This is a genomic window from Chitinophaga ginsengisegetis (genome assembly GCF_900168065.1).
Lineage (GTDB): Bacteria > Bacteroidota > Bacteroidia > Chitinophagales > Chitinophagaceae > Chitinophaga > Chitinophaga ginsengisegetis.
Genome location: NZ_FUZZ01000005.1, coordinates 229,028 through 344,370 on the forward strand (window position 1 = coordinate 229,028; position 115,343 = coordinate 344,370).

93 protein-coding genes and 1 tRNA gene (2 of these 94 running past the window's edge) are annotated in these 115,343 nt (G+C 47.9%); 56 read left to right on the forward strand and 38 right to left on the reverse strand.

All coding sequences use genetic code 11. The annotated features are described in order from the left end of the window. From B5Z18_RS27125 to B5Z18_RS27140, 4 genes are all read left to right on the forward strand, one after another. Nucleotides 1-127 carry the final stretch of a tagaturonate reductase gene (locus B5Z18_RS27125; RefSeq protein ID WP_079472695.1) on the forward strand. The gene continues 1,337 nt to the left of window position 1, outside the view, so the window shows 127 of its 1,464 coding nt (coding positions 1,338-1,464); the start codon falls outside the window, past its left edge; its stop codon occupies nucleotides 125-127. Nucleotides 128-145: 18 nt separating this feature from the next. Then, entirely contained in the window at nucleotides 146-1,801 is a 1,656-nt protein-coding gene (locus tag B5Z18_RS27130; protein WP_079472696.1) for a UxaA family hydrolase, read from the forward strand. Nucleotides 1,802-1,819: 18 nt separating this feature from the next. Then, on the forward strand, nucleotides 1,820-3,223 hold the full coding sequence (gene uxaC / locus B5Z18_RS27135) for a glucuronate isomerase (protein WP_079472697.1): 1,404 nt from the start codon (nucleotides 1,820-1,822) through the stop codon (nucleotides 3,221-3,223). A 156-nt stretch (nucleotides 3,224-3,379) separates the two neighbouring features. Continuing rightward, complete coding sequence (locus B5Z18_RS27140) at nucleotides 3,380-3,907, forward strand: DinB family protein (RefSeq protein WP_079472698.1); 528 nt, start codon at nucleotides 3,380-3,382, stop codon at nucleotides 3,905-3,907. Here B5Z18_RS27140 and B5Z18_RS27145 read toward each other — a convergent pair. Continuing rightward, entirely contained in the window at nucleotides 3,902-4,876 is a 975-nt protein-coding gene (locus tag B5Z18_RS27145; protein ID WP_079472699.1) for a GlxA family transcriptional regulator, read from the reverse strand. The two genes, B5Z18_RS27140 and B5Z18_RS27145, sit on opposite strands and share 6 nt — an antisense overlap. Nucleotides 4,877-5,019: 143 nt before the next feature. On the opposite strand from B5Z18_RS27145, the gene B5Z18_RS27150 reads away from it, so the two are divergent. The 5 genes from B5Z18_RS27150 to B5Z18_RS27170 all read left to right on the forward strand — a co-directional run bounded on the left by B5Z18_RS27150 (nucleotide 5,020) and on the right by B5Z18_RS27170 (nucleotide 8,461). After that, nucleotides 5,020-5,508, forward strand: a complete 489-nt coding sequence (locus B5Z18_RS27150; RefSeq protein WP_079472700.1) for a DinB family protein — start codon at nucleotides 5,020-5,022, stop codon at nucleotides 5,506-5,508. 14 nt (nucleotides 5,509-5,522) lie between these two features. Next, on the forward strand, nucleotides 5,523-5,735 hold the full coding sequence (locus B5Z18_RS27155) for a hypothetical protein (RefSeq protein ID WP_079472701.1): 213 nt from the start codon (nucleotides 5,523-5,525) through the stop codon (nucleotides 5,733-5,735). 105 nt (nucleotides 5,736-5,840) lie between these two features. Beyond that, a complete protein-coding gene (locus tag B5Z18_RS27160) occupies nucleotides 5,841-6,311 on the forward strand; it encodes a RidA family protein (RefSeq protein WP_079472702.1) in 471 nt (156 codons plus the stop codon). Between the two features lie 46 nt (nucleotides 6,312-6,357). Next, on the forward strand, nucleotides 6,358-7,431 hold the full coding sequence (locus tag B5Z18_RS27165; protein WP_079472703.1) for a dipeptidase: 1,074 nt from the start codon (nucleotides 6,358-6,360) through the stop codon (nucleotides 7,429-7,431). A gap of 46 nt (nucleotides 7,432-7,477) precedes the next feature. Continuing rightward, nucleotides 7,478-8,461, forward strand: a complete 984-nt coding sequence (locus tag B5Z18_RS27170; RefSeq protein WP_079472704.1) for an ABC transporter ATP-binding protein — start codon at nucleotides 7,478-7,480, stop codon at nucleotides 8,459-8,461. Here the strand turns inward: B5Z18_RS27170 and B5Z18_RS27175 are convergent. After that, nucleotides 8,458-8,865, reverse strand: coding sequence for a YrdB family protein (locus tag B5Z18_RS27175; RefSeq protein ID WP_079472705.1), 408 nt, complete (start codon nucleotides 8,863-8,865; stop codon nucleotides 8,458-8,460). The two genes, B5Z18_RS27170 and B5Z18_RS27175, sit on opposite strands and share 4 nt — an antisense overlap. Before the next feature lie 66 nt (nucleotides 8,866-8,931). Here B5Z18_RS27175 and B5Z18_RS27180 point away from each other — a divergent pair, with 66 nt between their 5' ends. The 8 genes from B5Z18_RS27180 to B5Z18_RS27215 all read left to right on the forward strand — a co-directional run bounded on the left by B5Z18_RS27180 (nucleotide 8,932) and on the right by B5Z18_RS27215 (nucleotide 19,769). Continuing rightward, the gene (locus B5Z18_RS27180) at nucleotides 8,932-9,600 is read left to right on the forward strand and encodes a GDSL-type esterase/lipase family protein (RefSeq protein ID WP_079472706.1); all 669 of its coding nucleotides are present in this window, start codon (nucleotides 8,932-8,934) and stop codon (nucleotides 9,598-9,600) included. Nucleotides 9,601-9,668: 68 nt separating this feature from the next. After that, nucleotides 9,669-10,127, forward strand: a complete 459-nt coding sequence (locus B5Z18_RS27185) for a NanQ anomerase/TabA/YiaL family protein (RefSeq protein WP_079472707.1) — start codon at nucleotides 9,669-9,671, stop codon at nucleotides 10,125-10,127. Nucleotides 10,128-10,223: 96 nt separating this feature from the next. Beyond that, on the forward strand, nucleotides 10,224-10,853 hold the full coding sequence (locus tag B5Z18_RS27190) for an RNA polymerase sigma factor (protein ID WP_079472708.1): 630 nt from the start codon (nucleotides 10,224-10,226) through the stop codon (nucleotides 10,851-10,853). A gap of 93 nt (nucleotides 10,854-10,946) precedes the next feature. Next, a complete protein-coding gene (locus B5Z18_RS27195) occupies nucleotides 10,947-12,146 on the forward strand; it encodes a FecR family protein (protein ID WP_079472709.1) in 1,200 nt (399 codons plus the stop codon). Nucleotides 12,147-12,373: 227 nt separating this feature from the next. Next, nucleotides 12,374-15,628, forward strand: coding sequence for a TonB-dependent receptor (locus B5Z18_RS27200; protein WP_159454447.1), 3,255 nt, complete (start codon nucleotides 12,374-12,376; stop codon nucleotides 15,626-15,628). Nucleotides 15,629-15,648: 20 nt separating this feature from the next. Next, nucleotides 15,649-17,289: a RagB/SusD family nutrient uptake outer membrane protein gene (locus B5Z18_RS27205; RefSeq protein WP_079472711.1), complete on the forward strand. Its 1,641-nt coding sequence runs from the start codon at nucleotides 15,649-15,651 to the stop codon at nucleotides 17,287-17,289. Nucleotides 17,290-17,504: 215 nt separating this feature from the next. After that, nucleotides 17,505-18,617, forward strand: a complete 1,113-nt coding sequence (locus B5Z18_RS27210; RefSeq protein ID WP_079472712.1) for an aryl-sulfate sulfotransferase — start codon at nucleotides 17,505-17,507, stop codon at nucleotides 18,615-18,617. 66 nt (nucleotides 18,618-18,683) lie between these two features. Further along, complete coding sequence (locus tag B5Z18_RS27215; RefSeq protein ID WP_079472713.1) at nucleotides 18,684-19,769, forward strand: Gfo/Idh/MocA family protein; 1,086 nt, start codon at nucleotides 18,684-18,686, stop codon at nucleotides 19,767-19,769. Between the two features lie 87 nt (nucleotides 19,770-19,856). Here B5Z18_RS27215 and B5Z18_RS27220 read toward each other — a convergent pair whose 3' ends face one another. From B5Z18_RS27220 to B5Z18_RS27235, 4 genes are all read right to left on the reverse strand, one after another. Further along, entirely contained in the window at nucleotides 19,857-21,170 is a 1,314-nt protein-coding gene (locus B5Z18_RS27220; RefSeq protein ID WP_159454448.1) for a TolC family protein, read from the reverse strand. 20 nt (nucleotides 21,171-21,190) lie between these two features. Beyond that, nucleotides 21,191-22,768, reverse strand: a complete 1,578-nt coding sequence (locus B5Z18_RS27225; protein ID WP_079472715.1) for a DHA2 family efflux MFS transporter permease subunit — start codon at nucleotides 22,766-22,768, stop codon at nucleotides 21,191-21,193. A gap of 1 nt (nucleotide 22,769) precedes the next feature. Next, nucleotides 22,770-23,834: an HlyD family secretion protein gene (locus B5Z18_RS27230; protein ID WP_079472716.1), complete on the reverse strand. Its 1,065-nt coding sequence runs from the start codon at nucleotides 23,832-23,834 to the stop codon at nucleotides 22,770-22,772. Between the two features lie 257 nt (nucleotides 23,835-24,091). After that, nucleotides 24,092-24,697: a TetR/AcrR family transcriptional regulator gene (locus B5Z18_RS27235; protein ID WP_079472717.1), complete on the reverse strand. Its 606-nt coding sequence runs from the start codon at nucleotides 24,695-24,697 to the stop codon at nucleotides 24,092-24,094. A gap of 124 nt (nucleotides 24,698-24,821) precedes the next feature. On the opposite strand from B5Z18_RS27235, the gene B5Z18_RS27240 reads away from it, so the two are divergent. Together B5Z18_RS27240 and B5Z18_RS27245 are read left to right on the forward strand one after the other, a co-directional pair. Beyond that, nucleotides 24,822-25,631, forward strand: coding sequence for a hypothetical protein (locus B5Z18_RS27240; RefSeq protein ID WP_079472718.1), 810 nt, complete (start codon nucleotides 24,822-24,824; stop codon nucleotides 25,629-25,631). A 209-nt stretch (nucleotides 25,632-25,840) separates the two neighbouring features. Beyond that, a complete protein-coding gene (locus B5Z18_RS27245) occupies nucleotides 25,841-26,326 on the forward strand; it encodes a hypothetical protein (protein WP_079472719.1) in 486 nt (161 codons plus the stop codon). On the opposite strand, the gene B5Z18_RS27250 is transcribed toward B5Z18_RS27245, so the two are convergent. Next, entirely contained in the window at nucleotides 26,294-26,704 is a 411-nt protein-coding gene (locus B5Z18_RS27250) for a helix-turn-helix domain-containing protein (protein WP_079472720.1), read from the reverse strand. The genes B5Z18_RS27245 and B5Z18_RS27250 overlap by 33 nt on opposite strands. 123 nt (nucleotides 26,705-26,827) lie before the next feature. On the opposite strand from B5Z18_RS27250, the gene B5Z18_RS27255 reads away from it, so the two are divergent. Next, complete coding sequence (locus B5Z18_RS27255) at nucleotides 26,828-27,694, forward strand: DUF4349 domain-containing protein (protein ID WP_079472721.1); 867 nt, start codon at nucleotides 26,828-26,830, stop codon at nucleotides 27,692-27,694. Here the strand turns inward: B5Z18_RS27255 and B5Z18_RS27260 are convergent. From B5Z18_RS27260 to B5Z18_RS27275, 4 genes are all read right to left on the reverse strand, one after another. Beyond that, nucleotides 27,691-28,380, reverse strand: coding sequence for an alpha/beta fold hydrolase (locus tag B5Z18_RS27260; protein ID WP_079473109.1), 690 nt, complete (start codon nucleotides 28,378-28,380; stop codon nucleotides 27,691-27,693). The two genes, B5Z18_RS27255 and B5Z18_RS27260, sit on opposite strands and share 4 nt — an antisense overlap. 61 nt (nucleotides 28,381-28,441) lie before the next feature. Then, complete coding sequence (locus B5Z18_RS27265; RefSeq protein ID WP_079472722.1) at nucleotides 28,442-29,050, reverse strand: Crp/Fnr family transcriptional regulator; 609 nt, start codon at nucleotides 29,048-29,050, stop codon at nucleotides 28,442-28,444. Between the two features lie 109 nt (nucleotides 29,051-29,159). Beyond that, nucleotides 29,160-29,621 carry a ferritin-like domain-containing protein gene (locus tag B5Z18_RS27270; protein WP_079472723.1) on the reverse strand — a complete coding sequence of 154 codons (462 nt, stop codon included), beginning with the start codon at nucleotides 29,619-29,621 and terminating at the stop codon, nucleotides 29,160-29,162. Between the two features lie 121 nt (nucleotides 29,622-29,742). Then, on the reverse strand, nucleotides 29,743-30,543 hold the full coding sequence (locus B5Z18_RS27275) for an MBL fold metallo-hydrolase (RefSeq protein ID WP_079472724.1): 801 nt from the start codon (nucleotides 30,541-30,543) through the stop codon (nucleotides 29,743-29,745). A gap of 129 nt (nucleotides 30,544-30,672) precedes the next feature. Between B5Z18_RS27275 and lgt the strand changes: the two genes are divergently transcribed. The 3 genes from lgt to B5Z18_RS27290 are packed head-to-tail and all read left to right on the forward strand — an operon-like array spanning nucleotide 30,673 to nucleotide 33,318. Next, a complete protein-coding gene (gene lgt, locus B5Z18_RS27280; RefSeq protein WP_079473110.1) occupies nucleotides 30,673-31,476 on the forward strand; it encodes a prolipoprotein diacylglyceryl transferase in 804 nt (267 codons plus the stop codon). Then, on the forward strand, nucleotides 31,469-32,410 hold the full coding sequence (locus B5Z18_RS27285) for a CobW family GTP-binding protein (protein ID WP_079472725.1): 942 nt from the start codon (nucleotides 31,469-31,471) through the stop codon (nucleotides 32,408-32,410). The genes lgt and B5Z18_RS27285 overlap by 8 nt, the downstream gene beginning before the upstream one ends. 47 nt (nucleotides 32,411-32,457) lie before the next feature. Further along, on the forward strand, nucleotides 32,458-33,318 hold the full coding sequence (locus tag B5Z18_RS27290) for a DUF4846 domain-containing protein (protein ID WP_079472726.1): 861 nt from the start codon (nucleotides 32,458-32,460) through the stop codon (nucleotides 33,316-33,318). Nucleotides 33,319-33,370: 52 nt separating this feature from the next. On the opposite strand, the gene B5Z18_RS27295 is transcribed toward B5Z18_RS27290, so the two are convergent. The 5 genes from B5Z18_RS27295 to B5Z18_RS27315 all read right to left on the reverse strand — a co-directional run bounded on the left by B5Z18_RS27295 (nucleotide 33,371) and on the right by B5Z18_RS27315 (nucleotide 41,591). After that, the gene (locus tag B5Z18_RS27295; RefSeq protein WP_079472727.1) at nucleotides 33,371-34,264 is read right to left on the reverse strand and encodes a metallophosphoesterase family protein; all 894 of its coding nucleotides are present in this window, start codon (nucleotides 34,262-34,264) and stop codon (nucleotides 33,371-33,373) included. Between the two features lie 7 nt (nucleotides 34,265-34,271). Then, on the reverse strand, nucleotides 34,272-36,068 hold the full coding sequence (locus tag B5Z18_RS27300) for a RagB/SusD family nutrient uptake outer membrane protein (RefSeq protein WP_079472728.1): 1,797 nt from the start codon (nucleotides 36,066-36,068) through the stop codon (nucleotides 34,272-34,274). Between the two features lie 24 nt (nucleotides 36,069-36,092). After that, nucleotides 36,093-39,563 (reverse strand): SusC/RagA family TonB-linked outer membrane protein, encoded by a 3,471-nt coding sequence (locus B5Z18_RS27305; protein WP_159454449.1) that lies wholly within the window; start codon nucleotides 39,561-39,563, stop codon nucleotides 36,093-36,095. A gap of 254 nt (nucleotides 39,564-39,817) precedes the next feature. Next, nucleotides 39,818-40,882, reverse strand: coding sequence for a FecR domain-containing protein (locus tag B5Z18_RS27310; RefSeq protein ID WP_079472729.1), 1,065 nt, complete (start codon nucleotides 40,880-40,882; stop codon nucleotides 39,818-39,820). Between the two features lie 115 nt (nucleotides 40,883-40,997). Further along, nucleotides 40,998-41,591, reverse strand: coding sequence for an RNA polymerase sigma-70 factor (locus B5Z18_RS27315; protein WP_159454450.1), 594 nt, complete (start codon nucleotides 41,589-41,591; stop codon nucleotides 40,998-41,000). 165 nt (nucleotides 41,592-41,756) lie between these two features. On the opposite strand from B5Z18_RS27315, the gene xseA reads away from it, so the two are divergent. Next, complete coding sequence (gene xseA, locus B5Z18_RS27320) at nucleotides 41,757-43,196, forward strand: exodeoxyribonuclease VII large subunit (protein ID WP_079472731.1); 1,440 nt, start codon at nucleotides 41,757-41,759, stop codon at nucleotides 43,194-43,196. Next, nucleotides 43,174-43,389 carry an exodeoxyribonuclease VII small subunit gene (gene xseB, locus B5Z18_RS27325; RefSeq protein WP_079472732.1) on the forward strand — a complete coding sequence of 72 codons (216 nt, stop codon included), beginning with the start codon at nucleotides 43,174-43,176 and terminating at the stop codon, nucleotides 43,387-43,389. Before xseA ends, xseB begins: the two co-directional genes overlap by 23 nt. A gap of 202 nt (nucleotides 43,390-43,591) precedes the next feature. On the opposite strand, the gene B5Z18_RS27330 is transcribed toward xseB, so the two are convergent. The 3 genes from B5Z18_RS27330 to B5Z18_RS32620 form a co-directional block, all read right to left on the reverse strand. Beyond that, a complete protein-coding gene (locus B5Z18_RS27330) occupies nucleotides 43,592-44,746 on the reverse strand; it encodes a BamA/TamA family outer membrane protein (RefSeq protein ID WP_079472733.1) in 1,155 nt (384 codons plus the stop codon). 134 nt (nucleotides 44,747-44,880) lie between these two features. Beyond that, nucleotides 44,881-47,109 carry a TerD family protein gene (locus B5Z18_RS27335; RefSeq protein ID WP_079472734.1) on the reverse strand — a complete coding sequence of 743 codons (2,229 nt, stop codon included), beginning with the start codon at nucleotides 47,107-47,109 and terminating at the stop codon, nucleotides 44,881-44,883. A gap of 79 nt (nucleotides 47,110-47,188) precedes the next feature. After that, a tRNA-OTHER gene (locus tag B5Z18_RS32620) sits at nucleotides 47,189-47,308 on the reverse strand. 243 nt (nucleotides 47,309-47,551) lie between these two features. Here B5Z18_RS32620 and B5Z18_RS27340 point away from each other — a divergent pair. After that, on the forward strand, nucleotides 47,552-48,562 hold the full coding sequence (locus tag B5Z18_RS27340) for a helix-turn-helix transcriptional regulator (RefSeq protein WP_079472735.1): 1,011 nt from the start codon (nucleotides 47,552-47,554) through the stop codon (nucleotides 48,560-48,562). Between the two features lie 22 nt (nucleotides 48,563-48,584). Here the strand turns inward: B5Z18_RS27340 and B5Z18_RS27345 are convergent, their stop codons facing one another. The 5 genes from B5Z18_RS27345 to B5Z18_RS27365 all read right to left on the reverse strand — a co-directional run bounded on the left by B5Z18_RS27345 (nucleotide 48,585) and on the right by B5Z18_RS27365 (nucleotide 56,151). Next, nucleotides 48,585-50,024: a c-type cytochrome domain-containing protein gene (locus tag B5Z18_RS27345; RefSeq protein ID WP_159454451.1), complete on the reverse strand. Its 1,440-nt coding sequence runs from the start codon at nucleotides 50,022-50,024 to the stop codon at nucleotides 48,585-48,587. After that, the gene (locus B5Z18_RS27350) at nucleotides 50,021-50,953 is read right to left on the reverse strand and encodes a sugar phosphate isomerase/epimerase family protein (RefSeq protein ID WP_079472737.1); all 933 of its coding nucleotides are present in this window, start codon (nucleotides 50,951-50,953) and stop codon (nucleotides 50,021-50,023) included. Before B5Z18_RS27350 ends, B5Z18_RS27345 begins: the two co-directional genes overlap by 4 nt. A 7-nt stretch (nucleotides 50,954-50,960) precedes the next feature. After that, entirely contained in the window at nucleotides 50,961-52,448 is a 1,488-nt protein-coding gene (locus B5Z18_RS27355) for a DUF1501 domain-containing protein (RefSeq protein ID WP_079472738.1), read from the reverse strand. A gap of 6 nt (nucleotides 52,449-52,454) precedes the next feature. Next, a complete protein-coding gene (locus B5Z18_RS27360; protein ID WP_079472739.1) occupies nucleotides 52,455-55,193 on the reverse strand; it encodes a DUF1553 domain-containing protein in 2,739 nt (912 codons plus the stop codon). Between the two features lie 76 nt (nucleotides 55,194-55,269). Beyond that, nucleotides 55,270-56,151, reverse strand: coding sequence for an AraC family transcriptional regulator (locus tag B5Z18_RS27365; protein WP_079472740.1), 882 nt, complete (start codon nucleotides 56,149-56,151; stop codon nucleotides 55,270-55,272). 161 nt (nucleotides 56,152-56,312) lie between these two features. Between B5Z18_RS27365 and B5Z18_RS27370 the strand changes: the two genes are divergently transcribed. Then, nucleotides 56,313-56,672 carry a hypothetical protein gene (locus B5Z18_RS27370; protein WP_143313721.1) on the forward strand — a complete coding sequence of 120 codons (360 nt, stop codon included), beginning with the start codon at nucleotides 56,313-56,315 and terminating at the stop codon, nucleotides 56,670-56,672. Between the two features lie 3 nt (nucleotides 56,673-56,675). Then, nucleotides 56,676-57,056, forward strand: coding sequence for a hypothetical protein (locus B5Z18_RS27375; RefSeq protein ID WP_079472742.1), 381 nt, complete (start codon nucleotides 56,676-56,678; stop codon nucleotides 57,054-57,056). 67 nt (nucleotides 57,057-57,123) lie between these two features. Here the strand turns inward: B5Z18_RS27375 and B5Z18_RS27380 are convergent, their stop codons facing one another. Beyond that, complete coding sequence (locus B5Z18_RS27380) at nucleotides 57,124-57,708, reverse strand: pentapeptide repeat-containing protein (protein WP_159454452.1); 585 nt, start codon at nucleotides 57,706-57,708, stop codon at nucleotides 57,124-57,126. A 124-nt stretch (nucleotides 57,709-57,832) separates the two neighbouring features. On the opposite strand from B5Z18_RS27380, the gene dinB reads away from it, so the two are divergent. After that, nucleotides 57,833-58,951: a DNA polymerase IV gene (dinB, locus tag B5Z18_RS27385; RefSeq protein WP_079472744.1), complete on the forward strand. Its 1,119-nt coding sequence runs from the start codon at nucleotides 57,833-57,835 to the stop codon at nucleotides 58,949-58,951. A gap of 195 nt (nucleotides 58,952-59,146) precedes the next feature. On the opposite strand, the gene B5Z18_RS32625 is transcribed toward dinB, so the two are convergent. The 5 genes from B5Z18_RS32625 to B5Z18_RS27410 all read right to left on the reverse strand — a co-directional run bounded on the left by B5Z18_RS32625 (nucleotide 59,147) and on the right by B5Z18_RS27410 (nucleotide 63,960). Further along, complete coding sequence (locus B5Z18_RS32625) at nucleotides 59,147-59,554, reverse strand: contact-dependent growth inhibition system immunity protein (protein ID WP_079472745.1); 408 nt, start codon at nucleotides 59,552-59,554, stop codon at nucleotides 59,147-59,149. Nucleotides 59,555-59,886: 332 nt separating this feature from the next. Next, nucleotides 59,887-60,198 (reverse strand): hypothetical protein, encoded by a 312-nt coding sequence (locus B5Z18_RS27395; RefSeq protein ID WP_079472746.1) that lies wholly within the window; start codon nucleotides 60,196-60,198, stop codon nucleotides 59,887-59,889. Between the two features lie 98 nt (nucleotides 60,199-60,296). Next, on the reverse strand, nucleotides 60,297-61,196 hold the full coding sequence (locus B5Z18_RS27400) for an NAD(P)/FAD-dependent oxidoreductase (RefSeq protein WP_143313722.1): 900 nt from the start codon (nucleotides 61,194-61,196) through the stop codon (nucleotides 60,297-60,299). A 72-nt stretch (nucleotides 61,197-61,268) separates the two neighbouring features. After that, nucleotides 61,269-62,105 (reverse strand): ankyrin repeat domain-containing protein, encoded by an 837-nt coding sequence (locus B5Z18_RS27405; protein ID WP_079472748.1) that lies wholly within the window; start codon nucleotides 62,103-62,105, stop codon nucleotides 61,269-61,271. A 94-nt stretch (nucleotides 62,106-62,199) separates the two neighbouring features. After that, a complete protein-coding gene (locus B5Z18_RS27410) occupies nucleotides 62,200-63,960 on the reverse strand; it encodes an ABC transporter ATP-binding protein (RefSeq protein ID WP_079473112.1) in 1,761 nt (586 codons plus the stop codon). 134 nt (nucleotides 63,961-64,094) lie between these two features. On the opposite strand from B5Z18_RS27410, the gene B5Z18_RS27415 reads away from it, so the two are divergent. The 9 genes from B5Z18_RS27415 (at nucleotide 64,095) to B5Z18_RS27455 (ending at nucleotide 76,762) form a co-directional block, all read left to right on the forward strand. Continuing rightward, entirely contained in the window at nucleotides 64,095-64,613 is a 519-nt protein-coding gene (locus B5Z18_RS27415) for a DUF4251 domain-containing protein (RefSeq protein ID WP_079473113.1), read from the forward strand. Nucleotides 64,614-64,731: 118 nt separating this feature from the next. Continuing rightward, a complete protein-coding gene (locus B5Z18_RS27420; RefSeq protein ID WP_079472749.1) occupies nucleotides 64,732-65,352 on the forward strand; it encodes an HAD family hydrolase in 621 nt (206 codons plus the stop codon). 433 nt (nucleotides 65,353-65,785) lie between these two features. Continuing rightward, nucleotides 65,786-67,645, forward strand: coding sequence for a 3-keto-alpha-glucoside-1,2-lyase-like domain-containing protein (locus B5Z18_RS27425; protein WP_079472750.1), 1,860 nt, complete (start codon nucleotides 65,786-65,788; stop codon nucleotides 67,643-67,645). A gap of 21 nt (nucleotides 67,646-67,666) precedes the next feature. Beyond that, nucleotides 67,667-69,610, forward strand: coding sequence for a hypothetical protein (locus B5Z18_RS27430; protein ID WP_079473114.1), 1,944 nt, complete (start codon nucleotides 67,667-67,669; stop codon nucleotides 69,608-69,610). Between the two features lie 214 nt (nucleotides 69,611-69,824). Continuing rightward, nucleotides 69,825-70,448, forward strand: a complete 624-nt coding sequence (locus B5Z18_RS27435; RefSeq protein ID WP_079472751.1) for an RNA polymerase sigma factor — start codon at nucleotides 69,825-69,827, stop codon at nucleotides 70,446-70,448. Between the two features lie 128 nt (nucleotides 70,449-70,576). Continuing rightward, nucleotides 70,577-71,575, forward strand: a complete 999-nt coding sequence (locus B5Z18_RS27440) for a FecR family protein (protein ID WP_079472752.1) — start codon at nucleotides 70,577-70,579, stop codon at nucleotides 71,573-71,575. A gap of 85 nt (nucleotides 71,576-71,660) precedes the next feature. After that, nucleotides 71,661-75,119: a TonB-dependent receptor gene (locus B5Z18_RS27445; RefSeq protein ID WP_200817375.1), complete on the forward strand. Its 3,459-nt coding sequence runs from the start codon at nucleotides 71,661-71,663 to the stop codon at nucleotides 75,117-75,119. A 32-nt stretch (nucleotides 75,120-75,151) separates the two neighbouring features. Beyond that, on the forward strand, nucleotides 75,152-75,946 hold the full coding sequence (locus B5Z18_RS27450; protein WP_079472753.1) for a hypothetical protein: 795 nt from the start codon (nucleotides 75,152-75,154) through the stop codon (nucleotides 75,944-75,946). A 15-nt stretch (nucleotides 75,947-75,961) separates the two neighbouring features. After that, entirely contained in the window at nucleotides 75,962-76,762 is an 801-nt protein-coding gene (locus B5Z18_RS27455; RefSeq protein ID WP_079472754.1) for a hypothetical protein, read from the forward strand. Nucleotides 76,763-77,097: 335 nt separating this feature from the next. Here the strand turns inward: B5Z18_RS27455 and B5Z18_RS27460 are convergent, their stop codons facing one another. Both B5Z18_RS27460 and B5Z18_RS27465 read right to left on the reverse strand, forming a co-directional pair. Further along, on the reverse strand, nucleotides 77,098-77,790 hold the full coding sequence (locus B5Z18_RS27460) for a response regulator transcription factor (RefSeq protein WP_079472755.1): 693 nt from the start codon (nucleotides 77,788-77,790) through the stop codon (nucleotides 77,098-77,100). A 4-nt stretch (nucleotides 77,791-77,794) separates the two neighbouring features. Next, complete coding sequence (locus B5Z18_RS27465; RefSeq protein ID WP_159454453.1) at nucleotides 77,795-79,225, reverse strand: sensor histidine kinase; 1,431 nt, start codon at nucleotides 79,223-79,225, stop codon at nucleotides 77,795-77,797. Between the two features lie 199 nt (nucleotides 79,226-79,424). Between B5Z18_RS27465 and B5Z18_RS27470 the strand changes: the two genes are divergently transcribed. Beyond that, the gene (locus tag B5Z18_RS27470) at nucleotides 79,425-80,342 is read left to right on the forward strand and encodes a hypothetical protein (RefSeq protein WP_079472757.1); all 918 of its coding nucleotides are present in this window, start codon (nucleotides 79,425-79,427) and stop codon (nucleotides 80,340-80,342) included. A 32-nt stretch (nucleotides 80,343-80,374) separates the two neighbouring features. On the opposite strand, the gene B5Z18_RS27475 is transcribed toward B5Z18_RS27470, so the two are convergent. Continuing rightward, complete coding sequence (locus B5Z18_RS27475; RefSeq protein ID WP_079472758.1) at nucleotides 80,375-80,842, reverse strand: hypothetical protein; 468 nt, start codon at nucleotides 80,840-80,842, stop codon at nucleotides 80,375-80,377. Nucleotides 80,843-81,116: 274 nt separating this feature from the next. Between B5Z18_RS27475 and B5Z18_RS32960 the strand changes: the two genes are divergently transcribed. The 5 genes from B5Z18_RS32960 to B5Z18_RS27500 all read left to right on the forward strand — a co-directional run bounded on the left by B5Z18_RS32960 (nucleotide 81,117) and on the right by B5Z18_RS27500 (nucleotide 86,720). Continuing rightward, on the forward strand, nucleotides 81,117-81,749 hold the full coding sequence (locus B5Z18_RS32960) for a TetR/AcrR family transcriptional regulator (RefSeq protein ID WP_079472759.1): 633 nt from the start codon (nucleotides 81,117-81,119) through the stop codon (nucleotides 81,747-81,749). Further along, nucleotides 81,739-83,100 carry a TolC family protein gene (locus B5Z18_RS27485; protein WP_079472760.1) on the forward strand — a complete coding sequence of 454 codons (1,362 nt, stop codon included), beginning with the start codon at nucleotides 81,739-81,741 and terminating at the stop codon, nucleotides 83,098-83,100. Before B5Z18_RS32960 ends, B5Z18_RS27485 begins: the two co-directional genes overlap by 11 nt. 70 nt (nucleotides 83,101-83,170) lie before the next feature. Then, nucleotides 83,171-84,259 carry an HlyD family secretion protein gene (locus tag B5Z18_RS27490; RefSeq protein WP_079472761.1) on the forward strand — a complete coding sequence of 363 codons (1,089 nt, stop codon included), beginning with the start codon at nucleotides 83,171-83,173 and terminating at the stop codon, nucleotides 84,257-84,259. Nucleotides 84,260-84,433: 174 nt separating this feature from the next. Next, nucleotides 84,434-86,011 (forward strand): DHA2 family efflux MFS transporter permease subunit, encoded by a 1,578-nt coding sequence (locus tag B5Z18_RS27495; RefSeq protein ID WP_079472762.1) that lies wholly within the window; start codon nucleotides 84,434-84,436, stop codon nucleotides 86,009-86,011. Nucleotides 86,012-86,147: 136 nt separating this feature from the next. Next, nucleotides 86,148-86,720 (forward strand): hypothetical protein, encoded by a 573-nt coding sequence (locus B5Z18_RS27500; RefSeq protein WP_079472763.1) that lies wholly within the window; start codon nucleotides 86,148-86,150, stop codon nucleotides 86,718-86,720. Nucleotides 86,721-86,726: 6 nt separating this feature from the next. On the opposite strand, the gene B5Z18_RS27505 is transcribed toward B5Z18_RS27500, so the two are convergent. Together B5Z18_RS27505 and B5Z18_RS27510 are read right to left on the reverse strand one after the other, a co-directional pair. Next, entirely contained in the window at nucleotides 86,727-87,188 is a 462-nt protein-coding gene (locus B5Z18_RS27505; RefSeq protein WP_079472764.1) for an Mpo1 family 2-hydroxy fatty acid dioxygenase, read from the reverse strand. A gap of 65 nt (nucleotides 87,189-87,253) precedes the next feature. Further along, nucleotides 87,254-93,022: an alpha-2-macroglobulin family protein gene (locus tag B5Z18_RS27510; protein ID WP_143313723.1), complete on the reverse strand. Its 5,769-nt coding sequence runs from the start codon at nucleotides 93,020-93,022 to the stop codon at nucleotides 87,254-87,256. 114 nt (nucleotides 93,023-93,136) lie between these two features. Here B5Z18_RS27510 and B5Z18_RS27515 point away from each other — a divergent pair, with 114 nt between their 5' ends. After that, complete coding sequence (locus tag B5Z18_RS27515; protein WP_200817376.1) at nucleotides 93,137-94,024, forward strand: NAD(P)-dependent oxidoreductase; 888 nt, start codon at nucleotides 93,137-93,139, stop codon at nucleotides 94,022-94,024. Here the strand turns inward: B5Z18_RS27515 and B5Z18_RS27520 are convergent. Further along, a complete protein-coding gene (locus B5Z18_RS27520) occupies nucleotides 94,021-94,425 on the reverse strand; it encodes a winged helix-turn-helix transcriptional regulator (RefSeq protein WP_079472767.1) in 405 nt (134 codons plus the stop codon). The two genes, B5Z18_RS27515 and B5Z18_RS27520, sit on opposite strands and share 4 nt — an antisense overlap. Nucleotides 94,426-94,599: 174 nt before the next feature. Further along, on the reverse strand, nucleotides 94,600-96,510 hold the full coding sequence (locus B5Z18_RS27525) for an SPFH domain-containing protein (RefSeq protein ID WP_079472768.1): 1,911 nt from the start codon (nucleotides 96,508-96,510) through the stop codon (nucleotides 94,600-94,602). A gap of 519 nt (nucleotides 96,511-97,029) precedes the next feature. Between B5Z18_RS27525 and B5Z18_RS27530 the strand changes: the two genes are divergently transcribed. The 7 genes from B5Z18_RS27530 (at nucleotide 97,030) to B5Z18_RS27560 (ending at nucleotide 109,748) form a co-directional block, all read left to right on the forward strand. Beyond that, nucleotides 97,030-97,908, forward strand: coding sequence for an ROK family protein (locus B5Z18_RS27530; RefSeq protein ID WP_079472769.1), 879 nt, complete (start codon nucleotides 97,030-97,032; stop codon nucleotides 97,906-97,908). Nucleotides 97,909-98,106: 198 nt separating this feature from the next. After that, the gene (locus tag B5Z18_RS27535; protein WP_079472770.1) at nucleotides 98,107-98,724 is read left to right on the forward strand and encodes an RNA polymerase sigma factor; all 618 of its coding nucleotides are present in this window, start codon (nucleotides 98,107-98,109) and stop codon (nucleotides 98,722-98,724) included. A gap of 71 nt (nucleotides 98,725-98,795) precedes the next feature. Further along, entirely contained in the window at nucleotides 98,796-99,917 is a 1,122-nt protein-coding gene (locus B5Z18_RS27540) for a FecR family protein (RefSeq protein ID WP_079472771.1), read from the forward strand. A 120-nt stretch (nucleotides 99,918-100,037) separates the two neighbouring features. Next, the gene (locus B5Z18_RS27545) at nucleotides 100,038-103,310 is read left to right on the forward strand and encodes a TonB-dependent receptor (protein WP_079472772.1); all 3,273 of its coding nucleotides are present in this window, start codon (nucleotides 100,038-100,040) and stop codon (nucleotides 103,308-103,310) included. Nucleotides 103,311-103,328: 18 nt separating this feature from the next. After that, entirely contained in the window at nucleotides 103,329-104,927 is a 1,599-nt protein-coding gene (locus B5Z18_RS27550) for a RagB/SusD family nutrient uptake outer membrane protein (protein WP_200817377.1), read from the forward strand. A 167-nt stretch (nucleotides 104,928-105,094) separates the two neighbouring features. Further along, entirely contained in the window at nucleotides 105,095-106,372 is a 1,278-nt protein-coding gene (locus tag B5Z18_RS27555) for a Gfo/Idh/MocA family oxidoreductase (RefSeq protein WP_079472773.1), read from the forward strand. Nucleotides 106,373-106,391: 19 nt separating this feature from the next. Then, nucleotides 106,392-109,748, forward strand: coding sequence for a DUF1080 domain-containing protein (locus B5Z18_RS27560; protein WP_079472774.1), 3,357 nt, complete (start codon nucleotides 106,392-106,394; stop codon nucleotides 109,746-109,748). A 51-nt stretch (nucleotides 109,749-109,799) separates the two neighbouring features. On the opposite strand, the gene B5Z18_RS27565 is transcribed toward B5Z18_RS27560, so the two are convergent. Continuing rightward, complete coding sequence (locus B5Z18_RS27565) at nucleotides 109,800-110,144, reverse strand: VOC family protein (RefSeq protein WP_079472775.1); 345 nt, start codon at nucleotides 110,142-110,144, stop codon at nucleotides 109,800-109,802. A 239-nt stretch (nucleotides 110,145-110,383) separates the two neighbouring features. Here B5Z18_RS27565 and B5Z18_RS27570 point away from each other — a divergent pair, with 239 nt between their 5' ends. The 4 genes from B5Z18_RS27570 to B5Z18_RS27585 form a co-directional block, all read left to right on the forward strand. Beyond that, on the forward strand, nucleotides 110,384-111,436 hold the full coding sequence (locus B5Z18_RS27570) for a hypothetical protein (RefSeq protein ID WP_079472776.1): 1,053 nt from the start codon (nucleotides 110,384-110,386) through the stop codon (nucleotides 111,434-111,436). 14 nt (nucleotides 111,437-111,450) lie between these two features. Continuing rightward, entirely contained in the window at nucleotides 111,451-112,872 is a 1,422-nt protein-coding gene (locus B5Z18_RS27575; RefSeq protein ID WP_079472777.1) for a hypothetical protein, read from the forward strand. A 28-nt stretch (nucleotides 112,873-112,900) separates the two neighbouring features. Further along, nucleotides 112,901-114,094, forward strand: a complete 1,194-nt coding sequence (locus B5Z18_RS27580) for a hypothetical protein (RefSeq protein ID WP_079472778.1) — start codon at nucleotides 112,901-112,903, stop codon at nucleotides 114,092-114,094. A gap of 88 nt (nucleotides 114,095-114,182) precedes the next feature. Further along, on the forward strand, nucleotides 114,183-115,343 hold the 5' portion of the coding sequence (locus tag B5Z18_RS27585; RefSeq protein ID WP_079472779.1) for a hypothetical protein. The gene runs 2,403 nt beyond the window's last position; 1,161 of the gene's 3,564 nt are visible here — the first part of the coding sequence; its start codon is at nucleotides 114,183-114,185; its stop codon lies beyond the right edge, outside the window.

Consider the following 115,343-nt stretch of genomic DNA (forward strand, 5'->3'; position numbering starts at 1 on the left):
ATGGGGATATAACCTGGCCACCATTCCTGGTTTCGCACAGCTGATTACCACGATGCTGAAAGCATTAATGGAACAGGGCGTAGCTGTTTATCTTGAAAAAATAGCAGCAGAAATAGCGGTATCGTAAAATTTTAAGGATAGATAAATGAAGCAGAAAGTATTAAAGGTGCATCCGCACGATAACGTGCTGGTAGCACTACAGGACCTGGAAAAGGAAGAAACGGTGGAGTATAACGGCACCGTATACACGATGCAGGAAAAGATTCCTGCCAAACACAAGTTTGCAGTGGCGCCTATGAAAGAAGGTGATGCCATTTACATGTATGGCGTACTGGTAGGGCGCGCACAGCGCACCATCAGCGCCGGCAGCAGGATTGCCGTGGAAAATGTACACCATGCTGCCAATGGCTATGAGCTGGCTGCACAAAGGAAAACCACCTGGCAGCCGCCGGATGTTTCCCGCTGGCAACAGCAAACTTTTATGGGGTACCACCGTGCCAATGGCAGCGTAGGTACTGCCAATTACTGGCTGGTGATTCCGTTGGTGTTTTGTGAAAACAGGAATGTGGAAGTGTTGAAAGAAGCACTGCTACCGGAACTGGGATATGCCCGTCCGGGTAAGTACGCCGCCTTTACGCGCTCGCTGGCAGCAAAGCAGCGGGCCGGCGTAGGTTCCCAGCAGATCCTCGAAACGGTGTATACTGAAGATACAGCGGGGGCACAAAACAGCCGCGTATTTGAAAACGTGGACGGCATTAAATTCCTCACACATGACGGCGGTTGCGGTGGTATCCGCCAGGATGCACAAACGCTGTGCGGCCTGCTGGCAGGATATATTACCCATGCTAACGTGGCCGGTGCCACGGTGCTGAGCCTGGGTTGCCAGAATGCGCAGATCAGTATGTTGCAGGATGAAATCAATAAACGCGACCCTGGTTTTTCAAAGCCGCTGTATATACTGGATCAGCAACAAACCGGCGCGGAGAGCCAGTTGATCACGGATGCGATCCGTCAAACTTTCGCAGGACTGATGATTGCCAACCAATGTACCCGCCAGCCTGCACCGTTGAGTAAATTATGCATTGGGCTGGAATGTGGCGGCTCGGATGGTTTCTCCGGCATCTCTGCCAATCCTGCTATCGGCTATACTTCCGATCTGCTGACGGCCCTGGGCGGCTCCGTTATCCTCGCTGAATTCCCTGAACTCTGCGGTGTTGAGCAGGAAATGAGTGACCGGTGCCGCAACGTGGACGACGCTACCCGGTTTATCCAGCTGATGCGTACCTATCAGCAGCGTGCGGAAGAAGCAGGCTCCGGATTTGATATGAATCCATCTCCTGGAAATATAAAAGACGGGCTGATCACCGATGCCATAAAATCGGCCGGGGCAGCCAAGAAGGGAGGCACCTCACCGGTAGCTGCTGTACTGGATTACCCCGAAATGGTGCGGCAGCCGGGGCTTAACCTGCTTTGCACACCAGGTAATGATGTGGAATCCACTACCGCAGAAGTAGGCAGTGGCGCCAACGTGGTGCTGTTTACCACCGGGCTGGGAACGCCTACCGGCAACCCTATTGCACCGGTCATCAAACTCTCCAGTAATACAAAGCTGTACCAGCGTATGCATGATATCATCGATATTAATACCGGTACTATTATAGACGGTGAAGAAACTATTGCTGAAGCAGGAGAACGTATACTCGACTACGTTATACAGGTGGCCAGCGGTGCTATCACCGCAAAATCTGTCCTCAACGGTCAGGATGATTTTATTCCCTGGAAAAGAGGAGTGTCATTGTAATACTTAAATACTTTACGGATGAGAAAAAAATTCATGGATGAAAATTTCCTCCTGAATAGTGATGCGGCAGAAAGGCTTTACCACGACTATGCAAAGGATATGCCTATCATCGATTATCATTGTCACCTGCCACCCGCGCAGATAGCCGCGGATACAAGGTTTGAGAATATCACACAGGCATGGCTATACGGAGATCATTATAAATGGCGCGCTATGCGCACCAATGGGGTACCGGAAAGTTACTGTACCGGTAATAATACAGATTGGGAGAAATTTGAAAAGTGGGCCGCTACCGTGCCGTATACACTGCGCAACCCTTTACACCACTGGACACACCTGGAACTGCAACGCTATTTCGGCATCAGCGATATACTGAACCCTGCGTCTGCAAAGCAAATCTATGACAGCTGTAACCAGCTGCTGCAAACACCGGAATACAGCGTGCAAAACCTGCTGCGCAGCAGGAACGTATCGATCATCTGTACTACCGATGATCCGGCTGATAACCTGCAATATCACCGGCAACTCAAACAGGATGGTTTTGAAATACCGGTAATACCTGCTTTCCGCCCCGATCAGGCCATGAATGTAGACGTACCGGAAGCATATAACCGGTACCTGGAAAAGCTGGAACAGGCGGCCAACTGCAGCATCAGCACCTATGATGATCTGCTGCAAACCCTGAAAAACAGGCATGATGTATTTGCGGCCCACGGGTGTAAAGTATCCGATCATGGTATTGAGGAAATATATGCAGATGATTTTCTGGAGAAAGATATCCGGCAGATCTTTTTAAAGATACGCGGTGGTCAGGTGCTTACCTATACCGAAAGCCGGCAGTTTAAATCGGCGCTGCTGCTGGAACTGGCGCTTATGGACTGGAAAGCAGGGTGGGTGCAGCAGTACCATCTTGGCGCGTTGCGGAATAATAATTCCCGCATGCTGCGACAGCTGGGACCGGATACCGGCTGGGATTCTATCGGTGATTTTTCCCAGGCCCGCGCGCTTGCTAAATTCCTCGATAAACTGGATAGCCAGGATAAACTGGCAAAAACAATCATCTATAACCTGAACCCCGCCGATAATGAACTCATGGCTACCATGACGGGCAACTTCAACGATGGTTCAGTAGCCGGTAAAGTACAGTTCGGCGCCGCCTGGTGGTTCCTGGATCAGAAAGACGGTATGACCCGGCAAATGAATGCACTCTCCAACATGGGGCTGATATCCCGGTTTGTGGGCATGCTCACGGATTCACGCAGCTTCCTTTCATATCCGCGCCATGAGTACTTCCGCCGTCTGCTCTGCGACCTCTTCGGTGAAGAGATAGAGCGTGGCGAAATTCCGGACGACATAGAGGCGGTGGGAAAAATGATACAGGATATTTGTTACGGTAACGCTAAATCATATTTTGGCTGGTGATGGTCCCAGGCTGTATTTTGGCCACAGAAAAAAGGCGATGTTTGCAAAAGAAATTACTTTTCTGAAGCAGCATCAACTTTTTTTTGAGGCTACTGACATAGGGTTGTCACAACCCCTTGTTTTCTTTGTATTGTAAAACAAAAAAATACAGACTTTATGGAAAACAACACCTTATCTGCCGCAACTACAACCACCGTTATCACTCCTGGTCAGTTACTGAAACACTGGCAGGGCCACCGTGCATTGACCCGCCGGATGATTGAAGCATTTCCGGAAGATCAGCTGTTCACCTTCAGCGTGGGCGGTATGCGACCATTTTCTACTTTGGTGATGGAATTCTGCGGAATGGCCTTCCCCTCCGTATATGGCGTTATCACCGACGAATGGCTGGGTATTGATGTATTGCTGAAAGATACCGGCGCGGTAGTAAAGCCTACCACCAAAGCGGAACTGTTGCAGCTCTGGGATGTGATTACAGAAAAGCTCAACGAATGGTGGCCTAAAATCCCCGTGGAAGCCTTTCAAAAGGAAATCACCGCCTTTGGACAGTATGAAGGCAAATCAGTTAGCATCCTGTTCTACATTTTCGACAATGAAATTCACCATCGCGGACAGGGGTATGTATATCTCCGCGCACTTGGTATAGAGCCTCCTGCCTTCTGGGACAGGGATCAGAATTTATGATCTGGCGGCATTAAACTTTTCCCGGTATTCAGAAGGGGTCATTCCCACCGTTTTGCGGAATACCTTTCTGAATGCTTTGGGATCGTTATAGCCGGAGTTGTAAATCACTTCCGCCATTTGCTGCCCGGTTTGTTCCAGTAGTTTTTTGGCCGCTTCAATCCGCGTGAATTGCAGGTATTCAATAGGGGTTACACCTGTTACCTGTTTAAATCTTCTCACAATATTTCTCCTGCTGGAAGGGATGTCCCTGATCATTTCCTCGATGGTGCCTACGTCCTGGTAGCTGGTTTCAATCCGCTGTTGGGCAGAGGCCACGAGGTCATCGTGATGATTGCGGGTAGGCTGGAATGTGCTGAAATAGGATTGTTTGTCACGGCCCATATCCACCGCAAAAATTTTAGCGGTCCTTATCGCTATTTCAATGCCGCAATGTACTTCCAGCAGATGAAGCAGCAGGTGGAAGGTAGAAGTGGCGCCACCACTCGTATAAATGCCGGAATCGTGGGTAACCGTTTTATCCGATAACAGGTTCACTGCCGGGAATGAGGAGGAAAATTCCTTGCAGGCATCTACATGGGTGGTGGCTATTTTACCATCCAGCAAACCGGAAGCGCCCAGTAAAAAAGCGCCGGTACAGAAGCTGGCGATTTCCGCACCGTTTTTATACTGCTGTTGCAGCCAGGGAAGATAAGCCCGGTTTTCTGCAATCGACTGGCGGATATCATCTGTAGTAAAAGAGGGTACCAGCACCAGGTTAAAAGTGCCCGCCGCATCTGTGTGTTGCGACGCATAATCCGGAAATGCTGCTGCCAGGTGTTCCGTTTCAGCAGTATGTACCAGTGTTATTTTGAAGGGTGTTGGCTGGCTGTTTTTATAGTAAATCTTATTGACGGTGTCCAGCACATCTGTTATGGCAGCCAGGCTTAAAAGCTTGTAGTGGCGTATAAGCAGGATCCCAATTTGTAGCATATGGCTTTCAGTTTTTAGTTGTCTACTCAAACATAACGAATTTGTCGCAAATACCCCCTAATATTGACTCTATCAGCATCCATCCGGACAGAAATTATGGGGTACCTTACCGTTAGTTTGAGAACCAAAAAAAATATTATTATATGGAAACTGTAAGCACACGGATGCAGGGCATCCTTCCACTGTTTGATCTTCACACCGGTTTTTTTCCAAAGGTACTGGATGGAATTACGGATGAAGACGCGCATAAAAGACTGGATACTCCTGCTAATCACGTTGCCTGGCTCGCCGGTAGCCTGGTACAGCAGCGGTTTGAGCTGGCCGGTTTGCTGAAAGTGGAGGCCACATCTTCAGCAAATGATCTTTTCAAAGATTTCCAGGGAATAAAAGACTCACAGCAGTATCCATCTCTCGAAATTTTTAAAAAAGACTGGGAGAAAATCTCCCCGTTGTTAAAAACAGCATTGGTAAATGTAACAGATGAACAACTGGATCATATACTGGAATTCCCCGGTATGAAAATGTCGCTCTGGGATTTGCTGACTTTTAATATTTACCGGGAGGCCAATTGTATCGGGCAAATTGCCTTGTGGAGGCGGCTGTTGAAATATGAGCCGATGAAATACATGTAATCAAAATTATTACAATGGTAGAAGTATTCATAACGAATGTAAAACGGGTAGCTGCCGCGAAAGAAATAGTAGCGCTGTTACTCCGTAATTTTCCGGATAGTAAAATCAATTTCGATCTTGAAGATTGTGATAAAGTATTAAGGGTAGAAGGAGAGAATTTTCATCCCGGGAAAATAATGATGCTGGTAAATGAAAATGGATTCCAGTGTCAGGTAATGGAAGATTAAGGAGCCGTCTGCAAAGACGGCTTTTTTGTAACCCCCGGTTAAGTATTCATCTCCCGGAAAAATAAAATTGCATAACTTAATCCCATTTTTGTTAAAACAACAACTATGGGAAACAATCATGCAGAAGAGAAATTAGCGGCCCTGGGACTGGAACTGCCACCGGCCCCGTCGCCATTGGGTGTTTACAAGCCATTCCTTATTGATGGCAAATACCTGTATCTCTCCGGTCATGGTCCTGTGCAGCATGATAAATCACTGATCATCGGACGGATAGGTGATGCACTGGATATGGAGCAGGGCAAACTGGCCGCAAGACAAGTAGGATTAACGATGCTATCCACCATTAAAACACATGTGGGCAGTTTGAATAAAGTAAAACGGGTGATCAAGGTGTTGGGGATGGTGAACTGTACATCCGACTTTGAACGGCATCCCTACATCATTAATGGCTGCAGTGAATTGTTTGCTGCCGTGTGGGGAGAAGAAAATGGCGTGGGAGTGAGGAGTGCCGTAGGTTTTGGATCTTTACCGGATAACATCCCCGTAGAGATAGAAGCTTTGTTTGAACTATACTAACTGATGAAGAACGGCATGGCCGGACGAATTAAATAAGAACAGAACTATGTTTATAATAGATGCACACCTGGATCTCAGCATGAACGCGCTGGAATGGAACAGGGACCTCCGGCAACCGGTAACCGCCATCCGTGCGAGAGAAGCCGGTATGAATGATAAACCCGACCGCGCCAAAGGCGTAGTGGCATTCCCTGAACTACGGAAAGGTAATATCGGGCTGGTAGTCGCCACCCTGATAGGTCGCTATGTAGCCCCCGATAACCCGTTGCCCGGCTGGCATTCACCGGAACAGGCATGGGCCCAGACCCAGGGACAACTGGCCTGGTACAAAGCGATGGAAGATGCCGGTGAAATGGTGATGATCAAAGACAAACAAAGCCTGGAACAACACCTGCAGCTGTGGAACGATGGTACTCCAAACGACAAAAAGCCTGTTGGCTACATCCTCAGCCTGGAAGGGGCCGACTCTATCGTGAATTTAAAATACCTCGAACGCGCCTACAATAAAGGATTGCGCGCTATAGGCCCCGCGCACTACGGCCCCGGGCGTTATGCCAACGGTACCGATGCCACCGGCCACCTCAATGAACAAGGCAAACAGCTGATCCGGGAAATGGAACAACTCAATATGATCCTCGACGCCACACATCTCTGCGATGATGCCTTCTGGGATGCCATGGACCTGTTTAACGGAGCCGTATGGGCCAGTCATAATAACTGCCGCGCCCTGGTGGACCATAACCGCCAGTTCAGCGACGATATGATCAAAACGCTCATCCAGAAAGGCGCCGTTATAGGTGGCGCCCTCGACGCCTGGATGATGGTGCCCGGCTGGGTTCGTGGAAAATCCACGCCCGAAAGCATGGGCTGTAACCTGGAAAAAATGATCGATCATATGGATCATATCTGCCAGATCGCCGGTAACTCGCTGCACGTGGGCATTGGCACCGATCTCGACGGAGCCTTTGGCAAAGAGCAATGCCCTTACGACCTGGAAACGATCGCCGACATGCAGCAACTGCCTGCCCTCCTTACTAAAAGAGGCTACAGCGCGGAAGATATCGATAATGTGATGCATGGCAACTGGCTGCGGTTCCTGCGGAACGCATGGCGCGATTAAAAGGCGCGCCTTCGCTTTAGTCCGCGATTTTTATTAATTTGCACGAATGAATTTTCTCGAAGTATCAAACATCAGCAAGGAACTGCACGGCGCGTATATTTTAAAGAATGTCAGCTTTACACAACAAGCATTTCAGAAAATAGTGATCGCAGGTGAAACCGGCTCAGGTAAAAGCACCCTGATGAAAATTGTTGGTGGCATGGCGCAGGCAGATGCCGGCACCGTGATGTTTGAAGGCAAACGTGTGAAGGGAGCGCTGGAAGTATTGATTCCAGGGCATCCTGGCACCGCCTACCTTTCCCAGCATTTTGAACTGAGAAATAATTACCGGGTAGAAGAAATTCTGTCCTATGCCAATAAGCTTACCGATGAAGAAGCGGCAGAGATCTACGATATCTGCCGCATTTCACATCTGCTCAAAAGAAAAACGGATCAGTTGTCGGGCGGTGAAAAGCAACGCATCGCTATGGCGAGACTCCTCATCTCTTCTCCCAGGTTGTTTTTGCTGGATGAGCCCTACTCCAACCTGGACATGATCCATAAAAGCATCCTGAAAAAAGTGATCAGTGATATGGGTGATAAGCTGGGTATCACCGTGATGCTGATTTCCCACGATCCGATGGATATCCTGCCCTGGGCAGATGAAATACTGGTGATGAAAGACGGGGAAATAGTACAGCAGGGATCTCCTCAACAGATCTATAATCAGCCGGTGAATGAATATGTAGCCGGGTTATTTGGAAAATACAATCTCCTCGCACCGGGAAGAGCCGCTGTACTGGAAGGATTGCCAGGCATTACGCTGAATGGAAAAAGTATCTTCATCCGCCCGGAAGATTTCAAAATTGTTCGTGCAAAAAAAGATGCCGTGTCCGGCAAGGTGCGTGATATCGCTTATTACGGCAGCTTCCTGGAAGCAGAAGTGGCGCTCGGAGGTGAAGTAGTCACTATCAAAACCACGGATACCAGTTTGAAAAAAGGCGCAACAGTGAATGTAAGCGTAGCGCCCGAAACCGTTTGGTATTTCTAAGGCTTTATTCCCATAATTTTCTTGCCCGAAAACCCGTTATAGGGCTTGTTTTTCAGCATCACCCAGGTTCTGTCCCAGGATACGGCATAATGTATCACTACCACCACGCCCAGCGCAATACTTTCACGCAGATACCCCATTGAGCGTAATGCCCACACGGCCAATCCAAACAGGAAAAGTTCCAGTAGCAGTCGCGCAACCCCGGGAATAGCTACCGGCGCAGCTTTGGGGTCGTTGGGAATGCGGAATACGCCCCACAGTACAGCAGCGGTGAGTGGAAAGGCCACCACCAGCACATACGACAGCCATCCATTACCCAGGTGCCAGCCCCAGTAACCCAATATCACCAGCATTAAAATTTCCAGCAGAAAACGAACGGTTAAGTTGACAGGATGGGTATTCATGTAATAGTTTGTTCTAAATTAAATATTTTTCGTTTATCTTAAAGCCTGCTGAAAAATTTGATAGTTATGAGAAGATATTTGTTCCTGGCAGGTTTTGTATTGCTCCACGTAACCGGATGCCTGTTTGCCCAACAATCGCCGCTGCGTTTTGCAAAGGATGTTAACACCATCAAAGAGTTTGATAAGATGTATGCACCTCCGGAGCATCCTATCCTGTTTGTGGGCAGCTCTTCCATCAGGAAATGGGACGACCTGGAACGGAACTTCAGCAGCTATGTGGTGCTGAACAGGGGAGTAGGCGGCGCTATTACTACCGATATCACCTATTTTGCCAACGATATTATCTTCCCCTATCACCCACGCCAGATAGTGATTTACGTAGGAGAGAATGATTTAGTGGAGGATAAATCTACCGCAGATACCCTGCTGCAAAGATTTAAAGCGCTGTACACCACCATAAGAAGTAAACTGCCGGAAGTACCGCTGGTTTATATATCTATGAAACCCAGTCCTTCCAGGGCGAAATTCTTTGAGAAAGCGAAGCAGTCGAATGCACTTATCAGGGACTATATCTCTAAAGAGAAAAATATAGTTTATGTAGATATCTTCCCGCTGATGCTTGACAAAACGGGTAAGTCGCGCGAAGAACTGTTTCTCGATGATATGCTGCATATGAATAAGAAGGGATATGCTATCTGGGAAAAAGCTATCCAGCCCCACCTGTTAAAGAAGTAAACAGGCCAAAGATCTGGTATATAGAAAAAAAAGTATCTTGCCGCCTTATTAATACCTTTTTACAAAACATGATACTGGATACACTGCAGAACGCCCATCTTTACTACCGCCTGGGAGTTAAATTTATCAAGGCTTTTGAGTACCTGGCACAAACAGACCTGGCCGGGCTGGAAAAAGGAAAGTACGAAATAGACGGAAGTAATATCTTCGCTATTGTCAATGAATATGATACCGTAGATACTTCCACTGAGCAGATGGAGGCGCATAAGAAGTACATCGATATCCAGTATATGGTGTCTGGTTCTGAATTGATAGGTCACGATTTCCTGCGGGAACAGGTGCCTTCCAAAGCATATGATGAAACAGCCGACTACCAGCTGTTTGCAGAACATCCGATGTTTTTCTCCCGGTTGGAAAAAGGCATGTTTGCCATTTTCTTCCCTACCGACCTGCACATGCCCAACATCAAGGTAAGCACGCCTATGCCGGTAAAAAAGGTAGTTATTAAAATAGCTGTAAACTTATAATATATTACTTCCCGCATTTACTGCCAACACCAGGGTAAATGCGGGAAGTTCGCATCTGCGACGCCGTTTCCACTTTTATGAATCAGCCAGTGAACAATGAACAGTGACCAAAGCTCATTCCCTGAACAATTTGCCGCGGGCGCACCGGCAGAAGAAGCTGCTGCAAATATCCTGCTGTGGAACCTTGTGCGCAACAACGGGCAGGAAGCGCTGGTAGAGCTGTATGAACAACTGTATTTCTATCTCGTAAACTACGGTATCCGCATCTGCGGAGATACAGAAATTACGAAAGATGCGATCAATGATATGTTCCTCGAAATATGGGACCAGCGCGGGAAACTACCCGCCGTAACCAATGTAAAGTCGTACCTTCTCACCTGGCTGCGACGCCGCATTTTTGCAGATATCCGGCAAACAAAAAAATCAAACGAAGCCGCAGGCGCCTGGTCAGATACTACGGCTCCGCACGAGCTTTCCTATGAAGAATGCATCGTTGCCGTTCAAACATCTGAAGAAATAAAACAAAAGATCAAAAGAGCAATGGCTACGCTCACACCCCGCCAGAAAGAACTTATTCAACTCCGCTATTTCGATGGCCTCAGCATGGAAGAAGTGAGCAAACGGGTGGGGATCACCACCAAAACCGCTTACAACACCCTCGGCAGTGCGCTGAAAAGCCTCTCTGCAGAGCTGCTGGTAGCACTGCTGCTCCGCGCTCTCAGCTGATTTCCTCCCGGGCAGAAAACTTTTTTAAAAATAGTGGACATTTTCTTGGGAATAATCCGTGTTTTCTTACACTAGCTATTACTAACAGTAACAATGGACCATCAATTTAACGTTGCAGATGACTTCCTGTTGGACGATTCTTTTCTTCGCTATTGCATCGGGATCAATGAAAACGATGTGCAGTACTGGGAAAAATGGATTGCCGAAAATCCGGACAAGCGCCCTGCGTTTGACCGGGCCCGCCGGATATTTGATATCGTAAACGGGCAACAGGGCCGGTTGGATGTGGAAGTGAACAGGTTCAGATCACTGTTGCAGGATCACATTGCACATAACCTCCCGGAAGAAAAAGTACGTTACTTCTCCCGCTGGCGCGCAGTTGCAGCCGCCGTATTATTGCTGGCAGCAGGTACTGCCGCCTGGTATTATTATGGCAACGGCAAATCCGGCCGGCCGCTTACCATCGCTCCCATAGCGCAACACGATGTACAGCCCGGTGCGCCCAAAGCCCGCCTGGTAATGGGCGATGGCACAGAAGTAATACTGGACTCCCTCAACGGCAACGGCCTGCAGGAAAAAGACGGTACCCGCATCGGCAAAGACAAAGGCAAACTGGTGTATGATGTAACCGCCACTTCGGGCAACCAGGTGACGTTCAATACCCTGGCAACTCCCCGCGGAGGAGAATACCAGCTTGTGCTGCCGGATGGTACCAAAGTATGGCTGAATGCCGCATCCTCCCTGCGTTTCCCCACCCGGTTTATGGGTAATAACAGAACAGTTTTTCTTACGGGAGAAGCCTATTTTGAAGTAGCGCAAAATGCCGCGCAACCTTTCCAGGTACAACTGAACAACGGACTTAAAGTAGCCGTATTGGGCACCACGTTTAATGTAATGGCCTACGACGATGAAAATACAGTGAACACCACCCTGGTATCGGGGAAGGTCAGCGTAGCACAGCCAAACGGCAACAGCGTAATCCTTGCACCGTCGCAACAGGCGGTGCTGGCGAAAAGCAGCCGGCAGATACTGGTTAGCGAAGCTGACATCGACAAAACAATTGCCTGGAAAATGGGCATGTTCGAATTTGATGACGATGATTTAGCCACCGTTATGAGACAGCTGGCACGCTGGTACGATGTGAATGTGAAATTTTCCGGACCGGTACCGGACAAGCATTATACCGGTTCTATACGCAAACAATCCACGTTATCCCAGGCGCTGCGTATTTTAAAAACAGCCGGGATACAATTTAATATTGAAGGAAAACAAATCATCGTTGAAGTAAAATAACAGCACCAATATAAGGATGTAACAACCAGGATCTTCGTGTAAACATGCTTCAGGCAAATAAAAACCGGGAACGCGGCAACGTCCCCGGTGAAAATTGTCTGGTGGGCATATACACGCTTATTTGACGTAAACAGCTTAACGCTCACCAAAAACTTAACAAATCTATGCTATTTAGACATGCTGGCAAACACCCCGGAACGCGGGTGTTCGCGCAAATGCTGAAAGTTATGAAACTAGCTGCTTTTTTGCTGCTGGTACTGGCTATGCAGGTAAGTGCTACCGGTTACTCGCAAAAACTAACCCTTAACATGCGTAATGTAACGCTGTCGAAGGTGTTCAAGGAAATCCGGAAACAAACCGGGTATACCTTCTTTTATAATACAGAAATGCTGGAGCAGACCGACAAGGTATCTGTAGCAGTGGTGCAGGCCGACCTGGAAGATGTATTGGGCAAGTGTTTGCTCAATAAAAAACTCAATTACAGTATCGTCGATAATACCATTATCCTTTCCGTAAAAGGAAAGGATCAAATGGAGGAAACTGCGCAACCCGTGGTGAATATTTCCGTGTTTGGTAAAATCACTGATGCAGTTACCGGCGAAGCCCTTACCGGCGCTTCGGTTAAACTGAAAGGCACAACCAAAGGTACCAGCTCGGATACCAAAGGTAACTACACCCTGCAACTGCCGGAAAATGGCGGCGTACTGGTAGTTACTTTCATCGGCTATGAACCGGTGGAAAGAACCGTATCACAGGCCGGCGCACTGGACATTGCCCTGAAACCCAAAGCTGTGCAAACAGAAGAACTGGTGGTAGTAGGTTATGGTACCCAGAAAAGAAAAGATGTTACAGGCGCAGTGTCTTCCGTAAGAGTAAGCAGCATCAGCGCCAACGTATCAAAAAATATCAGCTCGGCTATCCAGGGCCGCGTGCCCGGTGTTTCCGTGGAATCCTCCAGTGGCGCACCCGGAGCCGGTATGATCATCACCATCCGCGGTATGAGTACACTCGGTAACAATGCCCCCCTTTTTATTGTTGATGGCGTTTTTGTAAACAGCATCGACGGGGTGAGTCCCAATGATGTAGAGTCTATTGAAGTATTGAAAGATGCAGCTACCGCAAGTATCTACGGCTCCCGCGCAGCCAACGGCGTGGTCATCGTTACCACCAAAGGCGGCCGCAAAGAAACCACCCCAAAACTGGAAGTGGATACCTGGTTCGGCGTACAGTCGGTGCCAAAAAGAATGAGCTTACTCAGCGGCGAACAATGGACCAACCTTATGAGCGCTAACATGAGCGGCATCCCTAAATATGCAGGCGTTAACTCCGACTGGCAGGATGCAATTTTCAGACAGGCCACCTTAACCCGCACCAACGTTAACTTCAGCGGTGGTTCCCAGAACTTTACCTATAACTTATCCGGTGGCTACCTGAAAGAAAACGGTACCATCGTGAACACCAATTATTCCGCTGCCAACTTCAGGATCAAAACAGAATACAGCAAAGGCCGTTTGCGTGTAGGCGAAACCGTGATCATCAAAAGAGGTAACACCCGCAACAACCCCGGCGGTGGCGACGCAGTACACAGCATTGTAGGCAGCGCCCTCATGATGCCGGCTACCGTGCCTGTTTATGATCCAACACAAAATCTCGGTGGCTACGGCAGAAGACCCACATTCATGAAGAACCTGTCGAACCCCGTTGCCCGCCTGGAAAGCGTGGAGAACACCGCTAAAGATCTCTCCCTGCTGGCAAATGCTTTCGTGGAAGTAAAACTGATAGAAGGACTGAAATATAAATTCAATGTAGGCTTAACGGAAGGGCAGGGCAGCACCCGCGTTTATTCCGGTGCATTCGATGACGGCAACTCTGCCAACCCGCTGCCGGACCTGCAGCAAGGTACCACTACGAGCAATTCCTGGCTGGTGGAAAATACCCTGAACTACAACAAGAAGCTGGGTAAACATAACATCGACGGATTGATTGGTTATACCGCACAGAAAAACATGAGCACCGGTTTCAGCGCCTCCCGCGATGATTTGCCGATAGGTACCACCACACTGGGCGCCGGCCTCGCCACCTCCCAGAAGAATGATGGTTCCGCCAGCACCAGCAGCATCGTTTCCCGCTTTGCACGCATCATGTATTCCTATGACTTCAGGTACCTGTTCTCTGCATCGGTAAGAAGAGACGGTTCTTCCCGTTTTGCTACCGACTACCAGTACGGTTCTTTCCCGTCTTTTTCTGCGGGCTGGAATTTACATAATGAACATTTCTTCTCCGGTTTAACCAACGCCATAAATACCCTGAAACTGCGTGGCAGCTGGGGTGTACTGGGTAACCAGGAAATCGGTAACTATCTTACGCAAAACAGCATTACCAGCGGCTTAAACTATGTGCAGGGCGGTGTGTTATGGCCCGGCGCCACCGCCAGCGGTTATGCTTCTCCCATCGACCTGTCGTGGGAAGAAACCAAGATCACGAACTTCGGCGTGGATGCAGGTTTCCTTGATAACAAGTTGTTCTTCATCTTCGATGTATTTAATAAGAAAACAGATGGCGTATTGTTAAGTGTACCATTCCCGCTGTCGGTAGGTAAAACAGGATCGCCCACCCTCAACGCAGGTGTGATCGAAAACAAAGGCTACGAAGTATCGCTGGAGTACACGGATAAAAAAGGAGATCTCAATTATCGTCTCGGGTTCAATATAGCGCATACCTCCAATAAAATGACGGCCATCAATATCGGTTCGGGCCGGCAGGAATTTGGCGGCATCTCCCGCGCAAAAGTGGGTTACCCGATCGGTGCATTTTTCCTGATTGAAACCGCCGGCATCTTCAATTCCAAAGAAGAAGTGGCCGCGCATAATAAGAATGGCGTACCTATCCAGCCCAATGCACAACCCGGCGATATCCGCTACATGGACTTCAACAACGATGGCATCATCGATAACCAGGATGAACAGAACTTAGGCAGTCCTTTCCCGACCCTGAACATGGGATTGTCTGCCAACCTTTCCTGGAGAGGCTTTGATATGAGCCTGTTCCTCGAAGCTGTAACCGGTAATAAGATCTACAATGCCCGTAGAAAATGGATGGACAAAATGAATGAAGTCACCAATTTCTCTACAGATGTGCTGAACGCCTGGACGCCGGAAAATCATTCCAACTTCCCGCGCTTCACCTTATCTGATCCCAATAACAATAACCGCGATAACAGCGACAGATGGCTGGAAGACGGTTCCTACCTGCGTTTCAAACGACTGGAAATCGGATATAGCGTGCCTAAATCACTGATGACCAAATGGGGCATCGATAAAGTACGGGTATTTGCTTCCGGGGAAAACCTGTTCACCATCACAAAATACAAAGGCTACAACCCGGATATCGGTGGCGCTGCCCTGTCGAGAGGTATGGACAACTCATGGGATGTATACCCACTGTCACGTACCCTTTTGCTTGGCCTGAACCTCACCTTTTAATCGCTTAACCGCATTGCAACATGAAAAGATCATTTAAATATATAAGCGCACTCACACTGGTGCTGGCAACAGCAGCCGGTTGTAACGAAAGAGATTTTCTCAAACAAACCGATCCCAACAAAATTACCGATGCCACTTTCTGGAAAGATGAGTCGAGCGTGAGCCAGGCATTGGGCGCTACGTATAGTCCTTTACGTTCCTCGTTGTATGGCTACTGGGGCTCTTACCAGGGCATCCAGGATATCAACGCACTGGGCGACGATGTATTTACACTGCCCGGCGAAGAAGCCGGTACCTGGGGCGTTGCCACGTTTTCCAATGATGAAAACAACGGTGACCTCAGCAGCATCTTTGGCAGCACCTACCAGTGTATCCACCGCGCTAACCTGTTGCTGTCGAAGATCGGCAGTGTGAACATGGATGAGAGCAAGAAAACGCTTTACATTGCGGAAGCTAAATTCCTGCGCGGACTTTCTTACTATCTCCTTGCTTCCAACTGGGGCGCAGTACCGGTAAGAACCATGCCGCTGGAAACAACAGATGGTTATGCCACTCCCTGCAGCCCTAAAGAAGAAGTGTGGAAACAGGTGGTAAGTGATCTCACAGCAGCCAGTGCCGGCCTGCCAGTGAAACGCGATTCAAAGGAACAGGGCAGGGTGACCAGTGGCGCCGCCATCGCTTACCTGGGCAAAGCCTATATGTTCATGGAAGATTATGCGAAAGCAGAAGCTACCTTCGACCTGCTTTTTAAAAGTCCGTATGCGTATGACCTGGTAGATAATTATGAAGATAATTTTACCGACAAGAATGAATTCAACGTGGAATCTGTGTTCGAATGGACGTTTGCTCCGTTAGGTGATCAGTACGGCGCCTGGAATACAGAAACCCCTAATTCACCGATGTACAACTACCTGCCGCAATTTATCGGTCCCCCTGCAGGTGGTGGCTGGTTTAAGTATGTACCTTCCAATTACCTGGTGAATGAATTTGTAAAAGAAAAACGCCCCGCCGGTGCTGATACCAAATTCGATAAAAGAATGTACGCCTCCCTGATGTGGAAACGTTCTGTATTGGGCGAAACCGATACCACCTGGTACGATGGCAAAACGTTTGATCAGCTCTGGAATTCCGCCTTATCCAAAACGGTACGCCTGTATCCTGATGTAGCGCTGGATACTACTACCAATGGCCGCTTCCTGATAAAGAAAGGAACCAGCGCATGGCGTAATGTAGCCAATGCAGATAACTACTGGGGACCTACGCCATCTACCGCTAATTACCGCGTGATACGTTTTGCAGAAATATTGCTGCTGCGCGCGGAAGCCGCCGCTCAAAACAGCAACACCGGCAAAGCAATCGGCGACATCAACCGGGTAAGACACAGAGCAGGTTTGAAAGATAAAACCGCCGCGGAACTTCCGGGCAAAGATCAGCTCCTCGCAGAAATTGATCACCAGAAACTGCTGGAACTGTTCTTTGAACAAAACCGCGTATACGACCTGAGAAGATGGAATAAAAATGCAGCTACCTTGTCGGCCGCTTTAAAGACACGCCAGAAGCAGGGCGCCAACGTATTCCAGGCGAAGCACTACGTGTTCCCGATTCCGGCCGGTGAACTGAAATCCAATCCAAAGGCAACACAGAACGACCTCTGGAAATAACGCGGATTTTGTCTTTTTCAGGATTAAACTGATTATGCTGATTACACTGATTTTATTTTTTTACAGAGATACCTTACTATCCAATCAGGATAAACTTTCAGAAACACGAATATCATCTTTCAAAAAAGAACTAAAATCAGTGTAATCAGCATAATCAGTTTAATCCTGCGGAAAGACAAAGACCGAAGGTCTTCCCCTTCGCTAACCACATTAACATGAAGCCACTTTACTTCCTGCTTGTATTATATGCCTGCTTCACCGCCTGCCATCAGCCGGCACAGCCCCTGCCTTTCTGGGTACAGGATGCTTTTAACCTGGACAGTATGCCACAGGCCCAATTGCCGGCCCGCTTTAAAGAAGGATATGTGCTGCTCAGTCAGCGCGATGAACCGGGTGCCTTGTATTTACTGAACAGCCAGGGCAAAGTGGTGTGGTATCACCAGGTAAAGGGCACCGGTTTCAAAACGGCGCACTTCACGGAAAATAAAACGCTGCTGTGTATCCTGGGTAGTAAAGAATACGCTACCAGCTACGGCAACCAGGTGATGGAGTTGTCGATGACCGGTGATACGCTGCTGCACCTGCAAAAGGGACAGGCGGATTTTACCACCAATGTACACCATGAAGTATTGCTGGCGCCGGACAATCATATCGTGATGCTGGCCACTGTGGAGCGTACCTTCGACCTCACTGCTGCCGGCGGCACGGCGCACGATACTGTGAGAAGCGACGGCATCCTGGTGCTTGACCGCCAAGGTCATAAGGTATGGGAGTGGAGTGTGTTTGATGCGCTGGCCCCCATTACGGATAAAGAGATCCTGCATACCCGCATGGACTGGATGCACGCCAACAGCCTGAGCTACGATAAAGACGGCAATTATCTCATCTCCTTTTATAACAACGGCCAGATCTGGAAGCTGGACGCGCATACCGGTAAAGTGATCTGGAAGTTTGGAAAGAACGGCGATTTCCGCTTCCCCGATTCCGCTGCTTTCGACATGGGACACGCGGTACACATCAATGCAGAAAACGACCTCATGTTATTTGATAACGGTGTATCCCGCCAACAATCCCAAACGCTGGCCTTTCATCTGGATGAAGGAAACAGAACGGCTGCGGTAAGCATCCGTTCTCCTTTACCGGCCTATCTGTTCAACGACCGGATGGGCAGCGCCTACCTGGTAGATCATAACAGCATCCTGCAATGCAGCTCCAAACGGAATACGGTATTGCTCACCAACAGGCAGGGCCATCCGTTGTGGCGCCTCCGCTGTAGTTTCATTCCTTACCGGGCAGAGTTTATCCCAAAAGAAAAGTTGTCGTTATGAAAAAAGCGCTAAATACCACTCATCGATTTAGCTGTTAAAAGCAGAACATATTCCCTAGATTTAGGGATGCGTTCTGTTATTTTTACTTTCCTGCTGATGCATGTATTTAGTTGCATCATGGCCCAGCCACTGCGTGTAGCCGTTGCCGGTGTATCGCACGGACATGCGGCTTTTATTCTCGGTCGCCCAAACAAAGGGGACATTCAGATTGTTGGCATCTACGAGCCTGATACGGCAGTAGCTAAATTGAGGGCCAGGCAATATCATCTTCCTGAAAATATTTTTTATACCGATCTCGGTAAAATGCTGGATGCGGTGAAACCCACTGCAGTGTTGGCATTTGGCTCCATAAAAGCCCACCGGGCAGTAGTGGAGGCCGCCGCACCCCGGCATATTCATATCATGGTGGAAAAGCCGCTGGCTACTACGGTGACTGACGCTGTGTATATGGACTCGCTGGCCCGCCGGTACAAAGTACAGCTGCTCACCGATTATGAAACCAGCTGGTATCCTTCCGTAGCCAAAACATTCCAGCTGCTGGAAGACAGCAGCTACGCCGGGAAAGTGAGAAAGGTGACGGTGAATGATGGTCACCAGGGACCAAAAGAAATTGGCTGCGGCCCCGAATTCCTCAACTGGCTCACCGATCCGGTACTGAATGGTGGCGGCGCACTCATGGACTTTGGCTGCTACGGCGCCAATCTCATGACGCATCTCATGAAAAATCGTTTGCCCGTATCCGTTACCGCAGTGGCCCGTCACTTTAAACCGCAGGTATATCCCAAAGTGGAAGATGACGCCACTATCCTGGTGGATTATGGCGATACGCAATGCACCATCCAGGCTTCGTGGAACTGGAGCTTCAGCCGGAAAGACATGGAAGTGTATGGCGATAAAGGATATCTTATTGCCGCCGATAAAAATACCCTTATTCAGCGTAATAACGAACGTTCGCCGGCCATTACGCGCCGTATAACGGCAACGGATATACCGGTATATGAAGATCCGTTCAACTACCTGATCGACGTGCTGAGTGGTAAAGTAACCATGCCGGCAGACGGGTTGTACGCGCCGGCCAACAATGTAATAGTAGTGCGTATCCTGGCTGCTGCCCGCGAATCTGTCCGTACAGGCAAGGCCGTTAAGTTCTGATAAAAAACAAGGGTGTATCAACGGTTGATACACCCTCTTGCTGCTGTTAATCCATATGCCTGTCGTTGAAACTTACTCCTGCCTGTTTTACCAGGCGCCTGTTGCCTTGTTATAATTTATTTGCGCCATCAGGTAATCGTACTGTGCTTTGATATATTGCTGTTCCGCTGTACTGATAGATCTTTCCGTTTCCAGTAAATTATTATAGGCGAAGCTGCCTACTGCAAATTCCTGTTGTTGCTGCCGGTATATTTTTTCAGACAGATCGTAGTTCTTCCTGGTGGTTTGCATATTCAGCAGTGCATTGTTTAGCTCTGTTCCTGCCTGCAATACATCATACCGGACATCGGCTGTTTTTTGCTGTAGCTGGGCCGTAGTTTGTTGCGTTTTAAGCTGGTAGTTTTTAATCTGGTGCTGATTTTTGATATTCCCTGAAATGGGAACACTTATTTTGAGCGCAGCATAACTAAAAGGACTCCACCATTCGCCCTGGGTGTATTTAAAATCGTTGTATAAATACTGCTGCGAATAGTTAGCCATTACCGATACCGTTGGAATTGAATATTGACGGGCCTTACGTAGCTGTAGCTGATCATCCTGCTGTTGCAATTTCAACTGTTTGATCTCTGTTCTGTTTTGATAATTTTCGGAAGATAAGGGTACGGCAGCGGTACCGCCACCAAGTGTATCCGTTAACGTGATATCTCCTGATCCGGGCATATTCAGCTGGTACTTCAAACCATTTACGGCCAGTACATAGTTTTGCCTGGCGGTAGTGGTGGTGATCTTTGCATTATCATAATCCAGTTGCGCCCGGAGGTAGTCGGTTTCAATAAGGGCACCTTGTTTGTATTTGCCTGCTGCCAGTGTATAATATTCGTGGAACCGTTGCTCGTCACGGACAGCAATGGTTTGCTGCAAATCCTTTAATAGTACGTTGTAATAGGCCGTAGCAATCTGAACTTTGATATTGATTTCATCAGCCCTGTTTTTCTCCTGCTGTAATGCGAGGTTATTCCGCGCTATTTTTATGTCCGTATGGAGAGTGGGTTGCAGTATGGGTTGATCCAGCTCAATACCCAGTATCGTAGCGTTTTTGGCGCCGAGTGCCAGCAGTTCTGCCTTATCGAGGCCGCCAAAGCCTGGTGGCACAAAGGTGGCCTGTAGTTGCGTATTGTAACGGACGTTTCCTTCGGCATGAATATCGGGCAACCATTCCTGCCGGCTTTTCTTCAGGGCATTATCTGCAATGGTAATATTGTATTTGTTGGCCTGCATGTCGTAGCGGTTGGCTAAACCCATATCGAGGGCCTGTTGCAGGCTGAGTTTAAGCGGCGCTGCATTTTGTGCTCCCACGCCGGCGGGTATGCAGCAAAGTATAATCAGGAAAAGGCGTTTCATGTATTTCATTTTTACATTGATTAATGGGCATCTGTCATCACTACCGGGGCAGCCGTTTCCTTGTACCGGATCATTAAGATGAGCGGTACTGCCAGCAGCATGATAAGCGCTACGATCATGAAGCCATGATTGTAACTTACCAGCAGCGCTTGTTTGTTGAGTGCTGCATCCGTGAGTTGCCAGGCCAGTTGTGATGACTCATCCGGTCCGTAGCCATTGGCGGCCATGCTTTGAGTGATCCCGTTCACGTAATCTGTGCTCACCGGGTTGTATGGATTGATGAAGGGGATCATGTTATTGCGTACATACGCATTTTCATGACTGAGATAGATATTCAGCAAAGCCACGCCCAGCGCGCCGCCCAGCTGCCGCAGCATATTTGATAAGCCTACAGCCTGCGCGAGGTCTTTACCGGTAAGACCGGCGGTGGCCAGTCCCAGCACGGGCATTACCATCAGGATAGCGCCTACGCCCCGTATCATAAAGGGCCAGAAGAAATCGCCGGCGTTGGAATCCGGTGAGGAAAAAGATAACATCACCAGGTAGATGCTGGTAAGCGCCAGCCCGGTAAGGATAATGACCTTCGGATTCACGCCTTTCTCCAGAGTTTTTTTTGTAATCACCATTCCCACTACGGTTACCAGCATGCCCGGAATCATGAAGGCGCCTGTTTGGGTGGCGGTCCATCCCAGCGAGACCTGTACAAACAAAGGGAAAATGAAGAGGGTGCCGGTCATGATAATGCCTACAATCAGGTTCATGAGACTTCCCATCGCCAGGTTGAAGTTGCGGTATAACCGGAGGTTTACCGCAGGCTCACTGGTATTGAGTTCCCGGATCACAAACAGGATCAGGCCAATAACAGCCAGGATAAAAAAGAAGGTGATATCATTGCTGGAAAACCAGTCGGCGGTGGTGCCTTCTTCCAGGATATACTGGAGGGAGCCGATCCCAATAGCGAGGAATACAATCCCCAGCACATCTATCTTCGGTTTTACAATTCCCGGCAGGTCAGCTACAAACTTCCAGGAGAGGAAGGCGGCCACTACGCCTATTGGCACGTTCAGGAAGAAGATCCAGTGCCAGGAGGAATTATCCGTGATATAGCCACCCAGTATCGGCCCGAAGGAAGGACCCAGTATGATGCCCAGCCCGAACACCACCAAACCGGTGGTTCTTTCTTCCGGCGGAAAGGCATCCATGATGATGCTTTGCGCGGTAGACAGGAGTCCGCCGCCACCGATGCCCTGAACAAAGCGCCACGCTACCAGCATCCAGAGGCTATCGGAGCAGCCACACATAAATGAGGAAAAGGTGAAGAGCAGCACAGAACCTGTGAAGTAACGTTTTCTGCCAAACAGGTTGGAGAGCATGCCTGATAACGGAATAACGATCACGTTGGCGATGCTGTAGGCTGTGATAACCCAGGCTATTTCCGTAGTGGTAGCGCCTATGTTACCGCTGATTTCCCGCAGCGATACATTTACCACGGTGGTATCGATGAGTTCCAGTATCGCACAGGATACGGCGGTGGCCACTAATATCCATTTGGCCGCCCCGGTGGGGTAGGTGATGGTTGCAGAAGAATCTGGTGTCATGTTATTGGATATTAATCTTCACAAAGGCGCTCAAACCGGGAAACAGGCCAATAGCTTTAGTGGCAGGGTGATCCAGGGTGATGCGGATGGGGAAGCGTTGGGTTATTTTTATAAAGTTGCCGGTGGCATTATCGGGTGGCAACAGGGAAAACTTAGCGCCCGTAGCGCCGGTAAACGAAGCCACATGGCCGGAGAGGGCTGCGCCGGGATAGGCGTCCAGCGTTATTTCCACGGGTTGGCCCGTTTTAATTTTATGCAGTTCCGTTTCCTTGAAGTTTGCGGTTACCCACAGGTGCTGGTTGTCGATGATGGCGCAGAGTGTTTGGCCGGTGCTGATGTACTGGCCTTCCTTGATCACCCTTTTGGTAACAAAGCCGTCGAACGGTGCGGTCACATACGCATGGCTCAGTTCTTCCTGTGCCAGTTTCAGTTCGGCCTGGCGTTGTTTCACGAGCGCCTGTGTGGCGGATATCTGCCGGTGTTCTGCGCGCGCCTGTGTTTCAAGGCCAAAGGAAGTGGTGAGTGTGCTCCTTTCGTGGCTCACTGCTTTTTCATAATCGGCTTTTGCCAGCAGGAGCGTGGTTTTGGCGGCTTCGTGTTGTTCCTGGGTGGTAGCTTTGATGCGGAGCAGTTCCTCTGAGCGGTCGAAGTCTTTCTGCGCTTTGGCGAGATTAGCAGTAGCGGCAGCGATGGTTTGTTTATCTGATGCGGCATTCTGAAGGGAGGCGCTTGCATTCTGACTGCTGGCCAATGCTTTCAGGTCGGCGGCGCTGAGGTTTTGTTCTGCATTTTCAAGCAGGGCCAGGGCTTGTTGCACTTTCGCCTGGAGGGCAACGGTGTTCATCAGCACCAGCGTATCTCCTTTTTTCACGGGTTGGTTATCTGTAAAACGGATCGCGTCTATATAGGCGGTTACGCCGGAACGGATGGTTACAATATCACCGTCGAGTTGTGCATTGTCTGTAGAAGTGAATGCGCCTGACTTCAGCCAGAAGTATATTCCACTGCCTGCTGCGGCTATGAGCACCAGTGAGAAGATCAGTAATCTTAATGGCTTCTTTTTCATAAAATTTTGTTTGTATGTTATTATAAAACCGAACGATCGGTTTGTTTTATAGATGAGAGATGAGTTTGTTTTTTATGAGATGAATTTGTTTTTGTTTTAAGAAATGGGTTTTATGGGATTAGCTTGTTGGCTGTAATCTAATCCCGACCAGTCGGTATGTTCTGCTGTTTAAAAAAAGCGTGCTGTTATGCACGCAGTTGGAAAGGTATAAATCGTTTTAAAGCATATAAAGATATTCAGGTGTGCCATACCTGCAACTATGGTTTCAGCGTAGTATACAAGCCATCCCACAGCACCTGTAATTCCTTCTTTGTTTTATCAAGGGTATCGGCTATGATGTAGTTGATCCCCATACCATCCCCGCTGAAAATAAATAGCCTGGCAATGGTGGCGTCGGCCATAGCAGATTTAATTTCGCCTTTCTTTTTCGCCGTTTTTATTATTTCTACCCACGACCGGAGCTCTTCTTTCTGCCGCTCCAGCAGGTGAGCCTTGAAATCAGGCAGTATTTTCAGGGCGTCAAAAATGAGCAGGTAGTGATTGGAGTTGAAAGCGTTCCCATCATTGGCGCCAAGCACATATTTAGCCACTTTCATCTGTTTGCCAACATGGTTCAGGTAATCATGATAGAACTCCCGCAGGGAATTTTGGGAGAAAGAGTTATAATCCACGGACATAATGTCTCCATAAAAAAAACGGATCACTTCCTCAAACACCTGTTCCTTACTGCTGAAATAATGATAGAAGGCTCCTTTAGACATGCCCGTTTCCGTAACTATCTCTTTCATGGTAACCTCCTTAAAGCTCTTTTGCAGGAACAGCTTCAGGGACGTATTTAATATTAATTCTCTTGAGTCATTCATAAAAACCGACCATTTGGTATGTAAAAGTAGATGTTTTTTTATTTTCTCCAAAAAAATATTAATCTCCTGGGGAAGTAGGGAAACAGGTTTTCAATTATATTGTGCCTTCAATAATTAACCACCCATGAAATCTGTTGTTAACTACTTTAACCTCATCGGAGAATTTACCAACCCCGGAAAATTTATGTGGGGAGCCTTTTTAACCGGTCTCACTGCTTTTATAATCGCTGTAGTATTAGTGATCTTATTGCGGAAATTTATACTGGTACCCCGTTCCGGGAAGATACTCCGCTTTATTGCCTGGTGCTGGTTTTTCGTATTGCCGCTGCTGGCAGGGTTCTTTGCGTTTAAATGGGGCTTTTTTAATAGTCTCCGTAAAGATATAAAAACGCATGCAGACGTATACTCAAAGCATGTACCGGCAGGATTTGATCAACAAGCCTCTTCAGCAATTCAATCCCTGTTCCGCCAGCCGGATGGCCGCCCAACCGACGTATCAAAGCTTTCCACCAACCAGCTCATTGATACTGCGGGCACGCTGATCTATAACGTATACGGCACTACGCTGGAACAGCAGGCCGCTCAGGATGGCGTACGGGGCAAACTAGCCGCCTTTATGCTGCGTACCACCAAAGGTGCAGGCATCGCCTATACCATCAAAAAATATATCCGCAAAATGCTCTCGGAAAAAATTGGTCTTGAAGAGGGTGTCAGCGCGGATCTCATGGAAACAAAGATTACCGCCATCATCAATGGTGGCCTGTTTATCAATATCGCCCTTATCCAGGTTGATCACTTCCTGAAAGGATTACAAAAAGGTGTATTGATCACCTTCCTGCTTATCCTCGCCATACCCTGCCTGGAAATAGGGATCGCGCATTACCTGCACCGTAAAAAGCTCAAAGCGGCAACGCCGCAACCGGCAGGCGTGTAAATACCGTGGTTGTCTTTCTCCCGGCGAAGCTGAAAGGAGAAAGACAACCGCCCTTAAATAATATTTACCTGCCATATGCAACCTCGTGCCTTTCAATTATATTGAATTTTTTCTACGCCTGCGATCTTTTTAGCCGGAAGAAATCGTAACTTAACTATACAGTAAAACAGGATAGGCGTGAACGTTATTCCAGATGAAAAACTGATATTATGAGATTTAACTGTTTCTATATCATTTTCCTCAGCATAGGCATTCTTTTTTCCGGTATCAGCTCCATAGCACAAACCCCTTCATTCAACGATACTTATCAGCAGCTAAGCCGGTTTATGGATTCTGCCCTTGTCCCCATGAAAGGTGGCGCTACCAGTCTTGCTTTCTCCATAAAAGCAGAAATCGATCACGGCGTTATCACCAAGCTGGATTGCTCCACCAACCTGGCCGGTAACCTGAAACCACGCCTCTTCAGGCTGGAAGAACTGGATATTAAATGGAATAAATTTACCGGGAAAAGTGGTAAGTATCATGTGATCATCCCGGTGTATTTTATTGTAGAACACAGCACGGGTAAAATACAACTCAACTCCAAAACGGAGTTTACTAATGGTTTCTATTTTGATGACGGCGACCTGTTCGATAACAAACCCCTGAATAACTATTACTTCCTAAAGCCCATCTACCTGCAGCGCTACCTCTGAGGCAGCCGCATGCTGCAGCCTGTATTGAGAAGGCGTAACCCCTTCAAACCGTTTGAAAAATTTGGTAAAGTTGGAATTGTCGAACGTGAGTTTCGTGGCAATATCTGTTACCGTAAGCAATGGATTTTGTAACATCTTCCTTGCTTCTTCCATTAATCTCATTTCAAAAAAATAACATGGCGCATGACCTGTGTGCAGCTTAATGGTATTGCTGAGATGCACCGGGTGAATATACAACTGGCGGGCAAAGTCTTTGATATGATACATCTGGTCTAGGCTGCCGTCCATCACCTGGTCGATGTGTTCATTCACCGCAGCAATAAAGTCGGCAGTAATTGCTGCTTTCCTGGTCTGATATTTCTGAGGAAGTACGGGCATGGCATTTTATATCTTACCTAAAGATACTAAATCATGTTATCATGTAACCCGTTAAAACCACTTTAACATTTCTGAAAGGTTACCTTTTCTGCGTGATCTGTATAAAGGTTAAATTCTCCTGTTATGCGCCTTTCACTCTATTACCTGGGTATACCCCTGCTGGCTCTGTGTGCCTGCCAGGGTGGTATGAACAAAGAAATGAGAGACTATGCAGCCACTGCTGATTCCACGTCTTTCTCCAACGACATCACAAAACTTAATTCCGCTTCCCGCAAAAGAGTAAAATCCGCCGACGTGCGATGCCGCGTCAGTAACGTGTTTCAGGCTACCTCCCGCATGGAGCAACTGGTAACACGCCTCGGTGGAATTGTAGTGGAAAGCAATCTGCAAAACGAATCCGTACAACACTTCCGCGTGCCTTATTCCGCCGACTCAGTGAAGGATGTTCAGCTGTACACACCCACTGCGAACCTCACCCTGAAGGTACCAGTAGAGCATCTCGACTCAGTGGTGTATTCCCTCACGGCCACGGCAGGATATATTGATTACCGCGTGGTAAAAGATCAGGACATGACCCTGAAATACCTGGCCAATGCGTTAAAGAATGAACACCAGGAAAAACAGGAAGCACAGCTGAGTAAAGTTACGCCCGCAAAGAAAGGCACCACGCTGGATGTGGTGGAGTACAAAGATCAGAAAGCAGATATGGCTATCGACCGGCAAATGGATAACCTCGTGATCCTCGACGATGTAGCTTATTCCACTTTTACAGTGCAGTTGTTCCAGCCACAGGTAACAGATGAACAGGTGGTCATTAACCCCGACCGTGTAACCCGCGCCGGCTTTGGCACAGAGCTGCTGGTAGCCCTGCGTAACGGCGCTGAAATTTTCCGCAACATTCTCCTTTTCTTTATTCAGCTGTGGCCTTTCCTGCTGGCAGGCGCATTGGGCTGGCTGGCTTACCGGAAATTATTACTACGTAAGAATTAAATCTCCGCAAGGAACGTCTCTAAAATTTTATTGAACTCCGCCGGTCGCTCCATCATAGGCGCATGCCCACATTCGTCAATCATCACCAATGTGGCATGCGGCAAATGATGCCTGAATTCCAGGGCTACTTCCGGCGGAGTAATTTTGTCTTCTGTTCCCCAGATCAGTAATGTTCGTATAGGTATTTCCGGTAGTATGGCCGCCACATAATTACGGTTGGCAGATTTTGCCATCCTCACAATACAGTAGCATTTCTGCGCATCAGTGGTAGTTTGAAACACTTCTGCCACCAATGCATCAGTGGCAACTGCCGGGTCATAAAAAGTATAGGCTACGCGTTCTTTTATGTACGCATAATTACCCCGCTTAGGATAACTACCCATACTGGTATTTTCATAAAGACCGGAACTGCCGGTGAGGATTAACCGGGCTACCTGTTCAGGGTGGCGGTGTGTGTACAGGATCGCCACATGTCCTCCCAGTGAATTGCCCACCAGGATTACATCTTGGAGCCCTGCCTCCCGGATATACTGACTAAGAAAATCAACAAGGTATCCCAGCTGGTCGCTGGTATGCGCATCATAAATCGGAAGAGATGGAATATGTATATCGTACTGCGGTTGAAAATGTGTAACAACGCCTTCCCAGTTACTAAGCCCGCCGAAAAGTCCGTGCAATAAGATCATGCTTTGTTTCATATCTTTTTTGATACAAAACTATTGCGGGGAAAATTGAGCGGCCGTGATCTCAGTCACAAAAGTTACGGGTCTGGTCCAGGAGGAATAACCGCGCCCTGCTCAACGCTTCCCGGCTGGTATACAGGTACCGCGCAATATTGGTGAGCGATATTTTCTGTATGATGGCGGGGCGCCGTTCCAGCAGGAACCGGTAACGCTGCAGCGGACTTTTTAAAGAAAGGATATATTGGTGTTCGGATTGCTGCTCCAATAGTTCCTGGTACAGTTGCAGGTTTACATGCAGCAGATTCATATGCAGGTCGTACAGGGGCTGCAGTTTTTTGATATTTATTCTCAATACCACGGCGTCTTCCACGGCAATAATGCTGATAGCGGAAGGCGCTTTTTTATTATAGCTTTCGCAGTTGGCGAGGAAATCATCTGCGAAGCTGAATTTTACGATCTTCTCATTTCCTTCTTCATCAACAATAGCAAATTTGAACATGCCGGAGATAACAAAGGCCGAGTAGCGCGCTACTTTGCCGTATCTCAGGAAGGCGTCTCCTTTTTTTATGTGCTTTACGGTGGCAATGTTATCCAGTAACTGCCATTCTGCCTGGGTTACTACCGGGTATTTTTTCATGAGCCGATCATACCAGGCGGGCAATACATGATCCATAGTGGCAATGGTTTGTCTGCAAGATAATAATTCGCCGTTATTTTTCTCCCAAACAAAAAAGCAGCAGGAACCCGTTCCTGCTGCTGGTGATAATGATATACTCTTTGTTTTACTTAGCCTGGTCCCGTAATGCTTTTATCTGGTCATGTGAGCGCCTCAGCTCTGCTTTTTGCTGGGTTAATAATTCTTTGATGTAAGCCGGCAGTGCTTCATGCTCTATGGCATCTTTATAGGCTCTCTGTGCGGCATCTTCCCCGGCTTCGCAGTTGGAGAGGATGGTTTTACGGTCATGGCCGGTAAAAACGGCTTTTACATCCATCCAGGCGCGATAAACTTTACCGCTGGCAGTGGTGCCTGAATCCATTGTTCCGCCGTTTGCCTGTACCTCGTTACCGAGTGCATTTCTAAGCTGGTGACTTTCTGCAATCATATCGGTAAAAAGCGGTCTCAGGTCGCTATTACCTTCTTCCAGTTCCTTCAACGCTTTTTCATAACCTGCAATACGATCATTGTTGATGGCGATCAGGTCGTTCAATACTTCGTTAGTGGCAGTTGGTGTTATAGTTTCCATGATATTTTTGTTTAGATGTACCAGGTATCTACCATAAAGCATACCAGTACCAGGCGGAGTGGCACTGACAGGGGCGTAGCTATAAACGGGGATTAAAAGACGGGTTGAAGTGTAGAAGCGTTTAATCATTCTGTGGCAGAACTTCGCAGGCATTGCGGACCGAAATGTGGTATACCGCTGTTTCCTCAAAACGGGAAGCCACTACGATCTGTGTGCCGTTAGCGTGCTGGTCAAAAAGTTCCTGCACCAGCGCAGGGCTGTTATTATCACGGGAAAGATGGGCCAGCAGGAGATGGCTCATAAACGGTGGCCGGTAGGTAGTAAATATTTCCAGCGCCTGTTTATTGGATAAATGTCCTTTTCCGCCCCGGATGCGCTTTTTCAGGTAGTAAGGGTATCTGCCTTTGTCCAGCATCTCTTCGTCGTAGTTGGCTTCCAGGAAAGCCGCATGACATTGCTGAAAATGACGGATCACATGCTCACAGGGCGCGCCGATATCTGTAAAGATCCCGATGGTGACTGCATTGCCGGCCACAATAAAACTATGCGGCTCTGATGCGTCGTGATGTTTTGGGAAGGCAGTTACCGACAGGGCGCCAATCTGTACCGGTTCGTAGGGGTTAAACGACATCACCAGCTGTTCTTCCAGGGTGAGGCCGCCATGCACCATTGTCATATTGGTGATATACACGGGCAGACGGTATTTTTTTGCCAGCACCGTTACTCCCCGGATATGATCAATATGCTCATGTGAAATAAATATCGCTTTTACCTTGCTCATGGTGAGGCCCAGGCGGGTCATCCTTTTTTCGGTTTCCCTGCACGAAATCCCTGCGTCTACCAGCACGGCTTCACTGTCATTCCCAATGTAATAACAGTTTCCGTTGCTTCCCGAATTCAATGATGTAATAAATAGCGACATGCGGACAAAGATAAATTTTCAGGTTGAGATTTGCAGAGACAGGTATTTTGATATGCAACGTTGTTGCAAATTATTTTATTTGTTATATTTGTTTCATTATGTTTGCAGGATATAACGAACCAGATCCTGATGCTCTTTTTACACTGGGGTGTTTCCCCTGAAATTTTCCGTATCGGCGGCTTTGCACTGCGGTATTATAGTTTGGGCTTTATGCTGGCTTTTGCGGCCTCGTATATGATATTGCTGTATGTATTCCGGCGGGAGCGGCAGTCGCGCGAAATGCTGAACCGCCTGCTGGTGTATATCATAATGGGTACGCTGATCGGTGCGCGCCTCGGGCATTGTTTGTTTTACGACTGGGCATATTACAGGGAACATATTTGGGAGATGATCCTGCCGTTTACTTTTTCGGGTGGTCAGTTCACTTTCACCGGCTACCAGGGATTGGCGAGTCATGGCGCTGCCATTGGTATTGTACTGGCTTCTGTACTTTTCAGTTACCGTTTCCGGGTGCCGCTGATGTGGCTGCTGGATCACCTGGCGCTGGTGGTGCCGCTGGCAGGGGCGTTTATCAGGACCGGCAATTTCTTTAACTCCGAAATTATTGGTACACCGTCCACGCTGCCCTGGGCGGTGGTATTTACAAGAGTGGATGATATACCGCGTCATCCGGCGCAGCTGTATGAAGCGTTGGCGTATCTCCTCATTTTTGGATGGCTGTGGTTCCTGTACCGTATGCGCGCGGAGCCCGGTAAACTATTTGGCTGGCTGCTGACAACCGTATTCAGCGCCCGCTTCGGGATTGAATTTGTGAAAGAAAACCAGGTGGCTTTTGAAAACGGGCGCCTGCTGGATATGGGACAGCTGCTGAGCATCCCGCTGATTGTATTGGGTATTTATTTTTTAATTTTCTATAAGAAGAGATATGGGTAAAGATGAACGTGTGAAGGTGTACATACTGACCGGGTTCCTCGGGGCGGGCAAAACCACGGTGCTGAACAGCCTGTTGCGGCAGTTCAGCGGGCACAATAATATTGTAATCGAAAATGAGTTTGGCAAGGTAAATATCGACGCCGGCCTCATCACCGAAAAAATAGACCAGCTGTATGAACTCACCAGTGGCTGTATCTGCTGCTCACTGGACAATGATCTGCTGGAAGTACTGGGAAACATCCTGCAAAAAGAAGAACGCCCGGACCATGTGTTTATTGAAACAACCGGTATTGCGGATGTAGGCAACATCATCGGGATGTTCCATATGCCCGATGTACAACGGCATTACGAACTGGTGAGCACCATTTGTGTGGTAGATGCAGAGAATATCTTTGAAAGACTGCAGCAGGTACCGGAAGCCGGTAAACAACTTTCCTGTGCAGACGTGATCATCATCAATAAAATAAAGCAGCTCGCCGTACCGCAACTGATCTATCTTTCCCAACAGCTGGAACAAATGAACCCGCTGGCATTCATCACCACTTCAGAAGATGGGTTTGTACCACTGAAAGAGTTGCATTTTCCCGAAAAATCAATAGGCGCCACTATCGCACCTGTTGCACCGGTGAAACATCCGCATAAAGTGAATACGGTATTGTTTGAATCGCCGGAAGCCTTTGATCTGAACATGCTGGTATTTGTACTGGATCTTCATTTCAACGCATACCCGGATCAGCTGTACCGCATCAAAGGATATGTCCGCATAAAGGACACGCCTGAAAGAATGCTGGTACAATCCACCGGGAAATACCTCCACATACAACCGGCAGGAGAGTGGGGCAGTGCCACGCCATCTTCCACACTGGTATTTATAGGAAAAGAATTAAAAACACCCACTATCCAGCGGATACTCACCCCGGCGCTCAGAAAATAATTTTATGGAAAAATCCGGGAACGGCATCTTTCCTGAAATTCATTGTTATGATGAGCACCCGCAGATTGACCATATTACTGATAGCAATCCTTACTTTACCGGCCCATTTCGTATATGCCTGGCAGTTATCCGCACTGGCTGTGTCTGTCGTTAGTCCCCCGTTTTCCAATGGAGCAACCCGTCCTGCATCTGTTGGCGCGCTTCCGCTTCCCGCCGGGTTTACGCGCCTGCCGCAACCGGCCGGCAGTTTTGGCGCCTGGCTGCGGGCCATGCCCCTGAAGCAGGACAACAAAGTATATCTTTATAACGGGCATTTAAAAAACAATCAACAGGCACAATACGCCGTACTGGATATTTCTACCGGCAACAAAGACTTACAGCAATGCGCGGATGCGGTGATCCGCCTGTATGCAGAATACCTGTACGATAGCAAACAGTTTGGGAAGATTGCTTTTCACGCTACCGATGGCACACTGATGGATTACAACAGCTGGATGAAAGGCGACCGGTTTGTATTAAAACAAAACCGCCTCGTGAAAGTGAGAAAGGCCGCGCCATGCAGCGGGCCGGCCTGTTTCAGCAACTACCTCGAAACGGTGTTCTCCTGGGCAGGTACCTTATCGCTCAGCAAGGAGCTGCTACCGGTAAAGGATACACGTAAAATACTACCCGGAAATGTTTTTATTAAAGGGGGCGCTCCCGGTCATGCGGTGATGGTAATGGATGTGGCGCAGAATGCCGCCGGTGAAAGGATTTTTCTGCTGGCGCAGAGTTACATGCCTGCGCAGGATATCCATGTATTAAAGAATCCCGGCGCCGCTACGCCCTGGTACCAGGCCGGTTTTACGGGAAAGCTGTTAACGCCGGAATGGGTGTTTGATGCCGGGGAACTGGCACAGTTCCGGTAATGAAAAAGGGGCTGACCAATACCTGTTGGTCAGCCCCCTTTTATTTCAAGAATCAGGTGTGTGCGAAATATTCGTTTTCCACTTCACCATCTGCATATAATTTCAGGATAGCATAACCCGGAGGCGTTTCAAAGTAATAACCCTCCCCGGCAGATTCCTTATCACCTTTTTCCCACCAGAAGCCACTCATAGCACCATTGCAGCAGTAACGCACGCCATTGTAAACTGCGTTATCAGAAAGATGATTATGCCCGCTGAGGCATACCTTTACTTTGTCGCGGTGTTTAAAAAAGAGGGCTTTCAACCGCTGATGATCGGAGTGGCCGCCACCTACGAGGATGGGAGTAATTCCCAGGATAGGGTAGTGCGACATCAGCAGGGTAGGCGTTCCTGCCGGCAACTTTTCCAGGTCCTGTTCCAGCCACTGGTACTGTTCTTCATCCAGGGCTATTTTTTCATTGTTGCCATCCAGGATAATGAAGTGCCAGCCTTTGCGGGTGAAGCTGTAATACCGGTGCGGAATGTTCAGCCGCTTTACTACATAGTCTTTCCCATACATGCTGTCGTCTTTGGTGGGCGCCTTCCACCAGGTATCATGATTACCGATGCAGCTGTAAACATCATATGATTTCAGGCTGCTGATGCATTCATCCCAGACCTGCCAGAGCTGTGTAACCCTTTCCCTTTTTACGGTGTCATAGGAGGCATCGAAGATAGAGTCGCCGCCGTTGAGGAAGAAGTCCACCTTTTTGGTTTTGATTTCCTCCAGGCATTTTTTAAATCTTGCCGGTGCGTTGAGGTCTTCACGTATATGCACATCCGTTATATGCGCTACGGTTAGTACCGGGGTACGTTTACCGCTTACAGCGGCCTTCACGGCGGCCGGCCCCAGGAGGGTGCCGGCTGCCAGGAGCCCGGTGTGTTTGAGGATATCTCTTCTATTCATAAAGGATTTATTGCCAGTCGAAAATCTGTTTCAGTGCAGGATTCAGCGCTACCTGCGTGTAAGGTACGGGGCGGTAGTAGTACTTGGGTTCTGTAAACTTACGTAGGTTCGTTTCCGTTACCAGTGTGCCACCTGCGGTACCATTTTTCAGGTATACCGTTACGCTTTCCCCGATGCTGCCGGCTTTGTAATAAACCAGTGTGATACCGAGGGAATTCTTTTCTTTTTTATCTTCCGCAGGAATATCGGTGCTTTTATCTATCAGGATAATATCTTCCACACCGTCGCCGGTAAGGTCAAATTTACCTAACCCGGGGAAGTACATGCCTTCCGGGATCTTCTCCAGCAGTTTGCCTGCATGCCATCTCATGAGGTCATTATAGCGGTACCCTTCCATTGCAAATTCGATCCTTCTTTCGCGGCGTATTTCCAGCAGCACGCCTTTCATTGCGCCGGTAACATCCGGGTATTTTGCGGCCTGCGCAGGATCAGGGTTGGCATTGCTGGTGGCCAGGTCAAGAACCGGTATACCGGCGCGGGTGCGCAGCAGGTTTACGGATTGATCCAGGTCGGTTTGCGTGAGCGTATTCAGTTCTGCTTTGGCTTCTGCAAAGGTGAGCAGGGCTTCTGCATAGCGGTATACGGGGAAGTCCACGCTGTTGGTAATAACCTGGTCGGTACTGTTGGTGTATCCTTTCAGCTGGTGATAGCCGGTGAAGTTTTTGTTAAGACGCTGGATATACGGCCTGGCGTCGCCGGCACGGGTAAAGCCAGGTCCTGCCAGGGTTTGGCGCATACGCGGATCCCTGTTCTGGAACTCGGCTACAAAAGGCAGCTTATCATAACCGGGAATATCGGTAAATCGTTTACCATCTTTCATGAGGTAGGTTTGCACCAGGTCGCGGGAAACGGATTGTTCGTAATCCCCGAACACGTTACCGTTGATACTGCCGCTGCGGCCTTTATTCATATCATAAGGATTGGCGAGGATCACTTCTTTGTTCAGCAGGAGGTCCTGGCTGGTGAACAGCGCAGCATAATCCTGGTCGGGTTTACCGGTATTGTATATGGTGAAGTTGCCGGAGTTGATAATGTCCTGCGCCTGAACGCGCGCGCTGTCGAGGAAGCGTGCGGCGGTGCCGGTGAGGTTGAGCTCCGGGTGATACTTACGGTAGGTACCTTCAAACAGGGCGATACGGGCGTAGAGCATTTTGGCGGCCCATAAGCCCGGTGTGCCACTGGGTACGCTGGTGCGGATGTGTGTAGTGGCAAATACGAGATCGGCCATCATACTGTCTACCACCATTGCACGGGGATCGCGGCCTTTGAACAGGTCGGGGTCGCCGGGATTTAATGACCTGCCATACCAGGGAACATCTGAATAGCGGATAATTTTATCAAAGTAAAATCCGGCCCTGTAATACCTGGCCAGTCCGGCATAATGATCTTTGATGTCCTGGGTAACAGCGGCTTTGTTGTAATTGTCGAGGAAATAATTCACGTCACGGAGCCTTTTCCAATCCCAGCCATTGGTAATGGTTTGAGAGCTGGGAGAGCCGATCATGATATTTTTTACTTCCACTGCGGCGGTGGTAGCGGCGTTGTCGCTGTTCTGGTCCCCGAGGTATTCGCCGGTACCGGGCAGGTCAAGTAAACCATTCACATACAGGGCCAGGTCTTCCTCGGTTTTAAAAAACAGTTCAGGGGAAATAGCGTCCTGTGGATAGCGATCGAGGAAGTCCTTTTTACAGGAAGCACTGATCACCATCACCCCGATAATTATATAGCTCGTAAATTTTTTCATGTTGCAATGTTTAACGTTCCGGTTTTACAGATCAAGATTTAATCCTACTGCATATTTGCGCTGGTAAGGATATGCCCATCCATAGCCATCAATAATGGATTCCGGATCCAGGTACTTTTTGATGGAAGAGAATTCAAAGATGTTTTCGCCGGTTACGTAGATGCGTAAACGATTAATATGATAGCGCCTGGTGAGTGATGCGGGCAGGGTGTAACCCAGGGTTACATTCTTGATACGCAGGTAAGCCGCATTCAGCATGTATTTGGATTGCGGGATATCCAGTCCTTTTTTATCGTTGTTATCTGCCAGCCACGATTGTAATACCGGGAAGTAAGAATTGGTATTGGCATCTGCCAGTCCGGCTTTGATATAGGACTCGCTATGCTGCGCGCGGGTAGCTTCGTTGTCGGCTGTAGCGCGGTAGTAGTCGAGGTTCCAGGGGTAAATACTGGCGTAAGGTTGTTGGTATGGTCCCCAGAATAAATAGTGATGCGGGTAGTAATCCATTTTCCCGATACCCTGGAGGAAAACGGAAAGATCGATGCCATTCCAGTTCATATCCAGGTTTACACCAAAGCGGTAATGCGGACTGGTATTGCCGATCACTTTCAGATCTTTGGGATCTTTGGCAGAAATACCCCGTTCAATTTTGCCGTTACCATCCAGGTCTTTGTACTTAGGCCATCCTTCTACAATTTCCAGGGCGCCCCAGGGGATAATGGCAGATTGATCCAGTTTGTTGATCTCATCTTTATTTTTGAAATAGCCGTCGTTGGTGAGTCCCCATATTTCGCCATAGGTTTGACCAGGCCAATAGTTGGAGCCAAAGAGTTTCTGTTCGTTCTGGAACCGGGTGATCTTTGTTTTATCATCAGACAAAATAACTTTCACGCCGAAGCCGAGCGGTTTGGAGGCTACATTAAGATCGTTGCGGTAGCCGAGGCTCAGTTCCCATCCGCGGGTCGACAGATCGGCCACGTTTTGCTGGGGAGCGCCGGTACCCAATACAGCTGGTAATTCCTGGCCCTGTGCCAGCATACCGGTGGTGTTGCGGATAAAGTAGTCGAAGCTGGCCTGGAATTTATTTTGCACAAAGCCCATGTCGGTACCCACGTTGGTGGTGGTTACTTTTTCCCAGGTATAGTTGGCCGGGTCTACCTGCAGGGAAGGTGCGCCGGCAATAATCGTCTGGCCGGCATTGCCACCTGGCAGGTAATCTGATTTTTTGGTTTTCAGGGTTTGGAGATAGCCAAAATAGGCTACGCTCTGATTACCCAAACTACCATATGATCCCCTGAATTTGAGCGTGGAAATAACCGGCAGGGTGTTCCGCATAAAGCTCTCCTCGCTGGCGATCCATGCGGCAGAAACGGAAGGGAACAGGCCCCAGCGGTTGCTGGAAGGGAAACGGGAAGATCCGTCGTACCGTCCATTTGCTTCTATGATGTAGCGGTCTTTAAAGGTGTAATTAATTCTCCCGAAAAAACTCCGGATAGCATACGAGTAATATTCCGTACCTACCGCAGGATCACCGCTGGTGAGCGCGATGTAGGGGAGGGAAGAAGAGATCAGGTTTTGCTTGGAACCCTTGATCAGCTGCCATTCGTAGCTCTCCTGGTTGTACCCGGCCAGTAAAGTGATGTTGTGTACTTTACCGAGGGTTTTGTGGTAATTGGCGAAGAGGTCTATTACATCATGACTGATAGTACCGTTGTTTTCTGTAACGGAGCCGTTACCGCCTTCCTGGCGGATATCGTCCGGACCATAGCCTATCTTATATTTTTTCTGGTCGATGTGGTATTTCCAGAGTTCTCTTTTGATGCTGGCGTCACCGGTGATGGTGAGGTCGTTGTCGAGGAAAGAAGCCACACCGCGGATGATGTCCTGGAATCCAAAACGGGTTTGCGTGTTGCGTCCGCCGTCTACCAGTTGGGCTGCCAGTCTGCCGGCGGCGGTATTGGCCCAGGTGCCGTCCGGGTTCACTGCTACCTGGGTGGGTTGCAGGTAGTACACGTCCGTGATGTTATATGCAGGGGCATCGGCCTTTGTCTGGTAGATGTTCATGTTATTATCTACCTGTAACCATTTGATGGGTTTAAGGCTGAGTTTTCCGCGTAATCCGTAGCGTCCCCAGTCGTCTTTGGCCAGCTTATTCAAACCGTTTTCTTTGGTATAGTCGGCAGAAAGGAGATAGCTGATAGGTAATTTCTTCGCCGTTTCTGCGCTGCCGTTCAGGGAAATAGCATGATACTGGGAGAAATTACTTTTACTGAAGAAGTAATCATTCCAGTTGTTGCTGCCCATGTACGCCCATTTGGTAGGATCGCTCGGATCAATACGGGTATCAGGCAGGGAAGGGTTTTCGGATCTTTCCTTTGCCCATTTATAATACTCGTCGGAATAGTTTACATAGTCCCACGGTGTATTGTCGGTAGATGTTTCCAATACGCGCGAGTAAATATAGGGATCAGTGATCGCATCCGGCATAACGGTGCGGCGCGACATAGCGAAGTAGTTACTGTAGCTGACGGTTTGTTTACCACCGCTGGTGCCTTGTTTGGTGGTGATGAGAATAACGCCGTAGGCGGCGCGTGCGCCATAAATGGCTGCAGAGGCGGCATCGCGTAATACGGAGATAGACGCGATATCAGCAGGGTTAATGCGTAACAGGTCATCCATCACGGCGGCAATACCATCAATCACGATGAGGGGTGCCACATTACCGTTAGTACCGTTGATACTGGCAATACCGCGGATATTGATAGTAGGTGTTTGTCCGGGGCGGCCGCCGGGGTAGCTGATATTCAGCCCGGGACTGAGGCCCTGTAAGCCCTGCATCACATTGGCAATGGGGCGTGCAGCCAGCTGTTTGCCGGAAATCTGATCGATAGCGCCGGTTACGTTTAGTTTCTTCTGTGTACCATAACCTACCACGATCACTTCTTCCATAGAATTTTTAGAAGGTTCGAGGGTGATGGTCAGGGTTTCCCGGCCGTTGAGTGAAACCTCCTGCTGATCAAAGCCTACATAGGTAAGTACGAGGATGGCATTTTCGGGCACCTTTAATTCAAAGTCGCCTTTTACATCCGTAACAGTGCCTATGGAAGTGTTTTTGAGCCTTACGCTTACGCCTGGCAATACTTCGCCGGCGGGATTTATTACATGGCCTTTTACCAGGTTGTCTTTACTCACCACGGCCGCCGGGGCGATCACGATCAGTTTGTCGGACATTTTCCGGAAGTGAAGGGAAGTATTATCGAGGATTTCGTTTAATACTTTGTCGATAGACCAATCTTTTGCATCGATAGATATTTTATGGTTTAACGGAAGATTATCATCGTTATAAACAAACCTGTAATGGCTGTTCTTCTCCAGCAGGGCGAGGGCTTTGTCCAACTGCACCTGCGAGAGCTTCACTGTTATGGTGGATTGAGAATGCACCTTTGCGCTTACGTGTAAACAGGCAAGGGTGACAAGCAGCATAGAAAGCTTCATAAAAATTAACAGTTTATACAACCTCCGGCCGGGCGGAAGCCAATTGTCCACTGTACTTTTTTTCATACATTTGTTTTGTTGGTTAATTAATTTGTTGATGGAGAGTTTACCCAATACAATGCTGTTAACCGATATTTACACGGGGAATGGTGCGAACATTTCCCGTTTTTTTTTCGGTTTAAGCTTAGCTAATAAATTCTTTAGTTACTTGTTGTTCAGATTGTCTGTTTAATGTTTTACAGGTGAAAGAAATGTTAGTTAATCCATATTTTGCCTTCTGCATCTTTATGCCAGGAAAACGATAAGGTTGTTTCCAGTGCATTCAATACTTCTTCCAGGCTTTCTGATTCGAAAACACCGGTAAAGTAGAGTTGTTTTTTACGATCGTCACTAAAGTTGATTTCCACCCCATACCACTGTTCCAGCATCTTTACTACTTTGTCGAGCTGCAGGTGTTTAAAGGCCAGTTTATTTTGTACCCAGGCCGTTTCCGGGATAATACTATCTCTCAATGTGGTGAGTTTCGTTTTATATACTATTATGGGTGTAGTTAGTGCTGCAGTGTTTTCTGTTGTTGGTGCTGTTTGCGGATGCACAGGTACGGTTAGTTTTTCGTTCGGCTTCAGCGATACTACCTGGCTGGAAGCATCGTTCAGCACCACTTCCACAGATCCCTGCACAAGGGATGCTACGGCGCTGTCTTCCTGCGGATAAGCCCTTACATTAAAGGAGGTGCCCAGCACCCTTACATTAAAGGCTTTGGTATGAACGCGGAAGGGACGTTCAGCATCGGCGGTTACCACAAAAAAGGCTTCCCCCTCGAGGGTTACTTCCCGGGGCTGATGCGCTGCAAATTGTTGGGGATAATCCAGTTTACTGCCGGCATTGAGCCATACCCTGGTACCATCCGGTAGCAGCACCTGTGAGCGCATGCGTTTGTCGGTGACAAGCTGTGATAACACCGGTGTTGTTTTGGCCCGTTGTGTATACCGCCAATATCCGCCGAGGGCGAAGAGCAGGAGGAATCCCGCCGCAATGCCGCTGTATAGCAACCATCTGCGTCCTTTTGGGGGCGCTTCTTCATAAAACGTGTCAGCTGGGAGGTTTTGCATACGCTGCTGGTGTTTTTCCAGCAGTTGTTCCACCTGTGTAGGGGAGTATGCTTTGCCCGCCGGAGCCCAGTTTTGCGCAAACACTTCCCGGATGTAGCTGGCATCCGGGTATTGCTGCAGCAATTGTTCCAATGCTGCGGCTTCTTTTTCAGTTAATTCGCCGGCCATTTCGCGGGCCAGCAACGCATAGAGTTTTTCCTGATCCATAGTGTCAGTGAAGAATAAAAAGGCGCCAGTTTAATGTAAGCAGCCATTTTGTTCCTGCATCTGTAAGAAGGACAAACTAAACAGTAAAAATTCCCTAAAGGAAATCAAAAAAAAATTATGAGTCCAGCCGGAGGTAGGTTTGAGCGGTTTCGTCCGACAGGTCGAAACGGATGGCCTGGGATATTTTTTTAACCGCGATAGTGAGTTGTGCATCTACCGTTTTTGTGGAAATATTGAGCAGTTCCGCTACTTCGCGGTAACTGAGGCGGTCTTGTTTTATTAAGCGGAAGATAAGCTGGCAGCGGGCGGGCAGGCTGCGGATAGCCCTTTCTATTTTTTGCGATACTTCGGCAGATACCATTCCGTTTTCTGCATCGGGGGCAATGGCCAGCATGTCTGTATTTAATGTATCCAGCGAATGGTGCTGGTGTCTTTTCTGTTGGCGCAGGGTGTTCAGGGAAAGATTTTTGGTGCTTACATAAAGATATACCACCGGGTTTTGCACATGCGATAAATCATTCCGTTTTTGCCACAATGATAGAAATACATCTGACACAATTTCTTCTGCCAGGTGAAACGAGGAAACAATGGATGCAGAAAAATGTATCAGCCGGGTACATAACGCTATGTATAATTCATTATACGCCTGAATACTGTTATCATAGCAGACCCTTTCAAAAAGCCCTTTTATCTGCTCATTTTCTCTCATGGCGCAAAAATATATAAATCGGAATAAGTCTGTTATTAAGTGTTTGTTACGGTTTTGGTTGACCTGATAATCTATTCGTTGTTCAATGCGCAGCAATATATACATTTCCCCCGGTATTCCATGAGCGTGTTCATAATAAACGTTTTCTTATCTTTACCCACTACCATGACCGATTCTCCGTCCATAAAACTATCCGTTCTTACCGGGAAAATCCAGCAGGCGCTTCAACAGGTGTTTGCAGAGCAAACCTATTGGGTAGTGGCAGATATCACCAATCATTCCTACTATCAGCAAAAGGGATATCATTATTTCGACCTGGTGGAAAAAGAAGAACATGCGGGTGGTATTGTAGCCAAGGTTTCGGCAGTTGCATGGGGAAATGGCGCTATCCGGATCAAGGAATTTGAAATAGTTACGGGGCAGCAGTTTAAAAATGATATTCATGTATTGGTAAAAGTATCGGTAGGGTACCACCAGGTGCATGGATTGCAGATCACGCTGCTGGATATAGATACCAGCTTTACAGTAGGGTTGCTGGAACAGCAGAAGCAGCAAACCCTGTTACGGCTTACTACTGAATGCGCGGATTTTATCCGTAAGTCGGGCGACCGGTACATTACCCGCAACAACCAGTTGCCTTTGCCAGCAGTGATCCAGCGGCTGGCGGTGATCACCTCCGGCAACTCCGCCGGTTACCAGGATTTCCGGCATACCCTGGAGCACAATCATTTCGGCTATACATTTAAAATCGATAACTACTTCACGGTAGTGCAGGGCGAAACCAAAGCGGAGCTGGTACAACAACGGCTGATAGATATCTACCAGCGCCAGGTACCTTATGATGCGGTGGTAATTATCCGCGGGGGCGGTGCGCAAACCGACTTCCTGATCTTCGATACTTTTATCCTGGGCAGGGCGGTGGCAAAATTCCCGATCCCGGTGATCACCGGAATTGGGCATCAGAAAAATGAAACCATTACGGATATGATGGCGCACACCGCCACCAAAACGCCTACCAAAGCAGCAGAGCTGATTATTGCGCATAACCGCCTGTTTGAAGAAGCGGTGATCAATATGCAGCAGAATATTGTGATCCGTTCTCAACAGCTGTTTTCCGGGCACTTCCAGGCATTGTCTTATCTCAACAGCGCTATTATTAACCAGTCGCGCACCTTGCTGGCCAATCATAAAGAAGCCTTGCATGCCCGCAACAATGTGGTGCTGCATACCTCGAAATCAATACTGCTGAACCGGCACCGGGAGCTGATGACCGTATCCAACGCCGTGTTATCAAAGCCACGGATCATGGTTTCCAACCGGCTGAATGACCTCGACAATTTGATTGGGCGTTTCCGTTCTTTCAGCAGGTTATTTATTCAAAGCAAAAGGGGACAGGTAGCGCATTACGACTCCCTGTTCAAACTGATGAGTCCTGCCAGTATCCTGAAACGTGGCTTTGCCATTGTTTACCAGGACGGGCATATTCTTCCCGATGCGTCCACTCTCCAGCCCGGAAGCCATATCAGGGTGGTACTGCAGGATGCATCACTGGAAGCCACTATTACTGAAAAAAACATTTTACATGAGCCAGGAACTGACATATGAAGCTGCCTACAATGAATTGCAACTGATTGCGGAAGAAATAGAGAATGAAGCTGTTTCGGTAGACCTGCTGGCAGAAAAGGTAAAACGGGCAGCTGTTCTTATTGAATTTTGTCAACAGAAATTGCGCGCCACGGAAACGGAGGTGAATAATATTATCAAGCAAATGGAGGGAACGAAGGGGGGAGAGAAGTAAGGGCTTTCTACTCAGCTTTGAAACCGGGAAGAAGATATACCGGATCCGGGTAGCACCTGCTTAGGATATGCTTAGGACATGGGGAATACATGCACTGAAGGTGGAGGTGACGTGGAGGGGATGTGGACTTGATCTGGAAACGGTCTGCTGTAAAGGGTTTGGAGCGAAATTGAAGGTCGTGGTTCTGTACCCGGGGATCTCCCTAAAAAACCTCGTTAATACCAAAGTAAAAACCCGATTGATCCTTGCCCATGCCATAATCCAGCCGGATATTGATCCGTTTTTTAAACTCCCAGCGGTAGCCGATGCCATAGCTGACCAGCGACTGGCGGAATTCCAACTCATTAAAGCGGGGAAATACGTTACCACCTCCAATCCAGGCAACCACGCCGCTGCGGTTATAGATCTTCTGGCGTAGTTCCACCTGGGCAGCCAGGTAGTTCTTATCGCGGAAGCGGCCTTCGTAGTAGCCCCTGAGGCGGTTGGAACCGCCGGCTTCTCCGAGGAGGCTCCAGGGAACATCGCCGCTGCGTTCTTCTGCATACAGGTCGGTGGCCAGTACGGCGCCTTTCCATAGTTGTTTGTACCAGTCGAACTGCAGATCCAGTTGTGAAAATACGGTTTTATTGCCCAGGAACGAGGGGAAAAAGCGATAGCCCAGTCGTATGTACATGCCTTTATAGGCATTGGGTATAAAATCGCGGGTATCGTATACAATAAACGGGCCGGCGCCGATGCCCAGTACCTTCCCGGGAACCATGAGGGGCTTGCCGCCGGCAGTATCGAGTTTTTTGGTTTGTACATTCTGGATTTGGGTACAGAGGCCCATGAACAGGTTTCCGTTCAGGTTGATGCTGAAGTCGGCCTGGAGTTTTTCGGTGAGCTGCACGTATTCAGTATAATCATCTTTATGGCTGCCGGCTTCGTAGCCGATGCCCCAGTATTTATTGGGGCGGGAGCTGAAAGAGGCTTTCAATGCCAGCCGGAACCGGTCGTGCGGAAATATGGTGGTGTTGCTGATGCCGATTCCATAAAACCCGGTGAGGGCGCCGGAGGCGTATACCGCGGCGTTGGAAACGGGCAGCAGGGAATCTGTTTTATCTGTTTTGTATTGTGCGGCCATCATTACGGCGATGCCGAAGCTGGTTTCGGGGGTGTACACGGGGCCACCGATGAAGCTGAGGTCTACCTTTTTCTTTTTCTTTTCTACGTTGGTATTTTTAAGATAATACTTGATGTTATCAAAAAATCCTTTAGGCGCTGAAAATGTGGCTGTTGAGTCTGCCCGGTCTTCCTGCTGGGCATACCCTGCAGCAGGTGCAACCAGTAGCAGTAGTAGTAAAATCTTTCTATCCATGTATGACAATGCAATGAATATAGGACGATTTTCAGAAAACTGATGAAGTGGTATGCAAAAAGTGTGTTAAATCATAAAACGAACAGCAGCGCGGGTTGGCCCGGCTGCTGTTGTTTTTTATAGGGGTAAACAAATTAATCGATGAGCAATTGTGTCACGGCGGCGGTGTTGAGCGCCCATTGCATGTTATACACTTCATCGGCGTGCGCTTCAGGAGCGGCCTGCAATTGCTGGGCCTCGGCCTTGGCGGCCAGGAGCTGACCAATGCTCAGTTTGCTGTCCAGTTTTTTCAGGATAGCCTGTACATTGGCCGTGCTGAGGTCCTGGATGATCTGGCCATCGAAGGCCATTTCCAGCCAGATGATTTCCCGGGCTGCCACATCCAGTACGCCGAATACGAGCCCTTTGGTTAATCCGCCGGTGATGCGCACCATATGATCCACGCAGGACGGATCGTAGGCCACACCCTTCTTGGATACCTTCATAGGGTGTTTGCTGTTCATCCATCCCAGTACAAGGTTCATGGCGATGGCGCCCTGGCTGTAGGCGTTGCAGGTGAAGGTGACATACTGCGCGCCGGCTTTTGCCAGGGCAGGAATGTCTATTTCGATGTATTCCGCCGTCCCTACCTGGTTTGGTATGGAACGGATATCGCCGCTATGGATACACCCGGTTGTTTGCAGGTATTGGAAGGAGCAGGTATCCGTACGGTTGTTTTCGTAGGCGATACGGCAGCTCAGGTCCATATCCAGGTGCTGGGCAGGTAATCCTTTACCCCATTGCATGAACAGGATGATTTTATCCCCTTCCACTTTGAACCGGGTTCCCATCAAAGCGCCGGGCAGGTCCTGCACCTGTTCGCTGCGGTCGCCGATAGCCAGTGGTATTTTATACAGTTCCGGTGCAATGTAGATGCTTTTGGCAGTGGTGGCCACTGCGGCAAAGCGTTTCTTCATGGCGGAGATGCAAAGGTTTGTCACGGCCTGCTGCATTTCCTGCAACTGTTCGTCTTCGTAGATGTTCAGCTGCCGGTTAGCCGGGATGCTTTTTCCTACACCGCCCAGTGGTTTTACCGCACGGGTGGTGGATTTATCGAAGTAATACAGTGCGTACATCTGTAAAGTCAGCAACAGCCGGGCCGGTACTTTATCCGTGATTTCCGCAAAGGCGGCGGTTACCGCTTCCGGTCCGAACCACAGCATGTTGGCAAACAGCGAGCGGGCAAAAAGACCCGGACGTTGTTTCAGCAGCTGCAGGGTGTTGGCTTCATCGTAACGCAAACGGTAGTGGTTCACCTGGCCCTGCCACACGGTATAATCCTGGCGGTAGAACCGGTCCATCAGTTCACGCAGTTTTTCAAAGCCATCGCGCTTGCTGAACTCGGCCAGGCGCAGGGCGCGGATGAAGCGTACCCACATGTTACGCTGCGGATGCATGATTTCGCACATGGCCGTTACGTCCATATCCAGGCTATTCAGCCAGCGGGCTGCCATCAGCCCCTGTTGGCGGTTGTATTTCAGTTTCAGCGCCGCTTCCGCGGATACCACTTGTACCGTAGGATAAATATCCCGGTAGATCTGCCGCTGGTTTTTATTTTTCCGTTTGGTGATGGTACCTGGCTTCACCAGTTGCAGGAACCCGGTATGTTTGTACCACAGGTAACGGAGTATATCCGTTGGCGTGGTAAACAGTTTTGCGGCTTTTTCTGCCTCATCTTTTTCAATCAGCACATCTACTACTGCAATGACGGTTTCTTTCATACCAATTTTTACTGCCGGCAGCGGAAAGATATGCAGCAATGTTTTCAGGCTCTCCACCTGGGTAGCATCTAATGCTGTTTTGGAGGTCAGCAGGTTTTCCATGTATTGAGCCGCCAGCTCGTTGTTCCAGCGTTTCAGCACACGGATCTTACTTCCCTGGCCCATGTTTTCCAGTTCGCCGAATTCAAACGGTGTACCGCAATAAGGACAACCGTTATATCTTTCCAGTGGAAATGTATTGGCAGGAATAATATGGCCGCATTGGAGCTTAGTACCGGCGCCCGTGAATTTATTGGTCAGGTAAGTGATAAAGTGATCAATGAACGATTCATTGGTAGGTACCTGCCAGTCTTTTATCAGCGGGGTCCAGTTGGTATTCACGCCCATCACTTCCCGGAATGTTTCGAGGATAGTAGCCTGGTAAGCAGGAGAGGTATGGTTCAACGCATGCAGGAGATCTTCTGTTACCCCAAATCCCAGTTTAGCGAGATTGGCTACCAGCATACCGGCGGCCGGGGTAATATGCAGCGTGTCTGTATTCACCACTGTATCAGGAATGTAAATAGCCTGTTGTCTTAATCCTGTTCTTAATAAAGCGTCCATTGTAATTGTGTTTAAATAATCAGATAATTTTGCTGCTGTTTATCCAAAAAAGAAGTAAGCAGCAATTGACCTCGATTTGTAAAGCAGGCTGGATTCGAACCAGCAACTCCGGATTGGAATCAGGAAGTAAGTTTTAATTGACCCTGAAGATAATTTTAAAACTACAGGATCCGGTGTTCAACCATTGAACTACTGCTTTTCCATCTTCTGCGTTAATTATAAATGTTCTTTTGGCTTGAATGAAGTAACATTTATTTGAACGCTTCCGATGACACAAAGATGCGCAGGTATCTACGCAGTACACTTGCGTACTTAAATATTTCTTAAAAAATAATTTTAACTACTTGATTATCTGTCATTTATTTTTTCTTCTTCCAAAGAAGAAAAAATACTACGCAGGTATAATGCGCAGTATTTTTGTTTCTTTGTATAAATTATTAGTATGTCCATCAATAAGCTGGCCCTGATCCGGTACAAGGCCATCGATGAATGCCTGCGTAACCGCTATCGTAAGTGGACGCTGGAAGATCTCATTGAAAAAGTAGCAGACGTGTTGTATGAACTGGAAGGCATCAGCAGCGGCGTGAGTAAACGTACCATCCAGGCGGATATCCAGTTGATGCGCAGTGATAAGCTGGGGTATAATGCGCCCATCATTGTAAAGGACCGTAAGTATTATGCCTACAGTGATGCTGCCTACAGCATCACCAACGCGCCCATTAACAACGCGGATGTAGATAAAATGAAGGAAATAGTGGCCGTGCTGAAACAATTTAACGGCTTCAGTTACTTCGATGATATGAGCGATATGATTGCGCGGTTGGAAAATAACCTGTATAAATCTACCGACGCGCATCTCAACTGTATCCAGCTGGAAAATAATCATCGCCTGCTGGGCTTATCGCATATCAACCCGCTTTACCAGGCTACGCTGCATAAAAAGGCGCTCCTGGTAGAATATAAATCTTTCAAAGCCAGCAAGGCACAGGAATTTATCTGTTATCCCTACCTGCTGAAAGAATACCGCAACCGCTGGTTCCTGATCACCCGGAATAAACGTACCCCGCAGCTGCTCACCCTGGCGCTGGACAGGATCATCAGCCTGCAGGAACTACCTAAAGAAAAGTTTATTGCCTGGGAAGGTATTCCCTTTGACGAATATTATGATAACCTCATTGGCGTTACCAAATCAGAAAAAGATCCTGTCCATAAAGTAGTACTGCAAATTGATGCAAAGCATGCCCCTTACGTGCTGACAAAGCCATTGCACCATTCGCAGGAAATATTAAAGGAAGATGAACAGGCCACCATAGTGAGTATCGACGTGGTGCTGAACTTTGAACTGGAGCGGGAAATCCTGGGATTCGGGGAACATATGAAAGTACTGTCTCCCAAATCCCTGGCTAAAAAAATTGCATTGCGACTGGCGCAGGCTGCGCAGGCGTACGAATAACGGGTACGCCTGCACGTATTTATTACCCGCTGACTTTATGATAAATAACCGTATCGGAAGCCAGCTGTTGTAAACGGTAACCGCCGGTATCCAGTTTCAGTTTTGGCAAAGATTGCTGTAGCTGCCGGAGCGCAGCAGGCGTAAAGCCCGCCTGGTATACATATAACTGTTGCAGCTTTTTATTTTGCTGCAGGGATAATAATCCTTCGGCATTTACCGCCGTTCCGGCGAGATTGAGATAGCGCAGCTCCCTGCAGTTGCCCAGTGCTTTTATACCATTGCCCTTAACCGCTGTATTCCTCAGATCAAGACGGGTAAGCTTCTTCAGCTGCCCCAATACAGCAAACGCGCTGTCGGTAACAGCCGTACCGGAAAGATCCAGCCAGATCAGCTGCTCCTTTAATCCCAGTAACAACTGCATATCACGGTCGCTGAACCCGGCGGCGTTGATCGCATCTACCATGAGGTAGTGACTGCCGGCGCCCACGGGCATTACTTTTACTTTTAAGGCTTCCAGTGCGGCCATCTTCTGTTCACTGGGTGCGCCGGTACTTTCTTCCGGAACAAATTCCTGCTTATCCAGCGGGGTAGCGGGTTGCATTCCTTCCAGCACCGCCACGATCCGGGGCGTTTTTTCCAGTTCTTTTACTGTTTTGTTAGCAGGCGCACCTGCTGCAATCCACCAGTGCAACAGCTCTAGTTCCTGTGGTGTTACGGATGGTTTGCCTTTTGGCGGCATCCGGTGTTCGTCTTCTTCAGGAAGCAGCAGCCGTTTGAATAATTCGCTTTCTTCCGGTAGACTGTCCTTCAGCACCGGTCCGTGCTCTCCGCCTTTACGGATGAGGGCAATGGATTCCAGGCGCAAACCGCCTTTCAGCTTCTGTTCATTATGGCAGCCATAGCAACGGTTGGTGAGTACCGGCCGCACAAGGTCTTCATACAACCGGGCATCGCCGATATTCGTATAGGTGGCAGCGTTAGCCACCGCTTTGTTCATGCCGGTGATCCGCTGTAAAGGAGCGGGCATGGCTTGCGTGAGGTAATCGTCGCCGTGGGTAAGACTGCCGCCGTAATGCCCTGCGGCGCTCAGCAGCAACACCATCAGCAATGCTGCCGGTAGTTGCAGGCGGGGAAAGCGGTGTTTATTTCTTTCCAGCAGGTATAACGCGGTGCTGATAACGGCTACGCCTATACCGAGATATTTATGCGTTTGCAGTAATTTTTCTTCATAACCTCCATCGAGTGAAAGGAGGTAGCCGGTGATGCAGCTGAATATGGCCGACACAGCTGCCGCCAGTAATACCGCCGGCAGGGCTGTTTGTACGTGCTGCCATTTTTCCCTGCGGGCCAGCAGCGTTAATATAAATGCGATAATTAAAATGCCGATAGGCAGGTGTACCAGTAAAGGATGCGAACGTCCTATAAACATACTCCAGCTGCCGCTACTGATCAGTAATCTCATGGTTTGCTGTAACGTTGTTTTAGCTGGTTCATCATAAATACATTGATATCCCATTGGTCGGCTACCGGCTGCCGGGTATAAGGCAGGGTAGGCAGGTAGTCGGCCGGACCAAATTCAGTAAGGAACGTGAGCGGTTTGCCGGCGGCCTGGTGCCGTTGCACAATCTGATCCCACCAGCTGAAATGCGCTTTCACCGCTGCGGCCCATTCCGGCGCGCGGGGATCGTTCACCTGCGGGCCTTCCGGGTGCCCGATGCGGGCGTGTATATGACCTGCACGTGCCAATGCTTTGGCTACCGTGGCCTGCTGATCCTGCAGTAAGGATTCGTGTACGTTGCACCAGTGCGAAATGTCGAGCGTAAGCCGGAGGTCGGGTTTTGCATCGATGAATTTGCCGGCGATATGTGCGGCAAACAACATCCGCGAACGATGCGTTTCATGATATACCGGTATGCCTGTTTGTTTGGATATCCGGGTGGTCATATCTATTAACGCACTGTTTTGTTCAAAGGAAAAATAATCCCTTCCGGAGTGGCAGTTAATATACAGCGGTTTAATTTTATTGTTGCCGGTGGCTGCTTTCAGCATGGTTTCAAATTGCTGCGCATGTTTCGTATAGTCGCTGTCGTAGCCCGCGCATAAATAGCCCACTTCCAGTCCGTGTTGTTCCAGCGCGGCAAATAATTCCTGTTGTGCGGCGGCTTCATTGGGCCACCAGATTTCGAGTCCGTCGTATCCGGCCTTTTTGGCCTGTGCGCAAAATTCGTTGATGCTGCCGGTGTAGCCCCAGTTGGTGGCCAGTACAATAAGGCGGTATCCGTCTTTTGCGGCAGCAGGTGTGGCTGTGGCAAATGCCGGCAGGGAAGGGATACATAATGCGGAACCCAGTATGGCTGATTGTTTGATAAAATTTCTTCGGTTACTGTTCATGTACGGTTTAGCTTAGTATGGGTGTAATTACTTTTCCGCCGGTGTCTGTAAGGCGGAATGGCCGGCCCTGGAACTGGTACGTGAGCTTTTCATGATCAAAGCCCAGCTGTTGCAGGATGGTGGCGTGAATATCGTTGATCGCTACTTTTCCTTTCACGGCGGCATAGCCTATTTCGTCGGTTTCTCCGTAGGAAAATCCTTTTTTGATACCAGCGCCGGCCATCCACATGGTGAAGGCTTCTACGTGGTGATCACGGCCCAGGAAAGGCATGTCTTTGCCGTCCCTGTTTTCCTGCATGGGGGTTCTGCCAAATTCGCCACCCCATACTACCAGGGTTTCATCGAGCAGGCCGCGTTGCTTCAGGTCCTGCAGCAGTGCGGTAATAGGACGGTCAATTTCCCGGCATTTATTACGGAAGCCGTAATCGATCGCAAGGTTTTCATCTGTACCATGACTATCCCAGCCCCAGTCGTACAGCTGTACAAACCGTACGCCTTTCTCAACGAGCTTGCGGGCCAGCAGGCAGTTGTTGGCAAATGATTCTTTGCCTGGCTGTGTGCCATACATTTCATGAATGTAATCCGGTTCTTTGTTGATGTTCATTACTTCCGGTACGGAGATCTGCATTTTATACGCCAGCTCGTACTGTGAAATACGCGACAGGGTTTCCGGGTCGCCGAAGGTGGTATATTCCTGTTTGTTGATTTCATTGATAGCATTGATGGATTCCTTGCGCAGGTCCCTGCTCATGCCTTCCGGATCGGTGAGGTAGAGTACGGGTTCGCCTTTGGTTCTGCATTGCACGCCCTGGTATACGGAGGGGAGGAAACCGCTGCCCCATACGCTTTTACCGGCATCGGGTGTTTTACCGCCGGAGGTGAGCACTACAAAGCCGGGGAGGTTATCGTTTTCGGAGCCGAGGCCGTAAGTTACCCATGAGCCGATGCTGGGGCGTCCTAACCTGGCGCTGCCGGTTTGCATCAGCAGCTGGGCGGGGCCGTGGTTAAACTGGTCCGTTTGTACGGCTTTCAGGAAGCTTACTTCATCGGCCATTGTAGCGAAATGCGGCAGGTGATCGGACACCCAGGCGCGCGATTCTCCATGTTGAGAGAAGATGGCTTGCGGTCCGAGCATTTTGGGAACGCCGCGGATGAAGGCAAATTTTTTACCTTCCAGCAGGGACGGAGGACACAGTTGGTTATGTAATTTCTGCAGGGCAGGTTTATAGTCGAACAGTTCCAGCTGGGAGGGTGCGCCTGCCATGTGGAGATAGATCACGCTTTTGGCCCGTGCGGGGAACTGCGGCACCCGTGGCGCCATTGGGTTACCCGCGAGGTCCAGCAGGGTTTTGCTGCTGCTGCCGCAGCTGGCCAGGAAAGAGCTGAAGGCGGCGGCGCCCAGCCCTTTTACACAGTCCATCAGGAAGTGGCGGCGGGTGAAATACCGCAGTGTTTGATCGTTTGCTTCCTTTATCAGTCGTGCGTGTTTAGTCATACCGGATCAGGATTTAGTCAGGAATTCATCCAGGTTCATAATCGCGTTGGCTACTACGGTGAGTGCTGCCAGTTCCGCCTTTTGTGGTGTATTATCTTTATGCTGCAACAGTTTGTCGGCTTCCGCGGGTTTTTGTTTGTATTCCGCGAGCGCTTCTTTATACAGTGTTTGCAATACTTTCAGTTTATTATCGGGCAGTGGTTTATACATGGCGGTTTGATAACCCCAACGGATACACGCCGCAGCGTCGTTGCCGCCGTTTTTCAGCATATGCCTGGCCAGTGAGGCGGCTGTTTCCACATATACCGGATCGTTGAGGGTAACCAGTGCCTGTAGTGGTGTGTTGGTGCGGATGCGCCGTTGCAGGCATACTTCGCGGCTGCTGCCGTCGAAGGAGAGCATCGACGGATAGGGGCTGGTACGTTTTTGAAAAACATATACTGCCCGGCGGTACTGGTTGCCGTCGTCGGCGGTTTTCCAGTAGGCGCCGCTCCAAACGGATTGCCAGATGTTATCGGGTTGGTACGGCATGATGCTGGGGCCGTGCAGCTGGCGGTTCAGCAGGCCGCTCACGGTGAGTGCCTGGTCCCTTACTTCTTCTGCCGTAAGCCTGAAATGCGGGCCCCTGGCGAGCAGGCGGTTAGCAGGATCTTTTTCCTGCAATTCAGGGTTGCTGGCAGAGGATTGCTTATAAGCCGCAGATAATACTATTTCACGCAGCATTGGTTTTACATGCCACTTGTATTTGTGCATAAACTGGTAGGAGAGATAGTCGAGCAGTTCTGGATGCGATGGCGTGAAACCCTGTGTGCCAAAGTCTTCTATGGTTTCCACGATACCGGTGCCAAAGATCTGTTCCCATAAACGGTTCACCATTACACGGGCGGTGAGCGGATTTTTTGTATCGGTGAGCCACATGGCAAAACCAAGACGGTTACGTGGCGCTTTTGCCGGGAATGGGTTCAGGGAGTGTGGTACATCCGGCGTCACTGCTTTTCCTTTTACCATCCAGTTGCCGCGTTCGAATACGTTGGTGACGCGGGCCATTACAGACGGGTTTTCTATCATCACCGGCACGTCGTCGGGGTTTTGATTGATGAGTGATAACCAGGTGTTGTTGATCTTATCATAGCCGGGTTTTCCTTTACCGGGAATATCATCGCGGTAGGCAAACCATTCCACGCTGCACACCGCATCTGCAGGGTTGAGGGAAGGGTTGCGGAAAATGAGGTAAAGATCGTGCGTGCCTGTTATGGGCGGCAGCGGCATGCTGATGGCGAGCCGTCCGTTGGTGGGCGCCAGGGTATGTTTAATAATGGTACGGCCATTCAGGCTGTCGAGTCTGAATTCTACGGAGCCGCCATTGCTGCCGGTCCAGTAGTTCATGAGCAGTTGTGTTTTGCCTTCCATGTTTTGTTTGGGAAGGCGGCAGCTGCCATTATTCCGGATGCCCATGTATTTGGTGTCCAGCAGGGCGCCGTTGATATAGTTATCGGCTACGTGTGCGTGTACTTTGGGTTCCAGTACTTTCAGGAATTCCTGTACATCCTTTGCCTGTTGGGTGGTGCCGTTTTGCGCTACCCAGTCGCTCACCTGTTTTACTTCTGCCGTACTAACGCTGTCGTACAAACGAAGTTTAGGATGTTCCATGTGGGTATCTTCATCACGGGTATTATTGAGGAAGGCCATCAGTTTATAATAGTCTTCAAAGCGGAAAGGATCGTAAGGGTGACTGTGGCATTGTACGCAGGCGATGGTAACGCCCTGGAATACATCCATGGTGGTGCTTACCCGGTCCATTACGGCGGCGGTGCGGAACTCTTCGTCCTGGGTGCCGCCTTCGTCGTTGGTCATGGTGTTGCGGTTAAACGCGGTAGCGATGAGTTGTTCGCGGGTAGGATCGGGGAGGAGGTCGCCGGCCAGTTGTTCGATGGTGAAGCTGTCGTACGGCATATCGTTATTGAATGCATCAATCACCCAATCGCGGTAGCGCCATATTTTCCGGCTGTCATCCCTTTCATAGCCTTTGGTATCGGAGTAGCGGGCGAGGTCGAGCCACATGGCCGCCCAGCGTTCGCCGTAGTGTGGCGATTGGAGGAGACTGTCTACTATTTTTTCGTAGGCGTGTTCGTCGGTGCTGGCGGCAAACTGCTGTGCCATTTCAGGTGTTGGTGGCAGTCCGGTAAGATCGAGGCTCACGCGGCGGAGCAGGGTCATTTTATCTGCTTCGGGCGAGGGTTTCAGTCCTTCCTGTTTCAGCTTTTCCTGTATGAAGTGGTCTATTTCATTACCGTTGGCGATGGTAATATCCGGTACCGGAACATTTTTGGGAGATATATACGCCCAGTGTTCTCCCCATTCCGCGCCTTGTTTCACCCACCGGGTAAGCATATCTATTTCGGCGCTGGTGAGCGGTTCTCCTTTCTGCGGCATCCGTTCTTTTGGATCTTTGCAGGTAAGGCGGCGGATAAATTCGCTTTTTTCAGGATGACCTGGAACGATGGCGGGCTTGCCGGATTTGGTAACGCCCAGGGCTTCTTCCCGGAACAGTACACTGAATCCGCCGCTTTGCTTCACTCCCCCGTGGCAACTGATACAATGCTTGTTAAGCACTGGTTTTACCTCGGTACTGAAGTCTACCTTTTTATCAGTGTGACAGGCGGCAAACAGCAGGCCTGCCCCCACCGCTATAGTGAGGCTCACTGTAATCCTCAACGTGGAAAAATGGGACATTGTTTTTTTCATTGACGTCCGTAAAAATAAGCAGGTGCCACTGAATAGTGGCTAGATGATATGCTGATTATGATGGATTATCTTACGGTCAGAATTTCCTTTCCCGGTATTGATTGGGCGATACACCCATCACTTTGGTAAACATCCGGGAGAAGTAGTAGGGATCTTCCATGCCGAGTTGCGCGGCTATTTCCTTGATGCGTGATTGCGTGAAAAGCAGGTGCTGGCAAGCCTTCTGTACTTTCAGCTGGTTGAAGTATTCGATGGGAGAGAAGCCGGTGTTATTTTTGAAGAGATAGGAGAAGTGCGACTGGGAGAGGTTTACAGCCTGCGCCATCTGCTGCAGGGTAAGCATCTTGTCCAGGTGTTTATTCATATAGTCGATGCATTGATCAATGGCATCGTGCTGCTGGGAAGGTTTTCCGGGTTGGGTGAAATCCGGGTAAATGCAGGACGACAGGAACGACCAGAAATTCATATTGGACCAAACCAGGTTTTCATCGCGGTAGCCCCGCTGGAGCTGCTGGTAGATCCGCTCAAACAACTGTATTCTTTCCGGGGAATGGGGGAGGAATATGCGGTGCCCGTTCCATGCGCTGACCGCTGCCTGCACAATCCCATCTGCACTGGTTCCCTGGAAGTGCGCCCAGTAGATGGTCCACGGGTCGCTTTCATCCGCAGTGTATTCATGCGCCCATTTACGCGGCAGCAGGAAGCAATCGCCCGCCTGGATGGCATGCACGTCTTTTTTCAGCGTGATACTGCCTTTGCCCTCCACGCAATAAATTAAAATATGCTGCTCCGCGCCCTGCGCTCTTTTGCGGTGGTGGAACAATGCTTTCGGATAATAGCCGATATCCGTGATGTACAGGGGAGTAAGTGCCGCTTCCCGGGCGCATTTCCTGCTCAGGATGTTACGTGGAATCACTATCATACGCTGGCCCTGAAAGCCTTCTTTCTTCCTGATCATAACGTAGCCGGTTTTCTTCCCAAAGTAAGAAAATCCATTTTTATAACATCATGCAGCGAACGCCATCTTATCTTCTTACTATTTATTTTACCAAACTTTCAGAATATTTTGAAAATACAATAAGTTTGAATAATTTTGATGCCGAAAGCAAATGCACTGATATGAACACCATTGCTTACGCGATCTATCTCGCAATAACATACCTGATCACGGTGAAAGTGGGATGGCGGTTTTACCGCAACGGAAGGGTTTTTATCCTCGGACTGCTGGAGCAAAACCACACGCTGGCAGATGCTATTAATAATATTTTACTGGTGGGATATTACCTCGTTAACCTGGGCTACGCAACTGTGATGATCAGCACCTGGGATACGATTCACGACTGGACGGAAATGCTGGTGAGCATTACTGCCATGACCGGCCAGATCTTTTTGTCGCTGGGCATTTTACACTGTTTTAATATGCTTGTTATATATATTATCAGTAAAAGAAATCATTCCATTCAACCACTTAAATCCTAGTATATGTCTTCCTCTTTTAATTTCCTGGCCTACATGATCTATTTGCCTGTTGTGATCAGCGTTACCTGGCTGGTAGCCATTACCCTGTTCAAAAACAGTAAAGTATTTATGCTTGATATTTTTCATGGCAACAATGAGTTGGCCACCGCTACTAATAAACTATTTGAAACAGGATTTTACCTGCTGAATGTGGGTTTTGCGTTCTGGATCATGAAAATTGCGGAAACTATTTCCAACCCGCGTTCTATGATGGAAGTCCTGAGCGGCAGGATCGGCGGCTTCTTCATCTGGCTGGGCATCATGTTGTTCCTTAATTTATATCTCTTCTTCCGTGGCAGAAGAATTTCAAAAGCAAAAAGTAAAGTTATCATCCCTGTAGCCTAACGCCAGCCTTCATCCATTGTTCCGCGGATTTTGTCTTTCCGGGAGAAAGACAAAATCCGCACTTTTTTTATTCCACGATCTCCACACCCAATCCATCCAGCAGCGACAATGCATCCGGCAAACTGAACTTAGCCTTCTTCACTTTATTGGTGCGTACATCAATGGCATACCGTTGTGCGCCTGCAAAATTAGCCTGGGTAAGATCTGTTTCGAAGAAGCGCGCCCCGGCGAGGTCTGTACCACCGAAATCGGCCTGTGATAAATTGCAGCCGGAAAAATCGGCTTCGTCTGCCTGGCAGTGAAGGAAGATTCCTTTTTTCAGGTTCTTGCCGGAAAAATTGCAGTAGCTCAAACGGCTGTGGTGAAACTCCACCGTAAGCGCATTACGGGCATTATGCCAGGCAATACCAATTGCTTTGCTGTGTTGCAGGATTACTTTGTTGAAAGATGTTTGTTTGAATTGTATCAACGACAGATCGCATTCTTCAAAGGTGCATTTATCAAAAACACATTCTTCAAAAACGCATTCCTTGAGGCTGCATTTATAAAAATGACAATCATAGAACTCCCTGCCGGAGATGGTTTTACCTTCCCAGATGATGTGCTCGAATTTTTTATGTTCGTGTGAAATTTCCTGATCGTAACCGGCCACGGTGAAAAGTTTAAGGTGTGAAGGTAGCAATTATGTTTTAGCAGCGAAGCATGTAAAAAAAATCAATTTTGTGATCTGAATAGCCAAATACTGAATATCTTTACTTTGCTTCCGGGATGTAGAAATGGAGAACAGTTCAAACAGCATACAACGAAAAATTATTCATATTGATATGGATGCGTTTTACGCATCTGTAGAGCAACGCGATAACCCGATGTACCGCGGCAAAGCCATTGCTGTGGGCGGTTCGCCGGAAGGCCGTGGTGGAGTGGTAGCCACCGCCAGTTATGAAGCGCGCAAATTTGGCGTACGTTCCGCGATGCCTTCCAAAAGAGCGTTGCAGTTATGTCCTGAACTGGTTTTTGTGCGCCCCCGTTTTGATGCTTACAAAGAGGCGTCCCGGCATATCCGGGAAATATTTTCCCGCTATACGGATCTGATTGAGCCATTGTCGCTCGATGAAGCCTACCTGGATGTAACGGAAGACAAGCAGGGCATCGGCTCCGCTATTGAAATTGCCAAACTGATCAAACAGGCCATCCGGGATGAGTTGCAGCTGACCGCTTCTGCGGGCGTGTCTGTGAACAAGTTTGTGGCTAAAATAGCCTCGGATCTTAATAAGCCGGACGGGCTTACGTTTATCGGGCCGTCGTCTATTGAATCATTTATGGAAACGTTGGCGGTGGAAAAGTTTCACGGTGTGGGAAAGGTGACCGCTGATAAAATGAAAAGGATGGGGCTTTTTACGGGAGCTGATCTGAAGAAGCTGTCAGAGCAGGACCTGAAAACCCATTTTGGCAAGGTAGGTAGTTTTTACTACCGGATTGTGAGGGGGATAGATGACCGCGAAGTGCAACCGCACCGGGAAACCAAGTCACTCGGCGCGGAGGATACGTTCCCGTACGATCTTACGGTGATTGAAGATATGGAAGCGGAGCTGGAGAAGATCGGGAAAACGGTGTACGACCGGTTGCAGCGCTATAACCTGAAAGGCCGCACTATTACCCTGAAAATAAAATACAGTGATTTTAAACAGATCACGCGGAATCAATCCTTTCCGTTTCCGGTGGGGGATTACGATATCATTGTAGACACGGCAAAACAGTTGCTGGCGGCTACTTACCCGGAAGATAAGCGGATCCGCCTGTTGGGCATTACCCTGTCTAATTTCAATGATGCGCCGTTGAACCAGGAGAAACTACCTCCGTCAGGACAGCTGTCGTTGTTCAATTTTGAGGAATAACGATCGCTTCTGTAGCTGTACAGGCAAAGGTTTCACCATCCCGCAGTATTTACTGTCAGCTGCTCCGGTAATATCATTACTGAAAATTAACGTGGAGTTGTCTTGTAGTGTGTACTGAAGGAGATGTTACAGGTTTTCCGGTGATGATGTTATTTTATGCGGGAGAAGATAAGTTGCCGCAGAAAACAACAATGGTTACATGACCAGGTTGTTACGCCAGAATTCAGGTAAGTCTATTTCTGTTTCAATTTCTTCGCTTCTTTCCTGCATCAGGTCGAGCAGGCTTTTGTGAAGGTCGGGATGTTCTTCCCAGAAAGCAGCAGGTACGTCGAGTACGGCTTTCAGCAGGTCGCCGGGATACATACCGGCAGTTACCAGTACGTCGTTTTGTAATATCTCCAGTGCTAAAGGAACCAGGTAGGAAGGATTAAAGGATTGTCCGATTAAGATCCGCAATTCGCTTGCGGCTAATTTTACTACTGGTACTTTAACTAAGGCAAGACATTTCTGAATTATTCCCGAATCTTGATCTGTGGCCGGTCCCCAACTCTTATTCTCCAACTGCTCCAAAGATTTATATCTCCAGATATCTTTCTTATTCATAAAAATGTGTCTCTCTTTTCGTGCTAATAAAATGTTTAATTATGAAGATGATTTCAACGCGCAATTTTTTCTTTTGATGGTGATCATCTGTCAGAACCTGCGGAGTATTGCAGGTGTTGCGGTAGCCGGTTAGTGCCGGCGGTTATAAGAAACCAGGATCAACAGGTATAAATATAATGAATATTGTTGATGGCGAAAGAAAATTTTCCACCTTTAACATTTTATGTAACAAAACAGACCGTTAAATGAACATAAACGACCGTATGGATATGATTTATATATAAAATCCCCCGGCTGCACGCCGGGGGATTTTCGTATAATCTGTTCCGTTATTACACGGCCCTTTGGTATTTTGGCAGTACCAGCAGTTTCACGATGCTGTGTGCTGCGGCCGACAAAACCAGTGCTATCACGATCAGCAGGGAGGCTTTGCCCGGGGTATCAAATACATCGATTACGCCGGAAACATTTTTACCGGCGAAGAGGATGGCTATGAGGCAGGCAAGGGCTCCTGTAATCCAGAGGGTAATATGCGACCACAGGTATTTTCGTTTTTGAAATCCTTTTTTTCCAAATGAGGTAAACAGGAGGTAAACGTGGGCAAGGAAAAATAAAACGGCTAAAACAGTAAGTGTTGTGAGCATGCTGGTTAATTTAGGTAATGGGTAATAATCATTCGTTCTAAAATATGAAATTATTTCTACATGTACAAATAGCGGCACACAACACCCTGGCTGCTTTATTAAAATTCACTGATGATGAGCTCCCGGCTGATCATAGCGCCGGCGAGGGTGCCTGCTGCTACCGATATGGAAACGCTCCTGAAAGGATTGGTGGCATCGCCGGCTGCATATACGCCGGGTACGGTGCTGGCCTGGAATCCGTTCACTACAATATGACCAGCCGGCGTGAGTTCGCAACCCAACGCTTCCGGAACGGCGCAGTGCTGCCGGAAAGCAGGTTTGTGGTATAATGCATTCAGCGCAAAGGAACTGCCGTCTTTAAAAAGCAGCTCGCTTATTTGTCCGCCTGCATGTGTGATTTCCGCGATTTCTTTTTCATTGACACCGATATGATGTTGCTGCAGTTTTTCGACCTGTTCCGCTGTGAGCGTGGATGGGCCGTTGGTAAATATGGTCAGCTGACTGGTCCAGTTGCGGATCATTTTAACGTATTCAAAAGCGTCGTCGCCGTTGGCGAGGATGCCGGTGGGTGTTTCCTTTACTTCATAGCCGTGGCAATAAGGGCAATGCAGTACAGAGATGCCCCAGCAGGCTGCAAATCCTTTGATAGCAGGCATTTCGTCTTTTACGCCTGTAGCGAATAACAGTTTTTTAGCAGCAAGCTGTTCGCCTGCGGCGGTGGTAACCGCAAAGCCTTCAGGAGTGGGTGTGGCGCCGGTTATTGTTCCTTCCTGGGAATGTATGCCGGGATATTGCCTTACCTGTGCTTTGGCCGTAGCCGCTATGGCAGCGGGGGTAGCGCCATCCTGTGTGAGAAAGTTATGGGAGTGTGGCGTTTGCCGGTTACAGGGTTTACCGCTGTCTATTATGAGTACCTGTCGCCGTGCGCGGCCCAGGGCCATAGCGGCCGATAACCCCGCATAGCTTCCCCCGGCAATGATCACATCGTATGTTTGCATATGGTGGTATTTAATCATGAAGTAAGACGGCAAAAATACTATATTGCAACATTGTTGCAAAATTAAAATGTATTACACATTATCGCCGGCATTGGCGCGGATGGTGGAAATATGTTCTGCGATGAGGTGGAGGCGGTAGTAGTATTTTTCAAAGATATCGTCGTACATGCGGTGCCTGTTTTCCAGGAAGGCATTCAGGGCTTCATAAATAAATTCTTCAAAAGTATGGTGTTCACTTACTTTGATCACGCATTCAAATACGGGCTCCATGCTGGTGGCAAACTTTGTTTTCACCTGGATATCGGCCATGCAGGTGATCATATCTTTATACAGGTTAGGCGCTTTGGCAAACGGAACATAATGGATAGCAGTAAACCCATCTTCATCGTACACGTATTTGTTCACATCTTCCGATAATAAAAACTGCACTACTTCCCGGTTATTATTATGCCGGGTAGCCAGCAGCAAAGGCGTATCCATACTGGCCAGCACAAAATTGAAGTGGATGTTGTGTTCAATCAGGATCAGCAGCATATCGGTGATCGCCGCGAGCCGGTGATGTTTAAAGATATAGGCAATGGCAAAAAGGTAATCGGCGTTGCCGATATAAAGCGACGCGCCTTTTTTAAGCAGGTATTGCACTGCCTGCGGCTTATTGGCGCCAACCGCGCAGAAAATGATTGGAATAATGCCTTCCTTCTTATAACAGATATCCGCCCCGCCTTCTTCAATCAGCAGTTCCGCGGCCTCAAAAAATATTTCCTGGTATTCAAGTAAATCGCATAGTAGTTGTGACCGTTCCTCCCGCGTAAAAAACGAGAGGTTATATCCGAGCAGGGTGATAATTTCATCTGGCTCCTGACTGTTTCTTAGCTTACGTTTCAGGTCGTACAGCGAAATTTTTTGCATAGAGTTTTCATAGTGTAATATTAGCCGGTGGGAGAGAACCATTACATAGGATGAAAACGCGGCTGCAATGATAATGCAATATTATCAAAAAAAGTTATTTGTTTTCCTGGTGTTTCCAAAGCTCCTGGAAAGCGGCGCTATTCGCGCGCAGGTAATGAAAAGTACCTTCAGACACGATGCGGCCCTGATCCAGCACATAAATGTAATCGAACTGCGGCAGCAGGTGCAGCCGGTGCATGGCAGAAATAATCGCTTTGTCGGAGAATGCCTGGAACATTTTTTCATAGATCATGGCCTCAGTTTTAGGATCTACGCTGCTGGTGGGTTCATCGAGCAGGATCACCTGGCTGTTGCGGGCCGCAAGGATGCCGCGGGCCAGCGCCAACCGCTGTTTTTGTCCGCCGGAAAGGTTCACGCCTTTTTCACGGATATCAGATGCCAGTCCCTGTGGCAGCATTTCCACCACTTCCGAAAAGTGGGCGCTGCTGCATACGGCCATGATCTCATCGGGCTGAAAGGGCAGGCCAAGCGTAATATTATACTCAATAGTATTTTCAAAGATCTCCGGTTCCTGCGGGAACAGGGTAACGCTTTCATTTACGGTGGCTAACGGTAACGCCTCTCCGTTTACCTGTATCACTACACCGGGTTCCGGTTCATAGAGACCCCGTAAAATAGCCAGCAGCGTACTTTTTCCGCTGCCGCTTTCACCAATTAACGCAATCCTTTTTCCTTTTTCAATCAGGATGTGGAGGTCATGCAGTCTTTGCGGAGCAGCATTATCCTCATAGGTAGCCGTATGCGAAAAGCTCAGGGAGCTGATGGTAATCTGCTGCCAGTGAACCGGCAGTTCCGGCGCGGTATCTGCCCGGTGATGCTGCGTGTAGGCGTCGCTGATATTGCCGGCGGTATCTACTGCAGTATTGTATTGCACCACGTCGGTATATTGCCAGGCAACATCCTGGAATACGCTGGTGAACTGGTTTACATAACCCAGGAGGGTAACCAGCCCGGCTACATAAAACATTTCTCCCGGCACCCAATGCTGGAAAACATAACCTATGGTAATAACGCAGTAAATAAGGGTGATCATCATTTCTGCCACAAACCATTTCCATTCGTTGATCAATGTGTTTTTCCTGAAGGGCGACAGGATGCGCTGCACCTTTGCCAGCAAACCGTTTTCCATACTCTTTTCCAGCCGCAGGGTAATAACGGTCATGATATTGGAAAGACTGTCGAACAACGTGGCGGATACCACATGTTCCCCTTCATTTATTTCATTGAGGGTTCTGATAAAGGGGCGGTCGAACCGCAGCACGAGCCATATACACAGCACGCCCAGCGCGATGCCGATACCGCCGTACAGCGGCGAAAAATACAGCATGGCGATCATGGAAAACAACAGTTTGCAGATCGCATGGAGATACATAAAGCCTCTTTCGAAAAACTCTTTCAGGGCCTCATATGCTTTTCTGATCCGGTTGATCACGGAGCCGCTGTGATTATCCTGGTGCCATTTTACGGGGAGATGCAGGGCCTGGTGGTAGCGTTCCTGCAGGAAGTTCCGGCTCAGGTTAAATGCCAGTTGCCGTTCCATCACGCGGGCGGGACCATGAAAGCACCATTCCAGGAATTTAAGCCCGAAGTAGGAGGCGGCAAAGATGAGGGTATACCGGGGCAGATGGGCGCTGTCGCGTTGTATGCTTCCAATAAACCAACCGAATAGCACGGGGTTCAGGGAAAAGATCACATTGGCCATCAGGAACAGGAAATACACCAGCAGGTATTTTTTACGCTCCTTCCGGGCATATTTCCAGGCGGTTTTCAGTAACGAGATATATGGGTTGGGCATGTTTCCGGGTTTAATCATTGGCCCTTAAAAGTAACATTTTAACAGCAAATTGTATTTCTGTGGTGGTGAACAAAACGTACCGCCGGCTGTTATGGTACGATATTAGCACTTCCCCTTATGTAAAAACTTACCATATGAAAAGGTTCTTTGTATTAAAAACAGCGGTGCTTCTCTTTATGGGAGCCCTTATTTCTACCGGTCTTTTTGCACAGGAAACAAAGGCGCAGCAAAAAGCGGATAAAGTGGCTAAGATCAAATCCCTGATAGATTCGCAGAATTATGTTTTTGTAGCGCAGAATGCCCTGCCCATGAGTGGCCGCATGCGTAATTTAACATCGGAGTACAACGTGATAGTAGGGGCGGACTCGGTGATCAGCTACCTGCCTTATTTTGGCCGGGTTTATACATCCGTGGATTACGGCGCTACGAAGTCGCCACTGGATTTTAAAACCAAATCTTTTGATTACAATGCTACGCCCGGCAAAAAGGACGGCTGGAATATTACCATTAAGCCCAAAGATCACAGATCGGTGCAATCAATGAACCTGAGCGTTTCCAGCGAAGGATATGCATCGCTCCAGGTAACCAGCAGCGACAGGTCGCCGATCAGCTTTAACGGTTATATAACAGAAAGAAAAGTTAAAAAGAAATAAAGGATTAAGTTTTTGTTTTAAGAGAGAAGGGGGAGATGTAAACGAGATATTCGCTTTCATCTCCCTTCTTCTTTTCGGTTTAATCTCCTACATTAGTATAGCAATAAATTTTCTGCAAATGGACAACCATGTAAAGATTACGACGCTGTTCCTGGACATAGGCGGTGTATTATTAACCAACGGATGGGACAGGGCTGCGCGTAAACTGGCGATACAAACTTTCGGGCTGGATGCGTTAGAAACGGAAGAACGGCATCACCTTACTTTTGATACTTATGAAGAAGGTAAACTTACGCTGGATGAATACCTGAGCCGCGTAGTGTTTTATGAAAAAAGATCCTTTAGCCGGGAGGATTTCCGGGAGTTTATGTTTGCCCAATCGGCGCCATACCCCGAAATGCTGGAGCTGATCCCGCAGCTGAAGGAAAAGTACAAACTGAAAATTGCTATTGTTAATAATGAAGGAAGAGAGCTGAATGAGCATCGTATCCATCATTTTAATATCAGTCGTTTTGTTGACTTCTACATTTCCTCCTGTTTTGTACATTTCCGCAAACCCGATGCGGATATCTATAAAATAGCGCTCGATATTGCGCAGGTAAAACCTGCCGAAGTGGTGTATGTGGAAGACCGCTCCATGTTCATCGATGTAGCGGCGGGTCTTGGTATCAATGGCGTTTGCCATACGGATTATGAAAGTACCCTGAAAAAACTGGCGGTTTTCGGATTAACATTATAGATTGTTGCGAATTGTGTCTTTCCCAGGATTACGCTGATTATATTGATTTTTACTTTTTGATTTTATAAAGGATTAAGGGAGATAAGAGCGGATATATATCCGCTCTTATCTCCCTTAATTATTACTGAATAAGAAAATCCCCAAATAAAACAATATAATCAGCGTAATCCTGGGAAAGACAAAATCCCCTGCGATCCACTCCGCATTTTTACCGCTGGTGTAATTTTTTTTCCCTCACTAACAACTTTCTTACAATTAATTTCTATTTTGGCACCCGTGATTCAAATTTAGTCCAGTCCCACGTTTAGCGATAGTTGAGAATTTAAATTTCATTAACAATTGGGGTTGCCTATATAAAAAATAATGATGTATCAGCTGCAAGGCTAAATGCATTTAGCAATCAATGTAAACTTTTTAAAAAAAATCCAGATCTATGCTTAGATGGAACAAGTTCCGTCCAAAGTTGAAGCAGTTACGTGTGTACGACCGGAGAACTTTGGTATTGATTTTAAGTATTGGCAGTTGTCAGCAGATGATGGCACAGAACAAATTGCCGTTAACAGATTTATCTGCATTTCAGCAGCCTGCAGCCAACTGGCGTATAGCCGGCGGCGTTAAAGCAGACCTGCAACAGAACAACCTGCTGCAAACAACTGCAGGAACAGGCATCCTGGTAAACCTGCCTGAAAAGAATGCACATGGACAGGACCTTTTCAGCACCCTGCAACATGGTGATCTGGATCTCGAACTGGATTACATGATGTCTAAAGGCTCTAATTCAGGTATTTATTTACAGGGAAGGTATGAAATCCAGCTGCTCGACAGCTGGGGTACTCTAGCTCCCCGCGCTTCCGACAACGGAGGTATCTATGAACGCTGGAATGACAGCAAACCGGAAGGACAGCAGGGCTATGACGGTCATGCTCCCCGCCAGAACGTAAGCCGCGCACCCGGTTTATGGCAACACATGAAAATTTCATTCCAGGCGCCCCGCTTTGATGCCGCAGGCAATAAAACCGCCGATGCCGTTATCCTCAAGCTGGAACTGAACGGCGTAACCATCCAGGAAAATGTAGTGCTTTCCGGACCTACCCGTGGCGCCGTACAAAATAATGAAGTGGCTTCCGGGCCGCTCCGTATCCAGGGAGATCACGGTACCGTGGCTTTCAGGAACATCGTAATCCATAACTTCAGCGCCCCCAGGCCAACACTGGAAAACGTAAAATACAGCGTGTACAAAGGCAGCTTCGATAAAGAACCCGACTTTGCTACCCTGAAACCCGTAACTAGCGGAACTTCTGCGCTGCTAACCTCCAACATTGCAGGTTTGCCGGACAATGAGTTCCTGGTACGTTACACCACTACCATTGCCATTAAAACCGCAGGTAAATACAACTTCAACCTGCACACTTCCGGTGGCGGCGGCGTATTAAAAGTGAATAACCAGCCTGTTATCACCCCACAGGGCTGGGATGGCCGCGGCAGCATTGAATTGCAACCCGGCAGCTACCCGGTGGAAGTGCTGTATGCTAAAAATACCGACTGGGCAAAACCATCCATCACTTTATCGGTGAGCGAAGCCGGCATCCGCGATTTTGTGATCAGCGATACCAACGTACCCGTAGATGATCCTACCGATCCTATCCTGGTAACCGCCAACGAAAACACCGTATTGCGCAGCTTCATGGATGTACGCGGCGGAAAACGCGTGGTACACGCCGTATCTGTAGGCAGTCCCGCCAAAGTGCATTACACTTACGATATGGACAACGGCTTACCCTTCCAGGTATGGCGCGGCGAATTCCTGAACACCACTCCTATGTGGCACGACCGTGGCGATGGTTCTTCCCGTCCGCTGGGTACTGTGCAGGTGCTCACCAATCAGCCTGCGCTGGCCATCGGTAAACTGGCCACCAAAGAAACTGCCTGGAGCACGGATACTGCCGGTACCGGCTTCCGTCCAACCGGCTACGCACTCGATGAAAGCGGCAAGCCAACTTTCCGTTATAATATCTATGGTACTGCTGTAACAGACGATATCAGCGTGCTTCCGGAAAACCAGGGTATTCACCGTACTGTTACGGTGCAGCAACCTGCTTCCGACCTGTATCTGCGTATAGCCGTAGGGGATAGTATTGAGCAGGTGTCTCCGGGATTATATGTGATCGGCGACAAATCTTATTATGTGAAGATGGATGATGCCAAAGCGAATCCTATTATCCGCAACCAGAACGGCCGCGCGGAGCTGATAGTGCCGGTACAGGCGAAAACAGGTTATGCGGTTATCTTCTAAGCAGCAACACTAATGACTATTATGAAACTGAATTATAAAAGTATTACAGCAGGAATAGCCGCAGGTATGTTCCTGATGACAACGGCCATCACGCCTGTAAAAGCACAGGAGTCCCCGAAGGAAGAGGACTTTTTCCGCATCGCGCGTATCAGCTCACCCGAAGGCACCCTGCTGGAAGTAGGTGGTTTATGCACCCTTCCTAACGGCGACCTGGGCGTAGCCACCCGCCGCGGCGATATATTTATAGTAGAGAATCCTACCAGCAAAACACCTTACTTCAGGAAAGTGGCCTCCGGGCTGCATGAAGTACTGGGACTGGCCTACAAAAACGGTTCCCTCTACTGCGCACAACGCGGTGAACTCACCAAAATGACCGATACCAATATGGACGGTAAAATGGACCTGTTTGAAACGGTGTATTCCTGGCCTTTGTCTGGTCATTATCATGAATACAGCTTTGGCCCGGTACTGGGCACAGATGGCTCTTTCTTTGTTTCCGGCAACGTGGCCTTTGGCGATGAAGAATGGTGGCGCGGTGAAAGCCGGGTACCCTGGAGAGGTTGGATGATGCACATTACAGAAGATGGTAAAATGGAACCATTTGCGACCGGTTTCCGCTCTCCGTGCGGACTTGGTACGATCGATGGAGAACTGTTCTATACAGAGAACCAGGGCGACTGGATGGGTTCCGGTGGCTTAACCCACGTGAAAAAAGGTAGCTTTGTTGGTCACCCTGCTGGTTTACGCTGGACCAACCTGCCTAATTCCCCGGTAAAACTCACCACAGAAGCGCTCTACAGCAAAGTAGATCCACGCTTCCGCAAAGATGCCAACGGCCGTGCTATCAAACCGGAAAACGTAGAGAATGAAAAGTTTGTGACGCTGTTTGATATGAAGAAATATTTCCCTGAAGTACAGCTGCCGGCAGTTTGGCTGCCACACGGTATCCTAGGTATTTCCAATGCACAGCTTACCACCATCCCCGAAGGAGCCTTTGGCCCGTTTGCCAAACAGGTGCTGATCGGCGACCAGGGACAGAGCAAAATTGTACGTGTATACCTGGAGAAAGTAAACGGCGAGTACCAGGGCGCTGCCTGGGATTTCAGAAGCGGCTTTCAGTCGGGCGTACTGCGCCTCGCCTGGGGTAAAGACGGTTCCCTCTTTGTAGGTGAAACCAACCGTGGATGGGGTTCTGCCGGTGATGCCAACCAGGGCCTGCAACGTTTGGTATGGAATAACAAAGTGCCGTTTGAAATGAGAACGGTAAGCGCTATGCCCGATGGCTTTGAAATTACCTTCACCTTACCGGTAGATAAAAAGTATGCAGAAGATATTGCTTCTTACAATGTAGAAAGCTTTATCTATAAATATCACCCGGTATATGGCAGTCCTACTGTTAACTCAGAAAAGCTGACCATCAAAGGTGTACAGGTATCTCCTGACGGTATGAAGGTGCGCCTCGTGATCGATGGGCTGCGCCAGTACTACATCCACAAGCTGTCGCTGAATGGTATCCGTACCCAGGAAAATTCCTATTCACTGGTACACCCTGATGTGTACTATACCCTGAATAATATTCCTGACGGCGCAAAGCTGGCGGTTTCCGCACTGAGCACTAAAAACTCTGCTGCCAAACCAGCTACCACTGCCACGAAAATAGCAGATGCAAAAGCCGCTTCCACAGCAGCCAAAGCAGCTCCTGCAAAGGCGCTGACTTATGAGCAGATCAAACCGTTGCTGAACAAGTATACCTGTTCTTCCTGCCACAATCCTGATAAAAAGCAGGTGGGACCTGGTTTCCGCGATGTAGCCAAAAGGAATTACTCTGTAGCCAAGATCCTGTCGCTGATTAAAAATCCGCAGGCAGAAAACTGGCCCGGCTATGCTACGCCAATGCCGCCGTTCCCACAGGTACCGCAGGCAGATGCCACGAAAATAGCTATGTGGATCAATTCACTGAAATAAGTCAATAACGTAATAATGGGGCTGACCCGAAAGGCTTGTACCCGCAAAAAAGAAAAACATATGGCCCGCCTTGGCGGGCCATATGTTTTTGTAGATTATTTTCACGCTCCCTCTCGTCCACGATATTCCTTTGTGATCTTACCTATACCACAACCGTTAACTTTATGATAATATTGCAAGATTATATTTGCCCTGCATAAGGACAAATCAGTACATGGCTTCAGGCATCCACGATCACGCTGCATTATGGCAACAGGTAAAACAGGGAGACCGCACCGCTTTTGACCAGGTGTATCATTTGTATGCCGCTCCTATTTTTAGTATGGTGTACAAGCATATCCGTAGCCGGGCCGATGCAGGAGATATTACACAGGAAGTTTTTATGGATTTGTGGGATAAGAAAGCGGATATTACTATACAAAGTTCCCTTTTCAATTACTTATACAGCATAGCCCGTAACAGAACACTCAGATATATAAAACGTAATGCTGCCCGTCCGGAAAGCCTGGACCTGCTGCAGGAACTACTGAATGAACAAGGCATGCCACTGGTTTTCCAGGAGGCTTATTCTGCATCTGTCATCCGCACGATGGAATCCTCTGTAGCCAATGAAATTGCCGGGCTGCCTGCACAAATGAAAAAGGTGTACCACTTGAATCAGGAAGCTGGTATGAGCGTACCTGAAATAGCTGAATTGCTGCTGATTTCTCCCAACACGGTTAAAAACCATCTTTCCAAAGTGCGCAAGCGCCTCCGCCAGGCTGTATCCCGGTTAACTTTCCTCTTCTTTATGTTTTTTATTGTTTTGCTCACCGCAGCAAGATGGCTGGTGATTTAATCCCCCTCGCAATATTACCAAATTATTAACTCCATTTTCCAGAGTAGTCTGCTTTTCGTTTTTAGGCTCTATCCTGTAAGGAGTACTATAAGTAGTATTTATAGCCCTCCTTCCTTAAATAAAAAGCTATGCAAACAGAACAACGCTTCAGGGAACTTTTAGACCGGTATATAGCTGGTACCTGCACTTCTCAGGAAAAAGCCATTATGGAAGAATGGTTTGAAAAAGGGGGCGACATGAAGAAAGCAGACCTTCAGTTAAGTGCGGAAGATGAAGCGCTGTTACTAAATAACATTCATCGCTTGCAGGATAAAACGACCGTTCCTGATAGCCTCCCGGTGCACAGGAGTAAGCTGCTGAGGCCATTATCCAGCTGGCGTGCCGCAGCTGTGTGGATGGGGGTGCTGATTACTGCAGGTGCCGGTATATGGAAGGCAGCAACAATCCAATACGCAGCTACTCCCGCACAAACTGCGGCGGTGTTCAAAGAAATAGCAACTGGTAAAGGAGAAATAAAGCAGGTGGTATTACCCGATAGTTCAGTGGTGCTGCTTAATGCCGGTTCCACATTGCATTATCACTCCGACTTTGCCCGTTACCGCGAGGTGCAGCTTTCGGGTGAAGCATTGTTTACCGTAACCCATGACGACAAACATCCTTTTACCGTGCAAACTGCCGACAGCCTGGCCACTTTGGTACTGGGCACACAGTTCAATATCAGCAGCTACGCCCAGGGAGAAGATATACAGATCTCCGTTGTATCCGGTAAGGTGCAGGTCAGTAAGCCGGGCAGCGCACCGGATATCCTTACCCGGGCACAGGCCATCCATTACAATAAGGCCAGCCGGGATTATACCATCCAACGTGCTGTATCTGTGGAAAGCCTGACCAGCTGGGCAAAGGGCGAATGGGATTATGAAAATGTCCGGTTCAATGATCTGGTGGTGCTACTGCAAAATCAATATGGTGTTACCCTCCATACGCGGCGGAATCCGCATCAGCTGCAAACCAATGTCAATGTCAATTTTAATAAGGAGCAATCGGCCCGTGAAATCGTGGAAGTGTTTTGCAGTTTAACCGGATGCCGGTTCCGGATCATCACCCCTGCTGAAATAGAGATCTATTAACCGCTATAAAAGCAAAAGCCCTGCTGTGAACAGGGCCAATGCCATTTTTTCATTCGTTAAAATAAAAAAAGTAAAAAACAAAGTTATGCTACTAACATGGTTGAAGCAACCTGGAGGGAAATTATTTATCCCGCCCGCCCTGATCCTATTATTGTTACTGTCACCTATGGTAATGCTGGCGCAGGAAACGAAGTATTCGGTAAAATTTCAACAAGGCAGTTTAGAACAGGCGCTGGGTGTACTCCGTAAAACAACGGGTATGAGTATTGCCTTTAGTAAAGAAGAGGTAAATGGGGTTGTGATAAAACCAGCGGAATACAACAATAAAACGGTGGAGCAGATTTTAAGCGGGCTGGTCACCAACATTCCGTTTACTATAGAAAGAAGAGGCACTGCCTGGCTGGTTAAAAAATCCGCGGATAAACAAACGCCATCTGCCACTCCCCAAAAAGCTCCCGGAAAAATCAGCGGGAAAATCATTGATGAAGAAAACGGTGACCCTATACCAGGTGTCAGCATCCGCATTGGCAATAATGGAACAACCACCAGTACAGATGGTTCTTTTAGTATTGCGCTGCCAAAGGGGGCCTATCAGGCAGAAATCTCGTCCTTAGGTTATGGTACCAAACAGGTCACCGATATCGAAGTAAAGGACAATCAGATTTTTGCATTAAACGTAACGCTTAAAAGAACGAAGCGTACACTGAGTGGTGTAGTGATTACCTCTTCTGCAAAAAAAGAAAGCATCAAAGCGCTCTATGCCCGCCAAAAGAACGAAGCAGGTATCTCCAACGGTATAAGCAGGGAACAGATTGCAGCGTTGCCCGACAAAAACATAGGGGAAACATTAAAGCGGATTTCGGGAGTGAGCACTAACGACAACCGGCGTGTGGTGATACGAGGTATTGCGGAGCGCTACAACCTTGCTATGATGGACGGCGCCACATTACCAAGTACGGATGTACAGGTGCGCGACTTTGAGTTCGATATTGTTCCCAGTAACCTGATCGACAATGTGATCGTATCTAAAACGGCAACGCCTGATATGAGCTTTGGCTTTGGCGGCGGTTTGGTACAAATCAACACGTTTGCGATTCCTGATCAAAACTTTACAACAATAGGTATTGGCGGAAAATATACAAGTGGGAGCACAGGAAAAGACTTCCTGGGTTATGGCCGTGGAAAAAATGACTACCTCGGCTTTGATGACGGCAGCAGGGAGCATTTCCCCAAAGACCTGCTGATCTTTACCAATCAAAACTATAATCCTATCAAGCCGTATGATCTTCCTCCCAAAGATATTCCGGCAATAACACCTGAAATGATTGCAGCGCAGAACAAAAGAATAGGTGGTTTGGAACGGATAGGCACCAGGACCTACAAGGCATTACCGGGACAAAACTACCAGTTCAGCCTGGGACGTAGCTACAACATTAAAGATAGCCGTTTCGGTTTTGTGGCTTCACTCAGCTACCGCAATGAGCAATCTATTGATGATATTTCCCATTTTGAACGGGGCGACTGGGAGAAGATCGGTAATCGCGTTTATAACGTAGCCACCGGGGAAGAAATCGACCCTACTTTTTCCAACCAGTATAATTTCAATACCACCTGGGGCGCCCTGGTCAACCTGGGGTGGCAATCAAAGCGTCACAAAATCACTTTCCGCAATTTCTATTCACGGGTATTTAACAACCAGTTTTCCCGTATCGTGGGATATGGTAATGACATTGGTTATGGCGAACATCCTGCCATCCGGGAATACGACCGTCCAAAGTTTATTGACCTGTTGCAAAACCGTATCAATGGTGAACACACCTTTGGTGCTTTCCGTTTTGATTGGAATGTGGCCCGGAACAAACTCACCAACCTCGAAAAAGATGCCGTGGAAGCCTGGCTGATGCCTGCAAGTACGCTTAATGGAAGCAGTTACAATATAACACCCAGTGGCGTTACCAATCCAGGTGGCGGAACATTTAACAGGGCGCAATACCTGTATGAGGAAACCAATAAAATAGCGGAAGGATCCCTGAGCTATCATTTCAACGTACTTGGAAAAAAGCAGATAGTAAAGTCCGGCTATCAGTATATGGAGCGCCACGGTCTTTACGACTGGACCCTATTGCCGATCAGTACCGTACGAACAATAGGTAGCATATATGCGCATGTTCCTGTACAGGAATGGGGACAATTCCTGGAATTCAAAGATCCCATGAAAGACTTGTTATATTATCCTGCCAGTTTTTCCCGGAACGGATATGAAGGAAAGAATACCAATCAGGCAGTTTATGGTATGATGGATAACCGTTTTACCAACTGGCTGCGTTTGGTATGGGGTATTCGGGCTGAATACTACGATTATGAAAGGATCAGGAGCGGTGCCAATGACCTATCTATCAGTACACTCATAGAACGGGGCGAAAAATACAGGTTCGTGGACCCTGAAACCGGAAAAATCGTAACCCCTACAGCTGATCCGGAAACTGAAGAAAAAAAATGGCGTTACCTGCCTTCAGCAAGCCTTACTGCCACACCATTGAAGGATTTTAATATACGGGCTGCTTATTCACAATCGGTGGTAAGACCAGCACTGATCGAAAACTCCCGGATGATCCGCTATGATCCGGCCATAGGTGCTTTTCGCCGGAATGAAGGTGTGCTTTCTACCTTGATTGACCACTATGACTTACGACTGGAATGGTATCCCAAACCTGGTGAGGTGATTTCTGTTGGTTATTTCTATAAGTATTTTGACAAACCGGTAGAGCTGTACCGTATACAACCGGATGCTACTATGCGCGTATATGTATCTACCCAAAATTCAGATTGGGCAAAGGTGAACGGGTGGGAATTTGACCTGCGTAAAAGCCTGGGTTTTATCTATCCGCAGTGGAAATTGCTTGATAATATTTACCTGAGTGGTAACCTTACCTTACAGCGTTCCGAAGTACAGGCTGCTATGTTTGTAGGAAAGAGTATGATTGAAGACAAATACGGCAGAAGCTATGAATACCGCAGCAAAGTATTCCAGAGAGAAAAAAGACCATTATATGGACAGGTGCCTGTGCTGTACAATATAGGATTGCAATATGATGGCAACCGTTTAGGGGTCAATATGGCCTTTAATCACATGGGCTACAAAACCTTCTCCACAGGCATTACGCCGAATATTGTAGAGTATGAACGTCCACGCGATCAGCTGGATGCCCAATTAAGCTATAGTTTTCTGAAAAACAAAAAGCTGAAGGCAAAGCTGAACATCAGCAACCTGCTAAATAGTCCTTACCGCTTTTATATTAACAGTACTGACACGTATAAGCTGCTTGATAAATGGAAAGGTCTCCCTATGTCAGAAATTTCTTCTACCGGAGCCACAGAATGGAGTGATATCTACGAATGGAAATATGGCTTCTCCCAGAAATATGAAGAAGGTTATTATGAAACATCAGCAGACGGGAAAACTAAAACCCGGATTGGCGACAAGGATACCTTCATTCGTAAGATTGGCACCTCTTTCAGTTTATCCGTTTCTTATTCCCTTTAGATTTCATCTGATTATAATAAAACCGTAGCGTCATGAAGACAATAAAGATATCTTATACCATACTGACAGGTGCCTTCCTGTTAATACTGGCTGCCTGCAACAAAGGGAAAGACGATTTTTTATACAAGGAAACGATAGCGCCTGTGATGTTGAAAGGCTATAATAGCAGCAACGAAACATTGGAAATAAAACTGGATACCTTTAAGATCAATTATCCATTGTCACCCAATAGTGCCTTTGATCTTATCGATGCGTATACGTTCTATGGCAATACCAATAAAGTAAAGCTGTCATTAACAGAAACAGGAACGGGAAAAGTGGTGCTGGAGAAGGAAATAAAAAGGGGAGACGGCCCCACCAACCTCAAATTTCTTTATCTGAATGGTAAAGTAAATGATCTGCCGGAAAAACCGCTGGTTGAACAGGGAAAAATAAAAATCAGTTACCTGTTCATGCCAACGCTTACTAATTATACAGCACCTGTAGATATTGTGCTGATAAAATATTATTTCACACCCAAGGCTTTTGAGGAGATCATCCGGATTAAAAATGTAAAGCCTTATGAATGCAGTGAGCCTGTCACTATTTCCAGCTTTCCAACTTCGGGGCAAGAATATAATGGACAGCCTACCAGTGTGCTGTTTAAGGCTTATATCTACAAAGCAGGTACGAATGAATTTTACACGGAGGGAACGGGATATACCTGGCATGCTACTTCCTCCAGTGCCCCTACACCATCTGCATCAGTGGCATCTTCCAATTTGTATATATTCAATGAAAGCACTGCAGGAAATAGTATAAGGTTTACCAAACTATTTGAACTATAACTAATAAACGAACCAATGAAGCAATTAATACAATACATGAAAATAGCCGGTATCATTACCATGCTTATTAACGTGCTTGCAGCGTGCAACAAAGAGGAGCTCAATCCGGAAAAAGCAATACAGGTGATCATCAGTGGCTACAATGGCAGTGCGAACGAACTGGAAGTATCAATAGATACCACCAGGTACGACAAGAGTTTGGCCAACGGAAAATTTATACTCCAGCCAGCCTCTTTAATAGGCTTTAACGCAGTATATACCTACCGTGACCCGGCGTTACGTTCGAGGGTTACCCTGACAGATCCTGCTACCGGGGAAATAGTCTTTAGTAAACCACTTCCTGCATCAGGCACAAAAGCCTGTTTTAATTACATCTATTTAGATGGTAAGGTGGTAGAAGTAAATCCACCAGCCGCCGAAGCCACCACCAATAAATTGGGATTTTATATTCACTATGCGGATAGCGATGCCCCCTTTGATATTTTCCTGTACAGAATTGATAACACCACCGGGCAGGAATACCGGGAATACCTGGCAAAGGATGTAAAACGAAAATCATGGATTTATATAGATTATATTCCTTCCGCTGATTTTGATAATAAAAATGCCCTGAGCAATAGCAGTGTTTGTTTTACGAAGGCAGGTACCACAGATCAATGGGCCTTTCAGGATAATGAAACCATGAGTAAAGTGCCGGCAATGGGAATGGGTTTCCCCCTTGCCGGTGAAAAAGGTTTGGTGTTGCCTTATTTTATTACGCCTGGCTCCTGGCAGTTAGAGCAGTCCCGTTTGTTTTTCTATCCGGACAGGTTTTAGTAAATATGGATCATCGCAACGCAATTTGCAGATAAAATTCCCGGGCTGACCAAAAAGCAATGGTCAGCCCTACTCCCGACCACCCGCTGGCCAGCACCCTAAAGCCAGGCCCTTTTCTGAAAGACAATCACCCGCTGGTGAACTTTTTCCGCTTACCCCTGTTAACTATGTATCACTATGAAAAACACCTATAGCGGCAAAGCCCTCCTGTATTTGTTTTTCCCTTACATGATTTTACTGAAATGATGAAGATACGGTTGATAAACAGGCACAACATCTTGTAAAAGATGTGCAGGGGCGGGCCCTTAAGCGATGTAGCGCCCGCCCTTTTTTATTTAGGTAAGGCTGAACATGAACCCGATCCCATAAATATTCCGGATACTGATATTTTCATTCCCCTGGAAGTATTTGCGGAAGCGGGATACAAATACATCTAAACTTCTTCCTACAAAATAATCATTCGCTCCCCATACCTGGTGCAGGATATCTTCCCGCCGGATCACCTTATTGCTGTTGTGATAGAAGTGCAGCAGCAGATCGCTTTCCAGTGGCGTGAGTATGGTTTCCTTGCCATTGCCGATAAGCTTCAGCGAGTCTTTGTGAAAACGCATCCCTCCAAGTTCAATGGCGTTGCTGGCGGCTATGCTGTTTACGATCTGGTTTCTTTTCAGGATGTTTTTTATGCGGAGCACCAGTTCATCTACATCAAACGGTTTTACGATGTAATCGTCTGCCCCGATCTTCAGGCCGTACAGACGGTCTTTCTTTTCACCACGTGCTGTGAGGAAGAGGAACGGAACGCTTGGTTGTATTTTTACCAGTTCCTGCGCCAGCTCAAAGCCATCCATTTCGGGGAGGTTGATATCTATCAGGATGATATGCCAGGCCGTGGGAGTGGCGGCAAAAGCCTCCAACGCCGCCCGCCCGTTTTGTTGCCAGTCGACAGTGAAATCCATCAGTTCCAGGTATTGTTTTACAACGTTACCGAGATCCGTTTCATCTTCTACCAGCAGAATGTGATGTTTCATAGCGTTATATTTTTGAAGGTATGGTAATTACGAAAGTACTGCCTGCACCGGGTTCGCTGCTCACTTTAATGCTCCAGCCATGTGCATCCACGCACTGTTTTACATAATAAAGCCCAAGGCCCAGGCCCTTCGTGGGCCTGGACAGATTGGGCTGGTGCCGGTAAAATTTCTCAAAGATATGGCGGAGGGTAGCGGCGTTCATGCCGATACCATTGTCTTGTATGATCAATGCAATAGATTCTTTTTCCTGCAGGGTAGTAATGGTGATGATTTTCTCCGGCTGGTCGTTGTACTTCACGGCGTTATCCAGGATGTTTTGCAGCAGGGTGGTAAAATGAAAGGTATCTGCTTCAATCATCACCGGGTGGCCGCTGTTGTGGAAAGTGAAGCGGATGGCCTGCTTCATGGTATTAAGACTATACACCGCCAGTATCCCGCTGATCAGTTCATTCAGATCGGTGGTAGTGGTTTTGAGCGCCAGTTTTTCCGTAGCCGCAATATTGATCACCTTTTCCACCAGTAGTTTCAGGCGTTCCGCCTGCCGGTGGATAATCTCGGAAAGTGCGGTAACGCTTTGTTTGTTATCCAGTGTTTTTTCATTCTGGATATTTTTATTGGCAACGATAATAGCCGTGATAGGCGTATTAAACTCGTGGGTGATGTTATTGATAAAGTCCGATTTCATATCAGACAGGTGTTTTTGCCGGATCCATTTAAACAGGGTGATGGCAAACAGCGTAATCACCGCCAGCAGGGTAAGTATGCCGGGCAGGATGGTATATTTCATTTGCCGGAGTACAAGGGTACGGCGGTTATAGGGGTCTGCATAAAATGAGAACGACAGGGAATAGGAGTAGGGCAGGGGCGAATTGGCCACCAGCGAGGATGCCGCGCTGTTTTCATTGAGCTGCGGCAGGTTGCCGCAAATAAAGAGCCCCATTTCCTTTTGCCTGTTGGCCGGGATGAGCGGGTACTTTTTAAAGCGGTTGTATACGTTCACATACTGACTGTCTTTAAACTTGATATCCAGCCGGTGAATGCATAAGGCAAACAGCAGGGAATCCTTGATCCCGTCGTTGGCTTTAATGGCTTTCAGCATGCTGTCGGTGTTCTCGTGCTTTACCAGTTCGCGGATAATGCGGTTCACGAGGTGTTGTGCGGCGGTGTCGAAGCCGTGGCGGTTGGTGTTATACAGCTGTTCCAGGTAAGAGTACTGTGGCACAATGATGCTGTCCAGCAGGGGTTGTCCTCCCGGGAACAGTTTATCGTTGGCGATAGCCAGGTTGTAGGCTTCACCGATCCTTCCTTTTTCCACGTAGTTAAAACGACTGTCCAGCAACTGATAAGTATTATATATCAGGAAAAACTGTACAATAGCCAACGCGATAATACAGATAACAGCTGTCAGGATATACAGCTTGATAGAATGCCTCATGCTTCGCTTTGTTACTTTTGGTTGACCTTTCCTGTTCATCAATTGATAACGACGTCCGCTCCTGATACTTTTAAGTTTTGTTTACAATCCGTTAGGGATTTTTTAAAATTGATTCGATTCCTGTTGGCTATTTTCACCATTAAGATACTACTTTTTTGGTATTAGAAAATCGATTTAGCATTTTTTATAAAATCCCTGTATGAAGAGATATTTATGCTATGTATTATTAGTTGGTGGCAGTCTTTTTACCCTTGCCACCTTTGCTTCGAAAAATACCGCGTGGATGGCGCCGGTGGTGAAGGATACCACGGCCGCACCACCACTTACCTGGAAGGAGCATTGGTTTGAGCATGCGCAGGTAATGCGCCGGGTGTTCAGCAATTCGTCGGTAACGGTGTATTACGACAAAGAAACGCCTGAGAGTATTACCTGGCCGGATACGCTGTTAACGAAGGTATGGAACTACACCACTAAAACTTATGGCGCCTTTGGTAAGGATAACCGCCTCTTTGTATTACTGCATACCGGCAAATATGGCGGCGGGCATCCGTCTACCTATTTCGACGGCAGTCACGACTACCGAAATGTAATTGATGTAGGGCATGAGGGCGATTGGGTGAGCAATACCGGCTGGAACCTGGATGCAGCCGTGCATGAGGTAGGGCATATTGTGGAAGGCGCCGCCAAAAGCGTGCATGGGTCGCCGGCTTTCCCGATCTGGAAAGACAGCAAGTGGATGGAGATTTATCAGTATGATGTATACCGGGCATTGGGCTGGGATGCAGAAGCCAGGCGCTGGTTTGATATGCAGATGAAGGGTACGGACAATTTTCCGCGGCCTGGAACACAGTGGTTCAAAAACTGGTTTTACCCGATTTACCATCAGTACGGCGGGGCCAAAGTGCTGAACAATTTCTTTACATTACTGGCCGTCAACTTCCCCCGTAACGGCAACGCATATACGCGGGATTTGAACTGGGGAGAGTTTATCCATTTCTGGAGCGGCGCCGCGGGTGTAAACCTGAAACCGCAGGCTATCATTGCTTTTGGCTGGCCCGCCAGTTGGGAGGAGGAGTTCCTGCAGGCGCAGAAAGAATTTCCGGAAGTAAAATATTAAAGATAAAAAGCGGAGGGCATGCCCTCCGCTTTTTATCTTGTGTAGTATTTACGCGCCATGAAGGAAAGTGGTAATCCGATCATCGCCATCAGTATCAGTATATTAATAACGGAGTTGACTAAACGCAGCGGCCCATGCGGTACCTGGCTTAACGGCACTACCACCAGGTTCATTACACACCACACCAGTAAACCATAAACGAGCCCGGTTGCCACCGGGTGTTTGTGCAGCCCTGCTATCTTGGGATAGAGGACAAAGAAAACAAACGACCACGTCAGCGCAATAAGATAATGAAACAGTAACCCCCACCACATCATGGCCGGCCCACCGCTAAAGGCCGCTTTACCAAATACACCGCTGCTGATGTATACCAGTATTTTGCTGACAGGCTGACCATGACTAACAACCGAAAAATACACAAACGCAGAAAGGATGTCCAGCGTACCGGTAATGAGGCCGGCCAGTAAAACAGTTCCCGGAAAGGAGGAAAAAGGACGCATGTAATTTGTTTTTATATGGTAAAACAGGGCGGTATGAGTATATCTCTTAAATTATAAAATTCTGCTATAAAAACCTCGCTATTGGTAGGATTTTCTTCTTTTTTATTAAGCTATTATTAAGAAATATTAAAAATAGCTTAAAATTTTAAACAAATTTGTTGATTATCAATTATATACAGTTTTAAATATTCAAAATTTAAACAAACAGTTAAATAAACGCTTGTTTAAATTAAACGTTTGTTTAACTTTGTCCTGTCAAATCTAAAAAAGGAACATGGAAGAGTATAGTGAAAAACAGCTCTCAATTTTAACGGTTGCGGAGCGGCTATTTGCCGATCAGGGCTTTCATGGCACATCGGTGAGAGATATAGCACAGGAGGCGGATGTGAACATCGCCATGATCTCCTATTATTTCGGTTCAAAGGACAAATTGCTGGAATCTATTTTCAAGTATAGAATGGAGGCTTCCCGGAAGTTCATTAATGAATTACTGGAGAACGACACGATGGAGCCACTGGAGAAAATAAACAGCCTGATCGACCGGTTCATCAATAAAATGCTTGGGGAGCAGTATTTCCAGTGCATTATGAGCCGCGAACAGCTGAACAGCCAGCAAAGTCCGGTCAGGGATCTGATCTGGCAACTGAAAGGGGAAATGCTTGGTCTGATGCGCCCCATCGTTACTAATGCCCAGGAAGCGGGCATCTTTTATAAAGATGTAGATGTGGAAATGCTGATGACTTCTTTATTCGGGACTATCCATCAGGTAATACCTGCCAAGCATATATTAAGAACGAACCCTGAAGCAAAGGATCTGAACGACGATGAATACAGGGAGTATTTAAAAAACAGAGTAAGTACACATTTAAAAAAATTGTTCAAAGCAATCCTAACACATGAATTCTAAAAGCATATACACACGATTATATGCGCTTGCATCGGGAATCCTGCTGACTTTTTTCTTTCAGACAGCATCCGCACAACAGAGCGTAAAACCGCTTTCGTTAAATGAAGCCATATCGCTGAGTATACAAAACAGCAAACAATTAAAGGTGAGTCATGCTAAAGTGGATCAGGCTACTGCCTCACTGAAAGAAGCCAATGAACGCCAGTTACCGGATGTAAGTGTTTCCGGTTCTTATCTCAGGCTTACACAGCCTAATATCGACATGAAACTTAAACTGGGAGATGATAGCAACGGTGGCACCAAAAGTGAAAGCCCCAAGGTGAATTCAGCAGCTTATGGTATCGCCAGTGTATCCGTACCCATCTTTGCAGGTGGATTGATACAAAGCGGTAAAGAATCTGCCCGTTACCTGGCAGAAGCAGCGCGACTGGATGTTGATAAAGACCGTGAAGATGTGATCCAGAACACCATCGCCGCCTACAGCAATCTTTATAAGGCAAAAGCCGCGGTAGCACTGGTACAGGAAAACATCCGGCAGTCGGACGAAAGGGTGAAAGAATTTTCCAACAAGGAAAAGAATGGTCTCCTTGCCCGCAACGATCTCTTAAAAGCAGAATTACAGCAATCTAATTATCAGCTGGCACTGATGGACGCTGAAAACAACCTGAAAATTGCCAATCTGAATATGGATATCATGCTGGGCCTGCCGGATAACACCATGATCCAGGTAGACAGCACCGTATTCAAAGTAGATGATAAGGTAGATGGCCGCGGAGTAGCAGAGTTTGAGCAACTGGCTTACCAGAACCGTAAGGATGCAGCCTCTCTCACTGCACGTGAAAAAGCAGCGAATGCAGGAATAAAAGGAGCTAAAGCGGATTATTTCCCATCACTCGCTGTAACCGGCGGATATGTGGCTGCTTACATTCCTAATGTGATCACCATTACCAATGCCGTAAATGCAGGAGTAGGGCTGAAATACAATCTTTCTTCCCTCTGGAAAACAGGATCAAAAGTAAGCAATGCAAAGGCGCAACTGGCAGAAGTACAGGCCAATGAGGCGAAGCTCGTGGATGGTATTCACCTGGACGTATACCAATCTTACGAAAATTACCTTCTGAGCCACAAGAAAATGGATACTTATATCAAAGCGATAGAACAGTCGGAAGAAAATTACCGGATTACGAAGAACAAGCACGATAACAACCTGGCTACTACAACAGATCTGTTGGATGCCGACGTTGCAAATCTGCAGGCGCATCTCAACTATGCGTACGCAAAGGCAGATGCACTGGTAGCATATAACAAACTGTTACAGTCTGCAGGTATACTGGAATCCAACAACAAATAATACCAACAAACCAATAAATATCAAAGCCGTGGAAACGCAAACTCAAACAAAACCTACTAACAATATAAACATGCAGGAAACAACCGCGCCTAAAAAGAAAAGCAAAGGATTCGTTATAGTGCTGGCAGTGCTGGTACTGGGTGGCGGTGCATTTGGTATCACCAAGTATGTTCATGGTCAGCACCATGAAGAAACTGATAATGCGCAGATCGATGCTAATGTGAGCCCGGTTATACCCCGCGTATCCGGTTATGTGAAAGAAGTAAGAGTGAAAGATAACCAGGTGGTGAAGAAAGGAGATACATTAGTAATCCTGGACGACCGCGACCTGGCCATAAAAGTACAACAGGCAGAAAACGCCCTCTATGCTGCACAGGCTAACCTGGGCGCTGCACAGGCCAGCACTGCTGCTGCGGAAGCAGGTATCAGCACCGCACAGGCGCAGGTAGGTACTATCGATGCACAGATTGAAGCAGCCAAAGTAAACCTCTGGAGAGCCAGCCAGGATTACGACCGTTACGCTAACCTGATCAAAGATCATTCTATTACCCAACAGGAATTTGAACAGGCCTCTGCTGCCAAACAAACTGCTGAACGTCAGCTCGACGTACTGGCCCGTCAAAAAGCGGCTGCCAGCCGTCAGACAAACGTAGTGAGTTCCCAGAGCGGTGCTACTTCCAAACAAATTAACGTAGCGAATGCAGGTATCAAACAACGTGAAACAGATGTGGAAGATGCGAAGCTGAACCTGTCTTATTCCGTGATCCTTGCTCCGGAAGATGGCGTACTGTCAAAAATCTTCGTACAGCCGGGACAGTTTGTTACTGCGGGTCAGTCTTTATTCAGCGTGGTGCTGAGCACTACTCCGTGGGTAGTGGCCAACTTCAAGGAAACACAGCTGGATAAAATGAAACTGGGTCAGAAAGTAACTGTACACATCGATGCTTATCCTGAAAAAGGACTGGAAGGTAAAGTAACTTCCTTCGCTCCGGCTACCGGCTCCAAATTCGCCCTGCTGCCTGCGGATAACGCTTCCGGTAACTTCGTAAAAGTAGTGCAGCGCTTACCGGTAAAAATTGAGTTCGATAACCCTAACGATGAACTGGTAAAACAGTTACGCCCGGGTATGAACGTACTGGTAGACGTGCATCTCAACTAATCATATACATGAATAGCAACGTATCCGGAGTTAATAATTAGTGGGAACCATGCAATAATTAACAGACAGGCATAATCGATTAGCATAAATAACAGATCATAAACGGAAAGGTCATGTTCGTCATTAATTATTAACTCCGGGTAGTGTTGTTTTCATTCAAAATATAAGTGCTGCATGCAACAAGAATCATTGATAGAATACGGCTCGCGCAGGGTGATCATTACGATCACCGCTATATTCTGCGCTTTGCTGGAGATAGTGGATACCACTATCGTAAATGTGGCGTTGAATGACATGCGTGGTAACATGGGCGCCACACTCAGTGAAATCGGATGGGTCATCACCGCATACGCTATCGGTAACGTAATCATAGTACCGATGACCAGCTGGTTATCACAGCAATTTGGTCGTCGTAACTATTTCGCGGCGTCTATTATTATATTCACCGTTTCCTCTTTCCTCTGCGGTAACGCAACTGCCATGTGGGAGCTGATCATATTCCGCTTCATACAGGGTTTGGGTGGAGGTGCATTGCTGGTGACCTCTCAAACGATTATCACTGAAAGTTATCCGCCTGAAAAACGCGGTATCGCCCAGGCCATTTATGGATTGGGTGTAATTATCGGTCCAACGTTAGGCCCCCCGTTAGGCGGTTACATCACCGATAACTATTCCTGGCCTTATATCTTTTACATCAACATCCCGATCGGTGTAATCGCTACCCTGCTCACTTTGCAGTTTGTACGCAGCCCGAAATATGGTGAAAAAAGAGCAATGTCGGAGATAGATTTCCTCGGTATAGGACTCCTGGCGGTGATGGTAGGGTGTTTGCAATTTGTATTGGAACGCGGACAGGAAGACGACTGGTTTAACGACTCTACCATTACAGCCCTGACCGTAACAAGTGTATTGGCCCTGTTCTTCTTTGTATGGCGTGAGCTTACCTATAAGAACCCGATTGTGGAGCTGAGGGTGCTCAAAAACGGAAACCTCCGGGTAGGTACCATCCTGTCGTTCATCATGGGCTTTGGATTATACGGATCTACCTTCATCATCCCGCTGTACACACAAGGTTCGCTGGGATGGACCGCTACCCAATCCGGTATGCTGATGATTCCTGCGGCGTTGACTACCGCGGTGATGATGCCGCTCATCGGTAAGATGCTGGAAAGAGGTATTCCACAACAATACCTGGTGGCAAGTGGTATGTTCCTGTTCTTTGTGTTCTGCTTCTGGGGATATAAAATTATCACACCGGCAGATACCGGTTCAGATGCTTTCTTCTGGATGCTGATTGTTCGCGGTATAGGTATGGGTTTACTCTTTATTCCTATCACCACGTTGTCGCTGTCTGGTTTGAAAGGACAACAGATTGGCCAGGGCGCAGCCTTCACCGGTATGATGCGTCAGCTGGGAGGTTCATTTGGGGTGGCTTTGATCACTACGTTTATGGCCCGTCAGAATATGCTGCACCGGAGCGACCTGGTGGCAAAACTGGATACCAATAACCCCGATGTAATTAACCGGGTAAACGGGTTACAGCAAAGCTTCGGCGCCAAAGGAATGGACCCTCACCAGGCACTGAATTCGGGTTATAAATTACTGGATTACAGTGTTACCAAACAGGCCGCCATATTATCCTATATGGATGTGTTCCTGTACCTGGGCCTGATATTCCTGATTTGTGTACCGTTTGTACTCATGGTAAAAGCTAAGAAAGCTGCAAAACTCGATCCGTCTGCTATGCACTAACGGAAACAGTTTTTCAAGATAAATTATTGTTGCAATAACAGTGTAACAGTTGTAGGTTTAGGTAAATAAGCCCCGATTTTAATCGGGGCTTTTGTTTTTTCAGGAGCAATGAATTAAATTCATAGAAACACCCGCTATGGAAACATTCGGCCATGTAAGAATGGTGATAGGATTTATCCTGAGCCTCAGCATTGCCCATCTGCTCAAAGGCACTGCTAAATTTATCCAGCATCCCAACCGGGAAAAACCTTACTGGGTACACCTTTCATGGGTAGCTTACATCTTTGTGCTGCTGGTACATTTCTGGTGGTGGGAAATGCCATTGCACGCATTGAAGAAATGGACTTTCCCGGAATATATCTTTATTATCTCCTTTATTACTACCTTTTTCCTGCTCTGTGCACTGTTGTACCCGGATGATCTGAAGGATTATAAAGGATACCAGGACTACTTTTATTCACGGCGAAAGTGGTTCTTCGGGGTACTGGCGTTTTCATTTATTGCAGATGTAATAGATACGCTGATAAAAGGACAGGACTACTTTCATCATTTCGGTATAGAATACCCGATCCGCAATATCATTCACTTTGTCCTTTGCCTGTTGGCCATCAGGATCAGTAACCGCACCTTTCACGGGGCGCTGGTCATTATATTCATGCTATACGAAATGAGCTATGTGCTGCGGCTTTATTTGTCGGCCGCCACATGAGGGCTTTTACAGGCGGATGCCCACTTTTTTATAGATAAAGCTCAGCAGCCAGGCGGGCCCGATGAGCAGGAATTGCAAATCCTTGAAGAAAGAAGGTTTGGCGCCTTCTATTTTATGACCAATAAACTGCCCGATCCAGGCCACTACGAAAATAAACAATGCCACCTGCCAGATCACCAGCGGAGTGGCTGCTATGAGGCGCCATAGCCATAAACAGATCACGCCGATGAGCAGCATACCTGCCGCCAGGGAAGGAGAGAGGCGCAGATAGTAAATGATCAGTAACAGCAATGCCACATGGGCCACCGAAATATAAGAACGCACGCCACCAATGGGCAACGGGATCGCGTATAAAAATCCGACTATACTGAAAAAAATAGCGGGCACACAAATCCAGTGAATCAGCTTGTTGGTGTGGTTACGGTGGCTGCTGCCGTACTCGTCCAGCCATTGATGGATTGTTCTCATAGCGGTGGCGGTTTATAAAGTGCTGCTATTAAAATACGTTAAATAACCCAAAATGAGTGATGATTTTATTTGCCCCTGATCACCACCTTTTTCATGCCTTCTCTCCCAAAAAATACCGGGAAATACATCATTTCTGCTTTGGCCGGGTTCAGGTGGTAATACCCCGTATAGCGCGGCATTAAGGACACCGTAAAGCGGTAAGTACCTTTGTTTAAATAATCACTGAAGATGCTTACCTTGTTTTTAAAGTACTCGCGGTGTACTTCATGGTTCGACCACTGACTGTTTTTCTCCTCATAGGAACAGCCAGCCGGCACCGGTATTTCCACCATCACGTAATCCGCATCTGCTTTTACTTCCACGGTTACTTCCAGGGTAACAGCGCGGCCTGCGGTGAGGAAGTTTACAGCTGTATCCTGCTGCAGGAACTGGCTGCCCACGCTGAACTGGTGTGATGCAGGTGGCGGCGCCGGATTCCAGTGCTGTTGCCAGCCGGTAAAATATACGGTGGAACCACCCCGCTTAACGACGTTTAATGGCTTACCGGCTGTAAAAATATGCGTATAAGGAAAGGCACTCACCTGTTCCCCGTTAATACTAAGCCCCGGCGTTTGCATCTCCGAAGTTTGCAGCGCATCCGGCAGGATGGTAGCCAGGATAGTGGCAGATTCGTAGGTATTGCGCCAGTTGCCGCTGCGCCGCTTTTCCATGAACCAGTCGCGGATGGTGCGTAACAGGGCATCGTGACCACCCTCTGCCCGCAATATTTTATATGCCAGCAAGGTGAGTTGTACATCATTGTTAAAGAGCTGGTAACTGTCTTCCCCCCAGTAACTATTGCCCATCATGGTGGTTTGCCGCGCAGCCATCAGTGAGGCTGTATTTACGTGTATGCCTGTCTGTTGTTTCAGGTATAATAAACGGAACTGGTCATACTTACTGCCTTTGTTTGCAGGTATGGTATCGAGGTAAGCCGGGAAATTAATTTTGGCGCCCAGCTCGTACAATGTTTCCAAAAGGGTTAAATTATTGGTGTACGCATCCCTGGTGTGTACGGAACCATTCAGCTGGAATACGGAGTAATCGATCAGCGCTGCTTTGTTGATGTTGGGCTTAAATCCTTCTTTTTCAGCCATCAGCAAGGCTTTTGTTACATGTTGTGAAACCCAGTACACAGAAGTGCTTTTATTCCACCAGCCCCAGCCACCATCTTTATTTTCATTCTGTTCCAGTTTACGGATCAGCTCAGAGATCTTTTTCAGATCCTTAAACGGTAGCGCAAGGAATTTACGGGCTTGTTTCTCCAGCAGCAGGCCGGTGAGTTTGGAGGCCAGTTGTTCATTGCATAGATATTCATAACGCCGGAGATAATCTATTTCATCCAGCAGTACCGGTAGCATGCCGGTGCAGGCATACAGGTGAACAGCAGCGGTATCGTCTGCAAAAGACAGGGAGAAGCTGGTATCGGCTGGCAGTGCGGCAAAGAAGCCTTTGGTTTCTGTTACGCCTTTTTTAAAGACAGGAATAGCACGGTATTCTCCGTCGAAGTAATCCTGGTTACCAGTGATGGTATATTTAAAGGAGATGCTGTCGCCCGATAGGGGAACATGCACCGGGAAGGTATCAATCAGGCTGTTGCGCACGCCAATGGAACGGGTGCCGGTGAGTACCTGGTTGGTGTAGAAGCTGCGGCTGACAGTAGCGCTGTCGGTGCCATAGTTCAGCACCTTACCGATAATGTTTACACTGTCGCCTTCAACGGCAAACACCGGTAGCGACAAGTTTGCGCTCAGCGGTTTATATGATTTGATCTGTACCTGTGCGCTGCCGGTTTGTCCCTGGTCAGTGAATGCCAGTGTATAGGTTTTCCAGTTGGTGATATCATCCGGGAAGGTTACCTTAAAAGAGGTTTCTCCTTTTTCGTTGGTGCGTAACCGTGGTTGCCAGCATGCATCGTCGCGGAAGTTGCTGCGCAGGCTATTGGCTTCTGCCGGCAGGGCTTCCTGGCTGGCTGCCGCTATAAAACCCGCTTTGCTGCTGGTGATGAGGATTACTCCGTTGGCGGCCCTGGCGCCATAAATAGCGGTGGCGGCGGCATCTTTCAGCACCGACATATTTTTAATAAGAGACGGATCCAGGCTTTCCAGTAAACCTTCATAGGGAACACCATCAATGATAATCAGTGGTGGCGTGTTAATACTGTTGGCGCCCCGGATAGTGACGCCTGCCACTACGCCATTAAGATTGCCGGTAATGAAGTGCGAAGCAGCGGCGGTAATTTCCTTTTTGCGTTGCGTGCCGTAACCCACTACCACCGTTTCACTCAGGGATTGTATTACCGGTTTTAATTTTATTTCAATAAAATCCTGGTCCCTTAAAGTAACAGTTTCGGCGTTATACCCAATAGCATTAACGGTGAGCTGTCCTTTTTCTGTAACGGCTAAGGAGAAATATCCTTTTGCATTGCTCAGGGTGCCATACCTTGTTCCCTTCAGAATAATGGAGGCGCCGGGTACGGGGCCGTTCGCATCTGTTGTTATCACCCCGGATATACGACGGGTGAAGCCGGAAGTATCCAGGTATTGGTTGTTGAACGGCGTGGTAAAGTCGGTCGTCGCGTTGGTCGACATCTGTTGTGTTTCATAACCTCTCCAGTCCAGTATCGCTTTTGATAATGCAGCGCTGGTAGAGTCTTTTTCCATTACTTTCCGGGCGTGTAACCGGTAATAGGTATTGCCGCCGGCATTGGCTTTCAGGCTATCGGCCACGTAGTATTTATTTTTCTTCAGCAATACCAGCAGCCGGTAATTGCCTGGTTCCAGGTTGTAAAACCAGGTGGTTTGTCCGCGGTAAATACGGATATAGGTGGGATCATCGTAGCGGTAAAGGAACAGCTGCCGCGGTTCATTCCCTTTGAAGGCAGTATCCGGCGAAATAATGAGATTAGAGGTATTCCCGTCGCCTCTTGCATTGGAGTATAGCTCCTGGTTTATCTGCAGGCCATCCAGGTGATCATTCCAGATACTGTCCATTTCACTTTCTGTGATCACATGATCATATAACCGTGGCTGATCCGCTTCTTTCGGCAAATAGAATCTGAGTCGCTGATCGCTGGTACTCGTTTCTTTCACTAATCCTTGCCGGATCTCAAATGTATAACCCGGTTCAGGTACAAAAGATTGTATAAACCTGCCTTTTACAATATAGTCGGCATCATTGTTTTTCAGTGGTCCGGCCAGCTGGATGCTTTTGCTGTAACCATTGCCGGGGTTAAACCATTGTATATTTCCATTCTGGTTAATATACGTATACCCGTCATTGTTATCCGTAAGAAATGGTACCACGTAACGCTTATATAGATTTACTTCCAGCGGGGTAAGTTCCGTTGGCATTTTGGTGATGCGTATCCGTTCATCGGGTTTATCGGCAGCGATGCTGATAAAGGTTTTAAGTCCTTCTTCGGCGTAGATGCTGTCGATGATAATTTCCTTATCAGAAGTACGGATTTCCAGTTTGTGTTTGCCGGGCCATATGGCAAAACTATAGGCTGGCCGGAGGTCTGTATTGGCAAAGAACACCGGTTGTTCATCTATCTTCACATGACTGATAAACTGTACAGCGCCATTTTCTGTAACAAACGGGGAAATCTGTGTAATATCATTCTTCGCAGGTTCCGTGCTGTAACGTATTCCATCCGGATGCAGGAAGCGATAATACGCGTTGCTATCCAGCGTCATTTCGTTTTTCCACCGGTCCCAGTTCATGATCTGTTTGCCGGATACGGTTTTTCTATCAGATAACCACTGTTGGCTATATGCTTTCCGCATAGGATGCCTTTTATCAAGATTGGGCAGGTTAGGCATGGTATAGTTAAACCTGGCAGTCATCGCATAAGCCGTAACATCTGCATCCTTTACAGGCCGGCCTTCTGCATCAGTAACAGTGATGCCTATACGAACTGTTTGCCCCGGGTACACAGCTACCGGGTTATTGATGGTTACCTGTAATTGTTTTTCAAGATAAGGGATGATGAAGTGCTCATCTTTCACCTGGTCATTCCAGATATATTGCAGGGAAACAAAATAATACCCGTGGGTGGCGGAGGCGGCTTTCCACGACAGCTGCTGGTCGTAGCCCTGTGCCACCAGTTTGTTGCCGGCAAAGATGCTATACCAGAAGTACAATTTTTTTGGATTCACAATATCTGCAAATACGGAATCGCGGGTACGGCTGGCATTGCACTGGATCATGCCATTTTCACCGGATGACAGGTAGCTTTTAGTGACGTTGCCTGCTGTTACCCGGTAGGTATTTACATAAGGATGCAGCGGCAATACGGCGGGTAATGAGATAGCAGAAAGAGCAACCGTATCACGCTTTGCATTCAGCAACAGCAGCGTGGCCTGTGAAGGTATGACGTGGCCGGAGCGTTTAAAGTCAACAGATAAGCTATCGCCTTTTGGTGTGAAACTGATTTCATCCGTATCATAATAATATTGCTGGGAAATACGGCTGCTTTGGCTTTCATTGTTGCTGTTCAGAAACTGTGTGCTGATGTTATAGGAAAAAGAAGCGGCCGGGAAAATACTGTCAGGCAGCGTTACTTTGGTTTCCCCGGTCATATCCAGCGCTACTTCATGTTTCCATAACTGGTGGGGTATAAATACCACCGGCGCGTGATATTGTGAAATGTTGTTAGGGGTAACGGTGATGGTTACACGCCCATCCATTACCGGGAGATCGTTTTCATCGGTGGCCTTCAGGAACAGGGATACCGGCGTGCCACGGGTATGTTCTTTCACATCGGTGCGGGCGGTAAAGCGGATCGATTTCAGCTCATACTCTTCATATTCAAACGTACCGCGCATCAATACTTTCCGTCTGGCAAAGTATTCATCATCATCCAGGTCGGTTTCGTTATTGTCGGAGGTATATTTCCTGCTGTCCAGGGTTTCCAGGGTAAACAGGTAGTCTGTGTCCAGATCGAGGTCCAGGCTGTCACTGAGCACCATTTCGTAATCATAGCCTCCCGGCCGGTAAGGACGGATAGTGGTGAGGATTGTATCGATATCCATGTCTTCACTGTAAAGTCGTAACAGCAGGGGTTCATTTACCGGCTTTGTATGGCGATTAATGATGAATGCCTTCATCCGCAGGGTATCGCCGGGCCTGTATTTCGCTTTACTGAAGGCCATGAAGCCTTTGTATTTTTTTTCGGTAGAAGTAGACTGCGAAAACCTGGGTTCATTATGATAATAATTTTTTTTGCGGGGGAACAGTTTTTTCCAGAAGAGGAGCCTGCCCTTACGGTTGGGGACCGTCAGGTTAAAAAGGTTCAGCACCTGGTTATGATACACCTGTATGATACCGCCTTTTTTGTAGCGCGGAATGCGATAGGTTTGTGTGCGTGCATCCCAGGGAATAGTCCGTTGGTTGATCCGCACGCTGGCATTGGAAATCGGTTTTCCATTTTTATCATGTAAGAGCAATGCCAGATCGTAGTTATTGGTTACTACCTTCAGGATTACATTCTGTACGGGTTTGTATTCATACGCCAGGTTATTTTGCAGGCCGGTTACCACTACATAATTTCCTGGGGCGGTACCCGCAGGGAAGCTGGCGCCAAACGGATAAGTGCCGGCTGCGGTATGCAGGTATTTTTCATCCGCCCAGGGTTTGGATGCTCTGCTCAGCTCAAATATCCGGAGCGCTTCCTTATCTGTTATTTTATAGATGTTATTTCTTTCACTGGTGGTTTTACTTTGGGAGATGTATTGCTGGGCGCTGGCTGTGATGCTACATAAGCACAGCAGAAACAATGAAATTCTTTTCAAGGTATAAGGATTATATGCTGAATTTAAGGAAAAGAAGGGAAACTAAAAATCCACATATCTTTATATAATCATTTTGAAATGATAGATTTGAACCAACAAGATAACTGAAGAATTATGGAAACCATTGGATTTATCGGCACAGGCCATTTGGGCTATCCCATTGCAGAAAACCTGCTGAAGGCAGGTTATACTTTAAGAATTTATAACCGTACCCGGGAGAAGGCATTGCCGCTGGAACAGCTGGGTGCCATACTGGTGAACAGCCCGGAGGAAACCGCTGTGAAAGGAGGGGTTGTTCTGAGCCTGGTGGCGGATGACAAGGCGCTGGAAGCAGTGGCCACCGATGCGTTGGTGCAGGCGCTTGGAGAAGGCGGCATCCATGTGTCTATGAGCACTGTTTCGCCGGATATATCGAGGGAGTTGTCGGTTCGGCATGGGAAGCACGGCGTGTTGTTTGTAGGTGCGCCGGTATTTGCGCGGCCGGAGGCGGCAGCGGCGAAAGCAGGTAATTCGGTGATTTCCGGTCCTGCTGCGGCTAAAGAAAGGATACGCCCTTTATTGGAGGCAGGGTTTGCCCGTAATATTTTTGATCTTGGAGAAGATGCCGGTAGCGCCAATGTGCTGAAGCTGATGGGTAATTTTATGATTGCCGGGGCGCTGGAACTGATGGCAGAGGCTTTTGCGCTGGCAGAGAAAAACGGGGTAGATCCCAGGGTGGCGTATGAAATGCTCACCACTACGTTATTTTCGGGCCCTATTTTCAGGAATTATGGCGCCATGATCCTGGATCGTAAATTTACCGGTAATCCTTCTTTCAGTGCGGAATTAGGGTTGAAAGATATGGACCTGGTATTGCAAACGGCGCGGAAATCATATACGCCGATGCCGCTGGCTAACCTGGTGCAGAACCGGCTCACTACTATCCTGGCGAAGGATATACATGATGCCGACTGGACAGCGCTGGCTTCCGGTGCGCTCGAGGACGCCGGGTTGGCAGTTTAACCTTTATCAGCCATAGCCGCCACGGTTTTTTCTTTGGATGCCTGGCGTGCTATGGCATCTTCCCGGTGCATAGTGCCCCAGTCGGAGATATGCTGCAACATGCTTTCCATGCTCCATCCCAGCGGGGTGAGTTCATATTCCACCCGTGGAGGAACTTCCGGGTACACGATCCGTTTAACAAGGTGGTCGTTTTCCAGTTCCCTCAACTGCAGAACCAGCACTCTTTCAGAGATGCCGGTGATCGACTTTTTCAGTTCATTATAGCGTAGTTTACCATCCAGTAAGCGCCACAGTATGCTGGGTTTCCAGCGTCCGCCGATCAACGACAGGGTATACGCTGTTCCGCAGTCGCCGCGCAGCTGTTTTCCGTTGATGGCATTAGAGGAATTTTCTTTTCGCATACGTTCATTTTTTCTTTCCGGGTATAAAGATACGCAATGCACTGCTATAGTGAAGGATACCGCTATCCTTTTAGTAACCCTGTTCTCTGGTGCCTTACAGTATTGATAACCGCAAGGCATAAAGCAAAAAGGGGAAGGTGCACACCTTCCCCTTTTGTTATGCTTCTTATAGTGTTACTCTGCCTGTTTTCCGGCTTCGTTTTTCTTTGCCACATCTTCCAGTAATTTGAGTCCGAGCAATCCGCTGATCGGACCGTTGGCGCCGTCTCCGCCGCTGATGAGCACATCCGGCATGATGCGGATTTGCTGTGATCCGATGGCTTCCATTACTTTCAGTTGGGTAAAGTTGTTGCCACCCATTGCTTCTACTGCCAGTTTGTAGGATTCCGCGCTGGACTGACCAATGGCCAGGATCTTTTCTGCTTCTGCTTTACCGGTGAGGGCAATTTTTTCCGCATCGGCTTTAGCAATCCACTCGGTGCGTTCCGCTTCTGCTTTGGCCAGCAGGCGTACTTTTTCCGCTTCACCGCCGGCCAGTAATTTCATCCGGTCGCTTTCCGCGTTGGCTTGCAGCCGCACGCTGTTGGCGTCACCGGTGGCTTTTTTCACGGAGGCGTCTGCATGTCTTTCCGCAATCCAAACGCCCTGGTCGGCTTTTACAATTTCCTTCTGCATTTCTGCAATGGCGGTTTCTTTTTCCAGCGTCTGACGGGTTTCCTGTGCCAGTCGCTCTGTATCATAGGTAATTTTCTGTTCTTCTGCAATTTTACGGTCGGTCAGTGTTTTCATCAGTGTTTCCGGTGGCACAATGTCGCCGATAAGGGTATCTACCCCGAACACATTGTACTGATCCAGTACCTGGCCGATATGTTCCTTCGCGGAAGTTTGCCGTTCCTTACGGCTGGTGAGGAAACTGATCACATCTGATCCCTGGGCTGAGTTACGGAAATAGTTACCGATGGTAGGTTCCAGTACCTGCGTTACCAGGTTGCTCATGTTACCGAAGCGGGCAATTACTTTAGGGGCTTCAGTAGTTGGGATGTGGATGATCTGCGCTACGTCGAGATTAAAAGTAAAACCGTCACGGCTTCTCACGGTGATGGTAGAGAGGTTTTTATCCAGCTGGTGGGCCTCACTTCTGGCGGTGGCCCAGTTCAGCACCAGGTTGGTGGTAGGCACCAGTTCTACTTTCATGATATAGGGATTAACAGGATACTTACCCGGTCCCAGTGGCTCGGCCCATACGCCTTTGGTGCCTTTGGCCACGATGTTACCGTGTTTGAATTCTGCGCCGCTGAGATCCACGCCATCATTACCCACGAAGGAGATCACCACGCCTACGTGGCCGATGGCGATTTCCGTCATACGCACCATTTCCAGTTTGGCGAACCACGGGTTAATAAAATAGGAACCAGCCAGGATCACCTGTTCCTGTAAGCCTTTGTAGCCGCCTTTTTCGAGGAAGGCATCCACATCCTGGAAGTTGTTGTGGTTTTCGATGGTTTTACCCGCAATGGAGCCGGTTTCAATGGCCTGTCCTTCGAGAGTGGTAACAATTCCCACGGCATTATCGGGGATGGATAGCATGTCGGTGATTTCCACTTCAAACAGGAAGGTATTGATACGGTACGATCCGGGCGTGATAATGGCGGTTTGCCGGCCTTTGCGGCCGCCGTTCTGCAGGAAGGCTACGGCGTCCTGGAAGGAGTCGCAGGGAACCTTGCGGGCCAGGATGGAACCTGTTTCCAGTTCTGAACCGTCTTTCGCCAGTACCAGTCCGATTTTACCGGTGGGGATGATGGTAAACGGTTGAAAGGTAACGCTGTACTGCCAGATCCATTTCCAGAAGTATACGCCGGGAGCGAGTGTTTGCGCCTGGAAGCCTGCTTCGCCATTGGTGGCGAGGATGCGGCCTTCGGGCAGTTCCTGTTTACCGATCAGTACAAATTTTTTAGTAACCAGACCGATACGGTCTTCCGGTACAATGACTACGCCAAAGCATATACGAAGAATTACTTTGTACAGTACAAGGCATAGAATGGGCAGGCCGATAAGCAAAGCCCATCTGAGAAATGTGTTTTCCATTTGTAGGGTTGTTGTTAAGGTATGTGTGTTTGTAAAGATGAATTTAAATGCACAGCGATACTGCTGACGGACGTGTCACTTCAGGGTTTGGGCCATGCATATCTATTTCAGAAAAGTGGGGGCGAAGTGTTGAAGTTCGTAGCGATATAAGCTATCAGGATGTTGTTGCCGGAGCAATGATCAGATTCCATTGAAAAATGAATTTCGGATGTAAAAGTGATGATTATTTTTCATCTGTCAAAATAATTTCCGGCAGATGATCATGGAGGTTAGCCGGGAATTTCAGATAAATGTTTCCGGATGATCTTTGCTGATTATTTCAGATAATGGCGGAGAGGTTTCTTTGAGAACTATTGAAAAATCTCCCGTTTTTTTTGATTTTTGGAAAAACGCCCTATATTGAGAGCTGTTTAACTGTTTTTCACTTTGCTAAAACGATTTTTCTGAGCATGTCAACCAAATAGTTTTTTATATTTGTATAGCTTTAACGATTTAGCAAACATTCTATTTATTGAATTTATGACAAATTCCACGGCGTTAGGAATAGATATCGGCGGCTCCCACATTACCGCAGCACTGGTAGATCTTAACACAAGATCGATCATAGAAGGCACATGGAACCGCATCCGTATTAACTCACAGGGCGAAGTAGCGGATATCATCGATGGCTGGGCGGCTGTTATCAGGGAAGTATTTACCCACGCTTCAGCAGATGTCCGGCATATTGGTATCGGCATGCCGGGTCCGTTCGACTATGAGCACGGGATCAGCCTCATGAAAGGGCAACATAAATATGACGCATTATACAACCTGAACGTAAAAGAACTACTGGCAACAAGCCTCGGAATTTCACCGGAACAGATCCGCTTTATCAACGATGCCGGCTGCTTCCTGCAGGGCGAAGTGTTCAGCGGCGCCGGCAGAAACCACCAATGCGTGATCGGGCTTACACTGGGCACGGGCCTGGGTTCGGCCATCTACCGCGATGGAGCAGCCAATGATGCCAACCGCTGGTGCTCTCCTTTTAAAGACGGCATGGCGGAAGACTATCTTTCTACCCGCTGGTTTGTAAAACGCTATGAAGAAATAAGCGGTGAAACAGTAGCAGATGTAAAAGCACTGGTAGCTCGTATAGGCGTTGACGATAGAATACCGCAACTGTTCAACGAGTTTGCCGTAAACCTCGGCACTTTACTTACTGCCTTTATTAAAGAAGAACAACCCGAAATTGTAGTGATCGGCGGCAACATTGCCAACGCGGCTGACCTCTTCTTCCCTCAACTGAAAAAAGAACTGGAAAAACAACAGATCACCGTTCCGGTAGTTACCGCTACCCTCGGTGAGGCGGCAGCCCTGATCGGCGCAGCCAGCTTATGGCATGCCTTCCAGGAGGCATAGCACAGCCTGTTCAACGAAAACATAAATTTAAAAAGAAGCTATTGGCGCAACAACCAAAGCAGGTAGGTTCCGGGCATATCCATCTCCGGAAAAAATATCCGCCCTGGTGTTTGTGCCAATAGCTTTTTGTTTAATGCTTTAACCTTTCTGCTTTTTCCTTTATATTAGGGGCATCAACCACTTCTAAATATTTACTGTTTGAAAGACCGCCTAATTGCAGCTGATAATATTTTGTGGAACAATGTCATCCTGGGGGATCAGCAAGCCTACAGGGAGTTGTATGAGATGTATGCGGATATGCTTTTCCGGTATGGCTTAAGATATATAAAAGATACCAGCACTATAAAGGATTGTATCCAGGAGCTTTTTACCAGTCTTTATCACTACAGGAGTAACCTTGCTCACGACGTGAACATCCGGTTTTACCTGCTCCGGTCGTTCCGCAGGAAGATCCACCAGGCCGTAAAAAAGAATGCCACCATTCTCCATACCGTCAATGCGGAGGACTATTTCTCCGTTGTTTATGAACCGGATGCCGAACAGCTGTTGATTGCTGCCGAACAACAGCAGGAAATGCTGCGGTTGCTGGTCCGTGAACTCAATGAATTACCTGCCCGGCAGAAAGAAGTCCTTTTCCTTAAGTTTAACTGCAACCTGTCGTACGAAGAAGTGGCCGGTATCATGAAAATAAGTGTGCCTACCTGCCGCACCCTTGCCTACAGAGCCTTCCGGCAACTGCGCGCCAACATGGAAAAGGTGCCGGTGCTGCCGTTAATCATCCTCTTAATGTCCTGGATTTCCCGGGAGCATCCCTGAATAAAAAAAAGTTTCGTTCCGGAGTCTATATCCTGTTTGTTTGTTGCTCTATATAGCAAAGATGCCGCAAGATGCCTGATAAGAAACACCTGAAATTGGAAGACCTGCTTGGTAATGACCATGAATCGCCTGTACAGAGCGATGATCCCGTGCAGCAACAGATGGCAGATGCCGTGCAGCGCATGATCACAAACGCCGGCGCAGAAACATGGGATCCGGCCGATAAAGCCCTGCTATGGCAGGACATTGCGGCGGGTTTAGTGTCCAAACCATCCATACACAGGTACCTGTTCCTAAAAATCGCCGCCGCCATATTATTATTGCTGTCGGTAGGCGCCTGGTTGTTCTGGCCCCGGCCCACGCACTCACTGGTACAGTTTGCCCGGCAACAACACGTGGAAAGCGCCACCGATACCCGCCTGATCCTCGGACAACAACAGGCCATTGTGGTATCCGGGAAAAACGCATCGCTTGTATACGGAGGCAAAGGAGTAACCATCAATGCAGACAGTACCCTGTCGTCAGCAGCCCCGTACAACACGCTGTTGGTGCCTTACGGCCGCCGCGCCCGCCTGCAGCTGGAAGACGGGACCGTCGTGCTGCTGAATGCCGGCTCCCGCCTTGTTTATCCCGCTACCTTCCGGCAAAAGAAACGGGAAGTATACCTGGAAGGAGAAGCCTTTTTTGAAGTGGCCCCTGATGCCCATGCTCCTTTTTTCGTATATGCTTCACGTATAGAAACAGAAGTACTCGGTACCTCCTTTAATATCAGCGCTTATCCGGACGACCGGCAACAAAGCCTGGTGCTGGCTTCGGGCAGTGTACGTATGCAGCTGCCGTCACAACATCTTTTCGGAAAACATTCCCGTAAGCTGCAACCTAATGAGATGGCTACGGTAGGTGTGGAAAGCGAAGACCTGCAGGTAAGCACCGTAAACGTAAGTACTTATACCGCCTGGAAAGACGGGCGCCTGTTGTTTTACAGCACGCCGCTGAAAGAGATCCTGAAAAAACTAACGCGTTACTATAATATACAGCTGGACCTTGCATCAACACAACCCGGACTGGAAACCTGTTCCGGTGACCTTGACCTGGAAGATAATCTTGAAAACGTATTGGATGTGATCTGCGCCACCAACTCGCTGCGCTATGAGCGCCACGGACAGCGCATCATCCTGAAAGAGAAAGACTAAATACCATATATATCGCCAAAAAAAACCGGAAGATGGTGGGACATCTTCCGGTTGCACTGCCCCGCCGGAAGCGGGGACGGGCTTGTCTTTTTGTTTAACTAAAAAAACTGTAGTGAAGTTATGAAAAAAATCTATGCACAATGGCGCGTACCGCCAGGCAATGTTTTTGCCATTAAACTCGTGAGAACAATGAAACTGACTGTAATTTTACTGTTCGCCGCTATTCTTGGGGTTTCTGCTACGGGTAAGTCGCAGGATGAGCACCTCAACATTAAACTGCACCAGGGCACTTTACCCCAGCTGTTTAACCAGATCCAGTCGCAAAGCCGCTGGCGTATCTTTTATAAAGATGAACTGGTAAACAGGGAACAACCGCTGACCCTTGAACTGCAGGACAAAAAGATCAACGAAGTGCTGGATAAAGCCCTGTTAAATACAGGACTCAGCTACCGCATCATGCGCAACCAGGTAGCCATCATCCCGAAAGAAAAAAGTAAACCCGATCAGCGCCTGTCCTCCGCCTCACCATCGGAAGACAGTACCTACCTCATACGTGGACGGGTATACGATACGCATGAACCGCCGCAGGCATTACCAGGCGTGACTATACGGGTGAAAGACAATAACAGTCTTGGTACCACTACCGACGCCGATGGCTATTTCACCTTCCATGCTAAGAAAAACGCCGTGCTTGTTTTTACGCAAATGGGTTATCTCCCGCAGGAATACACCATTATCCGCAGTCATAACGCGCTGAATATTTCCCTGAAAGAAAACGTAGCCGCACTGGATGAAGTAGTGGTGGTGGGCCTTTCAGAGCAACAACGTAAGCATATTGCCAGCTCCATCAGCTCTGTAAATATTGCGCAGCAAACCAATGGCAAGCCCATTACTGCATTATCACAGGCGTTGCAGGGTGGCGTTACCGGTTTGCAGGTAACGCAGAACTCCGGCCTGCCCGGTGGCGATGCCGCCGTGATAAAGATCCGTGGCATCAGCACGCTAAATGCTTCTAATCCGCTTGTAATGGTGGATGGCGTGCCGATGGACATGAACTATATAGATCCCGTTACCGTAGAAAGCGTAACGATCCTGAAGGATGCCGCCGCTGCTGCTGTGTACGGCGCCCGTGCCGCCAACGGCGTAATACTGGTAACTACCAAACGGGGTGTAGCCGGAAGGGTAGCCGTTACCTATGATGGTTATTATGGCGTGCAATCGCCATCCTCCATGCCCAAACTTGTAGAAGCGCCGGAATACATGCGCATGTTTAATGAAGCACAGGTGAACGCGGGCAATGCACCGTTTTATTCCGAAGAAGATATTCAACATACCGAAGCCGGTGACGACCCGGTAAAGTATCCCAACACCGACTGGCAGAAAGAAATCCTGAACCGGGCAGCGCCTATTACCAGTCACTCGGTGGGCGTGAGCGGCGGTAACAGCCTCGCACGTTTTGCCCTAACTGCCAATTATCAGAACCAGCAGGGGATGATCCCACTCAACCACTCCAATAAATATAATATCCGCGCCAACACCTCCATTACTCTTACCAAAAAGTTCCTGGTATACATGGACATGCTGGCCATTAAACGGAATACTTTTTATCCTAACCGCCCCAATGGCAGTAATGGAAACAGGATACTGGAAGATATTTTCCGGGTACCGCCCACTATTCTTCCCAAATACCCGGCAAAAGACGGCGCCCCGGTAATATACGGGCGCTACGTGGATATTGTAAACCCGGTGGCTTATGCAGAACACGGTGGTAAGGCCGCCAATGAGTATGGTCAGTCCAGTATCAATTTACAGCCTAAATGGGAAGTTTTACCCGGACTGAATCTCCGCGGACAATTCAGCTTCCGGCTGAACAGTGATGTAACCCGCACCACCCGCGATAATTACTACTTCTTCGATTATTATACCGGTAAACTGGTGCAAACATGGGGTGTGCAGCGATCTGCTGAAATGGATAGGACTACTTACTATTATGCCGGCGTAACAGCTGACTATACCTATGATCTGAAAGAGCATCATTTTTACCTGATGGGTGGTTATTCGCAGGAAGAGAATAATAGTAGATTCTGGGATGTAAATTCCCTGCTGTCGTTTTATGGAAAAGTAAATTATTCTTATAAAGATAAATACCTGCTGGAAGGAGCCATTCGTACCGATGGTTCATCGCGCTTTGGTCCCGGTCATAAGTACGGTACTTTCCCTTCCGTAGCATTGGGCTGGAATATACATAAAGAGCCCTTTATGGCGCCGGTGTCTTTCATTAATAGCATGAAACTCCGTGCATCTTACGGCCGGCTGGGCAACGAGAATATAGCGCTTTACCAGTATCAGAATATGATCAGCGCTAGTGATGGCGTGGAATCCGTATTCGGTAACCCCGACATCACCTGGGAGACCGTAGATATGCTGGATCTTGGTCTGGACCTGGCTTTGCTCCGGAGCAAACTGGAACTCACTTTCGACTTCTATAACAAAACCACCAATGGTATCATCCTCTGGCCGCCGGTATCTTATGTGGGCGGTATGGGAATTCCTCCTATCAATGCAGGCCGGTTACGGAATAAGGGCGTGGAGTTGTCGCTGAATTATAATGGTCGCATTGGGAAGGACATTACCGTCTCTGTACGTCCCGGCGTTTCCTATAACAATAACACCTTCCTCACGGTATTGGGTGGTCCTTATATCGATGGCAAAAAAATTAACAAGGAAGGCTACTCGCTGAATAGTTTGTATGGATATAAAACAAATGGGTTGTTGCAGGCGGCAGATTTTAAGCCGGATGGTACGCCGCTGGTGCCGGTGATCGCCAACGCCAAACCAGGGGATATCCGCTACCTGGATCAGAACGGCGATAATATCATTGATGGCAATGATCAAACCGTGATCGGCAACCCTACGCCCCGTGCCGATTTCTTTGCCAACTTCCGCATTACCTATAAAAAATGGGAGCTGGAAATGCTGCTGCAGGGCGTGAGCAAAAGCGATGCAGTACTGGCAGGTATGCTGGCTTATCCGTTGGACATGTCTTTTGATGGCGGCGTTCCTACGAAGTACTATGCAGATAACTACTGGACGCCGGAACGCACCAATGCACGCTTTCCGCGCTTAACCACTACACCGGATATCAACAAGTTATCGTCCGATTTCTGGATACAGAACGGCGCATATATCAGGATGAAATATATCCAGCTGGGTTACAATTTCAGCAGTACCACTTTAAAGCGTATAGGCGTTAACGGTGCCCGGGTATATGTGAATGCACAGAATCCGTTTGTATTCACTTCCATGAAGCTGGTAGACCCTGAAAGTCAGGGTAACCAATGGACTTATGGCATTATGAAAATGTATACAGCAGGGGTAAGTATTCAACTATAACCATTCAACTTTTTCACGATGAAAATGAAATTCAACATAACAATGATACTGGGCCTGATATTACTGTGTTCGCCGGCCTGCAAAAAATTTCTCACCCACGATAACCCGTCCGGTGTAACCGATGAGGAATGGTGGAAAACGGAGAGTCATGCCTATAGTGCGCTCGGCTCTATTTATGCAGGTGTACCTGCAGGTTCCAGCGGCAGAAATGTAATGTTCTGGTCGGGGCTGAGCGATGAAGCTGTTTGCCGCGGCGACTTCAGGGGCAACTATGATATTTATACACGTGGCTTGCAGAACCCTACCTGGGATGTGGCGGAATGGATCTGGCGGGATGATTATATAGATGTGCGCCGTGCCTGTCGCTTTCTTGAAAACGTAGATAAATGTTTTATGGACGACCAGCTGCGTACCCGTATGAAGTATGAAGCCCGCGCATTGCGTGCTTTTTATCATATGGAGATCATGTTGTTTTTTGGTGACATTCCCATTGTAACGAAGTCGGTTACACCACTGGAGAATCACCTGAAAAGAGATCCGGCAGAGAAAGTGTATGAATTTATTTTGAGCGAATTAAAAGAGTGTGCGGAAAATTTGCCGAAAGAATATGACAGCGATGAAACCTGGCGTATTTCTGCCGGCGCCTGTAATGCGCTGATCGTGCGGCTGGCCTTATTTTTTCATCATTACGATGTGGCCAGGGACGCAGCGGCAAAGATCATCGGCACCGGGGTTTATAAATTACACCGCAGCGAAAAAGCGGGTGTAAACAGTTATGCGGAATTGTTCAGTTATACCGGTGAGCTGAATAAAGAGCGTATTTTTTTCAAAGCCAATGGTTGCGATAACGCATGGACCACCTTTGCGCCTTATGGTATTGGCGGAGAAACTTATGTATCGCCCACCGCGCAGGTAGTAGATAACTTTGAAACAAAGCAGGGTAAAACGCCGGCGGAGCTGGGAGCGGATTCTGTGGCGGTATACCGCAAGGATCCCAACTACAAAAATAACCGTGATCCCCGCTTAGCCGTGTCTGTTCTATATCCCGGCCAGTCGTATTTAGATGCTAATTATATTCTTTCTCCCTTTGATAATTCTACCAACAACACCGATAAGATAGGTGTGCAGAAATCTACCGCTACCGGTTACTGGATCCGGAAATACCTCGATCCGCGCGACCGGCAGGGCAGAGGTGGCTCACTCGATTTTATGTATATCCGTTACAGTGAGATATTGTTATCCTATGCAGAAGCCGTGATTGAGCTGGGCAACTGGCAGGATCCACTGATCATACAATATTTGAATGACGTTCGTACCCGGGCAGGTATGCCGGTAGTAGACCAGCAGCGGTATAACAGTGCGGCCACGCTGCGGCAGCTGGTGCGCCGGGAACGGCAGGCGGAGCTGGCATTTGAAGGACAGCGTTATTTTGATATCCGGAGATGGGGACTGGTTAAGCAGGTAATGAACGGGCAGGTATTCGGCGCCACCAATCCGGAAACGGGTATTGCTGTAAAGGTGCAGGACCGTTCGTATATCGACCGGGATTATCTCTGGCCTATACCGGAAAAAGAAATGTTATCTAACCCGGAAATGACACAGAACCCCGGGTATTAATTTCTTACCGTTTATCAAATTTCCGTTACTGTATTTGCATATCAGCTAGTTAGATTATATCTTACCATCCAGACGAACCACGATGTGACAAAACAGTGAATATATCATCATACAGTGAACTAATACTATCAATCAAAACAAATCCAGGCATTCAATTAAACTGAATTATGGCGAAACAAAACAGCGATTCAAGGCGGGCATTTCTCAAAAATTCCCTGGGAGCGCTTGCTGCATTTACAATTGTGCCCAGGCATGTGCTGGGCCGCGGTTACCTGGCGCCCAGCGACCAGCTGACCAAAGCCGTTATAGGCACCGGTGGCATGGGACGTGGCCACTTTGGCTACGCCGGCACACGGGTAGTAGCGCTCTGCGATGTAGACCGCAGTCACCTGAAACTGGCGATGGACCAGTTGGGTGATAAAAGTAAAGGCGTAAAAACCTTTGCCGACTACCGCGAAGTGATCACCTTACCGGAGGTAGATATTGTACACGTGGCTACCCCGCCGCACTGGCATGGTATCATTGCCGCAGACGCCGCACGGGCCGGCAAAGACATCTGGTGTGAAAAGCCGATGACCGCCACCATTGGCGAAGGCAAACGCCTCGTGGAAGCAGTGCAGCAACATGGAAGGATTTTCCGCCTGAATACCTGGTTCCGCTTTGAAGACCGTTTTTATGGAATGGGCACCACGGTGAAGCCGATTAAAAAACTGGTAGACAGCGGTCTGCTTGGCTGGCCGCTGAAAGTGACCGTGAGTAAGCATACCGGTTTCGACTGGAAATTTTACTGGGTAGGTAAAACCAACCTGGAAGCAATGCCGGTGCCGAAAGAACTGGATTATGATATGTGGCTGGGGCCTGCGCCTTATCGCCCGTATAACCCGCACCGTGTGCACCAGACCTTCCGTGGTTATTGGGATTATGATGGTGGTGGTTTGGGAGATATGGGCCAGCATTACCTGGATCCTATCCAGTATTTCCTGGGGAAAGATGACACCAGCCCTGTAAGTGTGGAAGTAGATGCACCACAACAACACCCTGATGCAGTGGGCACCTGGAGAAGAATTACCTACACCTATGCAGATGGTTGCCAGATCATCCTGGATGGTGATGGCGCCGATGAAAAGGCCGCTTATATAGAAGGACCCAAAGGAAAACTGTACCCCGGTTTCCGTTCAGATATCCAGGACCTGGAAAAGAAACTGGCTGCATTCCCTGACCCGGCGCCACAGCAAACAGATTTTGTGGACGCCGTAAAGAACCGCCGGAAATTTGCGCTGAATGAAGAAAATGGTCATCGTTCCGCTACCCTCGTGAATATGGGTAAGATTGCCCTGCGCCTGAACCGCTCGTTGAAATTCGATCCGGTGAAACAGGAATTTATAGATGATGCAGGCGCTAATGCGCTGATCTATCAGCCAATGCGCGGACCGTGGACTATCTAAACAATCAAGTAAACGAATTATGAAAAAGATACAATACTTACTCGTTGCATTACTGGTTGGCTGGAGTAGCCTGGTTTCCGCACAGGGGCCATCAGACCAGCGTGCGTTTCATACCAAAATAGCCGATGTGCTGGCGTTGATGCCGGCCCCCAATAAAACGCAGTTTAATACCAATATGGAGTCGATTGCGGCGCTGGGGGAAGAAGGGCTTACTACTATTGCCGGTATGCTGGCAGCGCCCGGAAAGGGCAATAACACGCAGTTGGAATATGCGCTGGCAGGATATGCTTATTATGTTACCCAACCGGGAAAAGAAACCGCCCGCAAACAGGCTTCTGCGGCGCTTTGCAAAGCATTGGCAAAAACAGCGGAACCGGAAAATAAATTTTTCCTGATCACCCAGCTGGAAACACTGGCAGATGATAATGCTGTCAGCACGTTGCAATCATATCTCACGGATAACCGTTTGTGTGATCCTGCTGCACGCGCGCTGGTAAAAGTTAATACGCCCGCCGCACAGCAGGCCCTGTTACAGGCGCTCAGCGCAGCTTCCGGCGACAACCGCATCACCCTTACAGAAGCGTTGGGTGATAGCCGTTATACTGCCGCTGCTGCCGCTATTGCGCCACTGGCAACCAATGCGGATAAAAAACTCGCTAAAGTAGCGTTGTATGCACTGGCGCAGATCGGCGCACCGGCTTCTGCACCGGTATTAGCCAATGCTGCCGCCAACAGCGGTTATTCCTACGATGTAACCGACGCTACTGCTTCCTATCTGTACTACGCCGCCAATATCACTGATAAAGCAGCTGCTGCAAAAATAGCAGAGAACCTGCTGAAGCAAACAAAAACAGACGCACAGGTACACACCCGTACAGCAGCATTAAAACTGCTCACCGCCATCCGTGGTGAAAAAAATATGCCGCTGCTGTTAGCTGCTGCAGATGATAAGAATGCGGAGTACCGTGATGCTGCGCTGAAATTTGCTGGTCAATACGGCCTGGCTGGCAATGCACTGTGGCTGAAGAAACTGTCGGGTTCCGATAATGCCAATAAAGCCGCTGTAATAGGTATGTTGGGAGATAATAAAGTGGCCGCTGCTTTACCTGCCCTTCAGAAATTACTGGGTAGCAAAGAGGAGCGCGTAAAACTGGCTGCCATCAAAGCGGCCGGCAAAACCGGCGGCGCCGCTGCCTTGCCTTCCCTGCTGCAAACCATGAAAACAGGAGATGCTGCTACTGTGGAAGCGGTAAAAGAGGCGCTCCTGATTATGCCGGGTGACGAAGTTGCTGCACAGTCGGGCGCCTCGCTGGCAACTATGCCGGCAGCAGCACAAACGGCTTTACTAACGGTACTGGCTGCACGTAAAGCAGACAACCGCGTAAACGATGTATTACCGCTCACCGCCAGCACAGACGCCGCTACCCGCAGCGCGGCCATCGCCGCATTGAAGGATGTGGCTACAAAGGCAAATCTTCCTGAACTATTTACGTTACTCAATAACACCACCAGCGAAACGGATATCGCCAGCATACAGGAAGCGCTCATCAGCGCAGGCGCCACCAGCAACGATGTGCTTGCACAGATGAAGCAGGCGCCCGCCGGTCAGCAATCCCGCTACCTTCCTGTATTGGCAGGTATTGGTGAAAAAGATGCCTTATCACCGGTAGTGGCCTCCTTTAATAACGGTGACGCTGCTACGAAAAAAGCAGCAGTAAGGGCATTGTCTTCCTGGAAAGATATTGCCGCCACACCTGCGCTCTTAAAAATAGCCCGTGAAGATGCTACCTATCGTGATGAAGCGCTTGCCGGCTATGTAGCGCTTACCCGTCGCTCCGCTTTGCCTGCCGATCAGCAATTGCTGATGTTCCGCAACGCAATGGAGCTGTCGCCCTCAACCACTATACAGCAGAAAGTGCTGGAAGGCGTGGAGCGTTGCAAAACATTGCCTGCATTACTATTTGCGGGTAACTACCTCGACAATGCACCGGTGCAACAAGCAGCCGCCAATGCTGTAATGAACATCGCACTGGCGGATAAAAGTTACAATGGCGCCATCGTACGCTCTCTGTTAGAGAAAACATCCAAAGTACTGAACGGACCCGATGCCGATTATCAACGGCAGTCGATCCGCAAGTACCTCGCGGAAATGCCCGCCGGCGAAGGATTCGTTCCGCTCTTTAATGGTAAAGACCTTACCGGCTGGAAAGGATTGGTGGAGAACCCTGTAGCACGCGGTAAAATGGATGCCAAAGCACTCGGCAAAGCGCAGGACAAAGCAAACGACAACATGCGCAAAGGCTGGTCAGCGAAAGATGGCCTGCTTGTATTTAGTGGTAGCGGCGATAACCTCTGCACCGAAAAGAAATACGGCGACTTTGAAATGCTGGTAGACTGGAAAATCACCTCACAGGGCGACGCCGGTATTTACCTCCGTGGCTCCCCCCAGGTGCAGATCTGGGATACCTCCCGCACCGATGTGGGCGCACAGGTTGGATCCGGTGGTTTATACAACAACCAGCAACATGAAAGCAAACCACTGAAACTTGCAGACAACGCTATCGGCGAATGGAATCATTTCCGCATCCTCATGCAAGGCGATCGCGTAACGGTATATCTCAATGGCGAACTCGTAACCGATAACACCATCCTGGAAAACTACTGGAACCGCGGATTGCCGATCTTCCCCGAAGAGCAGATCGAATTGCAGGCACATGGCACCTATGTAGCATACCGCGATCTTTACATCCGCGAAATTCCGCGTCCGAAGCCTTATGTACTGAGCGATGAAGAAAAGAAAGCCGGCTACAAAATGTTGTTCGACGGTACCAACATGCACGAATGGACAGGCAACACCAAAGACTATGTGATCGATAACGGTAATCTCGTGATCTATCCAACCAATGGTGGTCACGGTAACCTCTATACGAAAGATGAATACAAAAACTTCTCTTTCCGTTTCGAATTCCAACTCACACCCGGCGCTAATAACGGTCTGGGTATCCGCGCGCCACTCGAAGGCGATGCCGCCTACGAAGGTATGGAGTTACAGATCCTCGATAACGAAGCAGATATCTATAAAGACCTGCAGGTGTATCAATATCATGGCTCCGTATATGGTGTAATCCCTGCCAAACGTGGTTTCCTGAAACCCGTTGGAGAGTGGAATACAGAAGAAGCGATTGTAGATGGCACTCACATCAAAATAATACTGAATGGCACCATTATCCTCGACGGTGACATTGCAGACGCCCGGAAAAACGGTACACTGGATCATAAAAAACATCCTGGTCTGAACAGGGAAACCGGTCATATCGGCTTCCTGGGACATGGATCGATTGTAAGGTTCAGGAATATCAGGGTGAAAACGCTGTAGTTTTTTGTTTGAGATATAGAACCGTTCCTGCGTAAGTGGGAGCGGTTTTTTTTATGGTTGTACCAGTTCAATTTTTCTTCCGTCGGGGTCCTGGATAATGGCGGTATATCCCCATGCTGTTAATGCAGGTGCGGTGAGGATATTTTCTTCAGGGAGTTCTTTTATCAGGTTATCAAGATCGGCAATTTTGAAGCCCAACCTGGTAGTATTATCTGCAACGGTAATCCCTTTGGGCAAGGGATAGATTTCCAGTACGATGTTCCCATTGATGCTTGCATAATGATAAGGTCCTGTACCATGCCGGTGATAATCAAACTGAAAACCAAGCTTAGCATAGAATGCAGCATGTTCGGCAAGTTGGCTGGTTTTTATAACGAGCAGATTCAGGTCGGGCATTATTTATTATTTATTGTAATGTGAAGTTAATATTAAAGTACCTGGTAAAATACCACGAATGTGGGATGATCCGGTTAATGATAAGTTAATTACTTTTGGCCTTGGATTTAATTGATTTTTACTATTTTGCGTCAGAATTAACTGTAGTGTTCAACCCAGTAAGAATGTAATTGTTTACCCTGATAGTAAGTCATAGTCATATACCTGATAAGTTTGTTTAATTGTTTTATCCTTTATTTATGAAATATTCTTGTTCCCTGCTTCTTTCTTTTGTTGCGTTAAGCAGTTATGCCCAGAATAATAAACTGGAAGCCACTGGCAATGCGGGTATTGGCACTACTGCGCCTACTGAAAAGCTGGAAATATCTTCCAACGGTTCTTCAAACATTAAACTAACGCATACCGCGGACGTATTAGGCGTGGTAGGTGCACTCAAATTCAATATGGCAGGTTCTGATCTGGGAAGGCTGGAAGTAGAGAGAACTGATGCTTCAGGAAGGATGTCTGCCATGAAGTTTTTTGTGCGGGGTAGTGGGGGCGAATTTGAAACAATGAGGATTGTGAATAATGGATTTGTAGGGATTGGAGAAACCTCTCCATCTGCCAGGCTGCATGTTGATGGTTCGCCTGGAACTGTATTTGCCAGATTTACACAAACAGATGTTTCCGCGGCGGATGGCGCACTGAGTTTTATGAATGGCACTGGTAGCACAGGGAATTATATTCCCGTTATCAACGGACGGAGTTACATGCCAGGTCGTTCGTTGGGTCTTTATCTTATAGCCGATGTAGAGGACGTACTTCCAGCTTCTGATATTGCCTATGGCGCGATGATACTTGACAGCAGAAGTAAAACAGGGGCGAGGCTGACAACCAGTAATGTTCTGGCGGTTAACAGCGGAGGAGTAAACCTGATGCTGGTAAAAGCCAACGGCAGTGTGGGCATAGGCACCACGGATACTAAAGGATATAAGCTGGCTGTGAACGGCAGCGGCATCTTTACAAAAGTCGTTGTGAAATCCTATGCCAATTGGCCAGATTTCGTTTTCCGCTCAGATTACAAATTACCAACCCTGTCCGAAGTAGAACAGTTTGTTGCAAAAAATCAGCATCTCCCAGGTATTCCATCTGCCAGCGAAGTAGAAAAAAACGGAGTGGATGTAGGAGAAATGAACAAACAATTATTGCAGAAAGTTGAGGAACAAATGTTGTATATTATAGAGATGAATAAGCAACTCGCTACTCTTTCAAAAGAAGTGGAAGTGCTTAAACAGAAGATCGCCGCGAAATAACCCCCTGATTTGCCATGAAAACTATTTATCAACTGACCTTATTATTGTTTGCCTGCCTGTGTACTGCCCAGGCCCAGGACAGCCTGTTGCAAAAAGCGAATGCCATTCCGGGTAAATACCTGTCGCAGGTAAAACAAAAGTCCGATAAAATGGAACGGCAAATCACCCAGCGCAGCGAAAAAGCCCTGAGCCGGTTTATGAAGCAGGAAGAGAAGCTGAAACGCAGGCTGGGTCGTATCGACTCCCTGAAAGCCAATAATCTTTTTGCGCATTCGATCGATTCCCTCGGAAGTTTGAAGTCCCGCATGAAAGGCAAGCTTGGGAAGTATTCCGGTGCTTTAACACAGTCCGGCGGTCCTTACCTCGATAGCCTTAGCAATTCACTGTCCTTTCTGAAAGATTCCAAAGGCTTACTGGAAAAATCCAAAGGTGTTACCGATAAATTGAATGGCTCGTTAAAATCTGTCGATAACCTGAAAGACAAACTGGCCCAGGCAGAACAGATCAAAGCGTATATACGTGAGCGTAAACAGCTGCTGAAAGAACAGTTAAGTCAGTATACCGGTTTCACCAAAGATCTGCAGAAAATGAACAAGGAAGCCTACTATTATGCACAGCAACTGAAAGAGTATAAAGAGGTTTTTAAAGATAAAAAGAAGGCAGAGCAAAAAGCAATGGAAGTGATAAAGAAGATACCCGCTTTCAATGACTTTATGCAGAAACATTCCCAGCTCGCCAGTTTATTTAATATACAAGGCGCCACTGGCTCAGCCCCCAACCTCGAAGGATTGCAAACGCGCAACCAGGTGGAACAGCTCATCCAGCAACGCTTAGGTAGCGGCCCCAATGCCAGCGCCGCTGTAAGTCAGCAAATGGCCGAAGCCCGCAGCAAATTCGACGAACTGAAAAGCAAGTTCCCCGATCTTGATAATGCCGCAGAGATGCCGGATTTCAAGCCAAAGGAAATGAAAACAAAAAGTTTCCTGCAACGATTGGAGTTTGGCAGCAATATACAGTTCCAGCGTAGTAATAAATTCTTTCCCACCACCGGCGACCTCGCCGGGCAAGCTGCCTATAAGTTTCATAAAAATGGAAGCGCCGGTCTTGGGCTTTCTTACAAACTGGGCATGGGCACCGGCTTTGACAATATCCAATTCTCCGGTCAGGGTATGGGGATCCGCTCCTTCATCGACTGGAAGCTGAAAGGCACCTTCTTCCTGAATGGCGGCTATGAGCAGAATTATCAGCCTGATTACGCCGGTGTGCCGGAAGGAGTAGGACAGAAGTGGACCCAGAGCGGGTTGATTGGTATCAGTAAGAAGTATAAGATCAATAGTAAGCTGAAAGGGAATATGATGGTGTTGTTTGATTTTTTGTATAACCAGCATGTGCCGCGCACGGATCCCGTGAAGGTGAGGCTGGGGTATAATTTTTAATTTTTTTATTACTCAAAAACTATTCTGAATGCATTCTTTTTTTCGTCTGTACCGTTTGTTAACCAGTATCATTTTGATCATTTCCGGTTTAAGTGTAAAAGCGGCTCATGTAAGTGGACCGGGCGACTGGCTCGCAATGGGCAATACCAACGCCAATGTATCTCCCTACAACTTTTACTATTACAAAGTAGCTAAAATTAATAGTGATGCACATCGGTATGCTACCACCATCGAGTTGGATATAGAGGGAGATGCCAATGCCTATTATATGCAGGGTACCTATCGTATCCGTATCAACAAATATGAAAATACTACCGGGAGATTCGATGGATTGGAGATTCGCTCTATATCCGGTAATCCGTCCGCTGCCACTTTTTATGTTTTTAATGATGCTTTATGGGTAAGATCCAATTATCAATGGGGAAGTATTTATTATCGCACTATTGACTATCTGGCCACAAGCCCTATAAACTCAGCTCCTTTTGATCAGACCGTCATAGCCCCGGTAGGTTTTGTGGCAAGTACCAGCACTTATGGCCTGAAATGCGATTTTGATAATAATCAGTACTATCAATTGTCCTATGAAGATGTGCAGGGAAATACCACAAATATGGGGAAAATGGGAATAGGCACTGTGCCGGCATATGCGCTGCATACAGTTGCACAGGGTAATACAACTAGGGCATCTGCTTATTTATGGGGAGAAAACTATGGCGTGGCGGTCGGTACCTTGAATGCATCGGCTACCAATTATTCATTTGCCGTTTTAAATAATGCCAACATAGACGGGTCCGGCGCCACCGGCGGAGGTAAACCACTATTATATGTTAGAGGTGATGGTAATGTAGGTATAGGTACGAATGCTCCCCAGGCAAAACTGGCAGTGAAGGGAGATATTTTTGCCCAGAAAGTGAAGGTTACACAGAGTGGTTGGGCGGATTTTGTATTTCATCCGGATTATGAGTTGCCATCATTACAGGAGGTAGAACGCTTTATTAAGGTGAATAAGCATTTGCCGGAGATTCCTTCAGAGAAAGAAGTAGAGAAAGAAGGACTGGATGTAGGAGAGATGAATAAGAAGTTATTGCAGAAGATTGAAGAGCTGACGTTGTATATTATTGACCTGAAGAAAGAAAGTGTGGAACAACGGAGGGAGTTGGAGAAGTTGAAGGATAAGATTAAAAACGAAGCGAATAAACCCGCTGGAAAATATAATAGGTAAGTGAGCAAATTGTTTCTCACTTGAAGTTAAATATTCGTCCAACCATGTGTATATGACGATTTGTGTTTAAGTAAGTATATCTGAAATTATGAAATGGATTAATGGTATTTTCTTTTGTTTGGTTATCCTGTTAACCCGGGCGGAAGCTCAGACACTACCTTCTGTTACCTTTAAGACGCCAGAGGTGGCGGCATTTAACAGGTTTATCGAGACCCCGGTTTCCTATTATACTGGTGTTCCTAACATCAGTATTCCTTTGTATGAAATTAAAATAAAAGGTGTGACGGTTCCAATAACACTTGATTATCATGCGGGTGGTATAAGGGTGGATCAGGATGCTACATGGGTGGGACTCGGATGGAGCCTGAGTTATGGAGGAGAGATCTCCAGGAAAACCAAAGGAGCCCCAGATGAAAATTATTACTACACAGGTGGGATAAATAACAGAGGACTTACTATAGATGAGTTTAATAACCTCGCTATTGACGACGAGAGCCAGGCTCAGGTACGGCTGGAAAATATTACTGCAGCTAAGTATAACAGGAAGGATTATATGCCCGATGAGTTCTACTATAACATATTGGGAATGGGCGGGCGTTTTATGTACAGCCAGAAGCAAAATAAATTTATTCTATTTCCTAAGGAAGACATTCTTGTTGCGCAGTATGACAACAATAATACACTTAATGGAGCCATCAATCCATTCAATTACTGGAACCTGAAATTACCTGATGGTACAAGTGTGGATCTTGGAAAAGATGGTACTATTACTGATGATCCATTAAGTGTGACACCTGCCGGCGCATTCAAAAGCGCATGGAATGTAAAAACTATCAGAAATATATTTAATGACAGCATTAATTATACCTACGAGAAATTTAACTACATCAATTATCGCTTATCTGGTCTTAGAGTAAGTCTTTTTCAATCCTCGGTAGCAAGCGGAAATATGGGTAGAGATGGTTTTTATGACAACTTATCCAATAGTGCTTATTTGAGTGGAGTCCGGTATTATGATGCGAGACCAAGTTCAATTACTTATCCGGAAGGGAAAGTTGATTTCCTTACCACAAGCAGGAATGATGCGCCTTCGAGAGCTTTGAACGAAATAAATGTGACAAACCAGCAAGGTCAACTGATCAGGAAAATACGTTTCTATTACAGTTACTTTTATGCTGATGCCTTTGACAGGTACATCAATAATGAGAGTATATTCCCGTCTGAATATCGTTTTCAGCGATTGCGGCTT

What these genes read in the sequence shown, in the direction of transcription:
- B5Z18_RS27295 (WP_079472727.1), bottom strand. Translation starts at nt 34,264, where the DNA reads ATGAATAGAAGAGATATCCTCAAACACACCGGGCTCCTGGCAGCCGGC.
- B5Z18_RS27285 (WP_079472725.1), top strand. Translation starts at nt 31,469, where the DNA reads ATGGGTAAAGATGAACGTGTGAAGGTGTACATACTGACCGGGTTCCTC.
- B5Z18_RS27495 (WP_079472762.1), top strand. Translation starts at nt 84,434, where the DNA reads ATGCAACAAGAATCATTGATAGAATACGGCTCGCGCAGGGTGATCATT.
- B5Z18_RS27465 (WP_159454453.1), bottom strand. Translation starts at nt 79,225, where the DNA reads ATGAGGCATTCTATCAAGCTGTATATCCTGACAGCTGTTATCTGTATT.
- B5Z18_RS27200 (WP_159454447.1), top strand. Translation starts at nt 12,374, where the DNA reads ATGAAACTAGCTGCTTTTTTGCTGCTGGTACTGGCTATGCAGGTAAGT.
- B5Z18_RS27360 (WP_079472739.1), bottom strand. Translation starts at nt 55,193, where the DNA reads ATGAAAAAAACAATGTCCCATTTTTCCACGTTGAGGATTACAGTGAGC.
- B5Z18_RS27230 (WP_079472716.1), bottom strand. Translation starts at nt 23,834, where the DNA reads ATGAAAAAGAAGCCATTAAGATTACTGATCTTCTCACTGGTGCTCATA.
- B5Z18_RS27245 (WP_079472719.1), top strand. Translation starts at nt 25,841, where the DNA reads ATGAGATTTAACTGTTTCTATATCATTTTCCTCAGCATAGGCATTCTT.
- B5Z18_RS27475 (WP_079472758.1), bottom strand. Translation starts at nt 80,842, where the DNA reads ATGCGTCCTTTTTCCTCCTTTCCGGGAACTGTTTTACTGGCCGGCCTC.
- B5Z18_RS27160 (WP_079472702.1), top strand. Translation starts at nt 5,841, where the DNA reads ATGGGAAACAATCATGCAGAAGAGAAATTAGCGGCCCTGGGACTGGAA.
- B5Z18_RS27190 (WP_079472708.1), top strand. Translation starts at nt 10,224, where the DNA reads ATGAACAGTGACCAAAGCTCATTCCCTGAACAATTTGCCGCGGGCGCA.
- B5Z18_RS27195 (WP_079472709.1), top strand. Translation starts at nt 10,947, where the DNA reads ATGGACCATCAATTTAACGTTGCAGATGACTTCCTGTTGGACGATTCT.
- B5Z18_RS27155 (WP_079472701.1), top strand. Translation starts at nt 5,523, where the DNA reads ATGGTAGAAGTATTCATAACGAATGTAAAACGGGTAGCTGCCGCGAAA.
- B5Z18_RS27220 (WP_159454448.1), bottom strand. Translation starts at nt 21,170, where the DNA reads ATGAAACGCCTTTTCCTGATTATACTTTGCTGCATACCCGCCGGCGTG.
- B5Z18_RS32960 (WP_079472759.1), top strand. Translation starts at nt 81,117, where the DNA reads ATGGAAGAGTATAGTGAAAAACAGCTCTCAATTTTAACGGTTGCGGAG.
- B5Z18_RS27350 (WP_079472737.1), bottom strand. Translation starts at nt 50,953, where the DNA reads ATGAACAGTAACCGAAGAAATTTTATCAAACAATCAGCCATACTGGGT.
- B5Z18_RS27500 (WP_079472763.1), top strand. Translation starts at nt 86,148, where the DNA reads ATGGAAACATTCGGCCATGTAAGAATGGTGATAGGATTTATCCTGAGC.
- lgt (WP_079473110.1), top strand. Translation starts at nt 30,673, where the DNA reads ATGCTCTTTTTACACTGGGGTGTTTCCCCTGAAATTTTCCGTATCGGC.
- B5Z18_RS27225 (WP_079472715.1), bottom strand. Translation starts at nt 22,768, where the DNA reads ATGACACCAGATTCTTCTGCAACCATCACCTACCCCACCGGGGCGGCC.
- B5Z18_RS27210 (WP_079472712.1), top strand. Translation starts at nt 17,505, where the DNA reads ATGAAGCCACTTTACTTCCTGCTTGTATTATATGCCTGCTTCACCGCC.
- B5Z18_RS27405 (WP_079472748.1), bottom strand. Translation starts at nt 62,105, where the DNA reads ATGCAAAAAATTTCGCTGTACGACCTGAAACGTAAGCTAAGAAACAGT.
- B5Z18_RS27170 (WP_079472704.1), top strand. Translation starts at nt 7,478, where the DNA reads ATGAATTTTCTCGAAGTATCAAACATCAGCAAGGAACTGCACGGCGCG.
- B5Z18_RS27305 (WP_159454449.1), bottom strand. Translation starts at nt 39,563, where the DNA reads ATGAAGCTTTCTATGCTGCTTGTCACCCTTGCCTGTTTACACGTAAGC.
- B5Z18_RS27185 (WP_079472707.1), top strand. Translation starts at nt 9,669, where the DNA reads ATGATACTGGATACACTGCAGAACGCCCATCTTTACTACCGCCTGGGA.
- B5Z18_RS27330 (WP_079472733.1), bottom strand. Translation starts at nt 44,746, where the DNA reads ATGGATAGAAAGATTTTACTACTACTGCTACTGGTTGCACCTGCTGCA.
- B5Z18_RS27165 (WP_079472703.1), top strand. Translation starts at nt 6,358, where the DNA reads ATGTTTATAATAGATGCACACCTGGATCTCAGCATGAACGCGCTGGAA.
- B5Z18_RS27445 (WP_200817375.1), top strand. Translation starts at nt 71,661, where the DNA reads ATGCTACTAACATGGTTGAAGCAACCTGGAGGGAAATTATTTATCCCG.
- B5Z18_RS27455 (WP_079472754.1), top strand. Translation starts at nt 75,962, where the DNA reads ATGAAGCAATTAATACAATACATGAAAATAGCCGGTATCATTACCATG.
- B5Z18_RS27300 (WP_079472728.1), bottom strand. Translation starts at nt 36,068, where the DNA reads ATGAAAAAATTTACGAGCTATATAATTATCGGGGTGATGGTGATCAGT.
- B5Z18_RS27550 (WP_200817377.1), top strand. Translation starts at nt 103,329, where the DNA reads ATGAAAATGAAATTCAACATAACAATGATACTGGGCCTGATATTACTG.
- B5Z18_RS27540 (WP_079472771.1), top strand. Translation starts at nt 98,796, where the DNA reads ATGCCTGATAAGAAACACCTGAAATTGGAAGACCTGCTTGGTAATGAC.
- B5Z18_RS27400 (WP_143313722.1), bottom strand. Translation starts at nt 61,196, where the DNA reads ATGCAAACATACGATGTGATCATTGCCGGGGGAAGCTATGCGGGGTTA.
- B5Z18_RS27515 (WP_200817376.1), top strand. Translation starts at nt 93,137, where the DNA reads ATGGAAACCATTGGATTTATCGGCACAGGCCATTTGGGCTATCCCATT.
- B5Z18_RS27410 (WP_079473112.1), bottom strand. Translation starts at nt 63,960, where the DNA reads ATGCCCAACCCATATATCTCGTTACTGAAAACCGCCTGGAAATATGCC.
- B5Z18_RS27180 (WP_079472706.1), top strand. Translation starts at nt 8,932, where the DNA reads ATGAGAAGATATTTGTTCCTGGCAGGTTTTGTATTGCTCCACGTAACC.
- B5Z18_RS27560 (WP_079472774.1), top strand. Translation starts at nt 106,392, where the DNA reads ATGAAAAAGATACAATACTTACTCGTTGCATTACTGGTTGGCTGGAGT.
- B5Z18_RS27310 (WP_079472729.1), bottom strand. Translation starts at nt 40,882, where the DNA reads ATGGATCAGGAAAAACTCTATGCGTTGCTGGCCCGCGAAATGGCCGGC.
- B5Z18_RS27460 (WP_079472755.1), bottom strand. Translation starts at nt 77,790, where the DNA reads ATGAAACATCACATTCTGCTGGTAGAAGATGAAACGGATCTCGGTAAC.
- B5Z18_RS27375 (WP_079472742.1), top strand. Translation starts at nt 56,676, where the DNA reads ATGTCTTCCTCTTTTAATTTCCTGGCCTACATGATCTATTTGCCTGTT.
- B5Z18_RS27505 (WP_079472764.1), bottom strand. Translation starts at nt 87,188, where the DNA reads ATGAGAACAATCCATCAATGGCTGGACGAGTACGGCAGCAGCCACCGT.
- B5Z18_RS27140 (WP_079472698.1), top strand. Translation starts at nt 3,380, where the DNA reads ATGGAAAACAACACCTTATCTGCCGCAACTACAACCACCGTTATCACT.
- B5Z18_RS27260 (WP_079473109.1), bottom strand. Translation starts at nt 28,380, where the DNA reads ATGATCTTATTGCACGGACTTTTCGGCGGGCTTAGTAACTGGGAAGGC.
- B5Z18_RS27255 (WP_079472721.1), top strand. Translation starts at nt 26,828, where the DNA reads ATGCGCCTTTCACTCTATTACCTGGGTATACCCCTGCTGGCTCTGTGT.
- B5Z18_RS27485 (WP_079472760.1), top strand. Translation starts at nt 81,739, where the DNA reads ATGAATTCTAAAAGCATATACACACGATTATATGCGCTTGCATCGGGA.
- B5Z18_RS27530 (WP_079472769.1), top strand. Translation starts at nt 97,030, where the DNA reads ATGACAAATTCCACGGCGTTAGGAATAGATATCGGCGGCTCCCACATT.
- B5Z18_RS27215 (WP_079472713.1), top strand. Translation starts at nt 18,684, where the DNA reads ATGCGTTCTGTTATTTTTACTTTCCTGCTGATGCATGTATTTAGTTGC.
- dinB (WP_079472744.1), top strand. Translation starts at nt 57,833, where the DNA reads ATGGAGAACAGTTCAAACAGCATACAACGAAAAATTATTCATATTGAT.
- B5Z18_RS27490 (WP_079472761.1), top strand. Translation starts at nt 83,171, where the DNA reads ATGCAGGAAACAACCGCGCCTAAAAAGAAAAGCAAAGGATTCGTTATA.
- B5Z18_RS27345 (WP_159454451.1), bottom strand. Translation starts at nt 50,024, where the DNA reads ATGAGATTACTGATCAGTAGCGGCAGCTGGAGTATGTTTATAGGACGT.
- B5Z18_RS27525 (WP_079472768.1), bottom strand. Translation starts at nt 96,510, where the DNA reads ATGGAAAACACATTTCTCAGATGGGCTTTGCTTATCGGCCTGCCCATT.
- B5Z18_RS27425 (WP_079472750.1), top strand. Translation starts at nt 65,786, where the DNA reads ATGCTTAGATGGAACAAGTTCCGTCCAAAGTTGAAGCAGTTACGTGTG.
- B5Z18_RS27235 (WP_079472717.1), bottom strand. Translation starts at nt 24,697, where the DNA reads ATGAATGACTCAAGAGAATTAATATTAAATACGTCCCTGAAGCTGTTC.
- B5Z18_RS27415 (WP_079473113.1), top strand. Translation starts at nt 64,095, where the DNA reads ATGAAAAGGTTCTTTGTATTAAAAACAGCGGTGCTTCTCTTTATGGGA.
- B5Z18_RS27430 (WP_079473114.1), top strand. Translation starts at nt 67,667, where the DNA reads ATGAAACTGAATTATAAAAGTATTACAGCAGGAATAGCCGCAGGTATG.
- B5Z18_RS27315 (WP_159454450.1), bottom strand. Translation starts at nt 41,591, where the DNA reads ATGAGAGAAAATGAGCAGATAAAAGGGCTTTTTGAAAGGGTCTGCTAT.
- B5Z18_RS27435 (WP_079472751.1), top strand. Translation starts at nt 69,825, where the DNA reads ATGGCTTCAGGCATCCACGATCACGCTGCATTATGGCAACAGGTAAAA.
- B5Z18_RS27290 (WP_079472726.1), top strand. Translation starts at nt 32,458, where the DNA reads ATGATGAGCACCCGCAGATTGACCATATTACTGATAGCAATCCTTACT.
- B5Z18_RS27340 (WP_079472735.1), top strand. Translation starts at nt 47,552, where the DNA reads ATGTCCATCAATAAGCTGGCCCTGATCCGGTACAAGGCCATCGATGAA.
- B5Z18_RS27355 (WP_079472738.1), bottom strand. Translation starts at nt 52,448, where the DNA reads ATGACTAAACACGCACGACTGATAAAGGAAGCAAACGATCAAACACTG.
- uxaC (WP_079472697.1), top strand. Translation starts at nt 1,820, where the DNA reads ATGAGAAAAAAATTCATGGATGAAAATTTCCTCCTGAATAGTGATGCG.
- B5Z18_RS27130 (WP_079472696.1), top strand. Translation starts at nt 146, where the DNA reads ATGAAGCAGAAAGTATTAAAGGTGCATCCGCACGATAACGTGCTGGTA.
- B5Z18_RS27265 (WP_079472722.1), bottom strand. Translation starts at nt 29,050, where the DNA reads ATGGATCATGTATTGCCCGCCTGGTATGATCGGCTCATGAAAAAATAC.
- B5Z18_RS27420 (WP_079472749.1), top strand. Translation starts at nt 64,732, where the DNA reads ATGGACAACCATGTAAAGATTACGACGCTGTTCCTGGACATAGGCGGT.
- B5Z18_RS27545 (WP_079472772.1), top strand. Translation starts at nt 100,038, where the DNA reads ATGAAAAAAATCTATGCACAATGGCGCGTACCGCCAGGCAATGTTTTT.
- B5Z18_RS27450 (WP_079472753.1), top strand. Translation starts at nt 75,152, where the DNA reads ATGAAGACAATAAAGATATCTTATACCATACTGACAGGTGCCTTCCTG.
- B5Z18_RS27150 (WP_079472700.1), top strand. Translation starts at nt 5,020, where the DNA reads ATGGAAACTGTAAGCACACGGATGCAGGGCATCCTTCCACTGTTTGAT.
- B5Z18_RS27565 (WP_079472775.1), bottom strand. Translation starts at nt 110,144, where the DNA reads ATGCCCGACCTGAATCTGCTCGTTATAAAAACCAGCCAACTTGCCGAA.
- B5Z18_RS27145 (WP_079472699.1), bottom strand. Translation starts at nt 4,876, where the DNA reads ATGCTACAAATTGGGATCCTGCTTATACGCCACTACAAGCTTTTAAGC.
- B5Z18_RS27395 (WP_079472746.1), bottom strand. Translation starts at nt 60,198, where the DNA reads ATGCTCACAACACTTACTGTTTTAGCCGTTTTATTTTTCCTTGCCCAC.
- B5Z18_RS27470 (WP_079472757.1), top strand. Translation starts at nt 79,425, where the DNA reads ATGAAGAGATATTTATGCTATGTATTATTAGTTGGTGGCAGTCTTTTT.
- B5Z18_RS27275 (WP_079472724.1), bottom strand. Translation starts at nt 30,543, where the DNA reads ATGTCGCTATTTATTACATCATTGAATTCGGGAAGCAACGGAAACTGT.
- B5Z18_RS27440 (WP_079472752.1), top strand. Translation starts at nt 70,577, where the DNA reads ATGCAAACAGAACAACGCTTCAGGGAACTTTTAGACCGGTATATAGCT.
- B5Z18_RS27270 (WP_079472723.1), bottom strand. Translation starts at nt 29,621, where the DNA reads ATGGAAACTATAACACCAACTGCCACTAACGAAGTATTGAACGACCTG.
- B5Z18_RS27580 (WP_079472778.1), top strand. Translation starts at nt 112,901, where the DNA reads ATGCATTCTTTTTTTCGTCTGTACCGTTTGTTAACCAGTATCATTTTG.
- B5Z18_RS27370 (WP_143313721.1), top strand. Translation starts at nt 56,313, where the DNA reads ATGAACACCATTGCTTACGCGATCTATCTCGCAATAACATACCTGATC.
- B5Z18_RS27205 (WP_079472711.1), top strand. Translation starts at nt 15,649, where the DNA reads ATGAAAAGATCATTTAAATATATAAGCGCACTCACACTGGTGCTGGCA.
- B5Z18_RS27570 (WP_079472776.1), top strand. Translation starts at nt 110,384, where the DNA reads ATGAAATATTCTTGTTCCCTGCTTCTTTCTTTTGTTGCGTTAAGCAGT.
- B5Z18_RS27520 (WP_079472767.1), bottom strand. Translation starts at nt 94,425, where the DNA reads ATGCGAAAAGAAAATTCCTCTAATGCCATCAACGGAAAACAGCTGCGC.
- B5Z18_RS27365 (WP_079472740.1), bottom strand. Translation starts at nt 56,151, where the DNA reads ATGATCAGGAAGAAAGAAGGCTTTCAGGGCCAGCGTATGATAGTGATT.
- B5Z18_RS27250 (WP_079472720.1), bottom strand. Translation starts at nt 26,704, where the DNA reads ATGCCCGTACTTCCTCAGAAATATCAGACCAGGAAAGCAGCAATTACT.
- B5Z18_RS27175 (WP_079472705.1), bottom strand. Translation starts at nt 8,865, where the DNA reads ATGAATACCCATCCTGTCAACTTAACCGTTCGTTTTCTGCTGGAAATT.
- xseA (WP_079472731.1), top strand. Translation starts at nt 41,757, where the DNA reads ATGACCGATTCTCCGTCCATAAAACTATCCGTTCTTACCGGGAAAATC.
- B5Z18_RS27555 (WP_079472773.1), top strand. Translation starts at nt 105,095, where the DNA reads ATGGCGAAACAAAACAGCGATTCAAGGCGGGCATTTCTCAAAAATTCC.
- B5Z18_RS27575 (WP_079472777.1), top strand. Translation starts at nt 111,451, where the DNA reads ATGAAAACTATTTATCAACTGACCTTATTATTGTTTGCCTGCCTGTGT.
- B5Z18_RS27240 (WP_079472718.1), top strand. Translation starts at nt 24,822, where the DNA reads ATGAAATCTGTTGTTAACTACTTTAACCTCATCGGAGAATTTACCAAC.
- B5Z18_RS32625 (WP_079472745.1), bottom strand. Translation starts at nt 59,554, where the DNA reads ATGAATAAGAAAGATATCTGGAGATATAAATCTTTGGAGCAGTTGGAG.
- xseB (WP_079472732.1), top strand. Translation starts at nt 43,174, where the DNA reads ATGAGCCAGGAACTGACATATGAAGCTGCCTACAATGAATTGCAACTG.
- B5Z18_RS27335 (WP_079472734.1), bottom strand. Translation starts at nt 47,109, where the DNA reads ATGGACGCTTTATTAAGAACAGGATTAAGACAACAGGCTATTTACATT.